At 56.3% G+C, this 115,343-nt stretch carries 95 protein-coding genes, 2 tRNA genes and 4 pseudogenes (2 of these 101 only partly in view); 28 read left to right on the top strand and 73 right to left on the bottom strand.

What is annotated here, in order from left to right:
* The 4 genes in view from AC1DFB_RS20250 to AC1DFB_RS20235 are tightly spaced (at most 4 nt apart) and all read left to right on the top strand, a layout consistent with a single transcriptional unit that may run on beyond the window.
* Positions 1–1,892, top strand: partial view of a 2Fe-2S iron-sulfur cluster-binding protein gene (locus tag AC1DFB_RS20250; RefSeq protein ID WP_480760825.1) — the 3' portion only. 946 nt of this gene lie to the left of the window's left edge; the window shows 1,892 of its 2,838 coding nt (coding positions 947–2,838); its start codon lies off the left edge, out of view; its stop codon occupies positions 1,890–1,892.
* Positions 1,892–2,443 carry a hypothetical protein gene (locus AC1DFB_RS20245; RefSeq protein ID WP_480922681.1) on the top strand — a complete coding sequence of 184 codons (552 nt, stop codon included), beginning with the start codon at positions 1,892–1,894 and terminating at the stop codon, positions 2,441–2,443. Before AC1DFB_RS20250 ends, AC1DFB_RS20245 begins: the two co-directional genes overlap by 1 nt.
* A complete protein-coding gene (locus AC1DFB_RS20240) occupies positions 2,440–3,405 on the top strand; it encodes a D-2-hydroxyacid dehydrogenase (protein WP_480922680.1) in 966 nt (321 codons plus the stop codon). The genes AC1DFB_RS20245 and AC1DFB_RS20240 overlap by 4 nt, the downstream gene beginning before the upstream one ends.
* A 4-nt stretch (positions 3,406–3,409) precedes the next feature.
* On the top strand, positions 3,410–4,948 hold the full coding sequence (locus AC1DFB_RS20235; RefSeq protein ID WP_480922679.1) for a trimethylamine methyltransferase family protein: 1,539 nt from the start codon (positions 3,410–3,412) through the stop codon (positions 4,946–4,948).
* 42 nt (positions 4,949–4,990) lie between these two features.
* Here AC1DFB_RS20235 and AC1DFB_RS20230 read toward each other — a convergent pair whose 3' ends face one another.
* The 5 genes and pseudogenes from AC1DFB_RS20230 to AC1DFB_RS20210 form a co-directional block, all read right to left on the bottom strand.
* Positions 4,991–5,731 carry a maleate cis-trans isomerase family protein gene (locus tag AC1DFB_RS20230; RefSeq protein ID WP_480922678.1) on the bottom strand — a complete coding sequence of 247 codons (741 nt, stop codon included), beginning with the start codon at positions 5,729–5,731 and terminating at the stop codon, positions 4,991–4,993.
* Positions 5,728–6,795, bottom strand: coding sequence for a pyridoxal phosphate-dependent aminotransferase (locus AC1DFB_RS20225; protein ID WP_480922677.1), 1,068 nt, complete (start codon positions 6,793–6,795; stop codon positions 5,728–5,730). Before AC1DFB_RS20225 ends, AC1DFB_RS20230 begins: the two co-directional genes overlap by 4 nt.
* A complete protein-coding gene (locus AC1DFB_RS20220; RefSeq protein ID WP_480922676.1) occupies positions 6,792–8,447 on the bottom strand; it encodes a hydantoinase B/oxoprolinase family protein in 1,656 nt (551 codons plus the stop codon). The genes AC1DFB_RS20225 and AC1DFB_RS20220 overlap by 4 nt, the downstream gene beginning before the upstream one ends.
* Positions 8,444–10,540, bottom strand: coding sequence for a hydantoinase/oxoprolinase family protein (locus AC1DFB_RS20215; protein WP_480922675.1), 2,097 nt, complete (start codon positions 10,538–10,540; stop codon positions 8,444–8,446). The genes AC1DFB_RS20220 and AC1DFB_RS20215 overlap by 4 nt, the downstream gene beginning before the upstream one ends.
* Before the next feature lie 248 nt (positions 10,541–10,788).
* Positions 10,789–11,140, bottom strand: a pseudogene (locus AC1DFB_RS20210) (transposase); the annotation flags it as partial.
* Between the two features lie 226 nt (positions 11,141–11,366).
* On the opposite strand from AC1DFB_RS20210, the gene wecB reads away from it, so the two are divergent.
* A complete protein-coding gene (gene wecB, locus AC1DFB_RS20205) occupies positions 11,367–12,440 on the top strand; it encodes a non-hydrolyzing UDP-N-acetylglucosamine 2-epimerase (protein ID WP_170407375.1) in 1,074 nt (357 codons plus the stop codon).
* On the opposite strand, the gene AC1DFB_RS20200 is transcribed toward wecB, so the two are convergent.
* Positions 12,437–13,939 (bottom strand): glycosyltransferase, encoded by a 1,503-nt coding sequence (locus AC1DFB_RS20200; protein ID WP_170407372.1) that lies wholly within the window; start codon positions 13,937–13,939, stop codon positions 12,437–12,439. The two genes, wecB and AC1DFB_RS20200, sit on opposite strands and share 4 nt — an antisense overlap.
* Before the next feature lie 163 nt (positions 13,940–14,102).
* Here AC1DFB_RS20200 and AC1DFB_RS20195 point away from each other — a divergent pair, with 163 nt between their 5' ends.
* Both AC1DFB_RS20195 and AC1DFB_RS20190 read left to right on the top strand, forming a co-directional pair.
* The gene (locus tag AC1DFB_RS20195) at positions 14,103–15,056 is read left to right on the top strand and encodes a Gfo/Idh/MocA family protein (protein WP_480922674.1); all 954 of its coding nucleotides are present in this window, start codon (positions 14,103–14,105) and stop codon (positions 15,054–15,056) included.
* Between the two features lie 232 nt (positions 15,057–15,288).
* Positions 15,289–16,371, top strand: coding sequence for a DegT/DnrJ/EryC1/StrS family aminotransferase (locus AC1DFB_RS20190; protein ID WP_480922673.1), 1,083 nt, complete (start codon positions 15,289–15,291; stop codon positions 16,369–16,371).
* A gap of 55 nt (positions 16,372–16,426) precedes the next feature.
* On the opposite strand, the gene AC1DFB_RS20185 is transcribed toward AC1DFB_RS20190, so the two are convergent.
* The 5 genes from AC1DFB_RS20185 to AC1DFB_RS20165 form a co-directional block, all read right to left on the bottom strand.
* Positions 16,427–17,440, bottom strand: coding sequence for an NAD-dependent epimerase/dehydratase family protein (locus AC1DFB_RS20185; protein WP_480922672.1), 1,014 nt, complete (start codon positions 17,438–17,440; stop codon positions 16,427–16,429).
* Positions 17,441–17,580: 140 nt separating this feature from the next.
* Positions 17,581–19,041, bottom strand: a complete 1,461-nt coding sequence (gene phnY / locus AC1DFB_RS20180) for a phosphonoacetaldehyde dehydrogenase (RefSeq protein WP_480922671.1) — start codon at positions 19,039–19,041, stop codon at positions 17,581–17,583.
* Between the two features lie 29 nt (positions 19,042–19,070).
* Positions 19,071–19,406 carry a carboxymuconolactone decarboxylase family protein gene (locus AC1DFB_RS20175; RefSeq protein ID WP_170422754.1) on the bottom strand — a complete coding sequence of 112 codons (336 nt, stop codon included), beginning with the start codon at positions 19,404–19,406 and terminating at the stop codon, positions 19,071–19,073.
* 10 nt (positions 19,407–19,416) lie between these two features.
* Positions 19,417–20,178 (bottom strand): amino acid ABC transporter permease, encoded by a 762-nt coding sequence (locus tag AC1DFB_RS20170; RefSeq protein WP_170407354.1) that lies wholly within the window; start codon positions 20,176–20,178, stop codon positions 19,417–19,419.
* A 10-nt stretch (positions 20,179–20,188) separates the two neighbouring features.
* Entirely contained in the window at positions 20,189–20,929 is a 741-nt protein-coding gene (locus AC1DFB_RS20165; RefSeq protein ID WP_170407352.1) for an amino acid ABC transporter ATP-binding protein, read from the bottom strand.
* 121 nt (positions 20,930–21,050) lie between these two features.
* Here AC1DFB_RS20165 and AC1DFB_RS20160 point away from each other — a divergent pair, with 121 nt between their 5' ends.
* A complete protein-coding gene (locus AC1DFB_RS20160) occupies positions 21,051–21,821 on the top strand; it encodes a transporter substrate-binding domain-containing protein (RefSeq protein WP_170393886.1) in 771 nt (256 codons plus the stop codon).
* A gap of 45 nt (positions 21,822–21,866) precedes the next feature.
* On the top strand, positions 21,867–22,604 hold the full coding sequence (locus AC1DFB_RS20155) for a creatininase family protein (RefSeq protein ID WP_480922670.1): 738 nt from the start codon (positions 21,867–21,869) through the stop codon (positions 22,602–22,604).
* 31 nt (positions 22,605–22,635) lie between these two features.
* Here the strand turns inward: AC1DFB_RS20155 and AC1DFB_RS20150 are convergent, their stop codons facing one another.
* The 6 genes from AC1DFB_RS20150 to AC1DFB_RS20125 form a co-directional block, all read right to left on the bottom strand.
* Complete coding sequence (locus AC1DFB_RS20150; RefSeq protein ID WP_480922669.1) at positions 22,636–24,348, bottom strand: ABC transporter ATP-binding protein; 1,713 nt, start codon at positions 24,346–24,348, stop codon at positions 22,636–22,638.
* A gap of 4 nt (positions 24,349–24,352) precedes the next feature.
* Positions 24,353–25,303, bottom strand: coding sequence for an ABC transporter permease (locus AC1DFB_RS20145; protein ID WP_170407343.1), 951 nt, complete (start codon positions 25,301–25,303; stop codon positions 24,353–24,355).
* Positions 25,300–26,277, bottom strand: coding sequence for an ABC transporter permease (locus tag AC1DFB_RS20140; RefSeq protein WP_170393893.1), 978 nt, complete (start codon positions 26,275–26,277; stop codon positions 25,300–25,302). The genes AC1DFB_RS20145 and AC1DFB_RS20140 overlap by 4 nt, the downstream gene beginning before the upstream one ends.
* Positions 26,278–26,365: 88 nt before the next feature.
* Positions 26,366–27,931: an ABC transporter substrate-binding protein gene (locus tag AC1DFB_RS20135; protein ID WP_480922668.1), complete on the bottom strand. Its 1,566-nt coding sequence runs from the start codon at positions 27,929–27,931 to the stop codon at positions 26,366–26,368.
* A gap of 149 nt (positions 27,932–28,080) precedes the next feature.
* Positions 28,081–29,661, bottom strand: coding sequence for an ABC transporter substrate-binding protein (locus AC1DFB_RS20130; RefSeq protein ID WP_480568107.1), 1,581 nt, complete (start codon positions 29,659–29,661; stop codon positions 28,081–28,083).
* A 209-nt stretch (positions 29,662–29,870) separates the two neighbouring features.
* Positions 29,871–32,177, bottom strand: coding sequence for a Tex family protein (locus AC1DFB_RS20125; RefSeq protein ID WP_480922667.1), 2,307 nt, complete (start codon positions 32,175–32,177; stop codon positions 29,871–29,873).
* A gap of 166 nt (positions 32,178–32,343) precedes the next feature.
* On the opposite strand from AC1DFB_RS20125, the gene AC1DFB_RS20120 reads away from it, so the two are divergent.
* From AC1DFB_RS20120 to AC1DFB_RS20105, 4 genes are all read left to right on the top strand, one after another.
* Positions 32,344–33,810, top strand: coding sequence for a DUF4153 domain-containing protein (locus AC1DFB_RS20120; RefSeq protein ID WP_480922666.1), 1,467 nt, complete (start codon positions 32,344–32,346; stop codon positions 33,808–33,810).
* Positions 33,788–34,465 carry a response regulator transcription factor gene (locus tag AC1DFB_RS20115; RefSeq protein WP_480922665.1) on the top strand — a complete coding sequence of 226 codons (678 nt, stop codon included), beginning with the start codon at positions 33,788–33,790 and terminating at the stop codon, positions 34,463–34,465. Before AC1DFB_RS20120 ends, AC1DFB_RS20115 begins: the two co-directional genes overlap by 23 nt.
* Positions 34,453–35,418 carry a sensor histidine kinase gene (locus tag AC1DFB_RS20110; protein WP_480771777.1) on the top strand — a complete coding sequence of 322 codons (966 nt, stop codon included), beginning with the start codon at positions 34,453–34,455 and terminating at the stop codon, positions 35,416–35,418. The genes AC1DFB_RS20115 and AC1DFB_RS20110 overlap by 13 nt, the downstream gene beginning before the upstream one ends.
* A gap of 210 nt (positions 35,419–35,628) precedes the next feature.
* Positions 35,629–37,842, top strand: coding sequence for an NADP-dependent isocitrate dehydrogenase (locus AC1DFB_RS20105; protein WP_480922664.1), 2,214 nt, complete (start codon positions 35,629–35,631; stop codon positions 37,840–37,842).
* Positions 37,843–38,226: 384 nt separating this feature from the next.
* On the opposite strand, the gene AC1DFB_RS20100 is transcribed toward AC1DFB_RS20105, so the two are convergent.
* The 12 genes from AC1DFB_RS20100 to AC1DFB_RS20045 all read right to left on the bottom strand — a co-directional run bounded on the left by AC1DFB_RS20100 (position 38,227) and on the right by AC1DFB_RS20045 (position 53,898).
* Positions 38,227–39,333 (bottom strand): transporter substrate-binding domain-containing protein, encoded by a 1,107-nt coding sequence (locus AC1DFB_RS20100; RefSeq protein WP_170393909.1) that lies wholly within the window; start codon positions 39,331–39,333, stop codon positions 38,227–38,229.
* 43 nt (positions 39,334–39,376) lie between these two features.
* Positions 39,377–40,639, bottom strand: coding sequence for a peptidoglycan-binding protein LysM (locus tag AC1DFB_RS20095; protein ID WP_480922663.1), 1,263 nt, complete (start codon positions 40,637–40,639; stop codon positions 39,377–39,379).
* Between the two features lie 22 nt (positions 40,640–40,661).
* Complete coding sequence (locus AC1DFB_RS20090) at positions 40,662–41,441, bottom strand: protein phosphatase 2C domain-containing protein (protein WP_170562045.1); 780 nt, start codon at positions 41,439–41,441, stop codon at positions 40,662–40,664.
* Positions 41,441–42,406 carry an FHA domain-containing protein gene (locus AC1DFB_RS20085; RefSeq protein WP_480922662.1) on the bottom strand — a complete coding sequence of 322 codons (966 nt, stop codon included), beginning with the start codon at positions 42,404–42,406 and terminating at the stop codon, positions 41,441–41,443. The genes AC1DFB_RS20090 and AC1DFB_RS20085 overlap by 1 nt, the downstream gene beginning before the upstream one ends.
* Positions 42,407–42,606: 200 nt before the next feature.
* Positions 42,607–44,775 (bottom strand): serine/threonine protein kinase, encoded by a 2,169-nt coding sequence (locus AC1DFB_RS20080; protein WP_480922661.1) that lies wholly within the window; start codon positions 44,773–44,775, stop codon positions 42,607–42,609.
* Between the two features lie 539 nt (positions 44,776–45,314).
* The gene (locus AC1DFB_RS20075) at positions 45,315–46,403 is read right to left on the bottom strand and encodes a dynamin family protein (protein WP_480922660.1); all 1,089 of its coding nucleotides are present in this window, start codon (positions 46,401–46,403) and stop codon (positions 45,315–45,317) included.
* On the bottom strand, positions 46,400–48,442 hold the full coding sequence (locus AC1DFB_RS20070; protein WP_480568127.1) for a dynamin family protein: 2,043 nt from the start codon (positions 48,440–48,442) through the stop codon (positions 46,400–46,402). Before AC1DFB_RS20070 ends, AC1DFB_RS20075 begins: the two co-directional genes overlap by 4 nt.
* A gap of 68 nt (positions 48,443–48,510) precedes the next feature.
* On the bottom strand, positions 48,511–49,374 hold the full coding sequence (locus AC1DFB_RS20065; RefSeq protein WP_170407298.1) for a hypothetical protein: 864 nt from the start codon (positions 49,372–49,374) through the stop codon (positions 48,511–48,513).
* A gap of 22 nt (positions 49,375–49,396) precedes the next feature.
* On the bottom strand, positions 49,397–49,798 hold the full coding sequence (locus AC1DFB_RS20060) for a hypothetical protein (RefSeq protein ID WP_170407295.1): 402 nt from the start codon (positions 49,796–49,798) through the stop codon (positions 49,397–49,399).
* A gap of 25 nt (positions 49,799–49,823) precedes the next feature.
* The gene (locus AC1DFB_RS20055) at positions 49,824–51,473 is read right to left on the bottom strand and encodes a dynamin family protein (protein ID WP_170407290.1); all 1,650 of its coding nucleotides are present in this window, start codon (positions 51,471–51,473) and stop codon (positions 49,824–49,826) included.
* An 8-nt stretch (positions 51,474–51,481) separates the two neighbouring features.
* Positions 51,482–53,482: a dynamin family protein gene (locus AC1DFB_RS20050; protein ID WP_480922659.1), complete on the bottom strand. Its 2,001-nt coding sequence runs from the start codon at positions 53,480–53,482 to the stop codon at positions 51,482–51,484.
* 2 nt (positions 53,483–53,484) lie between these two features.
* Entirely contained in the window at positions 53,485–53,898 is a 414-nt protein-coding gene (locus AC1DFB_RS20045) for a hypothetical protein (protein ID WP_170393931.1), read from the bottom strand.
* A 767-nt stretch (positions 53,899–54,665) separates the two neighbouring features.
* Between AC1DFB_RS20045 and AC1DFB_RS20040 the strand changes: the two genes are divergently transcribed.
* Positions 54,666–54,750 (top strand) — tRNA-Leu (locus AC1DFB_RS20040).
* A 50-nt stretch (positions 54,751–54,800) separates the two neighbouring features.
* Here AC1DFB_RS20040 and AC1DFB_RS20035 read toward each other — a convergent pair.
* A complete protein-coding gene (locus tag AC1DFB_RS20035) occupies positions 54,801–55,418 on the bottom strand; it encodes a TetR/AcrR family transcriptional regulator (RefSeq protein ID WP_170393933.1) in 618 nt (205 codons plus the stop codon).
* A gap of 161 nt (positions 55,419–55,579) precedes the next feature.
* Here AC1DFB_RS20035 and AC1DFB_RS20030 point away from each other — a divergent pair, with 161 nt between their 5' ends.
* The 5 genes from AC1DFB_RS20030 to AC1DFB_RS20010 all read left to right on the top strand — a co-directional run bounded on the left by AC1DFB_RS20030 (position 55,580) and on the right by AC1DFB_RS20010 (position 60,123).
* Positions 55,580–56,509, top strand: a complete 930-nt coding sequence (locus AC1DFB_RS20030; RefSeq protein ID WP_480922658.1) for an AEC family transporter — start codon at positions 55,580–55,582, stop codon at positions 56,507–56,509.
* 102 nt (positions 56,510–56,611) lie between these two features.
* Positions 56,612–57,445 carry an S-formylglutathione hydrolase gene (fghA, locus tag AC1DFB_RS20025; RefSeq protein WP_480922657.1) on the top strand — a complete coding sequence of 278 codons (834 nt, stop codon included), beginning with the start codon at positions 56,612–56,614 and terminating at the stop codon, positions 57,443–57,445.
* A gap of 3 nt (positions 57,446–57,448) precedes the next feature.
* Positions 57,449–58,909, top strand: coding sequence for a Si-specific NAD(P)(+) transhydrogenase (sthA, locus tag AC1DFB_RS20020; protein ID WP_480762911.1), 1,461 nt, complete (start codon positions 57,449–57,451; stop codon positions 58,907–58,909).
* Positions 58,906–59,361 (top strand): YaiI/YqxD family protein, encoded by a 456-nt coding sequence (locus AC1DFB_RS20015; RefSeq protein ID WP_170407274.1) that lies wholly within the window; start codon positions 58,906–58,908, stop codon positions 59,359–59,361. Before sthA ends, AC1DFB_RS20015 begins: the two co-directional genes overlap by 4 nt.
* A gap of 141 nt (positions 59,362–59,502) precedes the next feature.
* Positions 59,503–60,123, top strand: a complete 621-nt coding sequence (locus AC1DFB_RS20010; protein WP_170625675.1) for an HAD family hydrolase — start codon at positions 59,503–59,505, stop codon at positions 60,121–60,123.
* On the opposite strand, the gene AC1DFB_RS20005 is transcribed toward AC1DFB_RS20010, so the two are convergent.
* Positions 60,048–61,367 (bottom strand): MFS transporter, encoded by a 1,320-nt coding sequence (locus tag AC1DFB_RS20005; protein ID WP_480922656.1) that lies wholly within the window; start codon positions 61,365–61,367, stop codon positions 60,048–60,050. The genes AC1DFB_RS20010 and AC1DFB_RS20005 overlap by 76 nt on opposite strands.
* A gap of 148 nt (positions 61,368–61,515) precedes the next feature.
* Here AC1DFB_RS20005 and zapE point away from each other — a divergent pair, with 148 nt between their 5' ends.
* Complete coding sequence (gene zapE, locus AC1DFB_RS20000) at positions 61,516–62,574, top strand: cell division protein ZapE (RefSeq protein ID WP_480922655.1); 1,059 nt, start codon at positions 61,516–61,518, stop codon at positions 62,572–62,574.
* A gap of 43 nt (positions 62,575–62,617) precedes the next feature.
* Here the strand turns inward: zapE and AC1DFB_RS19995 are convergent, their stop codons facing one another.
* Genes AC1DFB_RS19995 through AC1DFB_RS19975 form a run of 5 tightly spaced genes read right to left on the bottom strand, consistent with a single transcriptional unit; the run spans position 62,618 to position 68,863 of the window.
* Positions 62,618–63,892: a bifunctional folylpolyglutamate synthase/dihydrofolate synthase gene (locus tag AC1DFB_RS19995; RefSeq protein ID WP_170635810.1), complete on the bottom strand. Its 1,275-nt coding sequence runs from the start codon at positions 63,890–63,892 to the stop codon at positions 62,618–62,620.
* Positions 63,892–64,821 carry an acetyl-CoA carboxylase, carboxyltransferase subunit beta gene (accD, locus tag AC1DFB_RS19990; protein WP_480922654.1) on the bottom strand — a complete coding sequence of 310 codons (930 nt, stop codon included), beginning with the start codon at positions 64,819–64,821 and terminating at the stop codon, positions 63,892–63,894. Before accD ends, AC1DFB_RS19995 begins: the two co-directional genes overlap by 1 nt.
* A 59-nt stretch (positions 64,822–64,880) precedes the next feature.
* On the bottom strand, positions 64,881–65,366 hold the full coding sequence (locus AC1DFB_RS19985; protein WP_480922653.1) for a CPBP family intramembrane glutamic endopeptidase: 486 nt from the start codon (positions 65,364–65,366) through the stop codon (positions 64,881–64,883).
* A gap of 16 nt (positions 65,367–65,382) precedes the next feature.
* Complete coding sequence (locus AC1DFB_RS19980) at positions 65,383–65,778, bottom strand: hypothetical protein (RefSeq protein WP_480922652.1); 396 nt, start codon at positions 65,776–65,778, stop codon at positions 65,383–65,385.
* Positions 65,768–68,863 (bottom strand): ABC transporter transmembrane domain-containing protein, encoded by a 3,096-nt coding sequence (locus AC1DFB_RS19975; protein ID WP_170407253.1) that lies wholly within the window; start codon positions 68,861–68,863, stop codon positions 65,768–65,770. Before AC1DFB_RS19975 ends, AC1DFB_RS19980 begins: the two co-directional genes overlap by 11 nt.
* Positions 68,864–69,096: 233 nt before the next feature.
* Between AC1DFB_RS19975 and AC1DFB_RS19970 the strand changes: the two genes are divergently transcribed.
* From AC1DFB_RS19970 to AC1DFB_RS19960, 3 genes are all read left to right on the top strand, one after another.
* Entirely contained in the window at positions 69,097–69,858 is a 762-nt protein-coding gene (locus AC1DFB_RS19970; RefSeq protein ID WP_170407250.1) for a DUF6478 family protein, read from the top strand.
* 10 nt (positions 69,859–69,868) lie between these two features.
* Positions 69,869–70,234, top strand: a complete 366-nt coding sequence (locus tag AC1DFB_RS19965; RefSeq protein WP_170407248.1) for a hypothetical protein — start codon at positions 69,869–69,871, stop codon at positions 70,232–70,234.
* A gap of 63 nt (positions 70,235–70,297) precedes the next feature.
* Positions 70,298–71,824, top strand: a complete 1,527-nt coding sequence (locus AC1DFB_RS19960) for an MFS transporter (RefSeq protein ID WP_170422711.1) — start codon at positions 70,298–70,300, stop codon at positions 71,822–71,824.
* A gap of 47 nt (positions 71,825–71,871) precedes the next feature.
* Here AC1DFB_RS19960 and AC1DFB_RS19955 read toward each other — a convergent pair whose 3' ends face one another.
* The 7 genes from AC1DFB_RS19955 to AC1DFB_RS19925 form a co-directional block, all read right to left on the bottom strand.
* Positions 71,872–73,215 (bottom strand): S41 family peptidase, encoded by a 1,344-nt coding sequence (locus AC1DFB_RS19955; RefSeq protein WP_480867758.1) that lies wholly within the window; start codon positions 73,213–73,215, stop codon positions 71,872–71,874.
* A gap of 6 nt (positions 73,216–73,221) precedes the next feature.
* Positions 73,222–74,355, bottom strand: coding sequence for a peptidase M23 (locus AC1DFB_RS19950; protein WP_170561994.1), 1,134 nt, complete (start codon positions 74,353–74,355; stop codon positions 73,222–73,224).
* A complete protein-coding gene (gpmI, locus tag AC1DFB_RS19945) occupies positions 74,352–75,869 on the bottom strand; it encodes a 2,3-bisphosphoglycerate-independent phosphoglycerate mutase (RefSeq protein ID WP_480922651.1) in 1,518 nt (505 codons plus the stop codon). The genes AC1DFB_RS19950 and gpmI overlap by 4 nt, the downstream gene beginning before the upstream one ends.
* Before the next feature lie 86 nt (positions 75,870–75,955).
* Positions 75,956–77,626, bottom strand: coding sequence for a sulfatase-like hydrolase/transferase (locus AC1DFB_RS19940; protein WP_480922650.1), 1,671 nt, complete (start codon positions 77,624–77,626; stop codon positions 75,956–75,958).
* A 15-nt stretch (positions 77,627–77,641) separates the two neighbouring features.
* Entirely contained in the window at positions 77,642–77,872 is a 231-nt protein-coding gene (nqrM, locus tag AC1DFB_RS19935) for a (Na+)-NQR maturation NqrM (RefSeq protein ID WP_170393970.1), read from the bottom strand.
* A gap of 15 nt (positions 77,873–77,887) precedes the next feature.
* Positions 77,888–78,913: an FAD:protein FMN transferase gene (locus AC1DFB_RS19930; RefSeq protein WP_170625667.1), complete on the bottom strand. Its 1,026-nt coding sequence runs from the start codon at positions 78,911–78,913 to the stop codon at positions 77,888–77,890.
* Between the two features lie 67 nt (positions 78,914–78,980).
* Positions 78,981–79,166: a hypothetical protein gene (locus AC1DFB_RS19925; RefSeq protein WP_170407230.1), complete on the bottom strand. Its 186-nt coding sequence runs from the start codon at positions 79,164–79,166 to the stop codon at positions 78,981–78,983.
* 120 nt (positions 79,167–79,286) lie between these two features.
* Between AC1DFB_RS19925 and AC1DFB_RS19920 the strand changes: the two genes are divergently transcribed.
* Complete coding sequence (locus AC1DFB_RS19920; RefSeq protein ID WP_170393976.1) at positions 79,287–79,811, top strand: CBS domain-containing protein; 525 nt, start codon at positions 79,287–79,289, stop codon at positions 79,809–79,811.
* A gap of 4 nt (positions 79,812–79,815) precedes the next feature.
* Here AC1DFB_RS19920 and AC1DFB_RS19915 read toward each other — a convergent pair whose 3' ends face one another.
* The 7 genes from AC1DFB_RS19915 to AC1DFB_RS19885 form a co-directional block, all read right to left on the bottom strand.
* Positions 79,816–80,475, bottom strand: a complete 660-nt coding sequence (locus AC1DFB_RS19915) for a metallophosphoesterase (RefSeq protein WP_480922649.1) — start codon at positions 80,473–80,475, stop codon at positions 79,816–79,818.
* A 253-nt stretch (positions 80,476–80,728) separates the two neighbouring features.
* Positions 80,729–81,952 (bottom strand): NADH:ubiquinone reductase (Na(+)-transporting) subunit F, encoded by a 1,224-nt coding sequence (gene nqrF, locus AC1DFB_RS19910; protein WP_170393981.1) that lies wholly within the window; start codon positions 81,950–81,952, stop codon positions 80,729–80,731.
* Positions 81,953–81,962: 10 nt separating this feature from the next.
* Positions 81,963–82,571, bottom strand: a complete 609-nt coding sequence (gene nqrE, locus AC1DFB_RS19905) for an NADH:ubiquinone reductase (Na(+)-transporting) subunit E (protein WP_050603817.1) — start codon at positions 82,569–82,571, stop codon at positions 81,963–81,965.
* Positions 82,571–83,224, bottom strand: coding sequence for an NADH:ubiquinone reductase (Na(+)-transporting) subunit D (locus tag AC1DFB_RS19900; RefSeq protein ID WP_152460184.1), 654 nt, complete (start codon positions 83,222–83,224; stop codon positions 82,571–82,573). Before AC1DFB_RS19900 ends, nqrE begins: the two co-directional genes overlap by 1 nt.
* A complete protein-coding gene (locus AC1DFB_RS19895; RefSeq protein WP_480922648.1) occupies positions 83,224–84,039 on the bottom strand; it encodes a Na(+)-translocating NADH-quinone reductase subunit C in 816 nt (271 codons plus the stop codon). Before AC1DFB_RS19895 ends, AC1DFB_RS19900 begins: the two co-directional genes overlap by 1 nt.
* On the bottom strand, positions 84,032–85,240 hold the full coding sequence (locus AC1DFB_RS19890; protein ID WP_480922647.1) for an NADH:ubiquinone reductase (Na(+)-transporting) subunit B: 1,209 nt from the start codon (positions 85,238–85,240) through the stop codon (positions 84,032–84,034). The genes AC1DFB_RS19895 and AC1DFB_RS19890 overlap by 8 nt, the downstream gene beginning before the upstream one ends.
* Before the next feature lie 5 nt (positions 85,241–85,245).
* Complete coding sequence (locus tag AC1DFB_RS19885; RefSeq protein ID WP_170596542.1) at positions 85,246–86,589, bottom strand: Na(+)-translocating NADH-quinone reductase subunit A; 1,344 nt, start codon at positions 86,587–86,589, stop codon at positions 85,246–85,248.
* Positions 86,590–86,888: 299 nt separating this feature from the next.
* Here AC1DFB_RS19885 and AC1DFB_RS19880 point away from each other — a divergent pair.
* Positions 86,889–88,003: pseudogene (locus AC1DFB_RS19880) on the top strand (THUMP domain-containing class I SAM-dependent RNA methyltransferase).
* 126 nt (positions 88,004–88,129) lie between these two features.
* A tRNA-Pro gene (locus tag AC1DFB_RS19875) sits at positions 88,130–88,206 on the top strand.
* Between the two features lie 72 nt (positions 88,207–88,278).
* On the opposite strand, the gene AC1DFB_RS19870 is transcribed toward AC1DFB_RS19875, so the two are convergent.
* From AC1DFB_RS19870 to AC1DFB_RS19855, 4 genes are all read right to left on the bottom strand, one after another.
* Positions 88,279–88,647, bottom strand: coding sequence for a tyrosine-type recombinase/integrase (locus AC1DFB_RS19870; RefSeq protein WP_480886681.1), 369 nt, complete (start codon positions 88,645–88,647; stop codon positions 88,279–88,281).
* A gap of 260 nt (positions 88,648–88,907) precedes the next feature.
* Positions 88,908–89,804, bottom strand: a complete 897-nt coding sequence (locus AC1DFB_RS19865) for an EamA family transporter (RefSeq protein WP_480922646.1) — start codon at positions 89,802–89,804, stop codon at positions 88,908–88,910.
* Between the two features lie 58 nt (positions 89,805–89,862).
* Positions 89,863–90,486, bottom strand: coding sequence for an NAD(P)H:quinone oxidoreductase (wrbA, locus tag AC1DFB_RS19860; protein WP_480922645.1), 624 nt, complete (start codon positions 90,484–90,486; stop codon positions 89,863–89,865).
* Positions 90,487–90,592: 106 nt separating this feature from the next.
* Entirely contained in the window at positions 90,593–91,480 is an 888-nt protein-coding gene (locus AC1DFB_RS19855) for a LysR family transcriptional regulator (protein ID WP_480922644.1), read from the bottom strand.
* 240 nt (positions 91,481–91,720) lie between these two features.
* Here AC1DFB_RS19855 and AC1DFB_RS19850 point away from each other — a divergent pair.
* Positions 91,721–92,043: pseudogene (locus AC1DFB_RS19850) on the top strand (transposase); the annotation flags it as partial.
* A gap of 37 nt (positions 92,044–92,080) precedes the next feature.
* Here AC1DFB_RS19850 and AC1DFB_RS19845 read toward each other — a convergent pair.
* The 5 genes from AC1DFB_RS19845 to AC1DFB_RS19825 all read right to left on the bottom strand — a co-directional run bounded on the left by AC1DFB_RS19845 (position 92,081) and on the right by AC1DFB_RS19825 (position 97,638).
* A complete protein-coding gene (locus AC1DFB_RS19845; protein WP_480922643.1) occupies positions 92,081–94,141 on the bottom strand; it encodes an adenylate/guanylate cyclase domain-containing protein in 2,061 nt (686 codons plus the stop codon).
* Between the two features lie 383 nt (positions 94,142–94,524).
* Positions 94,525–95,967, bottom strand: coding sequence for a pyridoxamine 5'-phosphate oxidase family protein (locus AC1DFB_RS19840; RefSeq protein WP_480922839.1), 1,443 nt, complete (start codon positions 95,965–95,967; stop codon positions 94,525–94,527).
* A complete protein-coding gene (locus AC1DFB_RS19835; RefSeq protein WP_480922838.1) occupies positions 95,927–96,463 on the bottom strand; it encodes a pyridoxamine 5'-phosphate oxidase family protein in 537 nt (178 codons plus the stop codon). The genes AC1DFB_RS19840 and AC1DFB_RS19835 overlap by 41 nt, the downstream gene beginning before the upstream one ends.
* A 62-nt stretch (positions 96,464–96,525) precedes the next feature.
* Positions 96,526–97,002 (bottom strand): nuclear transport factor 2 family protein, encoded by a 477-nt coding sequence (locus AC1DFB_RS19830; RefSeq protein WP_480613028.1) that lies wholly within the window; start codon positions 97,000–97,002, stop codon positions 96,526–96,528.
* A 12-nt stretch (positions 97,003–97,014) separates the two neighbouring features.
* Positions 97,015–97,638, bottom strand: a complete 624-nt coding sequence (locus AC1DFB_RS19825; protein ID WP_480613026.1) for a glutathione S-transferase family protein — start codon at positions 97,636–97,638, stop codon at positions 97,015–97,017.
* Between the two features lie 107 nt (positions 97,639–97,745).
* Between AC1DFB_RS19825 and AC1DFB_RS19820 the strand changes: the two genes are divergently transcribed.
* Positions 97,746–98,648, top strand: a complete 903-nt coding sequence (locus tag AC1DFB_RS19820) for a LysR family transcriptional regulator (protein WP_170407194.1) — start codon at positions 97,746–97,748, stop codon at positions 98,646–98,648.
* Positions 98,649–98,896: 248 nt separating this feature from the next.
* On the opposite strand, the gene AC1DFB_RS19815 is transcribed toward AC1DFB_RS19820, so the two are convergent.
* The 14 genes and pseudogenes from AC1DFB_RS19815 to hpaD all read right to left on the bottom strand — a co-directional run.
* On the bottom strand, positions 98,897–101,557 hold the full coding sequence (locus AC1DFB_RS19815) for a molybdopterin-dependent oxidoreductase (protein ID WP_480922837.1): 2,661 nt from the start codon (positions 101,555–101,557) through the stop codon (positions 98,897–98,899).
* Positions 101,557–101,889, bottom strand: a complete 333-nt coding sequence (gene nirD / locus AC1DFB_RS19810; RefSeq protein WP_170513090.1) for a nitrite reductase small subunit NirD — start codon at positions 101,887–101,889, stop codon at positions 101,557–101,559. Before nirD ends, AC1DFB_RS19815 begins: the two co-directional genes overlap by 1 nt.
* The gene (gene nirB, locus AC1DFB_RS19805) at positions 101,886–104,321 is read right to left on the bottom strand and encodes a nitrite reductase large subunit NirB (RefSeq protein ID WP_480922836.1); all 2,436 of its coding nucleotides are present in this window, start codon (positions 104,319–104,321) and stop codon (positions 101,886–101,888) included. The genes nirD and nirB overlap by 4 nt, the downstream gene beginning before the upstream one ends.
* A gap of 4 nt (positions 104,322–104,325) precedes the next feature.
* Positions 104,326–106,005, bottom strand: coding sequence for an ABC transporter ATP-binding protein (locus AC1DFB_RS19800; protein WP_170407184.1), 1,680 nt, complete (start codon positions 106,003–106,005; stop codon positions 104,326–104,328).
* A gap of 5 nt (positions 106,006–106,010) precedes the next feature.
* Positions 106,011–107,093, bottom strand: a complete 1,083-nt coding sequence (locus tag AC1DFB_RS19795) for an ABC transporter permease (protein ID WP_170407182.1) — start codon at positions 107,091–107,093, stop codon at positions 106,011–106,013.
* A 73-nt stretch (positions 107,094–107,166) separates the two neighbouring features.
* Positions 107,167–108,531: a CmpA/NrtA family ABC transporter substrate-binding protein gene (locus AC1DFB_RS19790; RefSeq protein ID WP_480922835.1), complete on the bottom strand. Its 1,365-nt coding sequence runs from the start codon at positions 108,529–108,531 to the stop codon at positions 107,167–107,169.
* A 270-nt stretch (positions 108,532–108,801) separates the two neighbouring features.
* Positions 108,802–109,971: an ABC transporter substrate-binding protein gene (locus AC1DFB_RS19785; protein WP_480922834.1), complete on the bottom strand. Its 1,170-nt coding sequence runs from the start codon at positions 109,969–109,971 to the stop codon at positions 108,802–108,804.
* Positions 109,968–110,552: an ANTAR domain-containing protein gene (locus AC1DFB_RS19780; RefSeq protein ID WP_170407173.1), complete on the bottom strand. Its 585-nt coding sequence runs from the start codon at positions 110,550–110,552 to the stop codon at positions 109,968–109,970. The genes AC1DFB_RS19785 and AC1DFB_RS19780 overlap by 4 nt, the downstream gene beginning before the upstream one ends.
* A gap of 862 nt (positions 110,553–111,414) precedes the next feature.
* Positions 111,415–111,963 carry a hypothetical protein gene (locus AC1DFB_RS19775; protein WP_480922833.1) on the bottom strand — a complete coding sequence of 183 codons (549 nt, stop codon included), beginning with the start codon at positions 111,961–111,963 and terminating at the stop codon, positions 111,415–111,417.
* A 245-nt stretch (positions 111,964–112,208) separates the two neighbouring features.
* Entirely contained in the window at positions 112,209–112,532 is a 324-nt protein-coding gene (locus tag AC1DFB_RS19770) for a DUF2218 domain-containing protein (RefSeq protein WP_480922841.1), read from the bottom strand.
* A pseudogene (locus AC1DFB_RS19765) lies at positions 112,518–113,266 on the bottom strand (aldolase/citrate lyase family protein); the annotation flags it as partial. The pseudogene AC1DFB_RS19765 and the gene AC1DFB_RS19770, both read right to left, overlap by 15 nt.
* Before the next feature lie 12 nt (positions 113,267–113,278).
* A complete protein-coding gene (gene hpaH / locus AC1DFB_RS19760; protein ID WP_480922832.1) occupies positions 113,279–114,079 on the bottom strand; it encodes a 2-oxo-hept-4-ene-1,7-dioate hydratase in 801 nt (266 codons plus the stop codon).
* A complete protein-coding gene (locus tag AC1DFB_RS19755) occupies positions 114,076–114,930 on the bottom strand; it encodes a fumarylacetoacetate hydrolase family protein (protein WP_170393996.1) in 855 nt (284 codons plus the stop codon). The genes hpaH and AC1DFB_RS19755 overlap by 4 nt, the downstream gene beginning before the upstream one ends.
* A 63-nt stretch (positions 114,931–114,993) precedes the next feature.
* Positions 114,994–115,343, bottom strand: partial view of a 3,4-dihydroxyphenylacetate 2,3-dioxygenase gene (gene hpaD / locus AC1DFB_RS19750; RefSeq protein ID WP_480568199.1) — the 3' end only. Its footprint extends 634 nt past the window's final position; only the last 350 of its 984 coding nucleotides appear in the window; its start codon lies beyond the right edge, outside the window — the gene reads right to left on this strand; its stop codon occupies positions 114,994–114,996.

Here is a 115,343-nt window from a genome sequence, read left to right as displayed (position 1 = left end):
ATCTGTTGGACGCAGGCGTAGAACTGGCGGCGGTGGTTGATCCGCGCCCCGGCGGCAGCGGCGGCGAGCTTGGCCAGCAACTGTCAACAAGGGGGACGCGTGTCATTCACGGCACCGTGGGCGAGGCGCGTGGCAAGACCCATGTCGCCGGTGTAAAGGTCGGCGGCGACTGGCTGGATTGCGATCTGTTGGTGATTTCGGTCGGCTATGCGCCAATGTGGCAACTGCCCTGTCATGCTGGCGCGAAACTTGGGTACAATGAAACGGCGGCGCGGTTTTCCCTGTCTCTGCCAGACGCTCCGCTGGGCATTGCCGGGGGTGTTGCCGGGGTCTTTGCGCCTGATGCGGTGGTGGCCGATGCGCAACGCGCGGCACAGACGGCGTTGACTCGTCTGGGGCTGCCAACCCGCGACATCGCGCAGGTCGAAGATGTCGAGGCTGCGTTGACGAATTTCGAACCGGCAATCGCCGGGCATCCCAAGGGCAAGGATTTTGTCGACCGGGACGAGGATATTCAGATCAAGGACCTGCAAAACGCGGTTAAGGAAGGCTATCGCGAGCTGGAGCTGATCAAGCGCTTTACCACAGTTGGTATGGGGCCGTCACAAGGGCGGCACTCGGCGCTGGCCACCGCCCGGGTGGTGGCCAAGGCGACCGACCGCACCATCGGGCAGATCGGCGTGACTACCGCCCGTCCGCCCTTTGGCCCCGAAACGCTGGGCGTGCTGTCTGGTCATCATCACCCGGCAGAGAGGCGCACCGCGCTGCATCACGAACATATCCGGTTGGGGGCGGACATGCGCCCGGTCGGAGCGTGGTGGCGGCCTTATTTCTACGGCCCCAAACAAGACGCCAAGCGCCTTATCGAAGAAGAGGTGCATGCGGTGCGCAATGGGGTCGGCGTGCTGGATGTTTCAACTCTGGGCGGGCTCGAGGTGCGTGGCCCGGATGCGGGCGAATTCCTCAACCGCATTTACACCATGGCCTACAAAAAGCAGCCTGTGGGCCGTTGCCGGTACTGCCTGATGACAAACGAAATGGGCACGGTGATCGACGATGGCGTGGCGTATCGGCTGGCCGAGGATCTGTTCTATGTCACCGCCACCACCGGGGCCGTGGCGCGGGTTTATTCGGATATGTTGTTCTGGAATGCGCAGTGGCGGTTGGATGTGGATGTGCTGAACGTCACCTCGGCCTTCTCGGGCTTCAACATTACCGGTCCCAAGGCGCGCTCCGTGGTCGAAGCGCTGGACAGCGACATCGATTTCTCGCGCGATGGATTTGCCTATCTCGACGGGCGTAGCGGCATGGTGGCCGGGGTGCCGGTGCGCGCCATGCGGATTGGGTTCACCGGCGAGTTGAGCTACGAGCTGCACTGCCCCACCAGCTATGCCAACACCCTGTGGGATGCGGTGATAGCGGCGGGTCACGCGCACGAGTTGCGCCCTTACGGGCTGGAAGCCAGCCGGATTCTGCGGTTGGAGAAAGGCCATATCCTGATTGGTCAGGACACCGACGCGCTGACCTCGCCGGATGAGCTGGGGTTCGAATGGGCGATCTCGAAGACCAAGCCGTTTTTTGTGGGCAAGCGCTCAACCGAGATGCGCCGAAACAAAGGCCTGCCGCGCATGCTGGTTGGGCTGACATTCGACGGGCCAGATGTACCGGGGGAAAGCTGTCTGGTACTGAGGAATGATGTACCGGTGGGGCATGTGACCTCGGTCCTGTGGTCGCCGACGCTGAACATCCATATCGCGCTGGCATATGTGCATGGTGATGACGCTACGCAAGGATCGCAGGTCAAAGTGAAGTGCCGCAATGGCAAGCGCGTCGTAACAACTGTGCGCGGCCACACCTTTTTTGATCCTGAAAACAAACGGCAGGAGGTGTGATGATGCGAACCTATCCGCTTGATCCAAAGGGCGCTGCTGAAGGCACACCACTGGTTTCCGGGCAGATTATCGTGCAGGACCTGACCCACACGCCGCGTTTTGGCCTCAAGGGCCGAGGCACCGTGGCGTTTTTGCAATCGCGGGGCCTGAAGGTGCCAGACGTCAACGAAACCGCCGATGGCCTTATGCGTCTGGGTCAGGAAGAGGTGGTGGTACTGGATGCGCCTGCCGACCTGTATGCCCGGTGGCAGGTCGCCGCCACGCCAAAGGGCTATTATTCCTGGCGCGAGGAAACCTGGGCCATGATGCACCTGACCGGCCCGCGCCTGTTCGATCTGCTGGCCAAGACTTGCCCGGTCGACCTGTCGCCCGGTGCCTTTCCAGTGGGAAAGATCGCCCAGACCCGCGTGGGCTATGTCGAGGCAATCACATGGCGCAACGACCGCAAAGGTGTAGGGTTCGATGTCCTTTTTGACATCGCCGCCACTGCTTTTTTCGCCAACGCGGTAGCCATTGCTAGCGCCGAGTTCCAACCGGAGGTACCCGCATGAAATACCCCACCGTGATCTTGCACACCGATAACCCCGACGCTGCCCGTGCGGTTCTTGCTGAGGGTCATCCCGATCTGCCGATCCACACCTGCGACAGCTACGAGGCGCTCACGGGTTTGATCGAGGATACAGGGGCCGAAGTTGTCTATTCCGTTCGCTTTGCGGGCACCCCCGGCTTTCCACGCGCAGCACTGGTCGAGAACCCGCAAATCAAATGGGCTTCGGTCGGCGGCTCGGGCACCGATCACCTGAACCCTTGGAACCCTGATGAGGTAACGGTGACAAATGCCGCCGGGGTCGCCGCCGATATGATGGCACAATATGCGCTGGGGGCGATGCTGCATTTCACGCTGGATTTCCCGGGCTTTCGTGCCGCGCAGGCGCGGCGGGACTGGATCGGCGGCAAAGTCGAGCCCATCGACAGCAAGACGGTGCTGATCATCGGCCTTGGCAAAACAGGAGAGGCTGTTGCGGCACGATCCAAAGCTATGGGGCTGAACACAATCGGTGTACGGGCCCGCCCGAAACCGACCCCCAACGTGGACGAGGTACACGGGATGGAGGCTTTGCCTGATCTCTGGCCACGCGCTGACTTTATCGTCGTTTGCGTACCACTGCTGGACAGCACGCTCGGTCTGGTCGGGGCGGAGGCTTTTGCCGCCATGAAACCGACGACGGTGATAATCGACGTCTCGCGAGGTGGGGTAATTGACGAAGCACCTCTACTGGCCGCGCTGGAACAGAACCGGATCAGAGGCGCGGCGCTGGACGTGTTCGTTACCGAACCGCTGCCTCAGGGGCACAGGTTCTGGGAACTGGACAACGTGATCGTCACACCGCACTGCAGCTCGGTCTATGACGGCTGGGATCTGAAATCGGTCCGCATGTTTTCCGAGAACCTGATGCGCTATCGCAAGGGCGAGGTGCTGAACAACATCGTAAATCCACAACGGGGATACTAGGTCAATGGCACGAGACAGAAGCAGCGGCGGGCGACGCGGCAAATCCGGGCGCGCGGCGGCGGGGATCGAACAGCTGCCCTGGCAACAGGTGCGCAACAGCTATCCGCCGTTCGAGCTGTTGAACCCCGAACAGATGGATCAGCTGCATACAACCTCGATGCGCATTCTGGCCGAGGCCGGTATCCGGGTGATGGGCGACAATGTTATGGACATTTTCGAACGCGCGGGGGCCATCGTAGACCGCGACACCAAGACCATCCGAATGGACGAAACCATTGTCGCAGAAGCGTTAAAAACGGTGCCCTCGGAATTTACGCTGACCTCTCGCAACCGCGCGAAACAGATTACGCTGGGCGGCGATCATGTGAATTTTGGTTTGGTTGCCGGGCCGCCGAACGTACATGACTGTATCAATGGCCGCCGTCAGGGTAATTACGATGACTATTGCAACTTCATCCGGTTGGCGCATCACTTCAACGCTATCCATCTGATCGGCAATCAGGTGATGGCCCCGATCGAAATGCCCGCCAACAACCGCCATCTGGACACCTACAACGCCAACCTGAGCTATAGCGACCTGAGCTTTCATTGCACCGCTATCGGGCGCGGGCGGGCGATGGATGGCATCAACATGATGGCGATTTCGCGCGGTCAGAAACCTGAGGACATGCGCGGCGATCCGGGGGTGATCACAATCATTTCGGTGAACTCTCCACGCCTGTTCGACGATGCCATGGGTGACGGCCTGATCGCGATGGCCGAGTATGGTCAACCGGTGACCGTCACGCCGTTCACTCTGATGGGGGCAATGACACCGGTCACGCTTCCTGCCGCGCTGGCGCAACAGAACGCCGAGGCGCTGTTCGGTGTGGTTCTGACGCAGTTGGTCAGCCCGGGAGCGCCTGTCATGTATGGCTCGTTCACCTCGAATGTGGACATGAAATCCGGGGCTCCGGCCTTTGGCACACCGGAAAATGCCAAGGCGAATATTGTCGGCGGGCAGCTGGCGCGGCGCTATGGTATTCCGTACCGGACATCGAACGCAAATGCATCCAACGTGGTGGATTTGCAGGCGGCATACGAAACGATGATGGCCACATGGGGCGCGGTTCTGGGAAGGGCCAATATCGTCTATCATGCCGCCGGCTGGCTTGAGGGCGGGCTGACCGCATCTTACGAGAAATTCGTTATGGATATCGAGATCATCCAGAACATGATGGAATTCCTCAAACCGATGAAATTTAACACGGATGAGCTGGGCCTGGACACCATCAAATCGGTGCCCACTGGCGGCCATTTCTTTGGCGTCGATCACACGATGGAACGCTATGAAACCGCGTTCTACAAACCGATGCTGTCCGACTGGCAGAACTATGAAAACTGGGAGGCGGCCGGAGCCAAGGACGCCCTGCAACGCGCCACCGAGGTTTGGCAGCAGGCGCTACGCGAGTATCAGATGCCCGAGATGGACCCCTCCGTGCGTGAGGAGCTGGATGCCTATATCGCCAAACGCAAGGAAGAGATCGGCAGCGGCGAACCCTGATGGAATATCGGGGCAGGGGGGTCGACCGCTGCCCCGGTTCGTTTACAGAAGATCGAACAACCGGCCCGGCAGCGCCTCGTGGCGTGGCAGACCCAGCGCCCGCATCATGCAGAACATCATCGCCTGATTTGAGGTCACTACCGGCTTGTCCAGCGTGTCCTCGATCTGCTCGATGGCCTCGACTGCGCGCATGTCGGTGCAGCTGAGCACGACGGCTTGCGCGTTCGGGTGGTCTGCCTCACAGGCGAGGTCGTAAACCTCGTCCGGGGTCAGCTCTCCCTGTCCGTAATTGCCCAGCTCGCGGCCAACATCGGCGCAACGCACGGTTTCGATGTCGTTTGCGGCCATGAAATCCATCGCCTGCGTGTTGATCTCGCCCAGATAGGGCGAGGAAAAGCCCACTTTCGTCACCCCAAGCGCCTGAATGGCAGCGATCAGCGATCCGGCTGCAGTCAGCGATTGCGCCCCCGATCCGGCCTTGATCTGCTGCGCCAGATCGGCGTCGAAAGACGGCCCATGGGTCAGCGTGGCCGAGGTGCAGCCGTACAGCACCACATCTGGCCGCACGCCCGAAATCATCCGCAAATCGTGGCTGATGTCCGAGGCCCCAAGCCCCGCCATCTGGTCAGAACCGGGGATTTCATCGACATCATAACCACCCATGCGCTGGAAATGCACGGTGGTGTTCGGGCAGCGCATCAAGGCCATATCGGCCTCGAGGTTGGTGTTGGTGAAGGGCACCAGAACGCCGATCTTGGCCCGGGTACGCGTTTCGTGGCTCATGACGTTACCTTTCTCAGAACGGCCAGACAGCGATCCATTACCGGCGTGTCGCAGATCGTGGCGCGCAGGCAGTCGGACAGACCATAGCCGCCCATACCGCGCATCAGCAGTTTCTCGAACCGTAGCGCGGCATCGGCCTGTTGCGCCTGCTCGGTCGAGGCAAAGTGGATCAGCACGAAATTGGTGTAGCTGTCCGGCACGATCAGCCCCAGATCGCGGCAGTCCTGCGCGAACCGATCGCGAATGGTTGCCGTTTTCGCGACCACGTCCCGCATATGCGCCTGATCGCGCATCGCCGCCGCTGCCGCAGCCTGCGAGGCAATCGAGATGTTGTTGGGGTTCAACAGCTTGCGAAGCTCTCTGGCGATGTCGGTGGGGAAACAGCCCCACCCGGCGCGTGCGCCGGCCAGCCCGTAAGCCTTGGAGAAGGTGCGCGTGATAACGGTATCTCCCCGGTCCGCCAGCCCGAAAACCTCAGTCGGATCGTTGGCGGCATCGGCGAATTCGGCATAGGCCTGATCGACCACCAGCAGCACGTCGCCGGGTAGCGCGTTGCGCAGGCGCAGGATCTCGGAATTCGGGATCAGGGTGCCGGTGGGATTGCCCGGATTACAGACGAACACGATACGGGTCGCCGGGGTGACGGCGGCCAGAAGCGCATCGACCGAGACGGTCAGATCGACCTCGGGCGCGGCCACGTATTCGGCCTGCGCCTGTGCCGTGGCCGAAGCGACGAAGGCATAACCATATTGCGTGCCCAGCACCTGATCGCCCGGCCCGGCAAAGGCGCGGATCAGGCAGCCGATCAGCTCCATCGACCCCGCGCCGCACAGCACCCGCGCCGGGTCGAGGCTGTGAACCCCGGCAATGGCCGCGCGCATGTCGGGCCATTCGGGATCGGGGTAGAGCGTCAGATCAGCCAGCGCTGCCTGCCCGGCCGCCACGGCGGACGGACTGGCCGGAAAGGCGCTTTCGTTCTGCGCCAGCGAGATGGTGCCTTCACCACCCAGATCGGCCAGCGCATAGGCACCCATGGCGCCGACATGAGAAACCGGACGGATCATGCGTCACCTCCGTAGGCTTTGGCGCCCTCGGCGCTGATCAGACCGCGTTTGAGGTCCAGTGCCAGCGCGTCGGGGTCGCGGTCTGCCGGGTCGCCGAAACCGCCGCCGCCCGGGGTGTCGAAGATCAGGTAATCGCCACCTTCGACCCGCAGCTCTCCCTTGCCGGGAATGTCGCTGTCGCCATCACGGAACCGGATGCGCCCCGGCGCGCCGGGCTGACCGCCCATGCGGCCCAGGGCGGGGAATTTCAGCCGCTCGACCGACAGGAACACGATGAAGGGCGCGCCGTTGGCCGATGTCATCTCGATCCGCTGCCCAAGCCCGCCGCGATACTTGCCCGCGCCACCGGAATCCGCGCGCAGCTCGCGTCGCCAGATGGTCACCGGCGCGACGCTTTCGGTGATCTCCACCTGCGAACCGAACACGCCCGAGGGGTAGGCGGTGGCTGACAGACCATCCGCATGCGGCCGTGCACCGGTGCCGCCATTATGTACCGGTTCCACTGCGAATTCGCGCCCACCGTCGCGGGCCACCTCGGGGGCGTGGCGCATGGGCAGGTCGAACATGCAGCTTGCGCCCTCGGCGGGCACTGCATCAGGCAGTGCCTGATGCAGACAGCCCAGCACCAGATCGGGTGTCACCTGACCCAGCGTGTGCCGCATCGCGACCGGCACTGGGCGCTGTGCGTTAAGGATGCAGCCCTTGGGGCCGTCGACGGTGAACGGCTCCAGCGATCCGGCATTGTTGGGGATGTCCGAGCCGACGATGCAGCGCAGCGCGAACACCGTATAGGCGGTGGCATAGTTCAGCGGCACGTTGATGCCCTTGCGCGAACAGCCCGAGGTGCCGGTGAAATCCACATGCATCCCCGATTTACTGACGGTCAGCGCGGCGTGCAGTTCCAGCTCATTCTCATAGCCGTCCACTTTCAGGACGTTTTTGTAGATACCTTCGGGCACCTCGGCGATGGCCTCAAGCGTGCCACGGCGCGAAGTGTCGATGATATAGGACCCCAGCGCATCCAGATCGGTCAGGCCGAACTCTTCCATCATCGAAACCAGCCGGTTCACCCCGGCCTCGCAACAGGCGATCAGGGCATAGATGTCACCCTCGTTGGCGATGGGCTCGCGGCTGTTGGCGCGGATGATGTCCAGCAGCAGCGCGTTTGGGGTGCCTTCCTCGACCAGTTTGCAGGGCGGAATCAGCAGCCCCTCGTCATAGATGTCGGAGCCTTCGGGGCCCATGCCCAGACCACCCAGATCAACTAGATGCGAGGTGCACGAGGTAAAGCCCACCACCTTGCCATCCTTGAACGCGGGCATCATCAACAGGAAGTCGTTCAGATGCCCCGAGGCCAGCCACGGATCGTTGGTCATGTAGATATCGCCCGGTTTCATGGTCTGAACCGGGAAGGCGGCGCGCAGATGCTGCACCGCTTCGGCCATGGTGTTGATATGGCCCGGCGTGCCGGTTACCGCCTGTGCCAGCATCCGGCCGTTGACGTCGAAGATCCCGGCGGAGATATCGCCGCATTCGCGCACGATGGGCGAAAAGGCGGCGCGGATCAGGGTTTGGCCTTGTTCTTCGACCACTGCCAGCAAACGGTTCCACATCACTTGTAGGCGGGCGGGGGAAAGATCGGTCGCCATCATGCGCCTCCTTTCTGGTCCTGAACCAGGACGAGGTTTCCTATGGCGTCCACATGGGCCGAGAAATCAGTCGAGACCAGCGTGGTGGTCTGCGGCTCGTGGATCAGCGCCGGGCCGCGCACATGGTCGCCGGACTTCAGATCGGCCCGCGCCACGAAGGCGGCCTGTTTCAGCGCGCCGTCCACATCGCAGGTAATCGGGCGAGTGTCGGGTGCGGTGAAGGTCGTCAATGCAGGTGTAGCGGGCACTGGTGGCACGGCGCTGTCAAGGGTCGCGACGCGCACCGCCCAGTTGAGAATCTCAATCTGCATCCCCGGCACCGGGCGTGAGAACTGCTTGCGATATTCTTCCTCAAAGGCGGTGGTCAGCGGTGCAATATCGTCTGCCGTCAGATGCCGGTCGGGCAGAGTGATCTCGATCTCGTGACCCTGACCGTTGTAGCGCATGAAGGCGGTGCGCTGTGTTTCGGTCGGGGCATCGCCCGCGCCCTGGGCAACCACGCCTTTGGCTTCGGAAATCATTGCGTCGAACATCGCGTTGATCTCATCCATGTCCATGCTGTCCAACAGCGAATAGCGCGAGCGGACGATTTCGAACGAAACGGGTGCGAACAGGAAGCCCACGGCAGACCCCACGCCCGGATTGGGCGGGATTACAATGCGGCTGACCCCGGCGGATCGTGCCACCCGGCTGGCATGCAACGGCCCGTTGCCGCCAAAGGCAATCATCGTGCGCGGTCCAAGATCCTTGCCCGATTCCACCGCGTGCATCCGGCCCGCGCTGGCCATGCTTTCGTCGACGATGCGGCTGACGCCGTCGGCTGAGCCAACGGCATCGAGATCTAGTTTCGACCCGATCACCCAGCTCAGCGACTGTTTGGAGCCTTCGGGGTCCAGCTTGATATGCCCCTCGGCAAATGTGTCGGGCACGATGTAGCCCAGCGTAATGTCGCTGTCTGTCACAGTGGGCTCGGTGCCGCCGCGCATGAAGGCCACGGGTCCGGGTTCAGACCCCGCCGATTTCGGACCCACGGTCAGGCGTCCCAACCGATCCACCCCGGCGATGGAGCCACCGCCCGCGCCGATCTCGATCATCTCGATCACCGGGATGCGCACTGGCATGCCCGAGCCCTTTATGAACCGCGCGGCGCGGGCGATCTCGAACTGGCGCGAGGTCTGCGGGCGGGCCTTGTCGATCAGGCACAGCTTAGCGGTGGTGCCGCCAACGTCAAAGGACAGCACCTGATCCAGCCCGGTGCGGGCGGCGATGCGGGCGGCCAGAATGGCCCCTCCGGCGGGGCCGGATTCCACCAGCCGGATCGGAAAACGCGCTGCGGTGCGCACGGTGCACATGCCGCCGCCCGCCGTCATCATCAGGATCGGACAGGTCACGCCCTCGGCTTCGAACCGGTCGACGAAACGGGCCAGATAGGTCTGCATCAGCGGCTGGATATAAGCATTGGCGACGGTGGTGCACAGCCGGTCGAACTCGCGCGCCTCGGGGCTGACCTCGGACGAGATCGAGACGGTCAGATCGGGCCGCTTCTCAGCCAGCACATCGCGTAGGCGGCGTTCATGGGCGGGGTTGGCATAAGCGTGCATCAGGCAGATCGCTATGGCCTCTGCGCCGCTCGCGTCGATATCGGCCAGCAGTGCGTCGATGGCCGAGTCTTCGAGCTCGATCAATACCTGACCACCCGCCGACATGCGTTCGCGCACGGTCAGAGCACGCTCGCGCGGCACCAGCAGGTCAGGCTTCTCGAGGTTGATATCGTATTGCGAATAACGCCGCTCATACGCGATTTCCAGGATGTCGCGAAAGCCTTCGGTGGTCACCGTCGCCACCACCGCGCCGCGACGTTCGATCAGCGCATTGGTCGCCAGGGTGGTGCCGTGGATAAAGCCGGTCACCTGATCCAGCGTCCGGCCCGATTGCTGCATTACTCGCGCGGCCCCTTCCATGGCGCCGTCGGCAGGGTTCTGATGGGTGGTCAGGGTCTTGGTGGAGGCCAGGATTGTCTCTTCGCCAGAGACAAGGACCGTATCGGTGAAGGTGCCGCCAATATCGATGGCCAGGCGCAGCGTTTGAGTTGTCATGAGGTCTTCCGAAATTTCTGTAATCGCAGCGTAAAGCAAAAGGCCCGAGGCCCTGCTTTATGCAAGGATCACAAGATCACAGCCGGTTGCGCGGCGGTCCGTAGGATTCGGAATGTCAGTCTGTGTCATGGGCGAAATGTGCAGTTTCAAGATAGCGGCAGCAAGCTGGATTGCGACAGAAAGGCCTGCAAGCGACATCTATCGGCGTAGCAGGCCCGAAATCTGCCGAAACGGGCCGTCAGGCGGCCAGCGTGTGATTTGGTGTTCATGCCGCCCTTGGTTCGACCAATCAGACGATCACGCCCCCTTTTTGGCAACCACTATGGTCGCGCTACAGTGTGATTTCAGATAGTTCGCGTCGATCATTACGACCTTTTACGCGTCGTATTCCGCAGCGTGCCCAGCCATCATCCGCGCGAAAAACCTTTCTTGCTCCAGCACTTCCATCTGCTGTAGAGACTCCTTTGCGGATCATAGGTGACAGGAGCATCACGCCAGCGCAAATCATTCGATTGAATAAGATTATTTCGCTCAACACACGCCTGTCGTCGACCCCGGGTTTTCCAGGCGACTTTGGCAAGAAGGGTTTGGACGGGCCATCTGCGCGTCAGCAAGCCCTTAAAAGATCACTCATGTCAAAACTCCGTTTTCCGAGACGTGAGGCATGCGGTGTGATCTAGATCAATAGGTCCGGGTGCGAGCGTGATAGCAGCTAAAGCCAAGCTAATCTGAATCTGCTTGAGCGAGAAAGTCACGAGATATCACGTGGAATTTATACTGGCCGTGTGTTAGCGCGGTTTTAGGCAATTATTTATTTGGAGCTACCGTGAAAATCGCAGTTGTAGTTGGCGCGCGCCCTCAGTTTATTAAATTGGCTCCGGTGAGCAGAGCACTTCGTTCCATGCCGGGTGTAACAGAGCTGCTGATTCACACAGGACAGCACTATGACGATTCGATGTCTAAGATTTTTTTCGACGAACTAGAAATTGCAAAACCCGACATCAACCTATCGGTGAACTCAGGCAGTCATGGTGCCATGACAGGACTGATGATGCAGAAACTTGAACCCGTCATTCAAGAACATGAACCAGATGCGCTCCTTGTTTTTGGAGATACGAATTCAACATTGGCGGGTGCATTGGTCGCCTCAAAACTTCATATCCCGGTGGCGCACGTAGAGGCCGGGCTGCGCTCATTTAATCGAAAGATGCCCGAAGAAACGAACCGAGTTCTAACGGATCACATCTCCGACCTTCTGTTCACGACTTCCAGCGACGCTGTGGAAAATCTGCGAAGAGAAAGCATTTCGGAGAGCAAAATTTTTGAAGTCGGTGACGTGATGTTCGACGCAGCACTACACTTTGGTGAAAAGGCCAAGCAGAAATCAACAATTTTGGCTGACATTGGGGTAGACGCAAACGGATTCATACTTGCGACGATCCATAGAGCTGAAAATACGGATTCGCCAGAAACGTTAATAAACATTGTTGATGGTCTGGAGGCGGTTGCGAAACAACATCCGGTTGTCTTGCCATTGCATCCACGTACTGCCGCAAGGATAAAAGGAATCGGTCTTAAATTCGAACATGTCCAAACGATAGACCCAGTCGGTTACTTGGATATGGTCGCTCTAGAAAGCAATGCGGTGCTGGTTGCTACGGACTCTGGCGGAGTGCAGAAAGAAGCGTATTTCTACGGCGTCCCTTGCGTAACTCTTAGAACGGAAACAGAATGGGTTGAGCTTGTTGAAAGCGGCTGGAATCGTATCGTTTCGCCCATAGAAGGGGATATCGAGGATGGTATCCTCAGTGCGATAGGGACTAGCGGAAATCAGATAGAAATCTATGGTGATGGAACCGCTTCGCAACAAATCGCACAGATACTAGCCGCGCGAGTTTAAATACCTTCATAGAGCGCCGCCAACTTCTTGGCTTGCGCAGGCCAGCTGTAAGTCTCCCAAAGCTTCCTTCTGTTGGCGGCGCTTAACGTAAAGCGTTCGGGATGATCCAAGACATCCCGAATAGCTTCAGCAATGCTCAGAGGATCTGTTTCGTCCATTGCTCGTCCGAAACCGAGAGACTCTGCAAACCGACGCATCTCTGGAAGATCTGAAACACAAATTGGTACGCCAGCAAATGCTGCCTCAAAAAGCTTGTTGGGCATTGCGTAGCGGTGATTGAGCGATACGTCCTGAAACGGGCATATAGCGAGGTCTGCTGTACTAATTGCGACTGGTACATCTGGAGCTGCCACAGGTGGAAGCAAGGTAACGCGATCATCCACACCTAGGTCATGAGCGACACTCATGAACCACTTGTCGTTTCGGAGGTGCCGTGGGCCCATCGAAGCTAACTTGACTTCGGGAAGATGAACCAAAGCCTCAAGAACTTTATCTAACCCACGATGTGACATTTGAATGCCACCAGTAAAAATAATCAAGGGCGCCCCGTCAGCAACGTTTGCCTGAGCACGGATAGAAAGCTGATCCAACGCCTTTTCTTTACGACTATCCATGTAATCAACATCTATCTCTGGAGCATTGAGGATAAGTGTCGGACTATCTTTGAAGCGTTTGGCATACAAATCTGCGATGGACGACGATACGGTGATCATATAATCGACGAAGGGGAGACAATCGTCTTCTAGGTTTTCTGCAAAGTTCGATCCATCAGTTGGATTCTTCGTCGCCCGCGCTGGTTCGTATTCATGTGCGTCGTATACAAGCTTCGCCCCAAACTGTTTTGCAAGCACAACGCCTGCCGGGAGACAATAGATGTCATGAGCATGAATGACGTCCGGGGTATCATCAAATCTGAGGTTGCAGAGGTTTTCAGCGAATAAGAGAGAGTTTAGTTGATAGAGTTTGAAGAACCCTTCCCTGACCTCTCTGGCGTCAGAACTAAACAGCTTCAGATCTCTCCGGGCGTCACCAATTCCGGATGTCAGCTTAATCTTCCAGAGAAGCCGTTTGTGAGCAAACTTACGTTTCCGTCGTTCTCGGCCACTGTAGTTTTTGTAGTACATCGGGTCGAGCTTCAGAACTTCTTCATCTGACAGAAACTCTCGAAACTTGGATTTGAGTCTATTCAATCTCGCTGCAGACTTAATATAGGGCAGAACGCGCTTATCTACTTCATCCGAAACACGATCCACAAAAAAGAAACGCTTTAGCATGTCGCTGGTAATATGTTCGGAAGATTGCCAATTGAATCGCGTGATCCGAATGCCATCGATGCTGTCTTCTTGAGGCATGCCCCCTGGCCAGTCGCAGAAGATATGTACGTTATGGCCCGCTGCTTGAAGCGCGCGCGCTTCTTTAAGAACGCGCGCATCCGCCGTTATCTCGTGGTAGGTAAGACAGAAAACGGTTTTTTGAGATTTGGGGCGGGTGTCTGACATCGGTCGAAGATCAATCTAGCTCTGACAATTCCGAACCGCTCTAACAGAGGTTGATGGGGGTTTCCAGCGTGATTGGCGATGCTTGAAATGCCTGCGTCTATTGACTTCCCAAAGAAATTCTTGGAAGCGCTGTAGCACAATTTGAGCACTTGGGACGCACCGAATGAGCAACTTCGCACTAATAGGAACCGCAGGATACATCGCGCCGCGCCACATGAAGGCGATAACGGATACCGGAAACACGTTGTTGGCTGCTCTGGACACAAGTGACTCCGTTGGGATTATCGATAGCCACTTCCCCGATGCACATTTTTTCACAGAGTTTGAGCGTTTTGATCGCTATGTTGACATGTTACGTCGTAGCGAAGCGGGCAAAATTGATTATGTCTCGATCTGCTCGCCGAATTACCTCCACGACAGCCACATGCGGTTTGCCCTTCGTTCAGGCGCCGATGCGATCTGTGAGAAGCCGCTGGTGTTGAACCCAGAGGATATCGATGGCCTGGAAGCGATCGAACAGACGACCGGACAGACCGTAAACACGATCCTGCAGTTGCGCGTACATCCCTCGATCATTGCTCTGAGGGACAAGATTCGAAACAGCCCCAAGGATACCAAGTACGAGGTCGATCTGACTTACATCACGTCCCGTGGACGTTGGTATCTGGAGAGCTGGAAAGGGGATGTCCGCAAATCTGGCGGTATTGCCACCAACATCGGCGTGCATTTCTTTGACATGCTGCACTTCCTCTTCGGAGACCTTCAGGCGAACCATGTGCATCTCAATGCCCCGACCAAGGCAGCGGGCTATCTTGAGTTTGAACACGCCCGGTGCCGTTGGTTCTTGTCGCTGGACGTAAATGACGTTCCGGCAGAGGCGCGAGAAACCGGAGCCAGAACCTATCGCTCCATCACTATTGATGGGGAAGAGATCGAATTCTCGGGCGGATTTGCCGACTTGCACACGCGAAGCTACGAAGAGATTCTGAACGGGAACGGGTTTGGATTGAATGAAAACCGGCCTGCAATTGCGATGGTCAGCCATATCCGCAATGCCTCGATCGAAGCAAGCAAAGGTGAGCAGCATCCGAAGCTGATGAGCAGCACGGTACTCTGATCAAACGGATCGTCTGCATGTTGTCCAACCACCCATGACGTTTTGGGCACTGGGCAATACAGGGAAACGGTCCGCCCAGTTATTAGTACTGCGGTAATCCGTGCCAAACAGACCCGTTGTATTAGGTCTTTGCCGACGAATAAACATAGTCGAGCGGTGCCGGATTATGTATGGGAAACTGCAGAGGTACAGCTTGCAGAAATTCCTCAAGAACCAATAGGGCGTTTTAGCGATGCAATTTATTGACCTGGCGGAACAACAGAAACGTATCAAGGATCAGCTTGATGCTGGCATTGCCAATGTGTTGGCGCATGGAAAGTACATTCTTGGCCCAGAAGTGGCTGAACTAGAGGCACGGCTGACTGCCTTTACGGGAGCTAAACATTGCATCACTTGCGCCAATGGAACGGATGCATTGCAAGTTGCCTTGATGGCGCTTGAGGTCGGGCCGGGGGATGAGGTCATCACGCCCGGATTTTCATATATTGCCACGGCTGAAGCCGTCAGATTGCTGGGCGCAAAGCCGGTTTATGTCGATATTGACCAGACTAGTTATAACCTTGATCCCAACAAGCTTGACGCTGCGATCACACCCCGGACAAAGGCAATTATACCGGTGTCGCTGTATGGCCAACCTGCTGATTTCGAACGAATTAACGAGGTGGCTGTGGCAAACGGCCTACCTGTCATAGAGGATGCTGCTCAGAGCTTTGGCGGATCTTTGCGTGGCAAACGGTCAGGAAACCTGTCAACGATTTCCTGCACCAGCTTTTTCCCATCGAAACCCCTTGGCTGCTACGGCGATGGTGGTGCGATCTTCACCTCGGACGATGATCTGAGCGTCATTCTTCGCCAGATTGCCCGGCACGGGCAGGACCGGCGTTATCACCATATCAGGGTTGGCGTTAACAGCCGACTGGACACGTTGCAGGCTGCGATCCTGCTGTGCAAGCTGGATATTTTCGAGGATGAACTGGTCCTGCGAGACACCGTCGCGGACCGTTACAAAGTGCTACTGAAGGAAACCAATATCGCCGCTCCAACGCTGATGGAGGGGGCGACCAGCGCCTGGGCGCAGTACACGATACGCGTGGACAATCGTGAGGATGTGCAAGCTAAGCTAAAAGACGCCGGGGTTCCGACCGCTGTGCATTATCCACTGCCGTTGAACAAGCAACCAGCTGTTTCTGACCCAAATGCCGACTTGCCTGTTGGCGATCAGGCCGCCGCAACAGTGATTAGCCTGCCGATGCACCCGTATCTGAAGGAGAATTCGCAAGAGCAGATAATCGAGGCACTGAAAAAAGCGATCTGATCGCGCTGACGGTTTAATCGGTGCTGTGGCCGGCGAATTCAGGTTTAGGCAGGTTCTATTTACCGTAATATATGCGATACCAGTCCACGAAGGCCTGAATGCCGTCCTTGATTTCGGTTTTTGGGCGATAATCGGTCAGGCGGTGCAGCAGATCGGCATTGGCCCAAGTTGCAGGCACATCGCCCAACTGCATCTCCATATAGTTTCGGATCGCGGGTTTGCCGAGGCTTTCTTCGATGGCGTCGATGAAATCCAACAAACGCACTTTGTCTGAATTTCCAATGTTCACTATGCGATAGGGAGCGACCGGGCTCAGGCTGTCACCTTCGGCGATGTCTTCGGGGGCTTTGGGGCGAACAGGCACAACGTCGATCAGCAGAGAGATTGCGCGCACCAGGTCATCCACATAGGTGAAATCACGATACATGTCGCCGTGGTTGTAGATGTCTATCGGGCGATCGTTGAGGATTGCATCGGTAAATTTGAAGAATGCAAGATCAGGGCGTCCCCACGGGCCATAAACCGTAAAAAACCGGAACATGGTTGTCGGTATATCCCAAAGATGGGCATAGGAATGCCCCATCGCTTCATTTGCCTTTTTGGTGGCTGCGTACATAGTGAGTTGATGATCTGCTTTTTCGCACTCGTCGAAGGGCATGTCAGGATTTGCCCCGTAGATCGACGAAGTCGAAGCCATCAGCAGATGCCGCACTTTGTGCCGCCGTGCAGCTTCCATCACGTTGAACGTCCCGACAACATTGCTTTCGACATAGGCGCGCGGGTTTTCCAGGCTATATCGGACGCCAGCTTGCGCTGCGAGATGGATGATCACGTCCGGTTCAAAAGCATCAGCGATCTGGTCGAACTTGGCGGTATCTTCCAGCATCCCTTCCTCGCATGAAAAATTTGGGTTCTCTAGCAACAGCGCATGTCGGCTCTGTTTGAGGCGGACATCGTAGTAATCAGTCATCCCGTCAAAGCCGTGAACCCGGCAACCGTTTTCAAGCAAAAGCTTGGCAAGATGAAAACCTATAAATCCGGCAGTACCTGTGATCAGAACCTTTTGCATGAGGTATTTCCTTGTTTCGGGGCATCGCGCGTGCGTTCGAAGGCACATATGACGCCAAGAGCCGAAGGGCTCAAGCGGTCATTTCATGGCTGAGTGAGCATGAATCTCTAGTGGTGTGCATTGCAATCTTCAACAAGCCTTCAACCGGGCCAAGGAAGCGAGTAGGTTTTGACATTCGTAAAGAACCTGATGGCCTGGATGACCCCTTCTTTGACACCATTGCCCGAATCCTTGATGCCCCCAAAGGGGGACATTTCGATACGGTATCCGGGTTGTTCCCAGATATTGCAGGTGCCCACGTTCAGCCCATTGATATAGGCAATTGCGCGGTTCAGGTCATTGGTACATACCCCCGACGACAGGCCGTACACAGTAGAGTTCGAGATGCGCATGACCTCGTCATCGTCGTCGGGCACGCGAATGATGGGAATAATGGGGCCGAAAGTTTCCTCCATCACCAACGCAGAGTCGTGGGGAACGTCGTCGACCACGATCGGCGGCAGCAGCGCGCCCTGACGTCCGGGGTGGTAAAGGACTTCTGCTCCCTCTTTCTGGGCCAAGTGAACACGATCTTCGAAAAGCTTGGCTGCATCCTCGTGGATCACACAACCCAGCTCGGTCTCAGGATCCTGCGGATCTCCGAATCTGATCTTTTTGGCCTTCTCCAGCACCAAAGGCACAAAGGTGTCCGCGACACTCTCTTGCACCAGTATTCGCTTGATCGCAGTGCAGCGTTGTCCCGAATTGCCGGTGGCCCCGGCTACGGCGATCGTTGCTGCCCTGTCTAGATCGGCATCGTTGAGGTCATTCAGAACAATCAGTGGATCATTACCTCCCAACTCCAGCGCCTGACGTTTATAAACCGCCTTCTCTGCGATCATCTTGCCCACGCGAACACTACCGGTGAAGGTTATGATGTCGATGTTTTCATTGGTGATCATCTCATTCCCAATGTCCTGTGGCCAGCCAGTGACCACCTGAAACATCTCAGGCGGCAGGCCTGCCTCATAAAGGATATCGGCCAGCGTCAGGCAGGTCAGAGGCGTCAACTCGGTCGGTTTGCAGACCATGCAGTTATTGGTGGCGATCGACGGAGCAACCTTGTGGCTGACCATGTTGAGTGGATGGTTGAATGGAGTGATCGCGCTGATTGCGGTCACAGGCTCGCGCATCGTGAAAATCTTGCGGGCTTTACCATTTTGGGTCAGATCGCACGCAAAGATTTCGCCATCATCCTTCAGTGCCTCGGCCGCCGCAAATTGAAAGACATCCTGCGCGCGCTTGGTCTCGTAGATCGCGTGTTGATGGCAGATGCCAAGCTCAAGCACCAGCCATTTGGCGAGGTAATCGCGACGTTCACCAATCAGCTCTCCAGCCCGTTGCAGGATTTGGCTGCGTTCATAGCGGGTCAGTTCGGGCTTGTAGTGGGCCGCAATTTCGAAGGCGCGGCGCGCGTGTTCAGCCTGCCCAGCGGGCACATGGCCCACGACCTCATTGGTATAGGGGTAGTGAACCGGGATGGTCTCAGCGGTAAAGATGATCTCGCCACCAATTCGCATCCCTTCATCACGGATTTCGGTGACTGCCATGGCAAGAACCATCCAATGAAATCGGACCGCGTACCGGTCTATTACTCTGAAAACACATCAAACGCCTTCAACGCCTTGGCGCTGTAGGCGTAAGACGGGCCGCCGCCCATATAGGTGGCCATTGCCAGCGCTTCGCACAGCTCTTCGCGGGTCGCACCCAGCCGCACCAATGAGCGGACATGGAAGCCGATGCAACTGTCGCAGCGCGTCGCGATGGCAATCCCCAACGCCATGAATTCCTTTGTCTTTTCACTCAGTGCACCATCTGTTTTGGCGGCCTTACCCATGATGCCAAAACCACGGACGGTTTCGGGCACTTCTTTCGAGAATGCACCAATATTGGCCTCGGTCTCGGCCATGAAGTCTTTCCAGTCCATCTTATGCTCCTTATCCGCGCTCATCTGCGCCCATCCGGCGCTCGAGCCAACGCACACCGGCGCTGATGATCAGTACCAGCACCAGATACTCGAAGATCAACAAAGTATAGATCTCAAGCGGGCGGTATTCCGTCACTACCAGCTCATTCGCACGGCGTGTCAGTTCTTGCATGCCGATGACGCTGGCGAATGCGCTCATCTTCACGATGTAGATGAACTGGTTGGCCAGCGGCGGCAGAATGCGCCGGATCGCTTGCGGCAGGATCACATAGCGCATGGTCTGAAAATAGTTCAGGCCAATCGTTTGCGCCGCCTCGCTTTGCCCTTTTGCGATAGATTGTATACCAGCACGGTAGATCTCGGCGGTAAAGGCGCTGTCCGATATCGCAAGGGTGATAATTGCGCCCCAGAAGGGATCGATTGGGATGTCCATACCCATCGACTGAAAGACAATCGGCAACCCGTAGAACACCCAAAACAGCATAGGCAACAGAGGGATCGAGCGGACAAATTCGACATATACCCGGTTTACCAGCCGCCAGCCGCGCTTTTCCGACAGACCCGGCAGGGCAACCAGCAATCCAATGACAATCGACAAAATCGCCGCAATCAGCGAAATCTGAATGGTCGCACCCATGCCCGAAATCAGGAATTTTACATTGGTCCAGCCTGAAGCCGTGGTTGGGTCAATGACGTACCAACCCCAGGTCTGTGAGGACGAACAGCCCGTGATCAGCAAGAAAAGGGGAAGGAAGAGAAGTGATTTTTTCATCGGACCCAACTCAATGCTGTAGAATTTGGCTCAGGAATTTCTGACACCGCTCAGACTTTGGATTGGTGAAGAAATGCTCGGGCTTACCTTGTTCGACAATCTCGCCTGCATCCATGAACACCATGTTGTCGGCCACTTTTCGGGCAAATCCCATCTCATGGGTTACCACAACCATGGTCATGCCTTCCTCGGCAAGTTCGACCATCACGTCGAGCACCTCGGAGATCATCTCAGGGTCGAGCGCCGAGGTGGGTTCGTCGAACAAAAGGACCCTGGGCTCCATGCAAAGCGAACGGGCAATTGCCACTCGCTGCTGCTGTCCACCTGAAAGCTGTATCGGGCGCTTGTCGGCCTGATCGGGTATATGAACACGCTCAAGGTAGTGGCGCGCTTTGTCCTCGGCTTCTTTTCGGCTCAACCCGCGGGCCTTGATGGGGCCAAGGGTCAGGTTTTCCAGCACTGTTAGATGCGGGAACAGATTGAATTGCTGGAACACCATGCCAACTTCTGACCGGATGGTGGCTGCAGATTTGGCATCATCGTTCAGTTCGACCCCATCGATGCGGATGGTGCCCTTTTGATGTTTCTCAAGCTGATTGATGCATCTTACGACCGTTGATTTACCCGATCCGGATGGGCCGCAGATCACAACCTTTTCACCACTGTTGACTGTCAGGTTGATGTTCTTGAGCACGTGAAATGTGCCAAACCACTTGTCTACGTCGACAAGCTCGATCGCTGCGTTTGGCATCTGCTGGCCCACTTGTGATTACTATGAGTTAATTAGTTGCTTGAGGTTATCTTTTTCTTTACGCTTAAATCAAGAAGCAATGTCGTGATAAAAAGACTAACGCCACCAACGGGAGAACCACATGAAACGTTTTGTTAAAGTCGCGGCTGCGGCTGCGCTCGGTCTTGTGATCAGCGGCGCTGCGCAAGCACAGTCGGCTCTGAATGAAATTTTGGATGACGGCGTGCTGAAAGTGGGGACAACCGGTGACTGGAACCCGATGTCACTGCGCGACCCGGCGACTAACAGCTATAAAGGCTATGATATCGACATCATGAACGCGCTGGCCGCTGATCTGGGTGTTGAGGTCGAATATGTGCCCACCGACTGGAAAACATTGGTCAATGGTGTGGTAGCGGGGAAGTACCACATCACCGGTTCGGCTTCTATCTCACCTCCGCGCATGAAAGTTGCAGGGTTTTCCGACAGTTACATCGCGGTTGAGTTGTTTCCCTACACAACCAAGGAAAAGGCCGACAAATTTGATGGCTACGACTCGATCAACAAGCCAGACGTGAAGGTTGCTACTACCCTGGGCACCACCTTTGAAAAGCGCGTGCGCGAATGGTTCCCCGATGCGGATATCAAAGTGGTCGAAGCTCCTGCGCGTGGTTTTCAGGAGGTCTTGGCCGGTCGTGCAGATGTGTTCATAACCTCGAATATCGAGGGATCGACCCTTGAAGCAAAGTTCCCGGTCGTCCGCGTCAAGAATGCCGGGCCGCGTTCTCCTTCTCCTATCGCGATGCTGTTGCCGCAAAGTGATCAGGTCTGGATCAACTATGTGAACAACTGGATTGAAGTGAAAAAAGCCCAAGGCTTCTTTGACGAAAACCGGGAACGCTGGGGTCTCTGATCAGAGGCCCTAGTAACTGGAGCGCCTGCGAGAGTTTTCAAAGTCATGAAACTTGAGCACATGACATGGTACGAGGTTGACACTCGTATCAATGCCGGTGCGGCCGTGTTGCTGCCGGTTGGATCGACCGAGCAGCACGGCCCGATGGGTCGCATTGGCACCGACACGATTTGCGCCGAGGCTGTCGCACTCGCTGCCGCCATGCAATGCGAGGGTATCGTCGCTCCGGCGCTGGCCTACACGCCAGCGCCTTTCAACGCGGGATTTCCCGGAACGGTGTCTATTTCAGCCGAAACCTTTCGCACCATCGCAAATGAGGTGATCCGGGGGCTTTTGCAGCAAGGTTTCGTTGGAGTGTTCATAGTGAACGGACACGGGGCCAATCTGGCGCCTCTTCGGCAGATCGAAAGCGAAATTGCCGGTGGTCAATTGCTGATCCGTAGCTGGTGGGAGCCGAACGCTGTGAACGTTTTGCGGCAGCAGCTCTATGGTGATTGGGAAGGGATGCACGCCACCCCCTCGGAGATTGCCATAACCCAGTCTTTGCTTGGACCATTGCCTGCCAATCAGGCCGCTGAGCCGCCCCAGAAACTCAGCGCCGAATACATCCGGGATCACGCAGGGGATCGCCATGGTCCACCTGACGAGCATCGCGCGGACTTCCCGGATGGCCGCGTTGGATCGCATTCAGCTTTGGCCAATCCTCAGGATGGCGAGCGTCTGCTGGCGATAGCAGCTGCGGCTATCGCTGCCGAGTTCCGGGCATTCGAACAAGGCTTCTAGTCACGGAGCGCCTGCAACGGGTGTCGCAGCCCTATTCTGCTTCGACCCCAAGCCCGTCAGTCGACAGGTCATCGAGTTTCGGCATCAACCGCAACAGTTCTTGCGCGTATTCGGTTTTCGGACTGGCAAACAGATCGCTGGTGTCCTGAACCTCGACGATTTGTCCCTGTTTCATGACCGCAACTCGGTCACACATCTGGCGCACCACTGGCAGGTCGTGGCTGATGAACAGCATGGTCAGGCCCAGATGCTCTTGCAGGTCTTTCAGGATGTTCAAAATCTGCGCCTGGATCGAAACGTCGAGCGCGCTTGTGGGCTCATCGCAGATCAGGAACCGGGGTTGTGTCGCCAATGCGCGGGCAATCGAAATACGCTGGCGCTGACCGCCCGAGAACTCATGTGGATATTTCAGCCCGGCCTCTGACCCCAGCCCCACTTGATCCAGCAATTCGTCCACGCGGCGCTTTACGTCGGCACCTTCCATCAGGCGGTGATGGCGGATCGGCTCCGCCACAATTTCATCCACCCGCATACGCGGATTGAGAGACGAGTAGGGGTCCTGAAAGATCATCTGGATGTTCTTGCGGTACTCTTCCTGCACCGTACGATCACTCAGATCGCTTACCAGTTGTCCGTCAAAGGTGATGGTACCACCATCCACAGGATAGAGCCCTGCAATCATCCGCGCGACGGTGGACTTGCCCGATCCGGACTCACCGACAACCCCAAAGACCTCACCTGAACGAATGTCAAAGCTGACGTTGTCGACAGCGGTGAAGTAGGTACGATCCCAAGGCAGTAATCCACGCTTTTGCAGGAATTTCTTCGTCAGGTTGCGGATTTCAAAGATCGGTTTGCTGGCGTCGTTATCCACCTTGGGCCAGTGGCGTGCCATATCCTCGATCGCGAAACGCGTTTCACGCCCGCCATAGCTGATCTGAGGGAAACGATGCAGTTTCAGCGTCGGGCGTGGTACCGCGGCGATCAGGGACTTGGTGTATTCGTGTTGCGGCTGGCCCATCACCTGTGCCGTGGTGCCGCTTTCAACCACCTTGCCCGCATACATCACGGTCACGCGGTCAGTTGTATCGGCGATCACGCCCATATCATGGGTGATCAGGATGACACCCACCTGACGCTCTTGTGCCAGTTCCTTGATCAGGTCCAGAATCTGGGCCTGAACGGAAACATCCAAAGCCGTCGTGGGTTCATCGGCGATGATCACATCCGGTTCGGTGCAAAGTGCCAGAGCAATCACCACGCGTTGCCGCATGCCGCCCGAGAACTGGTGCGGGTACTGATCCAGCCGAGTATCCGGGTCTGGGATGCCAACGCGATCAATCAAATCACGGGCGCGCTTGCTTGCTTCGGCCTCGGATCCACCCAGATGGGCCTGGATCGTCTCGACCAGTTGTTCGCGCACTGTAAATAGCGGGTTCAGCGACGTAAGCGGGTCTTGAAAGATCATCGAGATCTTCTTGCCGCGTAGCCCGCGCATCGCCTCGGCATCGATGCCGCTGATCTTATCGCCGCCCAGCTTAATCTGGCCGCTGGCAATGCGACCTGGGCGTTCCAGAAGGCCCATCACGGCAGCGCCGATGGTGGATTTACCTGCCCCGGATTCGCCCACAAGTCCGTGGATTTCGCCGGGTTCTACAGAAAGGCTGGCGTGGTCCACTGCGGTAAACAGCTGGCGGCGGGTCGGGAATTCGACGGTGAGGTCTTGGATGGTCAGAAGGCTCATGAAATCACCGCAGTTTTGGGTTCAGCGCGTCGCGCAACCAGTCGCCCAACAGGTTGACCGACAGGGCAAGGGCCAGAAGCGTGCAGGCCGGGAAGAACAAAATCCACCATTCGCCCGAGAACAGGAAACCCTGCCCGATCCGGATTAGTGTCCCCAGCGACGGCTGGGTCGGGGGAGCGCCCACACCCAGAAAACTCAATGTGGCCTCAGCAATGATCGCAAGCGCCAGCGAGATGGTCGCAATAACAAGAACAGGGCTGAGGACATTGGGTAGGATGTGACGGAACATGATCGGGAACGATCCACGCCCGATCAGGCGCGCGGCTTGTACATATTCTTTGTTTTTCTCGACCAGAGCAGCACCACGGACGACGCGTGCGAACTGCACCCAGTCCGACAACGCAATCGCGATGATCAGAACATAGATTGCCATCTCATCGCGGTATTCCGGCGGAGTGATTCCTTTGGCAATCCCAAAGATCAGCATTGCGACCAAAATGGCCGGGAACGTCAGTTGCACGTCTGCGATACGCATGATCAGCGTCTCGATCCAACCTCCGAAATACGCAGCGATCAGACCGAGGATCACGCCGATGATCAAGGCAAGAAGCACAGCAGAGGCACCTACGAACAATGAAATGCGCAACCCGTAGAGGATGGTCGAGAACACATCGCGCCCTTGGTCATCCGTGCCTAGCAAAAAGGTCTCTTGCGTGAACGCGTTGGGCGTACCTGGCGGTGTGAACCCGTTCATCAGGTTCAGTGTTGCTGGATCGAACGGGTTATATGGCGCGATCAGCGGGGCAAAGATCGCCGCCAGCACCAGAATGACCACGACCAAAGATGCGATCATGGCTACCGGAGAGTGCCGGAAAGACCAGGCGAAATCGCTGTCCCAGAATTTAGCCATACGCGATTTAGGCGCGACTTTCGGGGTTTCCATCGTTTCGGTCATGTGGCCCTCGCGTCGACACGCAGGCGCGGGTCAATGGCATAGTACAGAAGGTCGACAATCAGGTTGATTGTCACGAACATCACTGAGATCAGCATCAGATAGGCAGCCATAACGGGGATATCCACGAACTGGATCGCGTTGATGAACAGCAAGCCGACGCCCGGCCATTGGAACACCGTTTCGGTGATGATGGCAAAAGCGATGATCGACCCCAGCTGAAGGCCTGTGATGGTGATCACCGGCACAAGAGTGTTCTTCAGCGCGTGGCGGAAATTGATCACCCGGTCCGACAGCCCTCGGGCGCGGGCAAAGCGGACATAGTCAGCGCGCAGAACCTCCAGCATCTCGGACCGGACAAGCCGCATGATCAGTGTCATTTGATAGAGGCCCAGCGTGATTGCAGGCAATATCAACGCCTTGAGCCCCGAGGTCGTCAGAAACCCGGTGGACCAACTGCCAATCATAACGGTCTCGCCCCTCCCGAAACTGGGCAGTAGGTCAAGTTCAACCGAGAAAACATAGATCAGCAGGATACCTATAAGGAACGTCGGCAGCGAAACCCCGATCAAGGAAACAGTCATGATCACATTGGCAGCGATCCCTTGTCGTCGGATTGCAGTAAAGACACCGAGGGCAATGCCCATCGTGATCGCAAGAAAGCCGGACACAAAGGCCAATTCCAACGTCGCCGGGGCGCGTTCCACCAGGATGGTCGAGACCGGTCGCCCCTGGCGATAAGACACACCGAAATTGCCCTGAACAGCGCCTTGCAGGAACTTGGCGTATTGCACAACAAAGGGTTGGTCCAACCCAAGTTCGGTCCGTAGGCGGTCAATGTCGGCCTGCGTGCGCTCTTGCCCCAGCATGTTGTCGATCGGGTCGCCAACAAATCGGAACATCGAAAAGGCGACCAACCCCACGACCAACAGCACTATGACGGACTGGAACATCCGTCTGACGATATATGCGAACATATGTTTCCCTCGTAGATCGGTCTCTCTAGGCCGACCTTGACCAGATGGTCAAGAGAGTGCTGTCAACTCAACGCGACGTTGCCGCCGATCAATTCAAATTCACCCAACGCAGCAGGAAGAAGTTGTCCGGACGCTGCGTGACCTCGACATTGCTGCGCGTGCCCCAAACCAGCGGCTGGACATACATCGGCACATAAACGTGTTCGTCCTGATAGATTTGGGTAACCTCGTCCAGCATCGCCTGACGCTTGGCCTCATCCAGTTCTGACTGGATCATCGGCAACAGCTCATCGACACGTGCATTCGAGAAGCCGCCGAAGTTCCAGCTACCCAGCTTTTTCTCTTCGTTCGGGGTTGCGACAAGGAACCGGACCGGATGCTCGGCGTCGAACGTACCGGGGCTCCAGCCCAGCAGGTACATGTCGTAATTATCTTCGCGCAGTTCCGGCCAATAGTTCCGCACTGGCATCGCGTCCAGCTCGGCGATGATCCCGATCTGAGCCAGCATACCAACGACGGCCTGACAGACGGCCTCGTCATTAAGATAGCGGTCATTGGGGCATTTCAGGCCAAATGAGAAACCATCTGCATATCCGGCCTCGGCCAGCAGGGACTTGGCAGATTCCACATCAAACGCGGGGCGTCCGGCGTTGGCTTCGGAGAACCCGCTCATGGCTGGGCTGACGAGCTGCGATGCGGGCTCGGCATTTCCGCGCATGATCGTGGCCAGAATGGCGTCGACATTCACCGCTTGCGCAACTGCCTGCCGCACGCGCGCGTCACGGAACGGGTTGGGTTTGCCCGCATCGTCTGTGTATTTCAGCGTGTCAGCCTCGTGGTCGAAGCCCAGCATGATCACACGCGCTTCAATGCCCTGGATGACATCGACCTCTGCGTTCTGCTGCAGCCGTGCGACGTCCTGAATGGGGACCGGGTTGATCATGTCCACATCGCCCGATAGAAGCGCCGCTACGGCCGTGGCAGGATTTTGGATCGGATTAAATTCTGCACGGGTGATGTTGTGTTCAACATCCCCCCACCAGCCTTCATAAGGTTCCAACACGGTCTTAAGACCCGGCTCGCGCTCGGTCACCTTGAACGCGCCGGTGCCGTTGGCGTTGATGGTGGCGTAGTTTCCGGTTTCTTTGTCGGGGACCACGGCGTCGTTGGCCTCAGTCCAGTCTTGATCCATGATCATCCAGTTGGCAATCGATGACGGAAACAGCGGGTTAGGTGCTGTGGTCATGATATCAACGGTGTAGTCATCAACTACAATGACGTCACTGACAGGAGCGAACCAACTGCGCGTGTCCGCCGCCTCACCCGAGGCGCGTTGGTAGCTGAACAGCACATCTTGCGCGTCAAAACTGCTTCCGTCGTGAAAGGTCACGCCCTGACGCAGATTGAACCGCCATCCTTCGCCGTCGCCGATCGGCTCCCAACTGACAGCCAACGCGGGCTCAACGCTCATATCCTTTCCGCGGCGGACCAGCCCTTCGTAGACGTTGTTCAGGAAACCGAGAACTGGGGCCGAGTTGACCGCGTGAGGGTCCATCGTCTGCGGATCGGTGGTCGAGGCCCACTTGAATTCGGCCGCCTGCGCGGCGCTTGCAAGCAACATGGTCAGGCCGATTGCACTGTTTCTGAGGATCATGGCGAAATCTCCCTGTTAGCGCTGAAACAATCCAGCTTTTTCGCTGCCACGTAAAGCCGTTCCTGCGCCGAGATCACATGTCCGTTACCGACGGCGCAAACAAGAACAGGGCGCGTTTCCGCGCCCTGCATACCATCACAAAGGATAGTTTAGTTCATCTCAAAGTACTTGATCTTCGGTGAATCTTCCGGCTCGACGATGGTGCCCACGCCCGATTTCATGCCCCAGTTCAGCACCTGATGGTGGATCGGGATATAAAGCTGTTCGTCCTGAACAACCTGCCAGATATCACCGATCTGCTGATCACGTGCGGGCAGATCAGTTTCAGAGGCAAGGGCCACGATTTTGGCATCCAGATCCGGGTTGGAATACCGTGTGCCATTCCACGAGCCGTACTTTTCGCCCTTCGAATGGACGAGGAAGTTGAAGATGTACTCCGAGTCATAAGTCGGAACACCCCAGCCCAGCATGTAGAAATCTGTTTCTAGGTTGTTGATCAACGGGAAGTGCTGGGCTTTCGGTTTGGCGTCCAGGTTAACTGTGACGCCGATCTGGGCCAGCATTCCAACCGCTGCCTGACAGATCGCCTCATCATTGATGTAGCGGTCATTCGGGCAGTTCAGGGTCAGCGAGAATCCATCAGGATAGCCTGCTTCGGCCATCAACGCCTTGGCCCCTTCGATATCGGTTGACGAGGACGCATCCATATCTTCATCCCAACCATTCACAAATGGAGGTGAGATCATGCCAGCAGGAGCAGACTGACCACGCATCACGACCTGTTTGATCGCATCACGATTGATCGCCTTTGACATCGCCTGTCGAACGCGGACATCAGCCAGCGGGTTCTTACCATCCACATTGTCCGAGGTCAGATCAGCGTCGCCCATGTTCATGCCAAAGAAAATTACCCGGTTCTGCGGCGCGGTGCGTACGTCCAGACCATCGGTTCCGGCTACACGCTCGAGGTCCTGTACGGGCACGTCCTGAATGAAATCAACCTCACCCGAAAGCAGCGCGGCAACACGGGTCGCGGCGTTCTGGATCGGGGTATAGATGATCTCGGTTACCTGCAGCGGGAACTCATCCTTGCCCCAATAGCCGTCATAGGCGGCCAGGACGGTTTTCACGTCGGGCTCGCGGCTGACCAGCTTGTAGGGACCGGTGCCATTGGCGTTCTTGGCCGCAAACGTGTCTTCGCCGCCCTCATAGTCCTGAACCTTGACGGCGTTGTTTGCCTCGGCCCAACCTTTGTCCATCATGAACATGTTGGTCAGGTTGTTGGGCATGATCGGGTTTGGGCCGTCAGTTTCGATCTCGATCGTGAACTTGTCGGGCGCACGCACCTCTTTCACAGAGGCCAACAGTTCCTTGTAATCCGAATCCGGCGTCATCGCGCGGTTCAGCGAAAACACGACATCCTCGCTGTCGAACTCGGCACCGTCGTGGAAGGTAACGCCCTCGCGCAGTTTGAACACCCAGACATTCGGATTTTCTTCCGATGGTGCCCATTCGGTCGCCAGCGATGGAACCAGTGCGCCTGAGTGATCACGCATCACCAGCGTTTCCATGATCTGGTGCGCCATGGCCGAGGTCGGGCCTTCGTTTTGCGCATGCGGGTCCAGCGTCAGCGCATCACCTGCACGGGCCCATCGCAGCGTCTCCGCCGAAGCGCCCGCCGCGATCATCGCCGTTGCACTGGCGGCAAGCATCAGAGTTTTGAATGACATAAGTCGTCTCCCCATTTTTTGTTGTGGCCGCATTTTCATACGGTTGGCCGAATTTTTCGGCCATCATGGGCCAGCATCATCCAGATCATGGTCCGAGTTGCAACACCCGAATGTTAGCACCCTGCTTTTCTTTCTGTCTGCCGGGGCTTAGGTGAATGTAGGTCATGCAGAAACACGCCTCGTATTTAGCCCTATGACAGGGTTGCCGCCTAACGTTTATTGAAGGCGTCTCTAAGAGCGTCACCAAAGGCCCCGTTCTGGGTGCTCTGACCCCCATGGCTGCGCCGCTGTTCCCCTGGCTTGGGTGTTCGTGCCGGTTTGCCCTTGCCACGGAGTGCATTGCCCTCGCGTGCCGAAGCACCACCATCCTTGCGCATGGACAGCCCAATGCGCTTACGTGGAACGTCGACTTCGACCACCGTCACTTTGACAACTTGCCCGGTTTTGACCACCTCATGCGGGTCCTTCACGAACCGATCGGCCAGTTGGCTGACATGAACCAACCCGTCCTGATGCACGCCAATGTCGACAAACGCGCCGAAGGCGGCGACGTTGGTGACGGTACCCTCCAGCACCATGCCGGGCTTCAGGTCCGTGATTTCCTCAACCCCGTCCGTAAACGACGCCGTTTTGAAACTGGGTCGCGGGTCTCGGCCGGGCTTCTCCAATTCGGTGAAAATGTCGCGAACCGTAGGCAAGCCGAAGGTGTCACTCACAAACTGCTCGGCGCGCAGGTCTTTCAGCGCGCCTTCATGCCCCATGATTTGGCGAATGTCGCGCCCACATGCTGCCACTACCCGACGGGCGACATCGTAAGCCTCGGGGTGAACCGAGGAGGCGTCCAAAGGTTCCGACCCGTCACGAACTCGCAGGAAACCTGCACACTGCTCGAAGGCGCGCGGACCAAGGCGGGCCACCTTCAGCAAATCCTTGCGAGACGCAAAGGCACCATGAATATCTCGGTGCGTGACGATCGCCTCGGCCAATCCCGGTCCCAGACCCGAGACGTGAGAAAGCAAGGGGGCTGAAGCGGTATTCAGATCCACGCCCACAGCGTTCACCACATCTTCGATCACCGACTCCAGTGACTGTGACAAGCGGTGCTGATCCACATCGTGCTGATACTGGCCGACGCCGATGCTCTTGGGTTCTATCTTGACCAGTTCAGCCAAGGGATCCTGTAGCCGGCGGGCAATCGAGACCGCTCCACGTAGCGAGACGTCGAGGTCGGGAAATTCGCGCGCGGCAAGCTCGGATGCCGAGTAGACCGAGGCTCCAGCCTCGGAAACGACGACCTTGGTCGGTGCTTTGACGGTCTTGGGCAGAAGCGACAGCGTATCGGCCACCAAACGCTCAGTCTCGCGGCTGGCTGTGCCGTTGCCGATGGCAATAAGCTCGATTTTATGTGTAGCGATAAGGTTCAGGATTGCCGCTTGTGCACCACGCAGATCATTCTTGGGCTGAAACGGATATAGCGTATCCGTTGCAACCAACTTACCGGTTGCATCCACCACGGCGGCTTTGACCCCGGTGCGAATGCCGGGATCCAACCCAAGCGTCGGACGTGCCCCCGCCGGAGCAGCGAATAGCAGATCCTTTAGGTTGCGCGAAAACACTTGAATTGCCTCGTCTTGTGCGCGGCTGCGCAGGTCAGCCATCAGCTCGACCATCATCGACAGCGATAGCTTGACCCGCCATGTCCAGCCCGCGACCTTGCGTAGCCACTTGTCACCAGGAGTATCACCGCGCGTGTTCAGATGAGCCGCAACCATGGCCTCGGCCCGCGCGGCGCCCGCTTCGGGTTCGGGAGCAATGTCGAGCGTTACGATCCCTTCCTTTGAGGCGCGCAACATTGCCAGCGCTCGATGTGACGGGGTTTTCGACCAAAGCTCGGAATGATCAAAGTAATCGCTGAACTTGGCACCTTCCTGTTCCTTGCCCTCGACGACCTTTGCGCTCAGCAACGCCTCACGTTGCATGAAGTTTCGGAGCTCTCCCAGCAAAGCAGCGTTTTCGGTAAGCCGCTCTGTGATGATGTCCCGTGCACCATTCAGCGCGTCTTTGGTCGTGGGGACAGCCTCAATCAGATACCCTTCAGCCAGCCCTTCTGGTTCAGCCAACCGGTCCGACAGAATCGCATCGGCCAGCGGCTCCAGACCATTCTCGCGGGCAATCATCGCCTTGGTCCGGCGTTTGGGCTTGTACGGCAGATAAATGTCTTCCAACTGCGCCTTGGTTTCGGCTTGGGCGATCGATTTCACCAGATCGTCCGTCAGTTTCCCCTGATCCTTGATCGAGGACAGAATCGCCTCGCGCCGGGCCTCAAGCTCACGCAGATAATTCAGTCGCTCGGAAAGGGTGCGCAATTGGGTATCATCCAGCCCGCCGGTCACTTCCTTCCGATAACGGGCGACAAAGGGCACGGTCGCACCTTCATCCAACAACCTTACCGCGGCCCCAACCTGTTCCGCGCGGGCGTTAATCTCGGTGGCGATGGTGCGGGCGATACGGTCCAAAGGGGCCTCCTGACTTGCGGTTGGAAGATCGTCTTAGCCACCGGCACGCACAAGGGGAAGAGGCTGCGCTGCGAAAAGCACCTCTGCACAAAAAATGCACGACCCTTACGCGGTGATCTGCACCTGCCTGGGCCAGACAGAACCAACACAAACAAGGAGCAGTTAAATGGGACAGTTCATCGTGCGCGGTGTACCGGCATCAGTTTTACAAGATAGTTGGTGGCTGGACACCCCTGATCGAGGCACAAACCGTGCCGATGGCTTAGCGGAACCCGGCAATCGCCACGCTTTTTTGGGTTTGGTGTTTCTGGTTGCGCTCGCCGATTTTCTGTTTTTCGACCATTCTCCTGGCCTTTCAATCGCACTCTTTGTGTTGGCGGTTTCCGCTGTCGTGTTTGCCTTGCTGCGCCGCCGTGGTGGACTTGTCGGGCCAGCCCTTCTTTTGCTGCTTAGCATTCTTCCGGTGGTGGAATATGTTCAAGCCCTGTCCGTAGCTTTCTTGCTGGGTGGATCGACCATTGCGCTGTGTTGGGCCGTGCTGGGCAATCATGAGGTCGCTTCGGTTCGCCGGTTTCTGTCTCTGTTTCCAATATTGGCGCTCAGACACGGGATAGAGGCGGTTCAGAAAGGTCATTCGGTTTCCCGCATTGACGGGGTTGCCCTTCGTGCACTGCGCAACTGGAGTTTCCCGATCGGAGGCGCACTGATCCTTGCTTCGCTGATGGTTGCGGCCAATCCGGTCTTGTCTGATTGGATCGATCGGATTTGGCGATTTGATCTGCGGTTCGACCGACTGCTATTCTGGATCGGGGCAGCAATCACGATCTGGCCCTTTCTTGCGGTCACCTTGCGGCCTGACTTGCTTGCCCCCCGATTTGGCCCCGGACGCAAGCGCCCATTGCCTGCCTTTGGCCTGAATGCCCAATCCGTTGCCAATGCGCTAATGGTGTTCAACTTGCTGCTGGCGGTGCAAACTGGGATGGACATGGTCTTTCTCTGGGGCAACGCCAAGTTGCCCGAAGGGATGACCTATGCTGAATATGCTCATCGCGGGGCATACCCACTCTTGGTCACAGCTTTGCTGGCGGGCGCATTTGCCTTGGCCGCCCGACCCTATCTGAACGAGCGGCAGGGGCTGACAAGATGGATGATGCTGTGGCTGGCGCAGAATGTACTGCTGGTGATCTCATCGCTGATGCGCCTGTCGCTTTACGTTGATTTCTACGGGCTGACCTATTTGCGTGTTCATGCGGCAATCTGGATGGCGCTGGTTGCTGTGGGCTTGTGTCTGACCGGTTGGCAAATTTTACAGGGTAAATCGAACCGTTGGTTATTGCTGCGATCTGCGGTCCTGGGGATTGGCGTGCTCTATGCATGCTGCTTCGTGAATTTTTCAGCCTTAATCGCCCGTTGGAATCTGGAAAATCCGATACGGTTTGATACCTACTACGCATGTCAGCTCAATGAGATGGCGGCGGCAGAGTTGCTAAGGGACAAAAGGGTACGCGCTTGCGCAACCCCTCCGGTCATCTACAATTGGAGGAATTGGGGCTTTCGCGCAGATCGGGTGATCCGTAATCTGGCCGTTGAACCCATGCCGGAGAAGGTAGATGAAAATCCTCGTCGTGGATGATGATCCACGCCTGCGAGAGCTGGTCTCGATCACGCTTGAGCGCGCCGGCTACCAGACGGTTACCGCCCGCGATGGCCAAATGGCGCTAACCCACGCGATGCGGGAAGCGCCTGATCTTGTCGTGCTGGATGTCGGCCTGCCTGAGATTGACGGGCTTGAGGTTTGCCGCCGCTTGCGGGCACGCTCGGACGTACCAATCTTGTTCCTGACCGCGCGTGATGACGAGATTGATCGCATTTTGGGCCTCGAGTTGGGAGCGGATGATTACGTGACCAAACCTTTCAGCCCCCGTGAGTTGGTTGCACGGATCAAAGCTATCCTGAAACGCAGCAAACCGGGTGCTGCAGAGCTTCTCCTGCGGCATGGCCCGGTTGAAATGGATGTGTCGGCGCATTCGGTTCGGGTCGACGGCAATGCGCTTGCCTTAACCGCAACCGAGCTGTCGATTTTGCGTCGCCTGATGCAAACGCCCGCCGCCATCGTCTCGCGACCACAATTGGTTGATGCGATTTATGGCGCAGGCAATCCGGTCTCGGATAGGACACTGGATAGTCATTTGCGGAACTTACGACGCAAGTTGGGGGATCAGGGCTGGGCCGGTGCCATCGAAACCGTGCATGGGATCGGATTGCGGATGGGTGCATGGCCGGGCTGAGACGCAAATGGCGCCCTTCGCTGGGTTTTGTTCTTGGCGGAGGTCTCGCGGGTACGCTCGCCCTGTCTCTGCTGGGTCTGATCGCGCTGCGGTATCTTGGACCTGAGATCGGGTTTCGAAACGCTGCGGGCTTGCTGGCGATCGTGATCGGATGTGCGACCGGAGTAGTCGGATACCTTATGGTTCGGCTTCTGCTCCGCCCCATAACGTCGCTGGCGACCTATTCAGGGGCCATTGAACAAGGGCAACGCGCCGAGCCGCCCGATCACTACGGCACACAAGAACTGTCGCGCCTCGCCGGTTCGGTTCTGAGCATGGCGGATACACTGCAACGGCGCGAAGCTTCGATCCGCGTCTTTGCAGATCATGTCACGCATGAGTTGAAAACCCCTGTCACCGCGATCCGTGCGGCAGGAGAGTTGTTGGCCGAGGCCGAAACGCTCTCGGACCAGGATCACGCATTGCTGCAACAGATATTGGGCGCAAGCGATCAGATGCAAACGCAGCTCAGCGCTCTTAACACGGTTGCACAGGCACGAGTGCCGGAACATCATGGGGAGGCAAGCCTGAACGATCTTGCCGATCAGTTACGCTCTTCATTTCCCGAACTGGACATCAGCATAGAAGGCGGCGATCAGGCATTGAACCTAGCAGCCTCTGGCCTAAAAATTGCCCTGCAACATCTTTTGGACAATGCACGCCGTCACGGGGCAAGGCAGGTGGTCCTGCACGCAGAACTCGGTCGATTGGTTGTCCAAGACGATGGTTCCGGCATATCCGACGGTAATCGGGACCGCATCTTCAACCCATTCTTCACAACCGCGCGCGAGAAGGGAGGGACCGGGATGGGCCTGACCATCGTTACAAACCTGTTGGGGGCACATGGCGGGCGGATTTTGCTGGTGCCTTCCAAGACCGGTGCGCGATTTGAGTTGGTGTTTCCGGGTGTGTGATATCACTCAATAGCCCAAACTAATTCGACCCGTGTCAATTTGCGCCGCTCAATACGATTGATCCCAAGCCAATCCTCATTTAAGGGAGGCCCTGTCAAATCAGAGTCACCCGTGGGGCCGTCATGTCCCCTTTGGGATTGGTGCCTATGTCACGGCGGCACATGCTCTTGGATCGCACGCCCCTGAAAGGCTAAAAAAAGGTAAGGGAATATGGCAGAAAAATCGAACTTCGACGTATTGTATACCATTGTAGACGAAGCGCCCGAGCTGGCGAGCGCCTCGTTCCTGCCCATTATCCGCAAGTTTGCGTCAGCAGCCGGTGTCAGCATCGGAACCAAAGACATTTCGCTGGCCGGGCGTATTATTGCGACCTTCCCCGAAAAGCTGACAGACGAACAGCGTATTACTGATGACCTGGCTGCTTTAGGTGAGCTGGTGAAAACACCGGACGCAAATGTCATTAAACTGCCCAACATCTCGGCGTCGGTGCCCCAGTTGGTGGCTGCCATCGAAGAGCTGCAATCACAGGGTTATGACATTCCGAACTACCCCGAAGAGCCTTCGACGGACGACGAAAAAGCGATCCGTGCGCGTTATGACGCCATCAAGGGTTCGGCCGTGAACCCGGTCCTGCGCGAAGGCAACAGCGATCGCCGCGCAGCGCGCGCTGTGAAGAACTATGCCCAGAAGAACCCTCATTCGATGGGAGAGTGGAGCGCGGACAGCAAGACCAAAGTGTCTTCGATGCCGGGCAATGATTTTTACGCCAATGAGAAATCGGCAACGATCACTGCGGCGCAAGCCGGCGATGCCAAGATTGAGTTTGTGGGCAAAGATGGCAGCGTTACGGTTCTGAAAGACGCTTGGCCACTGGCCGAAGGAACTGTGGCCGACGCAACATTCATGTCGGTCAAGGCGCTGTCGTCGTTCCTGACCGAAGCCATTGAGGACACCAAGAAAGACGGCACCATGTTCTCGCTGCACATGAAGGCGACGATGATGAAGGTCAGTGACCCGATTATCTTCGGCTATGCAGTCAAGGCGTGGCTTGCCCCCGTGTTCGAAAAATTCGGTGCAGAGCTGGACGCACTGGGTGTAAACCCGAACTCGGGTCTGGGGGACCTGCTTGAGCGGGTTCAGGGCAACGCAGACATCGTCGCTGCAATCAATGCGATCAAAGGGGATCGTCCGTCGATGTATATGGTGGACTCGGACCGTGGCATCACCAACCTGCATGTCCCGTCTGATGTTATCATCGACGCCTCGATGCCCGCAGTGATCCGTGCTGGCGGCAAGGGTTGGGACGAAACCGGCGCCAAGGGCGATACCAACTGTGTGATCCCTGACCGTTGCTATGCACCGGTGTATGATGAGGCCATCAACTTCTTCAAAGCCAATGGTGCACTGAACCCAGCTACCGCAGGAGCCGTCGCCAACGTTGGATTGATGGCGCAGAAGGCCGAGGAGTACGGCTCGCACCCGACGACGTTTGAAGCGCCCGCAGATGGTACAATCCGTATCGTTCTGGCCAATGGCGAAACGCTGCATTCCCATGACGTCGAAAAGGGCGACATCTGGCGCGCCTGCACCGTCAAGAAGGCCCCGATCGAGAACTGGATCCAGCTGGCGATGGACCGTCAGCGCCTGACCGGGTCCGAGGCGATCTTTTGGCTGGATGCCAACCGCGCACATGACGCCGAGCTGATCAAGTATGTCAAACCAGCGCTTGAAGCTGCAGGCGTGGCCGACAAGTTCTTGACTATGGCCCCGCGTGAAGCAACCCGCCAGTCGCTGGAAACTATCACGGCGGGCAAGGACAGCATCGCCATCACCGGTAACGTATTGCGGGATTATCTGACCGACTTGTTCCCGATCCTCGAACTGGGGACGTCGGCCAAGATGCTATCAATTGTTAAACTGATGAATGGTGGCGGTCTGTTCGAAACCGGTGCAGGTGGTTCGGCGCCGAAACATGTTCAGCAACTGGTTGAAGAAAACCACTTGCGCTGGGACTCCATGGGTGAATTCTGTGCGCTCGGAGAATCCCTGAACTTCCTCGCTGACAGCAAGGGCAACGCCAAAGCGGGCGTCCTGGGCGCCGCTGCCGAGGCTGCCACGCAGGGAATTTTGGATAACAACAAGTCACCCAGCCGCAAAGTCGGCCAGCCGGATAACCGCGATAGCCACTACTGGTTCGCTCGTTACTGGGCCGAAGCTTTGGCGGGGCAATCCGATGATGCTGGACTTGCCGCCGAGTTTGCACCGCTCGCGAAAGAGTTGGCGGACAAAGAAGAACAGATTTTGTCCGAGTTGGCGGCAGCGCAGGGCGCACCCGCCGATCTGGGTGGATACTACCACACTGATCCGGCCAAAGCGGCTGCGGTGATGCGGCCAAGTGCAACCCTGAATGCGATCATCGGATAAGCCAGGGTTGCATAAACGCCTAAAGAGAAACCGGTCCGAAGAGGGCCGGTTTTTTCGTGCCCTGAAAAAGAAAAAGGCCAGCCCCCATAGCCAGCCTCTTTCTGAGTGAGTGGCGGGGCTTACGCCTCACCGGTGCAGTTGAATTCATCCTACGCTTATCGTTCACGCTGAATATTCGGGGATTCCCGTAGACGGCCGCCTTTTATGAGCGATTAAGGATAAAAATAATCATTATGTATGTGCAAATAAGACCAAATGCTGACTGCGCCACGTCTGAGGCCTAGTCAGTTGGCTTTGCCGTTATCATTGAAGATTCTGACCCACCGACAAAAAAAGGGCCAGTCCGAAGACCGGCCCCTAAGAAAGGTCATAACGACCGAGGGATTAGTTTGATGCTGCGTTCAGCTTTTCATTTTGTTCGCGCAGCGTGTCGGAAATAATCGCGTACCATTCGCCGGATTCGCGCATCTCGATCAAACCCTTGTTCATCATCGCGATGTACTCGCGCGCGAATGGATTGGTGCGGTGTGCAAGGAAGCTCATCGAAGACAGTGTCGAGACATACGGGTTCTCAACAATATCCGCCGAGGTCAAACCCATGTCTTTCATTGTCGAGGCAAACAGATCGACTTCGAATGCAGCCACGTCTGCCGTACCGGTCAATACGGCATCGAGACATTCGCGAGCCGAATTGGGTTGGACCACGGTTGTGTTCTCGCGGTTCAGCCCTTGTTCTTCCAGCACCACCATGCTCCAGCCTGCCATGCGGCAAACGGTCGAGCCCTCAAGGTCGGAGAAATCTGTCGCCTTTGCGTATTCGCTTTCAGGCAAAGTGAAGAAACCTCCGACAATGTCATATACCGGAACAGAAGCGACAAATTGGGTACACCGGGCTTCGGTCTCTGCAGACCACTCATAGGAGCGGTTGGTACAATCCGGTACAGTCCACGCGATCGAAATATCAAACGCACCCAGTGGCAACAGTGTGTCCAGATGCGAACTCCAGTCATCTACAAAGCTGACCGAGAAATCGCGGCTGTTACCAGCACGCTGAAGGCTTGTCGTCGCCAGACGGGTCATGATGCCACCGCCGCTCAGATCTTCAGTAGTGAACGGTTCCCAACCGTTGCCAGCGACCATCTTGATCGGAGGCGCGTAGACATTCGAGCGCTTGACGCTTGCAGCACGTTGTTCTTCTGCCGCGATCAGTTCTTGCGCGCTCTGACCGTTGGGCAGGCTGCCATCCTCACAGGGCAGCGCCAGTACCAGACCGGGGGTTAGCGAACCGGGATTGGTGATTGCATTGCGGTTAGCGTTAAAGATCGGCTGATAGTTTGAGGTGCCGTAGGCGGCAATGGCGATGGTCGCCAATGTGTCACCATCCTGAACCGTATAGTTGGAGCAGGCCTCTTGAGCGGCGGCTGCACCTGCGCTCAGGGCGGTGAAGGCTGATGCCGACAGTACTGCTTTCTTCAATTTCTTGTTAAACATGTCCACTTCCTCCAGACTTTGTTTCGTTGGGCCAATCAAGGCCTTAGCCATTTTCCATTTGATAGCGCAGTGCGGTAGATACGATGTCGCGCCACTCGCCTGATTGCTGCATGATCGCCAGACCCTGGTTGAGCGTCTCAAGGATCGCTTCCCCATCCGGATTATCTTTGTGGGTCATGACGTTAAGCGACTTGATTGCCGCTAGGTTGGGGTTTTCGATGATCTGATGTTCGTAGCCCAGACGCCCGATTGCTTCGACCGCCAGATGCGCTTCGATCGCGACAATATCGGCTGTGCCATCCATGACTGCGCGAAAACAATCATCGGGTGAAACGGGGCGCATCAAAGTGATTGCAGGCTCGTAAAGACCAACTGCATCCATATGCGACAGTGACCAACCTTCCGGCCTACAAATCGTTGTGCCCGCGAAATCTGCATAAGTCAGAGTCTCTTCGTAACCCGAACCGCTTTTTGCGAAGAACGTATCAACGACCTCGTAGAATGGGTTTGAGAAATTATAGGTTTCGCACCGTGAACGATCATTTTCCGACAACGTAGCGGCTTGTTCACAGTTCGGCCGCGACCAAGGGAATGTGGCGTCAAAGGCGAGAGTCGGCATCAATAGGTCCAGATGCGACGACCAGTCATTAACGAACTGAATCTTGTAGGACTGCTCGGGCGCGGCCCGCAGCATCGCGGTTTCAACCAGGTTGGTATAAAGCCCACGATTTGGCAGCGCTTCATCCGTAAACGGGGCGTAGTTACCACCCGTGATCAACAAAATCTGACGGTCACGAATTTCAGGGCTTACGCCACCATCCGCGTTGCGGATCAATGCGGCACCTTCCGCACGCGCTGCTTCGATCTCTTTCTTGGCCGCAGCCTTGGCCGCGACTACGGCTTCTTCGCTGGTCTTTTTAGCTTCGGCCTCTGCAGCGGCCACGCGGGCTTCGGCCTCGGCAATGGCTTTTTCAGCCCGTTCCTCGGCAGCTTTGACCAGTTCCGAGGCCATTTCGGCAGCCATGCGGCCAGCTTCGGTATCCGGCAGTTGCGCCGCGCGCCCGATATCTTCAAGACAAGGGAAAGTCAGAACATCACCGACGCGAATGATATTGGGGTTCGACCCGATCGTATCCCGGTTCGCATCATAGATGACCCGGTAATCTTCCGTCGCGTAGACGGCAATTGCCAGTTCCCGCAAGCTGTCACCGGGCTGGATTTCATAAGTCGAACACGCCTCTTGCGCCGATGCTGCACCTGTTGCAGCAGCAAGAGCGAGGGTGGATATGATAAGATGGTTTCGCATTTTGTCCTGTTTCACTGCCTGTCTAAGTCTGTGCCGGTTTGACCACGGCGATTGAAATGTTGTCCTGATCCGGGTCTGCCTTTGCATGCAGTGCTTGAAGCAGCGCATCAGCAATATCGCGAGCCGGGGAATGAATATGCGTACGCACCAGCGTTTCGATCTCGGAATTGCCGAGATATTGCAGACCATCACTGCCAAGGATCAGTACATCTGCCGCAATCAGCGCCAATGGTTGTTCCGGACAATCCACTTTTGGAATCGCAGCCCCCATGATCACCGAAGTCAGTTGGTTGCGATCCGGATGGCCCTGCGCCTCTTCCGCGCTCAGTAATCCTTGTGCGAGCTGTTCGTCGATCACCGGGGCCATCGAGTGATCTTCGTTGACCTGTGACAGGGCATCATTGCGGAACAGGTAAAGTGGACTGTCACCGATCGAGATCCAGAATACGCGTTGATCCAGCATCAACATGCCCAGAAGGGTGGAGCCCAGATTGACCTCGTTTTCCTCACTATGGCTCGCCATAGCGGCGTTGGCCTGCATAGCGGCCAACGGCAGAGCGTCGAGCAGTGCGCTCTCAGCAAGGTCGGGCCCATCCAACTGGGCATCCATCGCATCGCGCCAGGCTGAAATGACCAACTGCGAAGCGACTTCGCCCGCTTCATGGCCGCCCATACCGTCGGCAATCACGACATAACCCGCGTCTGTCGCGTCAGAGACCCGCGCAGCAATCGCGTCTTCCTGCGAGTCGCGCTGACCCTGGTCCAGGATCAGGGCAATATCATATGCAGGAGTCGCCAGCATTAGTCGGCATCCCGCCAGTCAAAGCCGTCATCACAGAAAGCGGTGAAGCGGATCGAGGTTTCGCTGATCCGGATCAGATCGCCGCTGGACAAGGCTATGGTGCTGAGCACAGGCTTGCCATTCAGGCGCACCAAGTTGGCCTTGCCGCCATGGCCCAGATAGCATTTCCGGTCCTCTGGGTCATATGCGATGACGGCGTGATTGCTGCGAGAGATCCCGGTGTCGCCGAAATCCAGCTGAATAGCCTGATCGTCATTCCGACCGATCTGCATCAATCCCTCGGTCAAGGTAATCGCGGCACCCCGACCCGGTCCGGCGGTCACAACCAGCCAGCCAACCGGGAATGTCTGTTCGGCCGCTTCTGTCTTTTCAACGGGCTCAGCTGTTTCCATCAGCTCCTGAACATGCGTATCTGCACGCTCGAAACCCAAAAACGTCGTCTTCACACGAGAACGCCGATCTTCAGCCGGTGCGGGTGCGACCATGGCGGGTTCCGGGGTTACATCAACAGGCTCCGGCTCCGGTGTGGGTTCTGCGACGATTTCCACCTCGCCCGCAACTTCGGATACGACTTCAGGTTCGATGGCCTCTGGTTCTTCTATGGTGACTTCGGGTTCATCGTCCTGAACCTCGTCTTCCGCAGTCAGATGAAGCGTGACAATCTGTTCATCTTCTTCGACCTCTTGAACCTCGGCCACTTCTTCTTCGGTCGCCTGATCCTCGATCTGGTCTTCCAAAAACTCGGGCATCGGTTCTTCGGGGATCAGTTCGTCTGCTTCCTCGTAGCTGTCCGAGCTAACGTTTCCACCCGCAAGGGCCGCGCGCAGGGCGTTGAAATCCGCAATCGGAGCAGCGCTTTCTGTTTCGACCGCTTCCGCAACGGTTTCGGTTTCCACCGCATCTTCTTCTTTCGGTTTTCCGGCACCTTCTAGAAGCCGGCTCAGAGGGCTTTTGTATTTGAACATGGTGTCGTCACCTTCTTTGATTTCTCATGCGGGGCTTTACCCGCGGGACTGCTACAAACCGCTTCGCCATAGGCGTAGGGCACTGATGAAGAGGAAACAGAGAAACATTTACGTCGCGACGGGTTGGTCCCCGACGGGGTGACGCGATGGGCGGCACCCCCAGCACACTGAAACTGGCGATAGTCACATCAACTGGGCGATCACTCCTGCGTTAGTTGCATGACCGCAGTACTTTCAGCTCCGTTGCGCAGAATGCTTAGGCGCGCCGCGGGTTGGTTGTCGGAAACAAGTTGAGCAAGGATGCCGTCCAGACTCTCGGGCTCATTGATCGAGACACCAGTCTGTGTTTCGCGCAGCAGCACATCTCCCCGCTGCAAACTGCCAGCAACTTCTTCCGGAACAGATGCGACGACGGTTTGCCAACCTGCCTCGCCCGCATGAGCCACATCAAACGAATAACCGTTCAGAAGGCCAAAACTGCGGAAGGCGGGCAGGGCCAGCAATCCATTCTGCGCGCGTGTTTCGCCCAGACTGCGATAGCGCGCTGCTACACGGATATACCCGTCTGGATCGACCGAGAAATTATCTAGAACATACGATGCAAGCGTTGTGTCCGGACGAATAGGTTCACCATTCAGAGTAAAAATCGTAGCGCCCCGTTCGACCCAATCCCCGATCACCGACCTATCTTGCCCGGCGTTCAATGCATTGATGGCAATGACACTCCCGGTCGAGCTGCGACGCTTGGACATCGTAAATGGAATCTCAATATCCCAGTGCCCAAATGCGACCTGGTTTTCGGCGAGATTTACCGGAGTCGCAGGTGCGATGGGTGTGATGTCTTCAACCGCAGGTTCCGCCACTTCAGGTTCCACCAAGGCGATTTCTTCGGGTTGCTGCTCTGACACAATGGCGGCTTCCGGCACCTCATTAGCCTGCTCGACAGGTTGTTCCTGCGCCGCTTCTGGTTCTGATGCCAAAGCGACTTCGGCCTGTTGCGGCTCTGTTGTGGCTTCGGCGGTCTGCTCGACGGGTTCCGGAGCTGCTTCTGCGGGCACCTGAGTAGTCGGAACCTCTGCAGTCACCGGAGTTGCCTCGGGCGATTGCTGATCGCCCGGCATTACGAAGTATCCACCTCCGGCCAGAGCCGCCAATACAATCGCGATACCCGCGATCATCTTGCCACTGCCGCCCGAGCCGCTTTTTACAACGGTGTCGACTGCAGCAACGGCCTCGTCCTGAGGTGCAAATTTAGCAAGAGTGTCTTCCGTTTTTTCCTCGTTCCCGAGGGCCAGATCAGAGTTCCCGGCCAGCAGCGCGGTCACGACGGCCTCCGCATTCTCGCTTTCGGCTTTGATCCGTTCTTTTTCGGCCTCTTCGTCTTTGCGATCCATGCCAACAATGACCGAAACAGGGCGATACGCGAAACTGTCGAACATCACACCGGGACCACGGAACATACGCAGCCAGTCCAATGCGGTTTGCACACGGTCAGTGGCGTGCACTTCCATTGCTTTGTCGATCGCCTCAAGGAACCCGTCAGGATAACCTTTGAATCGCCCTGTCAGCGGTTCATAAGGATCGTCTTGGCCGTTGTTGAACGCATTCAAACGTGTCTGGCCATCAATCGGTCGCTCGCCGCTGATCGCATGATACAGCGTTGCAGCCAGTACATAGAGGTCACTGCTGGGGCCCTGATCCGCGCCACGCACATAAAATTCGTGCGGCGAGTACCCGTCCTTAATCACGCGCAGCGTCAATAGCGCCGCTGACTTGTGTGCCGCCTGCTCGCGTGCTGCGCCAAAGTCGATCAGGATGGGTTCGCCATTCTCATCGATCAGGATATTGTCGGGTGAAATATCGCGATGTAGCATGCCGCTTTGGTGAATGAACGACACCGCAGACAGCATTTTTTCGGTGACCTGAACGATAAAGTCCGGTCCGCTCTTGTTTTCGGGTTTTTCGACATAATCCAGAAGATCGCATCCGCGGATCAGGTCCATCGCGATATAAGCGGTGTCGTTGTCCTCAAACACCTGATGCACGTCGACGATGTTGGGATGAACCAGCCGCGCATGGTTGCGTGCTTCCTGAATGAACAGGTCGATAATGGCGCGCAGGTCTTCTTTGTGGTCAGGGTTGGCAGGTTCGACCAGATCACCATTCCGCTGACAGAGCGCCCCCGGATAGCATTCTTTGATGACCACATCGCGGTCCAGACTATCGCGCGCGAGATAGGTGATCCCAAACCCGCCGTTGCTTAGGAACCGGAGGATTTCATACTGTCCGCGCAGCAGCTTTGCGCCTGGCTGCAATCCTTCGATCTGAGGTTCGTCGTGCGTTGCGCCGACCGCCTGGTTGTGGCTCATTTCTTCCCGCCCATTCTACTCGTTTATTGCGGCATAGATAACCAGGGCTTCAGCCCGCGAACTCACAACCAAACACAACCGCAGGACACTTAAGACGGTTAGACGTTTCAAATTTGACTTTATTGGGGCCGCCTGATGGCTTCACTATGGATCACAAAAATCGAAATCGCCTATATAGTGAGCCCAGACCCTCTTCCCACTATATGTTGTGTTTGCCTGATGGAAGAAATGGATTCTATACCGCCGAAATAGACGCTTGGTCCACGAATTCGAAACAATATCGTGCTGATTCCGAACGCTTCGAATCGCTGCGATGCGGCTCAATTCAAGCGGGAAAAACTTATGTGCCGGTTTTTGGGGGGCCGACGCAACAGAGCTGCCCGCCCAAGCCAGATTGTCGCTGAGTTGTGCGAGAATGCTTATCGCATCCTTCAGCGGTGCGTCCCCGGTTTCAAACTGCAGCAACAGCAACAGGTCAGTGGCCTTTTCAAACTCGGCCGGAATCCAGTCTGCTTTGGGATCGATTTCGGTACCAGATTCTAACCTTTCGGCAAAATCCTCGACGATTTCCTGACAGCTTTGCAGGAAGGCCGCCGGTTCAATATCTGAGCTTTCGCGCAGATCGTTGTAAATGCTGGCGATGGCCGCAAGCCAGTCTTCAAGGATTGGATTGTCCAGGGGGGCAGGGCGACCTCTAGGCTTGCCTGCACAGTATTGCCGTCGGCCTCAGCGCGATCTGTCGAAGCCGCACCAGTAAGGTTCTCCAGATAAGGCATAAACTCTTCAGCCAGATCTTTTTGGGCGGCCTCAAGATCATGGCGACGGTGATCAGAGGCTATGTGCAAAACCTGTTCTGCCAAGTTCTGCCCGCCACAGGTTTCCCACAAAGCAAAGTCGGGTTCAGGCTCTTGTTCCATGGCCCGTACCGCTACCGGGGTGCCGATGGTCACAACCGCGCGAAACAAATCGCCCTTCTCCTTGTTCAGGCGTGCGACTACCCGATCCAGAGCATCCCGCACCGGAGGCAAATCGGCATGTGTTACAGCCAACAAGCTGTTATCGCGCAGCTTTTGAGGGACCTGCGACCACAAATGGCGTTCGGTTTCACGCCAGGCGTTGGTGCCATTGGTGCACCAGATCGCACAATCCACATAGTCGAGCAAATTTAGAGTGTGTTTGTAGGTATCATCCAGTGCACCGGCACCGGGCAAATCAAACAGCGAAATCTCCTGCAGGGCAGGGGTATTCAACCCGACCGAGATGAAATCGGGTTCATCCGCCGCTGCCTTTTCCAGCGCTATACCGGAATAGACTTTGGGTTCCTTGTCCCACCAACCAACGGTTGTCTCAGGCGTATCGGCATAGGCCACGATCACCAGGGGCAATTTCAGATGCTGCGGCCCGGTGGGCAGAATGTCTGCCCCCGCCAGCATGTTGGCAAGGCTGGACTTTCCGGCTCCAAACTCCCCGGCAAAACCAATGGAAACCGCGTTCGAAAGCTGCTCGGCATGGGCCAGCGCGCGGGCGCGCATATCATCCAGCTCTGCCGATGAGGGAGCATTTTCGGTGGCGGTCAGGAAACGCTCTAGCTGGCGCACTTCCTTCTCGGTTCCGGGGAATTCAATCATTCTGCGGCCTCTGCCTGTCGAGTGTCCACGGGTGCAGTTCCGTGCACCGCCCCTAGTTCATCGCTGATGCGCCGCGCTTGGTCAACCGCACGTTGCGCTTCGGCGCGCGCGTTCGACCCATCGGGGCCTGCGCGATGTTCCAGATGCCCGGCCAGCAGCGCCATATAATGGTCGAGAACGGTTTTCATCCGTTCGATCAGGTCGCTTCTGGCGGTATCTACAAGATCGTCTCCGATCATCTCAAACTCTTGAACGATCATCCGTTCGGCGCGGTTCAACACACTGCGACGCGATATCAGTCGCGACAGCCATGTCACACGCAACTCAACCGTGATGCCACGCGTCAGTGCGCTTGTATTCGGACGGAACCAACGCACCGCGCTGGTATTCATGCGATTGTCCGCGGGTTCCTGCCATCCGGGCAGGGCGCGCAAAGCAGCATTGGTCTGCATATCGATCGCGTAAAGCTCACTAAGCATGCGCTGCCGTACCACCTGTGTCGCGCCCTGGACAAGCTCGCGCATCCGCTCACGCAGAGGCGTAAAGTTCAGCTCGGTATCTCCGTCTTTGGCCAGCAAAGGCGATTGCCCATCAGGGCCGCGCACAACGATCGAGACAGCCTCGGCGACGGTGTCATCCATAACACCCCGCAAATTGGCCAATACATCGTCCATATCATTGGTGATGGCCTTGGATTTATCTTCAACTAGCGCGCGCAACTCAGAAAGCGTTTTGTTGTTTTCTTCGACATCCGCTGTGTCGGGACCATCCTTTTCTTCAATCGCACGAAGCCGCGCAGTGCTGCGCTCAAGCTCACCTTGGGCAAAACTGTTGAGGTGCTGCCACGCAATATTAAGCTGTTCTTGGCGCGGTCCTTCGGTCAGGGCTTTGGTCACATGACGGCGCAGATCGGGCAGGCCCGACGCGATCATCGCGGCAAATCGCAATACACCTTCGCGGCTGATGGGGCCGGGGCCTTGCTTGATCTCTTCGACGCCGTCAAGATATTGCTTCATCTGTTCGGGATGCGCCCTCAGCCACGCCAATATCTGATCATGGTCGATTCCGGTTTCATCCCCGGTCAGCGCATAATGGGCCCATTGGGCGCTGCCCATCAGAACGTCAATCTCCGAGTTGCCAAGCGCCTGTTCGAGCCCGTCCAATACGTCTGTGCGCACCTTGCCGGCATCTTCGGCGCCACCGCCCAACTCGTCCACGCGGTTGATGAAGACCACGATCTGACCAAGCTCTAGCGCTTGCATCAGGCGGAATAGCTTCAGATCAGCCCGCGACAACGCCTGATGCGCAGACAGCACGACGACGAAAAAGTCGGATTCCTTGAGATACTGGCGCGAGATCTCTTCACGGATCAGCAGCGGGTCATTGACACCGGGTGTGTCTGTGACTGTCACCGGATACGGAAAATGGCCAATGTCAAAATAGACCTCGGCCTTACGGGTGATGTCGCTGTAAAGGCCCCGATCTGAACCGGGGTCATACTGGTCTTCATCCGTCGGGTCATCCCCGGCACAGACATAGCGCGCCAGGTCATCCGAGGTCAGTTCATCCAGATCGTGATGCTCGCCAAGAAGGTGTTTGTAGCTTTCCCCCAAGCGTAGCTTGGCGCGGGTTTTCATTGCCTCGACCTGCTCTTCGATCATCTCGCGCTTGTAGCTGTCCTCTTCATCAGGGAACATGTTGCGCAACTCTTCACCTTCGGCGATCAGGGCCTGCCATTGGCGATTGTCGAAGAAATGAAACTCGGCGCCCGACGTCCGACCGGACGGATGACCGAAATGCATGTCGGTGATCACTGTCGTCCATGGGTTCACGTCCGAGGGTAGATATTCTGCATGCCCGGTGAAACCGTTGATCAAGCGCGATTTTCCGGCCTTGATTTGACCTACGAATGCTATCGAAGGCTTGAGGTTCGACAAGTCGTCAACGATGCGCGAGATGAAGTGACGCGTTTCGTCATTGCTCGTCCCGTTCATGTCTTCTGCGATGCGAATAAGCTCGCGGCGATTTAACTCACTCATAAGATTTACCCTGGTAACTCGTATTTTGTTTAACTTTGCAAAGTGGACACTATTTGGCAGGAACGCGGTTATTCAACGGCGCTATTCAATGTTTTCCATAGGTTGACGACAGCGCCCAGCTTGCGGGCGTCATGAACGGCGGCGGCGGTTTCCTGACCGTCGCATAAGATGGCGAGACCCGCGCCTTGTCCACCTGTCGGGCGAATGACGATCAGCTGTGGATCAGTTAAAGCATCGGAACCATCGGCCTGCCATCCCGCCAGATCTCGGGTGAATCGGGCCAATATATCCGTGTCCGGATGTGCGTCTTGGCCCTGCGCACACAACCCGTCAAATTGCATCTCGTCTTCAGTCGACCCAATCAGTATTCGACCTAATGCGAACCGATCCGCGCCCTCAAAGAATTTTCCGGCAATACTGGTGGCGCCTTGTGACGCAGTTTCTGGCTGGGCTTCTGGTTCTAAGGTCTGGTCGGAAACGATGGCCATGCGCGGCTCTTCGATTAGTTCAATCCGCGCGCAGGCCGCTTCGACCTCCGAAAAGGTAACCCCTACGTCATCAGCCTCAAGCGCCGTATCCGGGCGCAGAGAAACCAACTCAAGCGGGCCGGGTGCCGTTGCAATTTCCGACACCACTTGCGCCAGTCGTTCGATCAGTTTTTCGCGTGCTTCGGTTTCAAAATCCGGGACAGGGCCCGAAGCACAGCGGAATACGTCGGTGACCCGAGAGCTGTTGACTTCGATAGCCAAAGTTGCCCCGTCAGCCGCCGTAAATTCCAAACGCCGAGGCAAGATCGTGCCCCGGATGGCCCCCAGCACCTCATTCCGGCGTAACAGTGCGCTGCTACCCGATAGGTAGATTGCAGGCGATAAGCGCGCGATCGAAGTCCGCCCGATCCCTTCGAGCATATCCAGTATTTCACTATCCATCATGCGTGACCCCCTCTGGTCCCGTCTACACCGCGGCCGCCACCGGCCCGAGGCTGAGATGTGATTTCGTAAGCGCCAGCCCGACATTCGCGCTGTCGCGGCAGATATAGCATACCACGTGATCAGGATATTCTGTTGTCCTGAGAAAGATGTGCAGCCGGTCGTTTGAGAACACCGCGATTTCCCCAAATCCGGGGTGTTCAGTATCGTCGATTTTTGCCGCACGCAGGAGTTCTTCGAATCCCTTCATTCCGCGTCCCTGAAACAGATTAGCTACTGCAAGTGCGAGATTTTCGAGCGCATCAGCGCTGTCTTGGTCCGACGCGTCGACGCCCAATAACATGCCGGTCTCCATGTCGACATACCCGGCTGCGATGCAGTCGGGTATGGTTTCGATGGCCGAAGCCAGAGCAGAGTCAATCGACATTCAGATGCCCACCTTCGGGTTTAATCTAAATCGCATGCCACTCCGCTCCGCCGTTTTTGCGAGCCTCAGAAACGGCGCCCGGTATGTCTTGATTCCGCTTAGCGTCATGTTCCAACGCAATCTGGTCAAACTCGGACAAGAATGCTGCAAAGGCGCTTTTCAGGCCATTTGCATCGTCAGGCAGGTTCTCACGCGCCACGATTTCACCCCACATTGCTGCAGCACTGAGTGGCGTTTCTATGAGGCGATCGCCCAAATCATCTGCCTTGTCATCGGCTGCATCTTCAATCTCTTCGGCAGCAGCTTCACCCACCATTGATACGACGCGGTTTGGAGCCAGCGCATTCGATTCGGGCTCCGGTTCATATTCGTCTGCCGAGTTTTCCGACTGTTCCGCCAACAGGGCCGTAATCGACGAAACCGATACTTCGATATCTGATGATTCTTCGGCGTCTTCCGACGGCTCTTGTTCGGTGTCCGCAGCTTCGACTGCTTCCGCTTCGTCCTCTTCTTCACCCAAGACGATCAGTTCGGCATCTTCCTGCTCTTCCTCATCATCGTCATCCATGAAATCAAACTCATCCACGTCGGTGATGGGGTTTGCCAAGAGGTTCAGATCCAGCGGATCTTCCGTCTTGTCAGAGAACAAGGCACGTAAGTCTTCATCAGCAGGCTCCACTTCGGTAGCCATTTCCGCGCGCATCCGCTCGGCTTCTTCTGCATCAATCCGCGCCTGTCCGGACTCCTCGGTGCGGCGTTCCACGCGGGCAGGGCGTACCGGGAAACTTGTAACCACATCACTATCGGCAGTGTCATCCTCCATCGGCGTGACAAGTTTCAGCGGCGCATCGCCAGAGGTTTTCTCGGGCCGCGATGGCTGAACTTTGGGTGCGTCTGACAGGGATTTGTCAATTTGATAGCGCGACAGCATATCCGCACGGCTGTCCATGATCTGCTCAGTGATCTCAAGGAAACTGTCGACCATCTTGCCGCCGCCGCTGCGTGACCACAGCTCGGCGTCGCCGGTTTTGTCACGGGCCATGATGGCATCACGGGCCGAGAACAGGATCGTGCGATTGAACAAATGACCCGCTTCCCGATTTACACGGCGTAAGACCTTTTGACGGTCTTTCTGATTCAAGGCATCTGCGCGTGTCACCAACAACAGCGACTTGTGCTGCAGACGTTCTGGCAGCGAAACCCAAGTGGCACGTTCAGTCTCGCGCCAAGCTTGGGTCGAGTGCGTGCACCACAACACACCATTGGCCTGGCCAACTGCGCGTTGCCAGACATCCGTCGAAATCTTCGGGTCCGAAATGCCGGGTGTGTCGATCAGGTCGACCGCCTCGAGAATGTCGGCTTCAAGGAAGATGCGAATGAACTGGGCGTCGTTGACACCAACCTGTTCAAGCTGATCCAATTCGATATTCTGCGTACTACCATCATGGCGTTTGATATAGGCGGGTCGATTGCCCCAGCTGAACCAGATCGGCGGCAGTTGCGTCGCTGTGACCTGCGTCGGCAGTGCCTGTTTGCGCAGCAGGAAATTCATCAACGTCGATTTGCCTGCACTGAATTCCCCCATGAGCGCAAACACAGGTTTGCGGCGGGACCACTGCTCGATGCGGTTCCAAGCCTTGGGAGAGACGAAGCGGGTTTGTGATTCTTTTACCATAACTCTTCTTATGCTGCTTCGTTACTAAGGTCTTTCAGGATATCGCCCAGAATATCGTCACGTGATTTCTGCGGCTTCTGCTCGGCCATCTGGGCCGCAGCCCTTTCAGGCGATTGCGAGATGCTGAGCAGCGTGTCCTTCTGTTCGGCAATAAAGTCGGTCAACGTGGCCCGCACGTTCTCTAAGACGGCGGCGATCTGGTTTTCCTCGATGTCTTTGGTGATCGAGTTCGCCTCGGACGCGATCAAACGCGTATAGTCTGCGGCATAAGCTTCAAACCCTTTGCGGCGTTGCCACCAACGTCGCCACCATGTGCTCTGCAGGTCCAGTGCGATTGTGCGGCCAATCCCTAATGGCGGGGGTACACGCGGCACGATCGGGGCTTCGATGTTGAATTCACCTAAGTGGTTGCCCAGCAGCTTCTGATACAGTGCCTCGACATCCGCTGCAGCAGCCGAATACAGAGCACCGGCATCATTACGCATGGATCGGGCAAAGCTGAAATATGCCGCCTTCTGCAAGGTGCGCAGACCTGCCGGATCATATTGCCATGTACCCTGCTCACCATTCTGTTCCAGATGTGAGATCAGAGAATCCGTCGCACGTTTGACAAAATTTGCTTCTGCGGACGCAAGTCGCTCTAATACCTTGTCGCGAAGCTTGGTTGTCAGTTCCGAGGCTTTCTTTTCGTATTCAGCCGAAACCTTTGCGATCGCTTCTTCGGGCGACGCACCATCCAGGTCCCGAACGATACCGTCAGAGTTTGACAGCGTCTTGGCCACTGCAGTCGCCCGGATCTGGCTGGCGATGTTGCGCGCCCGATGGCGAACGCGATCCAAAAGACGCGTTCCTGCACCCTCAGCGATACGCTCATTCATGGCGAGCAGCAGATCAGGCAATCCTGATAGCGCCCAGATCTTATCCAGCGATGCAGCCTGATCGCCAAATCCAGCCGCCAGATAGAAGGTGTTCAACGCCTCGCGCGATTCCTCAGTTAGAATGTCCGGGTTTCCGGTTAGCGCAGCCTCGGCCCACAGAGCGCTGCCAAAAACAACGCTGGTGTTGGCGTCTATGTTGTTCTGTTTCAGTGTGTCTTGAATACGATCACGTATCTCAGGCACTTGATTGACCGGGTCTGACAATTCATCGATGCGGTTCACGAACAGGATGATCTGGCGGTTCTCGAACTGTGCGATGATCCGCATTAGCGCCATGTCCATCGTGGTCAGCGCCTGGCTGGCAGCCAAAACAACAACACACACTTCTGATCCACGCAGGCTGCGAAGGGTGATTTGTTCGCGCACCATAAAGGTATCGTTCACACCTGGGGTATCGCAGAGCTTGAGCGAGATCGGATATTGCGGGATATCCATGAACAGCTCGGCCGATTTAGTCACATCGGCGAAACGACCCGTCTTGGGGTCGATATCCGGGTCATCCTCATCCCCGAGGCACACATACCGCTGTATCAGTTCATCATCGAAGTAATCATACTGGTGGCTCTGACCGAGAATCAGGTCAAAGTGCTTCCCAAGCCGCTCTTCTGATTTGGCCTTCATCTCACCGATTTGACGGCGAATATCGTCCATCTCATCATCGGCACCGGCTCGACTGGCCAACTCGCCCAGACGACCGCCGCCAACCATCAGATTATCCCATTCTTCCTGCTCGAAGAATGTGAATTTGGAACGGGTGTCGCCTTCTGTGCGGGTGTTGATGTTCAGCGTTGTAACCACCGAGGTCCACGGGTTCACATCCGAAGGCAAAAGATTTGGCCGCCCGGCCAATATGTTCACGATTGAGGATTTGCCGGCCTTCACCTGCCCCACCATCGTGACACTGGCGGTAAAATTCTCCATTTTGGTCTTGAGCGCAGCCAGCCGTGCGGAAGACCGCGCATCCGCCACCTCTGTCAATTGGTCGATCTGTGTCGTCAACGAAGTCATTGCCTCTGTCATCTCAGACAGGGACTCGTTTCCGACAGACAGAAGGTGGTCGTTACGCGCCATGGTCAGCCTCCGGTACCAGTTGCAGCGATGTGGTTCCCTGCCCCGTCAGGCAGGCTTGCAAGCGTGTCGATTCGTGCGATCAGGTCCAGCGCGTTGCCGAGGATTGCGGCCTCGGTTCGCGGTGAAATCGATTCATATGCGAAAGAATCAGCCAGAACTTCGATTGAACTGAAGCCTTCACCATTTTCCAAACAAGCCACACGGCGTCCGGTCGGAAAATCATCTGTTTTGTTGGCAGGCAGCGGCATGCGGGCATTAGCCAGCAAGTAGCGATTGCCCGAATGCGTACGAAGAGCGACGCCGAATCCTGTGCCAGGGTGCTGACGGTTCAGGGTTTTCAGTTCGCCAATAAAGCTTTCACGCGCAAGGCTGACAGCGTCTTGCTCGGAAGCAACGGATTTGATCTGGTTGGTCACGACAGAGACCCTTGTTCTGGAGTTGAGCAGAAACTCGCACGGTGCCAGAAGGCAAAAAGACTCATTAACTCCTTCGCCCAATCAATTACGATTACCGCGGTGTTATTTTGACGCGAATAGGATATTTTGGCGTTTGAAATGTGGCACAATTATGATGGCTTCTCATAGAAAAACCTCAACCTATGAGAGTGTAAGCCAAGACGTTGACGAGTTGCCCAAGTTTTTATGGCTTTGATTGCTTGTTAAAGAGTCCGAGGTTCCGTTGCGTCAAGGATTTACATGCTGCTTCTTACTTTTTTGAAATATATAGAAATAATTTCTATTTCTGTGATCGAAGGAACCTCTGATTGAAATTCGATACGAAACCACTCACCTCAAGTTACACTTTTTTGAAATGTGCCCCACACAAAGTACTCTCTCAGCGACTCAACGTATGCGAGTTTAATATAAAGAGAAAAGTTGCGATAAATGTTCGCTAAATGGAAACAAAAAGAAGGACCAAAAACCGGCCTTCACACAGGTGAAATTACGACCAGAACCAGCACCTGAGCACTGTTCGTGCTGGAAAGACTGGCCAAACCGCATTCTCACTGTCCAAGGCACGTTCTTTAACATTTGGCACATGCGAGTTCTGGTTAAACTTACTTGGGCAAAAGATTGTTTCCAGCGAGACGATAATAAACTGCCCTCTCGCTTGATTTTACCTCTCGCACTCATTCAAAAGCTTTGCTATTCAGCGCGTCGTCGCGGTGCTTCGGCATCGGGTTGCGGGTGTGGCGAAATTGGTAGACGCACCAGATTTAGGTTCTGGCGCCGCGAGGCGTGGGGGTTCAAGTCCCTCCACCCGCACCAACACGACTTCTTACCATCAATGTGATTGATCGCCGGCGAACTTACGCAGTTCATACGCCGTAGCGGGCCATAAACATGTCGACGGCCTGCAATGCAACCTCGTCTATCTCGTTCTGGTCAAATCGATTCTGGATACCGAACGCCGCGCGGCCCCATAGTCGGACTTTGCACAGTTCAGAAAACTGCTCGGCCGCGATGTTGACGTCTTCAACCGCCAACTCACCTTTACCAACCGCCTTGGTCAGATATTCGGCCATCTGGCGTTGGCCGTTCTTGGGCCCTGCTTCATAAAACGCTTTACCAAGCTCGGGGAATCGGTCGCGCTCGGCCACACATATGCGAAAGACTTGCTGCGCGAAGTCCGAGACGAGAAAAGCCGTAAGCTGAGTGGCTGCTATCGTCAGCACCTCGCGGGCTGGCTTGGTCTCATCGATCATCGAAAGGATGCGTTCAGACATCAGGCGACATTCGGTCTGGGCAACCTCGGTGAACAACAGCCGCTTGTCGGGGAAATAGCTGTATAGCGTTGCCTTCGAAACTCCCGCCGCACGCGCGATGTCATCGACGCTTGCGCCTTCAAACCCATCCGCCATGAAAACCTCTCGGGCCCCACGTAACACCTGGTCGAATTTACGGCCTGTACGCAGGATGGTGGCGGCTTGGGTCATGGTGTCTCCGGATTGCGATATCCTGCAACACTATAAACCGTTCGGTTCAGTTTCAACGCTTTTCACTCCGATAGCGGTTTTGGCACAACGTTACGGCTTCAATCGTACCGCCGACCGTGCGTCAACCTTGCGAGCCTGACCAGCCATGTTAACACGTTGCCATGGTCGAGATATTTCTGCGCACTCTCCCCTTTTTCGCAATCATCGGCCTGGGGTTCTGGGCCGGACGCAGCCGGTTTTTCCCTCCCGAGGCGACAGCATATCTAACCAAGTTCGTGTTTTTCTTTGCTTTGTCGGCTATGCTATTCCGGTTTGCCGCCACCCTGCCCTTTGCCGAAATTTTCAACGGTCGGCTGGTTATCGGGTATCTGATCGGCACTGCTGGCGTCTATGCGCTGGCGACGGCTATCGCTTATCTCCGAGGGCTGGACATCCCCACCGCCGCGGTCGAGGCGCAATGTGCTGCTATTGGCAATGTTGGGTTTCTGGGCCTGCCCATGCTTGCGCTTTTATTCTCCGAAGCTGCCATAGGTCCAGTGATGTTGGTGCTGACAGTTGATCTGGTTGTGTTTTCCTCATTGATCGTGATCCTGATCAACGGTGGCCGCGATGGTCGGCTCAGCCTGGGGACGATGCGCCTGATCGGGATTGGCCTGCTGAGAAACCCCATGATCTTGTCAATCTCCGCCGGATTGATCTGGTCTGCGTTAGAGGTGCCTGTACCAGCCCCGCTTAATGATTTTCTGACAATTCTGGGCGGTGCGGCTACGCCGGGGGCGCTGTTTGCCATCGGGGCGTCACTGGCAGACAAATCGGCCGAGCGCATCCAGATCGCGGGCTGGGTGAGTTTTTGCAAACTGGTGCTGCATCCGTTTTTCGTGGCACTTATGGTGATTTGGCTGATCCCGGTTGCCTCATTCCCTGCGATGGTCGCAATCGCGGCGGCGTCTTTACCAGTTGCAGGCAATGTTTACATGCTGGCCGCGCACTACGGTGTGGCCCCGCAACGGGCATCTGCTGCCATCCTGTTATCTACCATCGCCAGCATTCTGACCGTCCCGCTGGCGATAGGATGGGTCAGCGGATTCTGATCTTCACCTTTTCGAAAAATGAGCTTTCCAGAGGTGGCTGCACTTTACGCCGACGCTGCAGAGCGGTAGCCATGGCCCGGACACAACGTAAGGATCAGCTTGATGGAAACCCTTTCGGAAAATGCCTGTTTTGGTGGTGTGCAGGGCGTTTATCGCCATGCTTCCTCGGCCTGCAAATGTGATATGACATTTGGCCTTTTTCTTCCAGCCGAAGCCAAGGACGGCCCCGTTCCTGTTCTGTGGTATCTGTCGGGCCTGACCTGCACCCATGAAAACGCCATGACGAAGGCGGGTGCCCAGGGTTGGGCGGCCGAACAGGGCATTGCGCTGGTGTTCCCCGACACTTCACCACGCGGCGAAGGCGTGGCAGATCACGAAGACTATGACCTTGGTCAAGGCGCAGGGTTCTATGTCAATGCCACGCAAGGCCCTTGGACGCCTCACTTCAACATGTGGGATTATATTGCCGAAGAGTTGCCTGCCCTTCTGGCCGAGAACTTTGCGATTGATCCTGATCGTCAGGCCATCACCGGGCATTCGATGGGTGGGCATGGCGCATTGACGCTGGCGATGAACCTGCCCGGGCGTTACCGGTCTGTTTCGGCCTTCTCGCCGATCTCGAACCCCATGGGTGCGGATTGGGGCCGCAAGCAACTCAGCGCGTATCTGGGCGATGATGAGACCGCATGGGCCAAGCATGACGCGTCGGCGATGATGAAAAGCACAGGCTTTGACGGACCGGTCCTGATCGACACCGGTGCAAACGATCAGTTTATGGATCTGTTGCGCCCGGAGGCACTGGCGCAGGCAATTGCCGAGCGTCGCCAGCAGGCCACTTACCGACTGCAGCCCGGCTATGACCATTCCTACTATTTCGTGTCCACCTTTATGGAGGATCACATCACTTTCCACGCCGAAGCGCTGTATGGGGACTGAGGCATGAGCAAATATGACTATGACCTGATCATCATCGGCTCGGGCCCTTCAGGCCGGGCAGCGGCGATTCAGGCAGGCAAATTGCAACGCCGGGTGCTGGTGATTGACCGCAAAGACCGTTTTGGTGGTGTCTCTGTTCATACCGGCACGATCCCATCGAAAACCTTGCGAGAGACGGTGCTGAACCTGTCAGGCTGGCGCGAGCGCAGTTTTTATGGGCGCTCCTACCGGGTCAAGGATCAGATCAGTGCAGAGGATCTTAAAGCACGGCTGCACATGACACTCGATCATGAGGTCGATGTGCTGGAGCATCAGTTCAACCGCAACCATGTTGAAACGCTGAACGGGTTGGCGACGTTCACGGGGCCACACGAGATCGAGGTGGCCACGGATGCAGGCGAATCCACGCGTCTGACAGCAGCCAAATTCCTGATCGCCACCGGCACCAAGACCTACCGGCCAGATTACGTGCCTTTCAATGGCAAAACTGTCGTCGATGGGGATGATTTCCTTGAGATGGAGGAAATCCCGCGTTCGCTCTGCGTGATCGGTGCGGGCGTGATCGGCGTTGAATATGCAACCATGTTCTCGGCGCTTGATGTCCGGGTGACGTTGATCGAACCGCGCGAGACGTTTCTGGATTTCATCGACAAGACACTGATCCACGATTTCACACATCAGATCCGTGAAAATGGCGTCGATCTGCGGTTGGGGGCAGCCGTCGAGAAAATAGAAGACGCCGGTAGCCATGTTGAGATCACGCTGGACAATGGGCGACACGTCCGGGCCGAGATGCTTCTGTTTGCAGCCGGGCGGATGGGGGCGACCTCGGCGCTGAACTTGGACGCGGTTGGCATTGAAACGGATCATCGCAATCGTATCAGTGTGGACCGCAAGACCTATCAGACCTCGGTGCCGCATATCTATGCCACCGGAGACGTCATCGGGCATCCGTCGTTGGCCTCAACTTCGTTGCAACAGGGACGGGTCGCGGCCTGTCATGCGCTGGAGACTCCAACCCTGCCGGAAAGCCCCTGGTATCCGTATGGGATCTACTCGGTGCCCGAAATCTCAACCTGCGGGATGTCCGAGGAAGAACTGCAGGAGCGTGGTATTCCCTACGAAGTGGGCGTGGCCCGTTTCCGCGAAACCTCGCGCGGGCACATCATGGGGTTGGAGCATGGCATGCTGAAAATGCTATTTTCGCTCAAGACCCGGCGGGTTCTAGGTGTGCAAATCGTTGGCGAAGGGGCAACCGAGCTGATCCATATTGCGCAGGCGGTGCTGAACCTGAAAGGTACGGTGGATTACTTCGTGCAGAACACGTTCAACTATCCGACCCTTGCCGAAGCTTACAAAATCGCGGGGCTGGATGCCTTTAACCGGATGCCCATTCCGGACGAATTCAAGGTGCGCAAATCGACGCCAACGGCGAAGTCAGCCCCAAAGGTCAAAGAGGCGTGACGACGCTTTACATCGACGGGGATGCCTGTCCGGTCAAGGCCGAAGCTGAACGGGTGGCAACCCGGCACAAGGTGCCGATGGTTCTGGTCTCAAACGGAGGGCTACGCCCCTCTACCAACCCGTTGGTGCAGGTAGTGATCGTCGCCTCGGGAGCAGATGAGGCGGATAAGTGGATTGCCGAACGCTGCGGCACCGGCGATATTGTCGTTACCTCTGATATACCGCTGGCCGCCAAGTGTATTGAAGCCGAAGCACGCGTGCTTCGGCCCAGTGGCGAGGCTTTCACTGCGGCCAATATCGGTCAGCAATTGGCAATGCGCGATCTGATGGCGGACCTTCGCGCGGCAAACCCGCTGGGGACAGGTGGCGGGGGAAAACCATTTGGCAAAGCCGACCGGTCGCGTTTTCTAGATGCGCTTGAGCGCGAGATACGCGCTGCCCTACGCAGGTAGTGCTCCCGCCGGTCAGAGACGCATCAAAGATGCGTATCCTCCCGTTGGGCTGGGCAGCGCGTGCCGCGCTGCGGTTGGCGCTTGCATCTCTGACCTGCGCTTGGTTCAGTCGTTGTGATTGAACTGGTATGGGATTAAGTCATGGCCATTGAAGCCGTCATCTTTGACATCGGAAATGTGCTGATCGAGTGGCAGCCCGAGCGCTATTATGATCGGGTAATCGGCGAGGATCGTCGTCGCGCCATGTTTGACGAGGTCGATCTGCATGGGATGAATGATCTGGTAGATCAGGGCCATCATTTCACGGATACGATTTACAATTGGGCGGACAAGTACCCGGAATGGCGCGATGAAATCCGAATGTGGCATGACAACTGGATCGAACTGGCCGCGCCCGAGATCCCACATTCAGCGCGACTGCTGCGCGCGTTGCGGACCAAGAAGATCCCGGTCTTTGCCCTGACGAATTTTGGGGTTCAGAATTTTGACTATGCCACTACCGTTTATCCGTTTCTGAATGAGTTTGATCGTCAATACGTCTCGGGTCGGATGAAGACGGTCAAACCTCATATGCCAATTTACGAAATGGTTGAGGCCGATTGCGGCATCCCTCCCTCGGCGCTTTTGTTTGCAGATGACAGGATCGAGAATATCGAAACAGCAAGGGCGCGCGGATGGCAAACGCATCACTTCATCGATCCGCAGGGTTGGGCGGATCGATTGGTTTCTGAGGGGCTGCTGACCGCTGAAGAGGCCGCATAGCTCAGGCCTGTCACGCCGGTTGGTGAGCGATTTTCGCGGATGGGCAGGTGAATGATGGCGCTGAACGCTCCGATAGCGACGCCGATCCACCAAACCATGGTGTAATCACCGAATTGGTCGTACATGCGCCCGCCTAACCAGATGCCCAGAAAACTGCCGATCTGATGGCTGAGGAAAACGATCCCGTAGAGCGTGCCCATGTACCGCAGGCCATAGAGATGTGCGACAAGGCCAGATGTTAGCGGTACGGTCGCCAACCAGAGCGACCCCATCACAAGCGAGAATGCGATCACGGACAAGGGCGTGATTGGGAACACGATGAAGGCACCTGCGGCAAGCGTTCGGCCGGTGTAAACCGCCGCGAGCAGGTACTTCTTCGGAAAGTGATTTCCAGCCCATCCGGCCAAAAGGGTTCCGCCGATATTGGCCAACCCAATCAACGAAATCGCAATCGCCCCCAAGGCTGAAGTTGTGGTGATCCCCATCGAATGTAAGACGCCACCGGGTTGGATCGGGCCGCACATCTCGGTGACGAAGGCGGGGAAATGGGCTGTGACAAAGCCCAGTTGATAGCCACAACTGAAAAAGCCGATCGCAATCAGCGAATAAGACGGGTCGCGGAATGCCTTGGACAGGATCTGCCCCATACTCTCCTCTAGCTCCGTCCTGCTGATGGGCTGAGGCGCGCGCATGAATGGCAATGTCAGAATCAATGCAAGGATAGCCACCGCAAAGATCAGAAACACTTGCTGCCAGGGTAAGAAAGTCAGCAACCACTCTGCTGTGGGTGCGCCAATGACTTGCCCGAAACTGCCCGCTGCGGTGACAATCGCCAATGACATCGAGCGGTTCGCATCCGATGAGGCACGACCTACGACCGCAAGGACCACGCCAAACCCCGTCCCAGCGATCCCGAAACCCACGAGCCAGGCATACATCTGATGTTCAAACGGGGTAACGGACCATGCCGTCAGGACCATTCCCGCCGTATAGGTCAGAGCGCCCAGAACGATGGCGCGCCGATCACCTATCTTTTCCGCAATGGCGCCAAAGATCGGCTGGCCGATCCCCCAAGCCAGGTTTTGTATGGCGATCGCCATCGAAAAATCGCTGCGTAGCCAGCCGAACTCATCCGCAATCGGTATCTGGAACACACCAAAAGAGGCGCGTACGGCAAAACTGACTGTAATTACGATGCAGCCGACGATCAGGATCGGGTTCAGCAAACGGGTGGATTGCGACATTAAGGCTCCGAAGATTGGTTCCAGCAGACGTTAGCGGTACAACTCGGCGCGTCAATTCAGGAGTTTTGTGACGCCAGTTCAGCAAAATTGATGTGTCTGGAAAAAAGGTTTCTTTTCAACACACGAAGCGATCGGTATGGCTCAACTCATGACGGATCTAATTTCACACTATGAAGATCTTATTGCTGATGGGACACTGACCCGGGACGACGCGCAAGAGGCTGTGCTGCCCCGGTTTGAGCGCATTCGGGCAGCCTTGGCCGAACCGGTTAAGCGTGGATTTTTCCGCAAAGCGCCGCCGCCACCCAAGGGTTTGTATCTTTGGGGAGGTGTTGGGCGCGGCAAGTCGATGTTGATGGACATGTTTGTCGAGACATTGGGTGAAATCCCAGTTCGACGGGTGCATTTTCATGCGTTCATGCAGGAAATCCATTCCGGTCTGCACAAGGCGCGTGAAGACGGCGTTGAGGACGCGCTGGTCCCTGTGGCCGATGCAGTCATCAAATCGGCGCGGGTGCTGGCCTTTGATGAGATGCAGATCATCGATATCACCGACGCGATGATCGTGGGGCGGTTGTTTGATCTGCTCTACAAGGGTGGTGTCGTTATCGTTACGACTTCGAACAGACATCCGGATGATCTATATAAGGATGGGTTGAACCGGCAGCTTTTTCTGCCTTTCATACAGCACATCAAAGAGCAACTGGAAGTGTGGGAGTTGGTTTCACCCACGGATTACCGGCAGAACCGACTTGAAGGCTCGCCGGTTTACTTCACCCCCATTGGGCCCGAAGCGCGGGAGAAGATTCGTGGGGTTTGGAATGATCTGTCGGGTGGACCGGCAGAAGAGCTGGCCCTTCAGGTGAAGGGTCGCGAAGTTGTCCTGCCCGCCTTTCGCAACGGCGTTGCACGGGCCTCGTTTTATGACCTCTGCGGACGAATGTTGGGTCCGGGAGACTACCTGGCCATCGCAGAAGCGCTGAAGGTAATGGTTCTTGAAGACATCCCGCGTTTGTCACGCAATAATTTCAATGAGGCCAAGCGCTTCGTCACCCTGATCGATGCGCTTTATGAGGCGAAAGTTCGGCTGATTTGTTCCGCCGCCGCAGAGCCTGAGATGCTCTATGTCGAAGGGGAAGGAACTTTTGAGTTTGAGCGTACGGCCTCGCGCCTGCGGGAGATGCAAGACAAGGATTGGGGCAGATAGGGGCTGCTGCCCTGGCGCAGAATCTTTTTCATCAGGCGGAGGATCAGGCGTTTTCTCTAAGGATGTTTCCCGCAAGATAAAGCGACCCGCAGATCAGAATGCGTGCATCAGGGGTTTGAGCGGTGATTGCGGCGAGCGCGTCTGTGACGCTGTCTGCTGTCGTGGCGGCCAGATTCACCTTAGCAGCAGCGGCGGCGGTTTCGTCCGCGCTCAGCGTATTCTGCTCACCCGGGATCGATACGGCCGTCAGGCTGTCTGCCCTTTGGGCCAATGGCGCGAGATAACCGGTGACATCTTTGGTATTCAGCATACCACAAATCAAATGCGTGGGACGTTCTGGTAGTGACGCTAAAACCTCGGCCAAAGCAGTGCCTGCAGCCGCGTTGTGACCACCATCCAACCACAACTCAGCTTGAGGGGCCTGCTCAACCAGAGGACCAATTTTTAGCCGCTGCATACGCGCGGGCCATTCGGCCTTGGCCACAGCGGCCTCGTAGGCATCATCGCCCATTTGCAGGTGGCGCAACGCAGCCAACGCTGCGCCTGCATTTTCGATCTGATGAGCACCCAGTAGGTTTGGCATAGGCAGATCGCGCAAACCGGTTTCGTCCTGATAAATAAGGCGACCGTTCTCAGTATGAACATGCCAGTGCTGCCCGTGGACCATTAGCGGAGCGCCCAGACGGGCTGCGGTATATTCGATGACTTCCAGCGCCTCATCTTGCTGCGGGCCGACGATGCAGGGAACGCCCGGCTTGATGATTCCGGCTTTTTCAGCGGCGATCTTGCCCAAAGTGTCGCCCAGGAACTGCTCATGGTCGATCGAGACGGGGGTGATGACCGTCAACTCGGGCCGTTCGATCACGTTGGTGGCGTCCAGCCGCCCGCCCAGCCCGACTTCGAGCAGCGTATAGTCAGCTTTGGTGCGGGAAAATGCCAGCAGCGCGGCGCAGGTGGTGATTTCAAAATAGGTGATGTTCTCACCGCCATTTGCGGCGTAACACTCATCCAGCACGGCGGTAAGGTCGGGCTCGGAAATCAGCTCACCTGCCAGTCGGATTCGCTCGTGAAACCGGGCCAGATGAGGTGAGGTATAGGCATGGACCGCATGCCCTGCCCCTTCAAGCCCCGCCCGGATCATGGCCTGGGTCGAGCCCTTGCCATTGGTTCCAGCGATATGAATGACCGGAGGCAGCTTAACCTGAGGATTGTCTAGTGCCGCCAGCAAACGCCATACCCTGTCCAAGGTCAGGTCGATGATCTTGGGGTGCAGCGCCATCATCCGGTCTAGGATGGCATCCGAAGATGGGGAGGTCATTATTCGACCGCGTCCTCGGTGGGTGCCTCGGTTGGGGCTTCTTCCGGCTCGGGCGCAGGAAGGTCGCCTTTGACCGCAGGGGGCTGCTTCATCAGCATTCGGGTGATGGTGATCAGCTCATCCCGCATCTCAGTGCGTTTGGTCACTCGGTCGAGCATCCCGTGATCCAGCAGATATTCAGCGCGCTGGAATCCTTCGGGCAGTTTCTCACGAATGGTCTGTTCGATCACACGTGGTCCGGCGAAACAGATCAGGGCATTGGGTTCCGAAATATGAACGTCACCCAGCATCGCGTACGAGGCTGTAACGCCGCCTGTAGTCGGGTGGGTCAGGACAACAATATAGGGCAGGTTTGCTTCTTTGAGCATCTCCACTGCGACCGTCGTACGCGGCATTTGCATCAGGCTCAGAATGCCTTCCTGCATCCGCGCGCCGCCGGCTGCCGAAAACAGGATCAGGGGCCGCTGTAGCCTAACAGCCTCCTGTGCTGCAGCAATGATGGCATTGCCTACATACATGCCCATCGATCCGCCCATGAACGAAAAATCCTGCGCGGCTGCCACGATCGGGGTACGGCCGATTTCGCCAACGGCGACCAGCATCGCTTCTTTCTCGCCGGTCTTTTTCTGGGCCGCCTTCATACGGTCAGGGTATTTTTTCTGATCCCGAAACTGCAGGGGATCGTCTTTCGGTGCCGGGACATCAACCTCGGAAAAAATACCGCCATCAAACAGATGTTGGAACCGATCGCGCGGCGTGATTGCCATGTGATGGTCGCACTGGGTGCAGACATTCTGGTTTTCCGCCAATTCGCGGTGGAACAGCATGGTTCCACACTCATCACACTTGTGCCAAAGGTTTTCGGGCACTTCGCGGCGCGAGAAGATCGAATTGATCCGGGGGCGGACGTAGTTTGTGATCCAGTTCATGTCGGAACCTTGATAATGCGGCGTTGACGTCAAATAAGACGCAATGCCGGGAAATGCAATCAGCGCCTGAGGACCAATCTTGCGGTGAGCCACCCCACGATCATCAGCGCAAAGTCGACTAGCAACCAAGGTCGCAACGCTTCGGCGTCCGATGCCTCATAAGGAAGATGGAACAAGGCCAGGCCACCAAGGTTGTCGGGAAGCGAAATGACAAGCAGAGCCGCGATGTTATTGAAAAAATGCAGCGCAATGGCGGGGCCCAGCGTACCCGCTCGCGCGGTCAGATCGGCGGTCAAAAGCCCAAATGTCAGCGCCCAGATGGCAATCAAGACCGCATTGTCTCCGACCGTCGCGGGGCTGTAGTGGCCAGCTGCGAACAAGATTGATGGCAGACCCATCCAGATCAGCGGAGACCGAAACCGCGCGGCGAGGCCCTGTTGCATATAGCCTCGGAACAGGATTTCCTCGGCGCTGGTCTGAATCAGCACCGCAACAGCGGATAAGGGAAGCAGCAAAAGCCATTTGGTTAACGCGAGATTCGCCACCAATGGTGCACCAAGGTCATAGGGGGAGTATGAATATGACTGCACCCAGCAGAAGCAATGCGCGAACAACGCGCCAAAACTGCCAGATTGCGATGGATTGTTCGCCCAGGACCGAGGCAAGTGACCGGTGCTGAAATAGTCGTGCCCCCAACGCCACGCCAATAGTGACAAAAATAAAGCTGGAGAGCACAATAAGGAGCGCTGTTGGCGACGATCCATTCAAGAATGTGACCGCCGATCCTGATGAGCCAAGACTGGCAACGATTGCGAACAAGATTGCATTGAGCGTGACCACAACCACTGAGACCAGCGCAAGACCAGCCAACAAGCGCCATATCTCGGGATATCTGCGGGCGGCACCTAGCAATTGCTGATGACTTGAATAGGCCCCCCGCCTTTCATTAGTGCTCATCGGATTGCTCAGCACTTACCGAAGGCAGGTCATCCCCAATTGGAGTGTTGGGGTCACGCAACCGCTCGGACACCGTGGACAGGTATCCGGCCACGGTTTCAAGCAGCCTCATCGCAACGCCCGCGTCACTTTCAATCACAGCACGCAATTCCTCCGCGCCGATCCGCAGGAACGAGCAATCCGTGAGGGCCACCAAATCCAATTGTCGCGGCTCATTGGTGATAATCGCAAGATCGCCGATAAGGCGCCCGGGTTCTACTATCGAGAGCGAACGCATTTCACCGTGTTCATTCAGCCAATTCAGGCTTGCCGAACCTGAAATACACAAATACGCCGCATCGGGAGCCTGGCCACGTGCGAAAATGGTTTGACCTGCCGCGACCTCGTACCATTGGGCCGAAAACGCCAGAAGACGCTGGTTACGCCCATCGACTCGTGAAAACAACTCGGTCGAAGAAATGATCTTGAGTTTCCGGCTCAGGTCGTCCGTCCCGGTGTCTTCAGCATCGGTGGACACGCGTGAGACACCATCGATGCGACCGTCCTTTATTTCAACAAACAAATCATAGGCTTCCGGATGGGCAAAATGATCCTCCATAAAGATCATAATCGAGTCGGGTAATAACTCGCGCAGCTTCAGACGGGTCCGCAGGCGGCTTTCAGAGTCGTGGCTGGCCAGTGCCTTGTCGAGTATCAGGATATCGGGGCGTTTGATCCCGGCACGAGAAAAGGCAGCACGCTCCTGAAACACTGTCGGAAGGTTGTTCCCACCTAACCCGGACGGCAGGTCGTAGATGATCGCGGCGGCCCTTCGGCGCAGCCCGGCCTCGTTCAGAACCTCCGCGACCAGATCTTCGATCTCTTCTGCATGAGCACCAGCCATGATGGATACCCGACCATACAGAGCGTTTTCCATTGCTGTCAGGCGGGGAACGTAGACGTCCGGTGACACCGGCACGAACATCGCACCCATAGCGCCCCGCAGCCGTTCGGCCTGACTGTGACGAATGGAAAGGATTTTGTCCTTGTACTCCTCAGGGAAACTTGGGCCGATTTGTTCAGCGGTCAGCATGAATGGAACGGTCAACAGCAGCGCACGTTCCTGATCGCCGATGGCTTCTTCGCCCTTGGTTTTGCGGCGCTCTTCGATATCGAGCAGACGGTGGTACATGTCTTTTGACATGCCAAGCCGCAAGAACAACGGGTGATCGGCCCCATCTCGCCCGAAAGTCTGGTTTAGGGTTTCCAGAACGGCCTGAGCGATGCTGAGCGCGTCATCATCCAGGCCATTGCCCGTAAGCAACGACAGAAAGCGGTGGTCCCCCGCCAGAATGTCCGGTGCGATATCATGCGTCGGTGAAGCGAACAGCAGGTTCCCGCCCAAGGGCACGGCGGGATTGAACTGGTCAGGATCGAACCGATAGACATACTTGTCCAAACCGCGCTCTTGCAGGCGTGTGGCAACGGTATCTCGCAGATCGACTATTTCTTTCGCCAGCACCGGGTGTACTTCCGGGTCGAACTGAGAGCGCAAAGTGCGCCGGAACATAAATTCATCAATGCCCATCGCTTCGACAAGCTGGAACCACCAATCGCGAATATCCTCGATGTCATCAAGACCCGCGAGGCTTGGATCTATCCATTCATCGGACAGTGAATCGGGTGGGTTCCCGGCGCGCACGGCTTCGATCTGGCGGCGTGAGGGGGCCTGCAATGCACCACTTTCGTGTTGAGGATGCGTGCGCAGCGGCATTAGCAGGTTATCACCCAATGTTCCGTCGAACAGGTAAGGGCGTGAATAGGCATAGCCGATCCGCGCCGCAATCACCGCCTGATGCAGGCTGTTGAGGTTGTGGCCAGCCATCAGAACCTCGCCTTGAACCGGGAGCACTTCGCGCGTCAGCAACTGCGCAAGCGCACTGCGTTCCGAAGCGTGTTTCGACTGAATCGCAACCCGGGCGCCTTGGGGAATGGTAAGATCAATATCCTCAAGGATGGTCTTTCCGTCATCATCACGAACGGTCACGTTGCGCAGTTCGATATCGCCGGTTAGGTGCGGGATTGCCTCGGGGACGCCCTCAAACAACTGTTCGGGTATCATATTCGATGGGGCAAACCGTTCGGTCACAATTTCCCAGCGCAGTGACATGTCCTGTACTTGGTTGTAGTAGGTCAGAAGATCCTTCCAAGGGCCGCTGAGGTCTTTATATGCACCCAACGCGGCGACCAATGCGCCCACTGTCACCTCGCCCGTGATCGCCAGATAGCCGCCTACTGAATAGAACAGGAAGGGTGTCATCTGAGTGATCAGATTGTTGAGGAACTTCATGAAGAACTTCTTGTTGTAGATCTTAAAACGGATCTCGAACAAGGTTCCTAGCCGATGGCTGAATTGCGCCAGACGATAGCGCCAGCCGCCATTGGTGCGCAGATCGCTGATACCAGCAGCACTTTCGCCAATCTCAGAGCTCAGCCGCCGGACCTCCTGAATGCGATCCTTGTTCAAAAGGTTGATCTGACGTTGCAATTTGGGAATCAGCCAGGCCTGCAAAGGGATCAATGCAATACTGGCCAGACCAAACCACACGCTTTGCATGAAAAGAAACGTGACGATCGTCATCATCTGGCCGAACTGAAAAACGGGCTGCGCGATGGCATCTCCCATCAACCCGCCCATGGGTTCGGCCTCGGACGTGATCATCGATACCAGTTCACCTTGGCTGGTGGTGGCGAAATAGGATTTGGGAAAGCGCATCGAGCGGCTGATCAAGGTAAAGCGCAGGCGACGCAACATCCGTTCAGCGAGAATGCCTTTCATGGTATTGATGCGCATTTTCATCACGCCACTGGCGATGACAGTTGCCAAAAAGGCAAAGCACAGAATCAGCAGGTACTGCACCTGGGTCACGGTGATGCCGAGTACTGTCACGGTGTCTGCGGGCGCACCAATCGCGTCGTTGATGATCTGCTTAGGAAGCTCCAACGAAGCGTAAAGGAACGGAAATGACAGAACGGTCAGCAACAGCAGGACCAATTGCTGCTTTTTCGAATGCTTCCAAATGAATGAAAATAGGGTGGGTTCCATTCCCCTGCCTCATGATGAGCCTGTATGATCCGGGACAAATGCCGATTGCCCGAGCGACGACGGTAAGCCTCGGCCCGAGCTATTGCAAGAATGGCGGCTCTTTGCGACGCAGAAACCAGCTGGATAGGAGTTCACATTTAGGATTCGGGAAGATTTATCCGCTAATCAAGTAAGACTGGTTTGTCCCCTGCCCCGACTTTGACTAAAGAGGGGCTGTCTTGAAAGATGGGGCGATGGGCAGATTACTGGATCGATATATTCAACTAAAGGCTCTGGGGCGCTGGCAGCGTGCCGCGCAGCAGTCTGACCACCTCGCACTGCCTGAGCTTCGCCGCCAACGTGATGACGCCCGGCGGTTGCGCGGCAAACTTGAACAAGCAATTCAAAAAGCTGATGCTCGACTGATCCAACCCTTAATTGGGGCGACGCAGTTTCCAAAACCCCTGGGAACGGATTGGTCGTGGCGACCGGACCTGTGGCGGACGCCACTGATCCGCAAAGGTATAGCCTCGGCCCCGCGCAAGGCGCGGATGGATGGGCAGGTCATCCTGTTTCACGATTGCAGCCAGGTCGAGATCGGGCTGCAGCAAATCCGAAATCGGCGAGACAAGGATTTGGCGCCTTTCAGTCTGGCCGTTGAGGTATTTGATTTTCAGGGATCTTTCCTGTCGCTCTCCGTTGATCTGCCCACGGATGCCGCCATAAATCTGTCCCGCCAGCATCTGATGCGGGTCGACACTCTGGTTGAGTGCGAGCGTTCTACCGTTGTCTTCGCCCGCCTGAACATTCAGCATGGCCCTAATACCGAGCAGGTTCTGCGCGAACTTGATCTTTCAACACCTGCGGCGACTGTAGATTTTGATCTGGCCCATCTGAACGTGAATGAGCGTCGAATTGAAAAACTCTGGCTGGATCTGATCCTTGATCAACCCGCGATGAACCGTGTGGTGTTTCGTGACCTGACATTCTGCCGTTACCACCGGGCCGATCTGTAAAGGGTACTCAATGTCTCATACCACCCTGACACCAATCCGCTTCGAAAACGGCCTGTGGGAAGGCCATTTGACCAGCGAAAGCCCCCCTCAGATCAAGGTGCTGTTTCTTGGTGAGCCTTTGACTGATGTTGAGTTGGAACCAGCAACAGATGGCTGGGCCTTGCGCATCCCTGTGCCGCCCGCCGCCCTGTCGGAAGGTGTCCATACTGTCGTGATTCACGATGGAACAACAGGCCATAAGCTGGGGGATTTCACCATCATCGCCGGTTCACCCGCCGCAGATGATCTGAGGGCCGAAGTCGCTTTGTTGCGGGCCGAGCTGGACATGTTAAAGCGCGCGTTCCGCCGCTCTCAGGCATCTCAAAGCGAAACCTGACCACAGTACTGATAGGATTGTCCCTATCTTTTCAGGTCCATACGTGCATCATTGGATTGGCCTATGGATCGCAACAGCATCATAAAGGTCATCGCGCTGATGGTGACGGGTTTCGGGATCGGGATCGATTTTACCGGTGCCCTGATGCTGGTCCCGGCAATCGAAAACAGCTTTGACGCCGACATCACCAGCACCCAGTGGGTTCTGAATATTTACGCTTTGTTCTTTGCAATGACGATGGTGGCCGGAGGTCGCCTGGGTGACATGTATGGTCATCGCAAGATGATGATCATCGGTCTTTCGATCTTTCTGTTTGCGTCGGTTTTATGCTTTGTCTCACCCGGTTTGGACTACCTGATCGGCGCACGCGCCTTGCAGGGGATCGGGGCGGGATGCGTGTGGCCCTGCACGCTTGCATTTGGAGCCACCAAAGTGTCGAAAGAAGAACACCGCGCATTGGTGATGGGGCTTATACTGGCGGGTGTCACCACGGGTAATGTCTTTGGACCGATGATTAGCGGCGCGGTGGTCAATCTGGGTGATTGGCGGTTGTTTTTCCTCGCCAATGTGGTGTTTTCCAGCATTTCGATGACGACTGCGATCCTGCTGATGGAGCGTGAGACCGAGCATAAGAAAGGTGAACACATCGACTTTGCCGGGATGGGCATCCTGTCTTTTGCAGTTTTGCTCTTGCTTTACGGTTTGGATGTTGGTGCCGATTGGGGCTGGACTTCGCTGCCGCTTTTGCTGCTGTTTTTTGTCAGCGCCGTTTTGTTCTTCCTGTTTCCGAAAGTCGAAAAGAGGGTCAAGGAACCCTTGCTAATGCCTCAGTTGATGCAGAACCGAGAGTTTTTGATTACCTTAGGTCTGAATATGTTCAACGTCTCGGCAGCTTTTGTCGGGCTGCTTTATTTTCCGCAGTATATGCAAAAAGTCTTGGGATGGTCTGTGTTCCAATCGGCGCTGGGTTTGGCACCGCTGACGGTGTTGCTAGCGGTCGGATCAATCGTCTCGGGTACGCTGTATAACGATTTTGGGCCCAAGCGACTGCTGTTTTGGGGATATATTTGCGCCACAGTCGGGGCGGCAAGCGTTGTTATCATGCCTTCCGGGACCGGATATTTTCAGATTCTGCCCGGAATGGCGCTGATTGGTTTGGGCGCAACGCTGACGGTCGGGCCTTCGGGAACAGCCGCTGTATGCGCGGTCAAGCCGGAACGCGCCGGACTGGTTGGCGGCCTGAGTTTCATGACCCATCTTGTCTATGGGGCAATCGCGGTCGCCTGTGCGACGGCGGTCATGTATGTGACAAGCCTGTCCAGCCTGAAAACCCGATTGACCGCGTCAGGCATCAACATGTCCGAGGCTGATCAGAAAGCGATCAATGGTGGAACGCTGAACACAGACTCGGCAAAAGCAGTGCTTGAAAAGTTGAATTCAGGTGAAACTGAAAAGGTTCAGGCCGCCATTGCGGCGGCCTTTGATACCGGAATGAATATGGCTTTTGTATTCGCCACGATCTCAGTCGCTGCTGGAATCGTCCTGGCGCTGATGCTGGATGAGAAAAAACTGCACAAGGTCGAAGGGTAACGCTTCAGGGTGCGAGAATAGGGCCGCTGATGGCGGCCCCCTCCCCTTTATTGTGACGGCCCGGTCGGATTGAACGCGGACAGGCCTTTGAGGATATCGATGGCATATGCCAGTTGATAATCCTCTTCGCGCAGCTCTGCGGTGGCTTCGGCTTTGGCGCGATCCTCTTCGATCTGGCGAATCTCGTCCTCGCTGAGGCTGTCATTATTCAGGCTGCCGCGCAGATCGGCCTCGGACCGGGTGCGGGTGTTTGTATCTTCTTCTTCCTCGTCAACCGGGTTGTTGCGTGGTTGTTCGACGATGATGTCCGGGCTGACGCCAAGCGCCTGAATCGAACGACCCGAGGGCGTGTAGTAGCGAGAGGTTGTCAGACGCATAGCCCCGTCACCCCGAAGCGGCATGACCGTCTGCACCGATCCCTTGCCGAAGCTCTTAGTGCCAACCACGATGGCGCGATTGTGATCCTGCAAGGCGCCCGCGACAATTTCCGACGCCGAGGCCGAACCACCGTTGATCAGCACAACGATTGGCTTGCCTCCGGTCAGATCGCCGGGTGTTGCGTTGAATCGCTCACCATCTTCGAGATTGCGACCCCGGGTCGAGACGATTTCGCCCTCATCCAGGAACGCGTCAGAGACCTTGATGGCCTGTGTCAACAGCCCGCCGGGATTGTTACGCAAGTCCAGAACGATGCCATTGACGTTTTCGATGCCTCCGGCCTCTTTGATCTGTTCTTCCAGTCCTTCCTTGAGGTTCGGATAGGTTTGGTCATTGAAGGTCGTGACACGCAACACGACACTTGTACCTTCGGTACGTGCACGAACTGCGGTCAGCTTGATCGTGTCGCGAACGATCGTTACGTCGAATGGCTCCTGCTCGCCTTCACGCACGACTGTGATCACGATTTCCGATCCCACCGGGCCGCGCATCAGGTCCACGGCTTTATCCAGCGTCAGCCCCAAAATGCTCTCGCCATCCACATGAGTGATGAAATCGCCCGCTTCGATACCAGCAGCATCCGCTGGGGTGTCATCGATGGGCGATACAACTTTGACAAAGCCTTCTTCCTGCGTAACTTCGATACCGAGCCCGCCAAACTCGCCACGTGTCTGCACGCGCATCTGCTCGGCATCATCAGGCGACAGGTAGCTGGAATGTGGGTCTAGCGAGGTCAGCATCCCGTCAATCGCAGCCTCGATCAGCTCGTCGGTTTCTACCTCTTCGACATACTGGGCGCGAATACGTTCGAAAATGTCACCGAACAGATCAAGTTGTTCGTAAACGCTTGCCTTGTTCTCGGCCTCTTGCGCAAGCAAAGGGCCTGCGATCTGTGTTGTTGCGACTATCCCTGCCACGGTGCCGGCCAGTCCGGCCATCACAAATTTCTTCATACTCGTTTATCCATCCTTGTCCGTCCGGAACCATGATTCCGGGTCCACTGGGCTGTTATCCTGTCTTACTTCTATATAGAGCGTTTCTGACCAGTCAGTTCCAGTGCCATCACCGCTTGTTGACATAATAGCGCCGATTTCCGGAGTTTCACCCGGCATCAAACCTACCGGAGTACCCTCGGGTATCACTTCCCCGGTCAGACCATATACCTCTTGCAGACCTGAGAACACGAATAGCAATCCGGGCTGGGGTTCAAGGATCACAAGATTCCCGAGATCCAGCAAGGGCCCGCGGTAACGGATCGTGGCAGCCGTTGGCGCGGTGACCAATGCGCGGGGTCGCGTGCCCAGCACCAGCCCGGGGCGCGTTACCCCCGCTGCGTCCGTTTCGCCCGCCCGGTGCAGCATGACCCCTTGTGCGGGCAAGGCGATTTGACCTTTCCGGCCCGAGACATCTGCATTTGTATCTTCAATCTCACCATCGGTGATCTCGGATAACCCACTGGCAAACCCATCCAGCGTTTCGGTCGAGGATATCAGGATCGCTGTACGCACAGGATCTTCTACGAAACGGCGCGGCAGATCGGTCCGGTCCGCTATCGCCTCACTAAGCTGCGTGCGGGCATCCTGAACACCCTCCAACCCTTCGGTCAGCGTATTGGCAGCGTTTTGTTGAAGCTGTCGCAGTGTCTGTACCTCTTGCAATTCGTTTGCAAGCGCCTGAGCCTGCGCGTTCAACCCAGGCGTGACTTCGGACAACATCATACCAGTGCGCGCGGCCCCAAGTGGGCCGGACGGGTGCAGCATAAGTACTGGAGGCGCGGTGGTTTCGATCGTCTGCAGAACACCTAACAGCTGCGCCACCTCCTGCTCTTGTACCTGCAATTCTGCAGTCAATTGCGCCTCGCGCAAGGCCGCGCGGCGCAGGCCGTCGCGCATGGCGCTCAGACCAGCCTCGTAGGCTTTTATGGTTTCGGTCAGAGCTTTGACCCGGTCGCGGGCAGATTCGGCCTCAGTCAACGCGATCGAGGCTTGCTCCAGCATCTCGGCCGCTTCTAGTGCCGCCTTTGACGGGCTGGTTTGGGCGACGACAGGGGTGGCCCAAATCAGTGCTGCAGCAACGATCGGGCGCAATCTCATGTCAGCAAGCTTTCCCCTGTCATTTCAACGGGTTTCGGCAATTCCATAAGCTGCAACAAAGTTGGAGCAAGATCGGCCAAGCGCCCATCGCGCAGGCTTGAACCTTCGGGGCCGCCGACCAGAACAACAGGCACGGGGTTCAGCGTATGGGCCGTATGTGGACCGCCCGTCTCCGGATCGACCATCATTTCGCAGTTACCATGATCTGCGGTCACGATCATCGCACCCCCGACCTGCTTCAGCGCTGCAACCACCTGCCCCAGACCTTGATCAACAGCCTCACAGGCCTTGATCGCAGCTTTCAGATCACCGGTATGGCCAACCATATCGGGATTGGCGTAGTTGGTGACGATCAGATCATATCCGCCGTGGATCGCCTCGACGAACTTTTCTGTCACTTCGGCCGAGGACATCTCGGGCTGCAAATCATATGTCGCCACTTTGGGCGATTTGGGCATGAAGCGATCCTCGCCACCCTCAGGCTGCTCTTTGCCACCGTTCAGGAAGAAAGTGACATGAGGGTACTTCTCGGTCTCGGCCAGCCGGAACTGGCGCAGGCCTTGCTTAGCAACCCATTCGCCCAGCGTGTTCACGATATCCCGCTTGGGAAATACGGTCGTCATATAATCGTTATGGCCATCGGAATACTCAACCATGCCCAGTAACGCCGACAACTGCGGGCGCGGACCGGAGTCGAACTCGGCAAAACCGGGCTCCCCAATTGCCCGCAGGATTTCTCGGGCACGGTCGGCGCGGAAGTTCAGGCAAAAGAACCCGTCACCGTCCTTAATACCGGAATAACCAGCAAGAACCGTGGGCGCGATAAACTCGTCGGTTTCGGATTGGGCGTAGGCATGGTCGACGGCCTCCTGGGCCGAGGCCACGGTGCGCCCCTGACCTTTGACTATTGCGTCATAGGCCTCGGAAACGCGTTCCCAGCGATTATCGCGGTCCATGGCAAAGTAGCGCCCACAGACGGTGACGACCTTTGCGCCATCGGGCAACCGGTCTTCGAGTTCGGCGATGTAGGTAAAGGCCGATTTCGGGGCCACATCGCGCCCGTCGGTGATCGCATGTAGCGCCACAGGCACACCCGCATCGGTAGCCGCTTTGGCGGCAGCTACGATGTGATCCAGGTGCCCGTGCACGCCCCCATCCGATACCGGCCCCATCAGATGCGCTGTCCCGCCTGCAGCTTTCACCTTAGCGATGAAGCTCTGCAGCGCCTCATTGTGAAAGAAAGAACCGTCTTCTATGGCTAGGTCAATCTGCCCCAGATCCATCGCAACCACGCGCCCAGCCCCGATATTGGTGTGACCAACCTCGGAATTACCCATCTGACCACTAGGTAGACCCACATCCGGCCCGTGCGTTATCAGTTGCGCATGAGGACCTTCAGCCATGAGAGCATCAAAGGTTGGCGTATTTGCCAGATAAGGCGCATTGGCCTTGGTGTCGTCGGATAGGCCCCAACCATCAAGGATACAAAGGACAACGGGCTTTGGGGCGGTCATGAAAGCTCTCCGATTGAGGCGGCGTTGCTGTCTTCTACCCCCTGCCCGCTCAAGGTTGAACCGTCATTAGGGCCGCGAATGAAGAATTAATCTGTCTTGTAGTCCCCAAAGGGTCGCGCTTTGCGGTTGCGGTATTTAACGGTCAGCTCAAGCGGCATCTCGTTTTCGTCGTAAATACCGATCACCACGCCTGTTCCTCGGCTTGATCCACGCATGTTTAGCAGTTGTTCTTCCGACCGGGTCGTGCGCTGCGACTGGCGCCGCGTCCAGGTGAACAGGTGATCATACATCTCGGCGATGATGTCTGCATGCTCATCGCTTTCGCCCAGGTCCGTCAGCTCATTCGGATCATTCTCTAGATCAAACAAAAGCGGGCGATAGCCCCCTTCACAATGGATCAGCTTCCATTTCTCGTTTGCAACCATGAACATGACCGCATCCCGAACCGAGGCGTTCAGTGTCTGCGCTATGGGGGATGCGGAGTAGTCGTACTCACAAATCACCACATCGCGCGGAGTGCTTTCGGCCTGACCGTGCAGGATGGGCAGCAACGAATGCCCCTCCAAAATGTGCCCTGCGGGTTCACCGCCTGCAACCTCCAGAAACGTGGGCGCTAGATCGATGGATTCGACCAATGCATCGCATGTGGTGCCGCGCGTGGCATCAGCCTCGGGCGATGGATCATAGATGATCAGCGGCATTTTGGTCGAGGCGTCATGGAAGAAGGTCTTCTCTCCCATCCAGTGATCGCCCAGAAAATCCCCGTGGTCCGAGGTCAGCACGATCATCGTGTCCTGCATTCGTCCGGTCTGTTCCATCCAGTCAAACAGCCGCCCCATTTGGTCGTCAGCCTGCTTGATCAGGCCCATATAGGCTGGGATCACGGCCTCGCGTACATCCTGACGCGAGAAGGTCTGGCCGATTTTCGTTTCCATGAACTCTTTCAGCACCGGATGAGCGTTCTGCCGTTCAGCTTCGGACCGAATGACAGGCAGAATATGTTCGGGACCAAACATCGAGGCGTAGGGTTCTGGCACAATATAGGGCCAATGTGGTTTGATATAGCTGAGGTGGCAGCACCACGGCCCCTCATGGTTTTCAATGAACTCCATGCCGCGAGAGGTGAGATAAGGCGTTTCGCTGTCTTCCTCGGCGATATTCGCGGCCTCTGACGAATTTTTCAGGAACCAACCTGAAAGTACATTGCCCTCTTCATCCAGCCCCGAATTGGCGAAGTCGTGCCAGGGGTTGTCACTCTCATAGCCTTTGTCTTTCAGATACTCGTTGTACCTTTTGGCGCCATCCGGGTCATAAAACCCATCCGGCCCTTCGGGGCGCATCCCGTCATCGCGCTCAAAGACATCAAACCCGCATTCAGCGACGCGTGCCCCGATCAGGCTGTCGGGCTCAAGCCCCAAACGGGCCATACCCTCGGCATCTGCACGCATATGAGTCTTGCCAACCAACCAGCAATCCATCCCTGCCTTGCGCAAGTGATCGCCCATGGTGATCTCACCAACTTTCAGCGGGATTCCGTTCCATGACGCGCCGTGCGAATGCACATAGCGGCCGGTATAGGTCGACATACGGGAACTGCCGCAGATCGGTGACTGGATGTAGGCACGTGTGAACCGCATACCCATCGAGGCGAGACGGTCAATATTTGGCGTATGCAGATATGGATGTCCGTAGCAGCTGAGGTAATCCCAGCGCAATTGGTCGAACATGATGAAGAGGACGTTCTTGGCTTTGTTCATGCCAAGAGGGTTATCCTAGCCTTCCATCTGTTGCAGCATCTTTTTCGCACGCTTGCACTGCAACTGGTCGCGCAGAGGGCTGTCGGGATCGATATCCTTTTGACAGACCACACATTTATCGGCACCCGAGATCGCGTTCAGGCCACCGCAGCTGCCTTTGATGGTTTTGCCCATCAACATCACACCCAGCGCCATGCCAACCATGACGATCAGCAACAGGAAAAAGGCTAGAATAAAGGTGCTCATAGCGGTTCCTACCGGTCAGTTGGTCCCCAGCGCATCCTTGAAGGCGCTGCTTTGTACGGTGATATAGGCTTCTTCTCCGCTTGTCACATCCCGAGAGATGAAGAACACGGCAAGTTTATGCTCTTCGGCCAGTTCCAGACCCTTTTCCAGACCCAATGCCAGCATCGCCGTTGCCCACGCATCCGCCATCATGGCGTTGTCTGCTAAAACAGTAACCGAAGTGGTGCGATGAGTAATCGGGCGGCCCGTCGTCGGGTCAATGATATGCGAATAGCGCACCCCGTCCTGTTCGAAGAAGTTCTTGTAATCACCCGAGGTCGCCATTCCCAGATTGTCGAGCGGCACGATCAACTGGATTGATTGCGCGCCAGTCTCGGGTTTTTCGATCCCGATCCGCCAGCTTTCGCCTTTGTCATTCGCGCCCATGGTCACCAGATCACCACCGATCTCGACCATATAGTTCTCGATCCCGACCTCGCGCAGCTGTGCGGCAACCGCATCGATGCCATAGCCTTTGGCAATCGCAGACAGGTTGATCCCGACTCCGGCCTCTGACTTGGCCAAAGTGCCCGCTCCGCGATCCAAGTCTAACAACCGCGCTTGTCCCACTTGCCCAAGCGCTGTCGCGATCTCGTCATCTGCCGGAATTGGGTCTTCAGGTTTTCGCGGTCCAAACCCCCACAATTCGATCAGCGGACCAAGGGTAACATCAAACGTACCACCGGATTTCTCGTGAACCTCATTTGCGGCCTCGATGACGAAGGCAAATTCGTCTGACACTTGCATGGGGTCCGTGCTGCCTGAGGCCGAGAAGGTCGAGACCTCGGAATTCGGGTCCCAGTTGGACATCTTGGCATTGACCTGTGCCAGGGTCTCCTGAACCGCTTGCCCCAGCGCTGCTTCGTCCAAATCATCGCCGATTGCGGTGATGTTGAACGTGGTGCCCATCGTCTCGCCGGACAGGCGTACCACGTCAGGCTCTTTGCCAAACAAGCAGGCCGAAACAGTCAAAAGTAAGGCCAGTGCGATCAGTGGGCGCATGGTGCAATCTCCCGGGAGTGTTCTTGCCCGGCATATGCCAGTGAGCCTGTTCAGAGTCAAACCGGCGTCAAATCTTGAGCGGCAAAAACGCCAATGCAAAAAGCCCGATTGCTGCCGGGACGCCAAACAGCCAAGCGCGCTTTTGCCAACCTTCCGGTTGCTGTTTCCAAGCCATGCGAAAATTATGGCCGCAGACCACCACGATAAAGAATATCAGCGCGGCGACTGGTGGCGTCAAATACAGGTTGCTCACAAGCAATTTCCTTTTGAAGTGGCCAAGTTACGCCGGTTTTCGAAATTGCACCCTATACAGGGCCGGTCCCTGCGGTAAGGTAGGTTGTAAGGACAATACCGGTGAAAGAGGAGACCGCCCATGGCCCCAAGCTCTTACCAGCCTCCGACACGCGGCGACAAGGCCGCGGCGACAACCCGCAGTCAATCAGTTGAGACCAATCTGTCGCATACCCAGACAACGGTTGCGAAACTGATGGAAGGCAAAGGGGATGCCGTTTTTTCGGTGCGGCCCAACGACACGATTCACTCGGTCGTGGATATCTTGCGCGAAAAACGCATCGGGGCCGTTGTTGTGACGGATCAGAATGGTGCCCTGCAGGGTATCCTTTCCGAACGTGATATCGTGCGCCGTATGGCGGAAACGCCCGGCCAGACCCTACCCCAATCCGTGGCTGATCTTATGACGACTGAGGTTAAAACCTGCAGCCCCGAAGATTATCTGAACGATGTGCTGAAAACCATGACCGAAGGCCGGTTCCGGCATATGCCCGTGCTGAGTGATGGAAATCTGCGCGGGGTGATCACCATTGGCGATGTGGTTCATTTCCGCTTGAAAGAACTGGAATACGAAGCACTTAGAATGAAGCAAATGATCGTCGGCTAGCGACTTACGCTGATACGCGCGCGATTCCGGTGTGCGTTGTCGAGATAAATCGGACAGAACCAGGCGAGATTTCCGCAGCCGTCAACTGATCGGTGATGAATGCACCTGTATCGATCGAAATGACATCATGCTCGACCCGAGCTTCGTCGACGATGGTATGGCCATGCACCACCCATTGCTGGTCTTTCCTGCGTTTCTTGCGGAACTGAGGATGCCCCCAAAGGCAAGTTCTGTCCTGTTGCCGATCGACCGGCTGCGAAGGATCAAGCGCGGCATGAACAACCGTTACATTCCCGCTCGTCCAGGTCAGCGGCCGATCTTGTAACCAGTCCAGAAGCGGTTGTCCCATCGCTTGCTGCAGTTGTTCGGCAACGGCTTGCGGGTTGGACTGGTCAATATCCGCAAGCCCAAACGAAGCCAAAGTCTGAGCACCGCCATTATACAGCCAGACACGCTCCATCCGGGTTGGATCAGACAAAAACCCAAGCAGCATATCTTCGTGATTGCCTTTCAGGCAGATCGCCCGCGTTTCGGGGTTCGTGTCGAGGTGATGTAGCTGACGCAACACCTGCGCGCTGTATCCGCCCCGGTCAACATAGTCGCCTACAAACACCACCGGACAGTCGTTATCCAGCGCAGGCAGGAGCCGTTGTAAAAGATCCAACCTCCCATGAATGTCTCCGATTGCGTAGAATTTTTCTGTAGGCGCCAATGAATGCAGATTCACCGTCTGATCAGGCGGTGTTTGAGATGCGATAAGCCTTTTGATCCATCCGGTTAACATAAGACCTGCTGCCCAATGCGGCAAAATATGAAGCGGAATTCGCCAAATGCAGACGTTGATATTGGCAGCCTGCCCAACATCAGACCCAAAATGAAAATGGTCGGTCCCAAGGGTTGGAACCGACCGATTCTGTTTATCCGCCGAAATCGTCGAGCATGATGTCTTCGCGGTCCACGCCCAGATCCAGCAGCATGTTGATGACCGACTGGTTCATGATTGGCGGACCACACATGTAGTATTCGCAATCCTCGGGTGCTGGGTGGTTCTTCAGATATTCCTCGAACAGAACGTTGTGGATAAAGCCAGTGTAGCCTTTCCAGTCATCCTCGGGCTGGGCGTCCGACAACGCAACGTGCCATTCGAAATTGTCAAATTCCTTGGCCAGCGTGTCGAAATCTTCGACAAAGAACATCTCTTTCTTCGACCGCGCGCCATACCAGAAGCTGATCTTGCGGTTGCGGTTTTCAAGGCGTTTGAGCTGGTCAAAGATATGGCTGCGCATTGGGGCCATACCAGCACCACCACCGATGAAGACCATCTCTTTTTCTGTCTCTCGAGCAAAGAACTCGCCAAAAGGACCTGAGATTGTGACCTTGTCGCCCGGTTTCAGGTTGAAAATATACGACGACATCTGACCCGGAGGAATGCCTTCGGATCCAGGAGGGGGCGAAGCCACGCGGACGTTCAGCATGATCATGCCTTTTTCATCCGGATAGTTTGCCATGGAATAGGCGCGTTCGATCGGTTCGGCGACGACGGATTTGTACTGCCATAGATTGAAGCGATCCCAATCCTCGCGGTATTCTTCTTCGACGTCGAAATCCGTATAGGCCAACTGGTGCGCAGGCGCTTCGATCTGGATGTAACCACCAGCGCGGAAATTCACATCCTCGCCTTCCGGGAGGTCCAGCGTCAGAGCCTTGATAAAGGTCGCTACGTTCTCGTTCGAACGCACCGTGCATTCCCATTTTTTGACGCCGAAGACCTCTTCGGGAACTTCGATGTCCATATCCTGCTTGACTGCAACCTGACAGGATAGCCGGTCACCACAAGACGCCTCGCGCTTGGTGATATGGCTTTCCTCGGTCGGCAGGATCGAGCCACCGCCGGAATGCACGCGCACGCGACATTGCGCGCAGGTGCCACCACCACCACAAGCGGAGGGCACGAATAGCTTCTCTGCCGCAAGCGTCTGCAGCAGCTTGCCACCCGCCGGGACCGAGATTGTTTTCTCACCATTGATGGTGATGTTCACGTTACCGGTTGAAACCAGCTTGGACCGCGCCGCCATGATGATGGCAACCAGACCAAGAACGATAACGGTGAAAAGGGCTACACCTAAGCCAAAGGTTTCCATTCCGCCCTCCTTACAGTTTCACGCCCGAGAAGGACATGAAGGCCATCGCCATCAGTCCAGCGGTGATGAAAGTGATGCCCAGGCCTTGCAGACCATCGGGAATGTCCGAATACTTCAGCTTTTCCCGAACACCCGCCATCGCAGTAATCGCCAGAGCCCAGCCAAAGCCAGAGGACAGACCGTAAGTCGCCGCTTCGGCAAAATTGTAGTCGCGTTCCACCATGAACAGTGAACCACCCAAAATGGCGCAGTTTACAGTGATCAGCGGCAGGAAAATCCCAAGCGCGTTGTAGAGCGGGGGGAAGTACTTATCCAGCACCATCTCTAGGATCTGAACCATCGCTGCGATCACGCCGATATACGAGATCAGTCCAAGGAAAGTCAGGTCCACATCCGGGAAACCTGCCCAAGCCAGCGCACCTGGTTTCAGCAGATAGTTCAGCAGCAGATTATTCGCCGGCACGGTGATGGCCTGCACCACCATGACCGAGATGCCCAGACCCAGCGCAGTTGAAATCTTCTTCGAAACAGCGATGAAGGTACACATCCCCAGAAAGAAGCTGAGCGCAAGGTTTTCGACAAAGATGGCCTTTACGGCCAGTGAAATCAGACCTTCCATCAGTGGGCCTCTACCTGCTGGATTTTGTATTCACGCTCTTCCACCTGGTTCGGCTTCCATGTGCGGAAGGCCCAGATGATCAGACCGATGATGAAGAAAGCCGACGGCGGCAGCAGCAGCATGCCGTTGGGCACATACCAGCCGCCGTTGTTGACGGTCTCCAGAATGGTGACACCGAAAAGTGACCCGGCGCCAAACAGCTCACGAATGAAGCCGACCAGCAGCAGGATCAGACCATAGCCCATGCCGTTGCCCATGCCGTCGATAAAGGACGCGACCGGGGGGTTCTTCATGGCAAACGCCTCGGCCCGGCCCATCACGATACAGTTGGTGATGATCAGGCCGACAAAGACCGAAAGGGTTTTCGAAATCTCAAACGCATAAGCCTTGAGGATCTGGTCCACCAGGATCACCAGTGAGGCAATGATAACCATCTGTACGATGATCCGGATCGAACCCGGGATTTGGTTTCGCAGGCACGAGATAAAGAAGGACGAGAACGAGGTTACGAAGATCACCGCCAGCGCCATCACCATCGACACCTGCAGCGACGAGGTCACCGCCAGCGCCGAACAGATGCCCAGCACCTGCAGCGTGATCGGGTTGTTGTCGACAAGCGGGTCGACCAGCATCTCTTTCTTGGTCTGAGACATCAAAGCTCTCCTGCTTGCAGTTTGGCCAGGAACGGAGCGTAGCCCGCGTCGCCCATCCAGAATTTCACCAGGTTGTCGACACCAACCGAAGTCAGCGTGGCGCCTGCCAGCGCATCGACATAGAAATCAGGACCTGCTGCGGGTTGCGACTTGGCGACGGTGATTTGCAGATCGCCTGCATCATCGCGCAGCTTTTTGCCATTCCACAGCGCCTTCCAGCGAGGATTGTCCACTTCGGCGCCAAGGCCCGGTGTCTCACCGTGCTGATAGAACTGCAGGCCGTAGATATCGTTGCCGTTGTTTTCCAGCGCGATGAAACCATAGAGCGTGGACCAGAGGCCATAGCCGTGAAGCGGCAGGATTACCTTGTCGAGCGCCCCGGCATCATCACGCAGCAGATAGATCACGCGGTACTTGGACTTGCGCCCGATCCCAGCCGGGTCATCGTCCAAAGCTACGCTCAGTTCTGGATCGCTGGCAGCAGCGATATCATCGAAGGTGATCGCGTCGAACTGATCGTCAACGAATTCACCTGTAGACAATTCCAGTACATGCGGCTCAAAGGCAGCGAATGCCTCGGTCACATCAATGCCTGGTTCGTAGATGCCGGCAACTTGCAGAACGTTGACTTGCTTATCCTTCAAACGGTTGATTTCCTGCACCGGGCGCAGGCTGACCGCAGCAGCAGACACGACCATCGAGGCTACAAGGCAGACGGCAACGGCAACAAAGATAGTCTTGCCAACCGAATCTGGCGAAGCAGCCAGAAACTTGGCAATCGCTCCCTTGGGTTCATTGGATTGCGTATCAGACATGGCGACGCGCCCTCCGTTTGATGTTTGCCTGGACGACGAAATAGTCGATCAGCGGCGCAAAAACGTTTCCGAACAAGATTGCCAGCATCATACCTTCTGGGAAAGCGGGGTTAATGACGCGGATCATCACAACCATGATACCAATCAGCGCGCCATAGATGTAGCGGCCCATATTGGTGTGACTGGCCGAAACGGGCTCGGTTACCATGAACGCCAGACCAAAGGCGTAGCCCCCAAGAACGATATGCCAGTACCAAGGCATCGCGAACATCGGATTTGTGTCCGATCCGATCAGATTCAGCAGAAGCGTGAAGCCTATCGTGCCCGCAAGACAGCCCACAATCAGGCGATAATTGGCAATCTTGGTCGTCAGCAGGAAGGCCAGGCCAATCATGCAAGCCAGCGTCGATGTCTCTCCAAAGCTACCCTGAATTTGCCCGAAGAAGGCATTGGCCCAGGTGATCCCGTCGGCCGCCAGTGCTTGAACGCCTTCAGCAGCTGAGATACCCAAAGCAGTCGCACCGGAAAATCCATCCACCGGGGTCCAGACTGAATCCCCCGACATTTGCGCGGGATAGGCGAAATATAGGAAAGCACGCCCGACCAGCGCTGGGTTGAGGAAGTTCTTGCCCGTGCCGCCAAATACTTCCTTACCGATCACGACACCGAAAATGATGCCTAACGCGACCTGCCACAATGGCGCTGTCGCAGGCATAATCAGCGTGTAAAGCATCGAGGTTACTAGAAAACCCTCATTGACCTCATGGCCGCGCACAGTGGCGAAGATGACCTCAAAAATACCGCCCGCAACCAGTGTGGTGATGTAGATCGGAAGGAAATACATCAATCCATGCATCACATTGGCGAAAATGCTGTCAGGGTTCAGCGAGATACCGAATATCTGCAGGATCGCAATCCGCCATCCTGTTGCCGAATCCGGTCCTAGCGTGGCGATGGCCGAGTTTGCCTGATAGCCGGTGTTATACATCCCCCAGAGGATTGCGGGGATCGTAGCAATCACGACATAGGTCATGATCCGCTTCATATCCACGTAAGAGCGCGCATGCGGCGCGACGGTCGTGACGGTTTTCGGAGTGTAGATAAAACTTTCCACCATCTCGTAGATGGGGAAATATTTTTCGTACTTGCCGCCCTTGGTAAAGTTCGGCTCGATCCGATCGAAGAAGCTGCGCAAACCCATGTGGATCAGCCCTCCTTTTCAATCTTGGTGAGGCAGTCGCGCAGCGCCAGCCCATATTCATATTTCGCAGGGCAGGCAAAGCCCACAAGGCCCAGATCTTCTTCGTCCAGTTCCAGTGCACCCAGCGCCTGCGCGGTGTCGGTGTCCATCACCAGTAGCGCCCGCAGCAATTGCGTCGGCAGATAATCCTGGGGCATAAGCTCTTCGAATACACCAGTCGGCACCATCGCGCGGCGACCACCATTCAGGTTTGACGTGAATGAATAGAGCTTCTTAGCAAAAGCCGATCCCAAAACAGGCTGTACCGCATATTTCGAGGGCATAGGAAGAATCCAGCCCAGTGTGTGCTGATCATGATCTTCGCGAATAATGCTGATCTGACGCGCAAAACGGCCCAGATAGGCGGTCGGACCATCGGCATGCTGCCCCGACAAGATCGACCCCGAGATGATCCGCGCGATCCCGTCGACGTTCACTTCATCCCGGGTCAGGTCATCCGTCGACGCGCCCATCACGGTGCGGATCAGGCGCGGCTGGCGCGCGCCCGGTCCAGACAGAGCAATCACGATGTTTGAATCCAGATGACCGGTCTGCATCAGACGACCGATCGCGATCACGTCCTGGTAGCCAATGGTCCAAACCTGCTTGTCCCCTCCCAGCGGCTCAAGGAAGTGAATATGAGTTCCAGCAAGGCCCGAGGGGTGTGGGCCGGAAAACGCAGCCGCTTCTATACCTGGCAGATCGGAACCGGGGATGGATGCCCCCTCTTGCTGGCACAGATAAGTCTTGCCGTCGGTCAGGTTTGAGACAGCTGCGAGACCAGCCGCAAATGCCTCGCCCGCATCCGCAATAACCAATGCCGCATCACCTGCCAGTGGATCGCTGTCCATGGCTGTCACGAAGATTGCTGTAGGCTTGGAGCCTGGTTCGGGCATCTTTGAATAAGGACGTGTCCGGAAAGAAGTCCACAGCCCGGCCGCGCAGAGCTTAGCCGTAACACCTTCGGCGGTCTCGGCATCGCCGGTGCCCGAGAAATCTATGCCGGCGTCATTGGCATCCGAAACCTCGATCACCACGCTCTGTAATACACGTCGCGCCCCGCGATTAATTGCCACGACCTTGCCGGTCAGCGGCGCGACCATCATCGCGTCGGGCGCATCCTTGTGGCAGAACAACGGCGTTCCTCGCTGGACCGCGTCGCCCTCTTGCACCAGCATCTTGGGCTTTAATCCGATATAATCACTGCCCAGAACGGCAACCGACGAGAATTCAGGCCCCGGCTGGATTTTCTGTTCGGGCGCGCCTTCAACCGGCAAATCCAACCCTTTTTTTAGTTTGAAAGTTTGCATGTTGCTACGTTCTTCCAAGCCTTTGTCCTGCGCCTGCTGCGCGCCATCTTACAATGATGCCAGGAAATAACACGAAATTTCCCGTCTGTCCGGTCGCGAAAGCGCCATTATCCGACCAGAATCCGCAGGCGTATTTCCGATCACGGCTCCTTTACGCGGGGATGAGTGCAAACGCAAACCTGTTACCGCCCAAAATCGAAAAGGAATGTCACATTCTTTTGAGCTTACGGTCGTTCAGAACAATTTGCCCATTTAATTTGCGTGTCGCACAGGCTGATCAACCGGTGTAAGCAACCACAATGGACAACAATGATAAATTCGAGATTTTTCTGATTGCCACTCCAGGGCTCGAAACGCCTTTGTGTGCCGAGGTCATCGGGCGCGGATTCTCAGGCGCCAGGATCGTTCCAGGTGGTGTTGTGTGCCGTGGCGATTGGCCGGAAGTCTGGCGCGCCAATCTGGAATTGCGCGGTGCCAACAAGGTTCTGGTGCGACTGGGCAGTTTCCCCGCCGTGCATTTGGCGCAATTGGACAAGCGCGCCCGAAAATTTCCGTGGGCGAGTTATCTCAGTCCAGACATTCCCGTGAAGGTCGAAGCAACCTGCCGCAAATCTCGTATCTATCATGCAGGAGCGGCGCGACAGCGCATCGAACAAGCCATATCCGAGGGGCTCGGCACCTCAGTCTCACCCGATGGCAAAGTCCGTGTGCTGCTAAGAATCGAAAAAGACATATGCACGATCTCCGTCGACACATCCGGCGAGCCCTTGCACAAGCGCGGTCATAAGCCTGCAGTCGCCAAGGCCCCGATGCGGGAAACAATGGCTTCGATGTTCCTGCGTGAGTGTGGGTTTGACGGGTCTGAACCGGTTCTGGACCCGATGTGTGGCTCTGGAACATTCGTTATCGAAGCGGCTGAAATTGCACTTGGTCTGCCCCCAGGCCGCTCACGTCAGTTCGCATTCGAAGATTTGGCAAGCTTCGATCCAGATGTCTGGCAAGATATGCGCGCCCAAACCGATCCGCCCGAAACAGAGCTCAGGTTCTATGGCTCAGATCGTAATGCAGGCGCGATTGAGGCTTCCCGCTCCAACGCCCAGCAAGCACATGTGGATCATGCCACCCGATTTCAGCACTGCTCGGTCAGTGACATCAAACCACCAGAAGGCCCAGCTGGGCTGGTCATCGTCAATCCGCCCTACGGGGCACGCATCGGTGATGAAAAGCGCCTGCGGTCGCTCTATGGCAGTTTAGGCAAGGTATTATCCAGTCGTTTCCAGCGATGGCGTGTGGGCATCATCACCACCACACCCGGACTTGCCCGCGCAACGCGATTGCCAATGCTTCCCCCGGCCCAATCGTTGATCACGGCGGAACAAAAATCCGACTGTATCGAACCGATCCGTTGCAGTGACTCAGCGAATTCGCGGATCAGGCGAAGGGTTAAAACCACCCCTCGAATCCAGCGACGACATATGTGTGTACGCCCAAAATCCCTCTTGCACATCGATATGACGAGGTATAGATCACGCGCCACGGTCGGAGTGTAGCTCAGCCTGGTAGAGCACTGTCTTCGGGAGGCAGGGGTCGGAGGTTCGAATCCTCTCACTCCGACCAATAAAACAAGGCGCCCGAGGGCGCCTTTGTTGTTTTTGAGACAGTGACTCCGAGGTTCGTTGAATCTGAGCGTTAGTCGAACTCCAACGCACTGGCAGCCTTACGCAAGTGTTCAGGGCTGTAGCGCACGTAGGCGGACGCGGTGATCCGGGAATCTGAATGGCCTAGAAACTGTGCGATCTCCTCCATCGAGATACTTGCTTCAGCCATATGAACAGCTTCCGTGTGCCGCTGGACGTGCGGCGACACGTCAGGTAGGCCTGCCACGATTGCGGCCGCCTTGAAGCCTTTCTTGATTGACTTTCCCGATCCGCCGGCCCACTCCACGACATAGCCAGATAATGCAGCCTTCAGGGCGTTCAAAAGCGCAGCATAAAGGCTCCTGGTCATGGGGACGATGGCCCTGCCCTTCCTCTGTCCGTCACCAGTGCGGAGATTGATCTGACGACGTTCAAAATCGACCCGATCCTATGTGAGTTATAACACAGCCCTAACCCTAGCCGCAGTCGACAGTATCAGCTCTATAGCTAGCTTGATGTGCGGTGCGCAGTCGACCGCCAAGAGCTGTGAAATCTCCCGGCGCGTCAGATACCGCTCCTTGGGGGCCGGTTTGCAGGGGCGCTCGATGTAGGGTGAGCGAGGCGCTGAGCCATTCCTCGCCCACTTGCGTGATCGGGCCCATTGTTTGCGACTCAAACCCATCAAACAGATCCAGCTGTTGCTGGTTTCCATTTTCTCAAACCCAAGTTGTCCCTTCGACTCACGCTCTGGCCGACCACAACAGAGCCGATAACTATGGCTGCTCCTATAGACTGAGTGAGGCTAAGCGTTTGTCCCAAGTAAACCCAGCCGAGCACGACAGCTGTTACAGGACTCATCATGCCGAGCATCGAAACTGCACTGGGTTCCAGGCGCGCTATGCCACGAAACCAAAGAGCATAGGTTGCTGCAGCACCGATCAACCCAAGCCAAATAAGCCCGGCGACATTTGTCGCGCTGAGCGCAGATAAAGGCGGCTCAAGGAATAGTGCGACTGGCAGCAGTATCAAACCACCGGCTGTTAATTGCCACGCTGTGAAACTCAGCGCCGAAACCGGAGGTTGCCATTTCCGGCTGAGAACAGTGCCAGCAGCCATTGACGCGGCTCCTCCCAAACCCGCTGCTATACCGATCCAATCAAGTTGTGCTTCAGGTCCGATCAGCAGCAGGGAAACACCCATTGCGCCAGTCGCGGCGGCGCCGAGCGCACCAAGTCGGATTGGGGTTCCCAGCCATCCCCACGCCATCAAAATCACGATCATCGCTTGCAACGATCCTAGGGTGGCGGCCACACCACCGGGTAACCTATACGCAGCAACGAAGAGGAGCACCCAGAACAGAGCGAAATTGAAGCTGCCTAAGACGAAAACTCGACCAAGCCATTCGCGTGGTGGAACGCAGCGCGTCACTGCAAGCAACAACAAGCCAGCAGGCAGAGCTCGTAACGCAGCCAGGGTAATCGGATAGCCAGCCGGGAGCGCTTCGGTAGTTACCAGATAAGTGCTTCCCCATACCGCTGGGGCGAGTGAGGTGAGAAGAATATCGGTTGAACGTGACATAGTATGTCTCCCGGCTGAGGCGTTTGAGAATTTGAGTGAGACGTCAGAGGCGCGCGGGTTACGCTGCTTCCGCTTGTAGGTTTGATCCAACGAGGCACGCTGCAATCCTTGCAACATGAGCGCACTGGAACCGCGCTCCGGCCAGGTCAATTTCGGTAGGTGTGCGGGCACCATCAGCACCGGCGATCGTTCCGGCACCATATGGTGCGCCGCCAATGATATCTTCTGATGTAGTCTGGCCAGCAAATGTGTAGGGCATTCCGGCAATCAGCATCCCAAAGTGTTGAAGAGGAACTTGCGTTGTCAGAAGGGTGGCCTCGTGCCCGCCATGTTGCGAACCTGTTGATGCAAAGACCGCTCCGTCCTTACCAACCAGTGCATTCCTTGCCCAAAGCCCTCCCGCCTGGTCAAGGAAGGACTTCATTTGGCCAGCCATCATGCCAAATCGGGTCGGTGTTCCAATGATGATTGCATCATAGTTTTCCAGATCTGTCGGCAAGGCGGCAGGTGTATCATCTACGACATAGCCAGCCTGCTGACGGACCTCTTCAGGGACGGTTTCGGGCACACGTCGAACGTCAACTTCAGTGCCGGGAACACTTCTGGCGCCTTCAGCTTCGGCATTGGCCAATGTGCGGACGTGGCCATAGCTTGAATAGTAGAGAACGAGAATACGTGACATAGGATACCTCTCAGGGCTGCAACTTGTTCCCTGAGAGAATGGAATTTGTTGCGCCGCCAATTAAGGCGCGCTCTTTGACATCACTCTTTACATGTATTGAACAATGTCACGACCTGAGAGCCAGGCGCAGATGATCAAGAAAGGCTGTGACCTTTGCATCCATTCCCAAGCGAGATGCTGTAACGGCGAATACTTCCGGCGCAGGCAGCTCGTGTTCAGGAAGAACTCGCACCAAGGCCCCGCTGGCTTCGGGAGCATCAGAGACGAACTCGGGCAGAGTTCCGATACCTTGCCCCGCTATCAGCAGATCCCGCAAAACGAGGCTGTTGCCGACGCGCACACGCGGATCAAGCTCTAATGTTGTGACACCTTCGGCGGTCGAGAGTTTCCAGCTCGTCAAATGATCAGCTAGCAAAAAGCCGATGATTGCGTGGGTTTTCAGATCCGCCGGCTGGGTCGGCGTCCCACATCGCTCCAAATAGTCTGGAGACCCAAATATTCTTTGCCGCATCACGCCGATCCGTCGGGCAACAAGTGCCGAATCCGGCATGGCAGCACGGATACGTATCGATAGATCGAACCCGCCCTCGACCATATCGATCACCTTGTCGTCCATCGAAAGCGTAAAACGCAGATCTGGATAGGTTTCCAAGAACTCTGGAAGCATCGGTGCGATAACGGTCTGGCCGAAAGAACTTGATGCATTCACCCGAAGATGCCCGCGCACTGCTTTTGAACCATCCCTGATGGCTTGCTCCGTTTTCTCGACCGCGTCGAGTATTCCAATTGCATCTTGGTAGTAGAGACTGCCGGTGTCAGTCAGTGACATGGATCGGGTCGTTCTGGTGAGAAGAACGGTTCCTAGACTTTCTTCCAGAAGCTTGATTTCTCTGCTGAGAAGCGCGGGAGAAACACCAAGATCTTCCGCCGCACGGGCAAAACTACCGCGTTCAACGATACGGCGAAAAGCTTGCATGACTGACAGTTTGTCCAAGTTATCACCCTTCGAAAAAGCTGCTTTTGATGTGTTACGCGATAGATCGGGTCTACGACATGCCCAAACTCACATTCTTTCAGGTCGAGCTGATCCAGTTCAATTCTTTTTGCGGAGCATCCACCACACCTGTGAACTTGAGTTCGGGAACAGTTTTCGGTTCTGAGAGCTCCTTCCTACAATCTCCCGTTACCAGCCAACCTAATGGATTAAGCGCCGCAATAGCTGCACTCGCCGTAGGGTCAGGTCAGTGACTACATTGGTGCGAGGTCATTGATCAGCAGTCTACCGAATGTCGAATGGTTGTTGGGTGACCGCGGATATGATGCCGATTGGATCGTAGAAGTGTCGAAAGACAAAGGGATACGCGCGTGCATCCCAGGCCGCAAACGGCGCAAGACGCTGTCCGATACGACAATCGCCGATACAAACGCTGCAATCGAGTTGAGATCGTGTTTGGCAGATAGAAGTACTGGCGCCGTGTGGCGACACGGTACGACAGGTGCCCCAAAATCTTCCTCTCGGCAATCGCTTTCGCCGCTTTGATCATCTATTGGCTATGAGTCCTAAGCCTAAGCGCCCAAACTTGATCAGATGTAATCAACTGCTTTTTTTGGTTCTTGCAGCGGCACGCCAATGATCCGTTGGTGGCTTGTTCAATAGGCTTTGGGTGCGGATCTTCATTGCGGTTGAGGCGGGATCCTCGTTTCGCGCCTGGTCTGCGGCCTCGAATGCGGCAACTGCCTGCTTGAACCGCCCTGCCCTATAGTGTGCAAGGCCTTGTTCGTAGAGCTTGATCCAAGCAAGAGATTCGGCGGACCCATCCTTCATGGCGATCAGTTCATAGACCACCAATTCTTCGGTGCGTCCAGACACGGTTAGCGTGTCAAGCTCGCGGACAACTATCGAATCGGCCGCCTGGCGTTTCGTTTCCGGCCCGATCAGGATCAGCGTGCCATAGTCCTTGTTGGCCCCTTCCAATCGGCTGGCAACGTTCACGACATCGCCAATTGCGGTGTAATTCAACCGTTCTTTTGAACCGATATTTCCCACCAGAGCATCGCCACTGTTCAGCCCGATCCTTACGCGCAAAGGGTTGCCAGCCTCATCTTCAATTCCGGACGCGTCTACGGCATTGACTAGTTCCAAGGCTGCTCGGCAAGCATTTATAGCATGGTTGGTATCTTTGCGCGGCGCTCCCCAAAACGCCATCACAGCATCGCCAATGAATTTATCGATTGTCCCACCGTTTTGAATGATGGCCGTAGAGGCCGCGCTAAAGAAAGGTTCCATCAATTGGACGATTTTGGGACCGAGTTTTTCAGACATTCCCGTAAAACCCGTGACATCGCAAAACAGCACCGAAATCTGTTTCATGTCTCCACCTGGCTGCGTCTTGATACCCTCAGCGACCAGCATGCGCACCAGATCGGTGGGCACGTATTTTCGGAACGCTGACAGACCTGCAGCCATACTTGCGGTTGCCGCAGAAAGATTTTCAAGCTCAGACAGTTTGGAGGGCCTACGCGCAATCCGTTCAACGTCAAAGCGCTCAATTTTACCAAGGTCTTCGGCAATGAGCGCCAACGGATTTGCTACAATTCTGCGGATCAGCCAGATCGCAAGTCCGCTTGCAACAACCACTACAACGATAAAAACGTAAATCAGGTTAATCAGCGTTTCATCAATGCCCGAAAGAAAGGCCGCTTCAGGTATGACTGTCGCAACGCGCCAGCCGTAAAACCCCAGTGGGGTAAGTGCCACCACATAAGGCACTCCGTCGATGACGATACGTTTCGTCAAAGTGCCTGGAGCATTCGTTTGGGGGTCAGCCAACAGCTTCTCGCCTGAGATCATGGCGACTTCATAGAGTTCGCCCTCGCCCATGCGCGCAGGAGTAATCTCATCCGCTTTAGCATCAGGTACAGCAATAACTTTTCCATCGGCGTTCAGGATAAAGGCAGCACCGAATTCGCCGGGCGCGAGCGTGGCAAGAAAGCGAGACAAACGATCCGTTTCGATCGCAACGGCCAGAACCCCTTGCCGCCTTCGGTTGACGTCTATTGGACCGGCAAAGGCGTAAATGGTTTTGTTACTATCCGGAAGGTTACGTGCTTCGATCCACCCGGCTGAGTTGAGGCCCATAAAGTTCTCAAACCAGGCATGTTCGCGCGGATCATAGGATGTTTCAGTAAAGGTCCGCTCTTCAAACTGGATGTCACCGGGAATGAAGATGTAGCGGTCTTTCCGTAGCATTCGGTTCCGGATACTTTCGTCGATTTCAATCATCTCGAGCCCGCCGTCACCCAAGCGATGCGATGCGAAAAAATTCCCATCTGGCCAGCCGAAGAAAATCCACGAGATATTTGGCTGTGCCTGCAATTGCGATAGAAAAACAAACTCTCGCTTATCGGCCTGCCGCGTTGCAATGACGTTCTGAACAAAGATAGTGCGAACAGCTGCCCAAGCGGCTTCGGCTGAACTTAGGGTCGCGCCCACCTCGATGCGGACTGTGTTTGCAATCTGGCCGTTAATTTCAGCTGCGAGCATACGGCTATTGTGTCGCGCTGTTGTCCACCACAGGGAGTGGACGATAAACGTCGACACCCCGATGGACACAGCCACCAGAATTGACACAGCGATGCCCACGCTAAATCGCAACTAAATCTCCGACAACAACGTCAAGTGCCTCAGTATTGAATTGAGACTGTGAGGAGGGCAAAGCTTTCTTAGATCCAATACAGAATTCTCACGTATCTGTTAGGTGCAAACTAATAGCTTTGTCGAAGCTGCCAACTTAACACTATCGGCTGTGCCTGATCTTCGACGTTTTTCCAGATGCTTCGCACAGATCGAATTGCAGCCCAATTCGGACCTTGAGCGGAGCGTTCAGACTCTGCGAGTTCAGCCTATTAAGCGGTCATTAGTCCGGGACAACACAAAGGAATCCAGTGTCGTTTCGATTTGGTGAACGCCTTTCCAACACCCAATTTCAGATTGGGTGATCCTGTCCTGCAAGGTCATGAACAAGTTTTATCCCCCTATCAAAACACAAACGTCTCACGGTGAAGCCTTGCTTCCTCGAGGCCCAAATCGTTGAGCGCCGCTTCAGAACTGGTCATCAAAGTTTCAGGGCCGCACATATATACATCTCGCATTCCGAGATGCGCGACCGATTGAATGTCTTTGCTATGCATGCGTCGCTCCTGAAGCTGCAGCGGCTGATCGGTGAATGCTGCGTTCAGATCATCTCGAGCGGATTTCGCAGCCAATGCGTTTTCGCCTGCGCTTTGAAACGCGACAATACGCAGTGTCACCTGGTCCGAAACAGAGCTGTTTTTTTTCGCAAAGTGCTGCAGAATTGCAATGTCATCGTCCCGACCGGAAAACAGAAACACGATATCGATGGGCTGGTCCTGCGGGTAAGTCTCTACCACTTGTTTGACTCCGTCCCACATCACCATGAACGGGGTGATGCCAACGCCACCCGCGATCCAAAGCATCTTTGCTGGGAACTTTGGGGGGCTGCCCTCAGCCACTTCGGAAAAACAGGAAAAGCCCGCTCCGGTGCCCTTGAATTTAACTGGAAGATTGTACGTGATCAGCTTCTCCGCATAGTTGTGCAGGAGGTTGGACATCAGACCGCCTGGTTTGCGTTTGACCGTAACACTGATCCGATTGGTCGTGCGAAACGCGTTGTTCTCTTCGTCAAACTTTGGCGCTCCGGAAAGCGTCCATGTGCGGACGTAGTCCTCGTTCACAAGCTGAGGGTTTGTCTCGTTCATGTGGCTGTATCCGGCGTCCACCAGGTCGGAGAAGTCAAAGACGCCAAAGCCACCAGGCAATGGGGCATTGATTGCCTCAGACAACTCGAATTCGAAAGTACTGATTGTGCTGGACAGGGGTTTTGTAGCGATAAGCTTGGCGGTCAGCGGGATAGCGGCGTCGTGCGCCTTGATTGCATGCCCCATCTTCTCCAACTCTGCGCGCAAATATTTGACCGGCGGATTGTAGGGGGAGAGTTGCTCTTTTGATGCCAGCTTGAGGTTTAGGCCTCCACGCACAAAAACCGCGCCCGTTACCTTGATACGTGTCAGCAGGCTCACGCGCGGCATCAGCGCATCTGCGTCATCCCCAAGCAGATTTTCAGCATCCCCCGTAATGTAGAGGATCTCACCGGTTTCAAAGTCTGGAAAGACCAGCCCAACCTTCGGGTCCGTTTCGATATTGCCCAGCGACTGGTAGAAGCGATTGCCAGAATGATCGGGCAGAACCAAATAGGTCGTAACCCGCGCCCCGTCGTTCTCCTCGTAGAGCCGGGTAAAGCCGGGCGCGCCGCCGCGATGATTGACGCCCATATCGGTCTGAGCGCCTGCAGTGGTGGCATCGCTTGTATGTTTTGTCGCCAAGAACAAGGTGCTGGCGCGCGCTACGACGGATTTGGCCTCATTCGACAGCACAGATGAGTGCACATCGAGAGCCGTCATGGATAATTTCAGGGTTGCGTCGCGTGTGCCCTAAGGAACGGACTGTAATGTACTTTGGACAGTTCCCCAAGTGCTGATCGGACAACAGTTGTAACCTGATCTTCTCCTCGCCCTCGACATCTGCGGTACGTATGGAGCCCGCAATTTTGTTTCGTCGGCGGTTACCGAAATCGATCCCAACCCCGGCAAAGAGCCGCGCTTCAAGGCCCGATGCGGGATCCTGGCTCACAGCACGCACAAAGGGATCATGCGGATTGGTTTCCGCGACCACATGCGTGGTGTTCTGGCCCGCAACCTGAATGCCAACAGAAGGGTCGCTGTCTGATTGTGTAACCAGAAGGCTGACCCACGGACGCCCATTACGATCAAGCGTTGCGAGCGGCAAATAGGACAGACCCGCAAAGAAATCCGCATGCTGTTTCGGCATGTCGCTTTCGATGTAGTGCGGAATCGCATCGCTCACCTCTTTGGGAGTGTGACGCCGCTCTTGCAGCATCAACTCACCTCTGTGCGATTTATGTATCTGTGCCATCGCTTGATCCTTTCACCTGAGCCACGCTAGAGCCCGAGATCGCTCAGACCGGGGTGGTCATCCGGACGGCGCCCCGGCGGCCAGCGGAACTTTCGATCCGCCTCTTGGATGGGGTGTTCATTGATGCTGGCAAACCGGCGTTCCATGTAGCCATCCTTGTCGAACTCCCAATTTTCATTGCCATAGGCCCGGAACCAGTTTCCGCCGTCATCGTGGTACTCATAGGCGTAGCGGACCGCGATGCGATTGCCGTCATGTGCCCAAAGCTCTTTGATCAGACGGTAGTCCAGTTCCTTGGCCCATTTCCGGGTCAAGAACTCCTCAATCTGATCGCGCCCTTGGGGAAACTCGATCCGGTTGCGCCACTTGCTGTCCGGCGTGTAGGCCAGCGCGACCTTGGCCGGATCCCGGCCGTTCCAGCCGTCCTCAGCCAGGCGCACCTTTTGAATGGCGGTTTCTTTTGAGAACGGTGGCAAAGGATGCCGTTGGGCTTCGGTCGCCATGGGTTTGCCCTTTCACTCTGCAACAAGACCAACAGCCGTCGCCGGCATCGCTTCAAAACCGGGCAAGGCCTCAAACCGAGCGAGCCAGGCACGGACATTCGGGTATGGCTCGAGAGAGACATTCCCCTCCGGCGCGTGTGCCGTATAGGAGTAGCTAGCCACGTCAGCGATGGTGGGCTGCTCGCCAACGAGCCAGTCGCGACCCGTGAGACCACGCTCCAGTTTCTGCATCGCTTTTTCCGCAGTCGCGGCTGCAAAGTTCGGGTCCAGCGGCGCGCCAAAGACGGTGATCAACCGCGCAGCGCAGGAACCAAACGCAATCTCTCCAGCCGCTAAAGTAAGCCAACGCTGCACATTTGCTTCTCCGACCGCATCACTTGGTATCCAATCAGGCGCATATGTCCGCGCAAGATAGACAAGAATCGCGTTCGAGTCGGACACAACAACCTCGCCATCCTCAAGGACGGGCACTTGCCCATTTGGGTTCATGGCAAGAAATTCAGGCGACTTATGCGCGCCAGCTGCTAGATCGACGGGAACAACCTCATGTGCAATCCCGGCAAGTTTCGCAAAGACCAAAGCGCGGTGTGCATGGCCAGATTTGGCGAAATGGTGAATACGAACAGCGTTGGACATGGGTTTCTCCGGTTGGTTGCAGGTGTTGAACAAGCAATACACATTGCGCTTCTTGATGATAATCTCCTATATTTGACGAACTTTAAGCCCTCAGAAGGCGCAATGGGATGGACAAGATAGACCGCATGCGGGCCTTTGCGCTGGTTGCAAAGAACACGTCGTTCACCGTCGCTGCGCAGCGCATGGGGCGGTCTGCGCGTTTGGTCAGTAAGTACGTAGCTGATCTGGAAAACGCGCTTGGTGTACAGCTGCTCAATCGCACGACCCGCAGCGTGTCGTTGACAGATGCGGGTGCAACATACCTGATGTTGTGCGAGCCGCTTCTCGACGGATTCGACGAACTCGAAGACAGGGTCAGAAATGAGCAGGCGTCCCTTCGCGGTGTGATCCATATCTCGGCGCCAACGGGGTTTGGCGCATTGCGGTTGGTACCTTCGCTCGCAAAATTCGCTGAGAAACACCCCCATGTAGAGCTCGATCTGAAGTTTTCTGATCGCAGAGCGTCGATTGTTGAAGAAGGCCTCGACCTTGCTGTCAGGATTGGCCCAATGCGGGACAGCTCGCTCAAGGTTCGGCAATTGGGCCGCATGCCCTTGGTTGTCTGTGCCTCACCCACCTATTTGGAACGCGCAGGGCGCCCGGACCATCCCCGGGCACTGGCCAAACATGAGTGCATTCTCGATGGCAATATGACAGAGCCTACAGTGTGGAGGTTCGACTTCGGCGGCCAAGAAGAGGCTGTCCAAGTGACCGGACGCTTCCGAATGAACGCTCCCGCTGCGTCAGCTCGCCTTGCTGAACAAGGCGCCGCCATCGCACGGTGCCCGGCATATACAGTCGCAGATGCCTTACGGTCCGGCGATCTGGTCGAGCTGTTTCCCGAGAACCGGGTGTCGCCATATGTCGTCGCTGCATTGTTTCCACAGAACAGGCGCATTACAACTCGGGTGCGCGCGCTTCTGGATCACCTAGCAGGCGACCCGGCTTTATGTCCTGATGGCAAGCGCTGAAGGCCCAAAGATGCAGTTCGACTCCAGTCGCCTTAGCTCTATTGCTGCGCGTTAGAGGAGACATTCGCTGCAAAACCGAAATTGCTACGTAGTTAAAGGTCTGGAGCGCAGAGCCAGCCATCGTCTGACAAATTATTCGAACCGGCTAGTAAGGCTTAATCGGATATCTGGTTCAGAGTGAATAGAACCCCCCGCTTACGTTGACAACCACCCAAAGCTGACCACGGTCCTGTTTGAAAGCCCAGAGTCTATCCTAAATGTTTCTGTGGGCAATTCTTCAGTTTGTTGCGGTTCAATTTCGAATGCTCCATGATCAAACCTGCCAACTCTGGTTGGCATGAGCCACAGTTAGTTCCGGCTTGAAGAGCATCTCCAATATCGTCCACACTGATCAGATTTAAGTCGTCAATTGCGCGGATGATAGTTCTTAGCCCGACTCCAGTACATGAACAGACAATTGGGCCGCAGTCTTCTGAGGCAGCAGAGGAACGACCGGATAATATCCGCAGCGGCGAAACTTGGGGTAAGGTTGCCAAATAGTCTCGCATCAGCGCGATGGGCTTAGGGGAGACGAAGAGTGCCGCCAATATGCGCCGTTCTTCTGACAGCGCAATTCTGAACGACCCGCTCTTGGCATCTTCTACAGTGGTGGCTGCGGCATCATGTAATCCAAACCATTGTCGGGCGGTATTTTCCCAATCATCGATGACCTGCTTCCCGGCCAATTCCATTCTGTAGCCATTGGTTGTTTTGGAAGTTGCCCAATAGTCTGCTTCAGGCGAGGCCGCGGCAACTGAAACGGCAAAACCGTACCATGCGGCATTCATACGTTGTACAGATACCGCTGTGGATTTGCTTTCAGGTTGTCCGGAAATCGGATCCGTCACACTTGGAACAAGCACGTCCACACGAGCTGATGGGGCGGTTTCGCCTGTCCAGTGAATAGGTGCAAACACCTGACCTGGCGGGATAGTTTCCGTGATGCGCAGTCGAAAGATGCCACTTCCAACGGAGCTGTTGAGCTCTACCAAATCGGCAGAACTGAAACCAAGTTCATCAGCGTCCTTGGGATTAATATCAATGTAAGGTTCGGCAAGATGAGCCGACAGGCGCGGCGACAATCCGGATCGGGTCATGGTGTGCCACTGATCCCGATTTCTCCCTGTGTTCAACAGGAAAGGGTAGCGTTCTGATGGCTCTGCCTTGGGCGTTCGATGGGTGACCGGCACAAACCGTGCCTTGCCATCAGGATGAAAAAACTGCCCGTCTCCGAAGAAACGACCGTCAGTTTTCCGCGATGCCGTGGGCCATCGTGTCGGGCACATCGCATCATAATCTTCGTCGTTGATGTCCGAAAAGCCAGCAATCTCAAAGTCTTTGCCAAATGAGATGGCAAGCGAGGACATGTTCGCATATTCCCTAAAAATCTGCGCCGCAGACTCATAGCTGAAGGCCTCGGCCCAACCCATGCGGCGGCCAACCTCGGCCAAGATATCCCAATCCGCACGTGCCCGTCCCGGAGGGGTCAGAACGGCGCGTTGCCTGCTGATCATGCGGTCGGAATTGGTTGCTGTGCCGCTTTTTTCGCCCCATCCTGCTGCTGGAAGCAATACGTCTGCGAGACGCGCGGTGTCTGTTTGGGCAGTCAGGTCGCTTACAACGGTGAAGGGGCAGTTTTTGATCGCCGCCTTGACTCGATCGGCGTCCGGCATCGTGGCCGCTGGATTGGTGTGGATGATCCAAAGTGCTTTGATCTGTCCATCTTTAACGGCGCGAAACATGTCGACAGCTTTGAGCCCCTGCTTTTCTGGCAGGATGGGCGCTTTCCAAAAGTCCCGGACGGCTGCTCTGTGGGCCTCGTTTTCGATATCCAGGTGACACGCAAGCATGTTGGCCAGACCGCCGACCTCTCGACCACCCATGGCGTTTGGTTGACCGGTAACCGAGAACGGGCCCATCCCTGTGCGTCCGATGCGTCCCGTAGCCAGATGGCAGTTCAGGATCGAGTTGACTTTGTCTGTTCCGCTGGAGGATTGGTTTACGCCTTGACTGAAAATCGTAACAACCCGCTCGGTTCCAATCCACAGATCGCAAAACGCTTCGATTTCACCTGGGGTAAGTCCGGTCTCATCCGGATCATCAAGCTGTGCGAGTTCGAGGGCTTCAGTGTACCCTACGCTGCGATCCAGAAAATCCGGTGCCACATGCCCCGATTGGTGAATTCTGCTCAGCAAGCGGTTGAACAATGCCACGTCACTGCCGGGTTGCAACGCCAGATGGAGATCGGCCTGATCGCAGCTGGCTGTTCGGCGCGGGTCGACAACCACAATCTTCGTACCGCGCGCCTGACGCGCAGCTATGACGCGTTGATAGAGAACGGGATGGCACCATGCGAGGTTTGAGCCAACCAAGACAACCAAATCAGCCTCATCCAGATCCTCATAAGTCCCGGGCACGGTATCTGTGCCAAAGGCGCGTTTGTGTCCGGCCACAGTTGACGCCATACACAGTCGAGAATTGGTGTCGATGTTGGCCGACCCCATAAAACCCTTCATCAGCTTGTTGGCGACGTAATAATCCTCTGTCAGCAACTGCCCCGAGACGTAAAATGCCACGCTGTCCGGTCCATGGTTCTTGATTGCGGCAGAAAACCGATCTGCGACCAGTTGCAGCGCGTTGTCCCAGCTTGTGTCTCGGCCGAAGGCGCGAGGAGCCAGCAACCGATGTTCCAGCCCAACTGTTTCCCCCAAAGCCAATCCTTTCGAGCACAAACGCCCAAAATTCGCTGGATGATCCGGATCGCCGCGAACGGTCAAGCCTCCGGCCCCATCGGGCCGCAGAAGCACACCGCAGCCGACCCCGCAATAGGCGCAAGTCGAGCGAACTTCAGGCAGACCACTTCCGTCCATCAGGCGGCGCTCCGCCGGGTAACTGCGCTGTCGTCTAACAGGATACGGTCGTCAACAATGCGCACGGGATAGATGGTGATGCGGCCATCATCTGCGCCTTGCGCCTCGCCCGTATTCAGGTCAAATACCCAATTGTGCAAAGGACAGGTCACCGACTGTCCGTGCACGATACCCTCAGACAAAGGACCGCCCTTGTGCGGACAGCTGTTGGTCGCGGCATAGACCTCCACCTCGGCAGTACGGAAGACAGCGATGCAGCCGATATGCGTCTTGACCAGACGCGCCCCACGCAAGGGAACCTCGTCGATATGTCCGATGTCGATCCAGCTCATTCTGCGGCCTCCAGTGTGAAATCTGCAATTGGCGCGTAGGTTTGCGCTTTCTCTTTGACGTGTTCGGCCCACGGGTCTTTGCGGTAGATGTTTTGCGACAGTTCAAACCGCGCGACGAGGGCCGCGCGATTTTCAAGGTCGTCCACGACCTGCACCTTGACCCAGTCCATGCCCACCTTACCCAGCCATTTATATAAACGGTCCAGATACTTGCCGCCTTCGCGATAGGCTTGCGTGACGGCCATCACGATCTCGACCGCTTCTTCTTCGGTGGGAATCTGACAGAGTAGCTCGGTCTCTTTGACATCCATCCCTGCGGCCCCGCCGATGCTGATCTGATAGCCAGATTCGACGCAGACCACGCCGATGTCCTTGCAGGTCGCCTCGGCACAGTTTCGAGGGCAGCCAGATACGGCCAGCTTCAGCTTGTGCGGCGTCCACGACCCCCACAGGCTTCTTTCAAGCTTTATGCCAAGCCCGGTGCTGTCCTGAGTACCAAACCGGCAATGATCGGTGCCGACGCAGGTTTTGACCGTGCGCAGACCTTTGGAATAGGCGTGGCCAGAGACCAGCCCGGCTTTGTTCAGGTCTGACCACATGGCGGGCAGATCTTCGCCTTTGACGCCCAGCAGATCGATCCGCTGACCGCCCGTGACCTTGACGGTGGGAACATCGTATTTATCCGCCGCATCTGCAATGGCGCGCAGTTCGTCGGGCGTGGTGATCCCACCCCACATACGCGGTACAACGCTGAACGTGCCATCCTTCTGGATGTTGGCGTGTTTGCGTTCATTGACGAAACGGCTTTGTGGGTCGTCTTGGTATTCCAGCGGCCAGTCGGCCAGCAGGTAGTAGTTGATCGCGGGCCGACAGACATGGCAGCCATTGGGCGTCGTCCAACCCAGTTCCTGCCAGACGGCAGCCTGACTTTTTAACTCCTGCCCTTTGATCAGGCGTCTCACATCCTCATGAGTCAGGTCGGTGCATCCGCAGACCGGCTGCGCGGCAGGCATCTGGAACGCGTCGCCCAGAGTGACCTGCAACACTTGCTCAACCAATCCTGTGCAAGTTCCGCAGGATGCACTAGCCTTGGTGGTCGTGCGCACCGCGCCCAGATCACCCGCCCCCGCATTGATCGCCTCGGCGATGTCACCTTTGCATACGCCGTTGCAGCCGCAAATCTCCGCCTCATGCGGCAATGCTGCAACGGCTGAGAGAGGGTCCGCAGTGTCGCCCCCCTGATATGCGGGTCCGAAGATCAGCGTCTCGCGCATTTCTTCTACGCTGGCGCCGTCTTTGATGAGGCCAAAGAACCAGCTGCCATCAGTGGTGTCACCATACATGACCGCGCCGACCAGCCGATCCTCTTCAATCACAAGCCGTTTGTAGACCCCGCGCGAGGGGTCGCGGAACACGATATCCTCGCGCCCCGGCCCATCCGCAAAATCCCCCGCACTGAACAGATCGCAGCCGGTGACCTTCAACTTGGTCGATAGGGTTTTCTGAGCAAACGCAGCCTCTTCACCCAACAAAGCCTGCGCAGCCACTTTCGCCTGATCGTAAAGCGGCGCGACAAGACCGAAGACCGCCCCGTCATGTTCGACGCATTCACCTACCGCAAAGACATCCGAATCCGAAGTTAGCATCTGGTCATCCACATGGATACCGCGCCCGGTGGCCAGCCCAGCCTCTTGCGCCAGAGCTGTGTTGGGGCGGATACCCACGGCCATGACAAGCAGATCACAGGGCAATTCGGTCCCGTCGTCCAGAAGCAGCGCGCGGACCTTTCCGTCCTGTCCGAGGATTTCTTTAGAGTTCGCCTGCAGGCAAATCCTGATGCCTTTGTCTTCCAGCGATTTCTTCAGCAGGTAGCCTGCGGCCTCGTCCAGCTGTCGCTCCATCAGGTGACCCATGATATGCACCACTGTCACGTCAACGCCATGGGCAGCCATACCCGCGGCGGCCTCGAGCCCCAGCAAGCCGCCGCCGATCACGACCACCTTGTTGTCAGGGCCCATGCCTATCATCTGCTCGGTGTCTTCCAGATCGCGGTAGGCAATCACACCCTCCAGATCATGCCCTGGCAGAGGGATCATGAACGGGTTAGACCCGGTCGCAATCACCAGCTTGTCATAGGGAACGTGGCCGTTCTGACCTTCGACCACCTTCATCTCGCGGTCGATCTTCGCGACCTTTTCACCAAAGCGGCAGGCAATACCCCGCGCGGAATACCACGCGTCGTCATGGGTGACGATCTCTTCATAGGTTTTCTCGCCCGAGAGTACCGGGCTGAGCATGATGCGGTTGTAGTTCCCGCGCGGCTCGGCGTTGAACAGGGTGATGTCGAACGTATCCGGCGCGGCGTCGGTCAGGTGTTCCAACACCCGGCCTGAGGCCATACCCGCGCCTATGACAACAAGTCTTTGCTTCATGATTTCACTCCGCTGCAATCGCCTTGGGGGCGGGTGTTTTGGGCTTGGCGCCATGTTCATATTCTTCGAGGAAATCGAGGACTTCCTGCCGGTAAGCATAGTAATCCGGATGCTCCAGAAGGGCTTTGCGCGTGCGCGGACGCGGCAGCTCAACCTTGGTGATCTTGCCGATCGTTGCCTGCGGACCGTTGGTCATCATCACCACGCGATCGGCCAGTAAGATCGCCTCATCCACGTCGTGGGTAACGCAGATCGCAGTGACCTTGGTGCGGGACCAGACCTCCATCAGGACTTCCTGTAATTCCCATCGGGTCAGGCTGTCGAGCATGCCGAAGGGCTCATCGAGCAACAGCAGTTTGGGGGACAGAGCAAAAGCACGGGCGATGCCGACGCGTTGCTTCATGCCGTTCGATAGGTCGCTTGCGGATTTGTCCATCGCGTCAGCCAAACCGACCCGTTCCAGATAGTATTCGACCACATCCTGACGCTCGGCCATGCTGGCCTTTGGGTAGACCTTGTCCACCCCAATCGCGACGTTCTCCTTGGCGGTTAACCATGGGAACAGGTTGGGGGATTGGAACACCACCGCGCGTTCGGGATCGGCCCCTTCGACGTGACGGCCATCCAGCTTGATCGCACCCTTCGAGATGTCGTTCAGCCCCGCCGCCATGGTCAAAACCGTGGACTTGCCACAACCCGAATGGCCGATCAGCGAGATGAACTCGCCCTTGTCGATCTTCAGTTCGAAATCCTCGACCACGGTCAGAGGGCCTTTGGGCGTCGGATACACCTTGTGAAGCTGCGAGAAGTCGAGGAAGCGGTTCTCGATCAGCCCCTTTTGCGCCTCGGCCACCGCCGTTGGAACACCGTGGATTGGAGTGACATCCGGGAGGATACGCGAGCCTTCGACCTTGGCCTCGATCCCCACATCCATCAGGTATTTGGTGACGTCCGCGCGCAGGCGTTTGAAAGTCTCGTCATTGTTCATCGCAGCGCGTTCGCGCGGACGCGGGATTGAGACAGGGAATTCCTGCCCCAGTGTGCCATCCGGGTTCAGGGCAATGATGCGGTCGGCCAGAATGATTGCCTCGTCCACATCATTGGTGATCAGTACGCAGGTTTTTTTGTCGGCTTCCCAAATGTGTTCGATCTCATCAGCCAGATTGGCGCGGGTCAGCGCGTCGAGCGCCGACAGAGGCTCATCCAGCAACAAAACTTCGGGGTTCATCGACAACGCACGCGCCACGTTGACCCGCTGGCGCATGCCACCCGACAGCTCGGCCGGACGGCGTGTGGCGGCATGGCTGAGGCCAACCATCTGTACATAATGCGCGACTTTCTCGGCTTTCTCGGTCTTGCTGAGACCCGGGAAGACCGTATCAACCGCCAGACCCACATTGCCGCTGACCGTCAGCCACGGCATCAGCGAGTAGTTCTGGAAGATCACGCCCCGCTCCGGGCCCGGCCCTTTGATCGGGGTACCTTTGAACGTGACCTCTCCGCTGGTTGGGCTATCCAGCCCGGCCATCAGATTGATCAGGGTCGTCTTGCCAGTGCCCGAGAAGCCAAGGATCACCAGAAACTCACCCTCTTGCACGTTCAGATCGATGCCTTTCAGCACATCCGTGCGAGCGGTGCCTTCACCGAAGGATTTCGAGGCGTTCTTGAAACTTAGGATGCTCATCGCACTCACCGGTTGTTTGTGAAGGTAAACAGGGATTGCAGCGCGTACATCACCCGGTCCAGCAGGAAGCCGATGATACCGATGGTGAAGACCGCAACCATGATCTTGGCGAGCGAACTGGAGGAACCGTTCTGGAACTCATCCCAGACGAATTTGCCCAGACCGGGGTTCTGCGCCAGCATTTCCGCCGCAATCAGAACCATCCAGCCGACGCCCAGTGACAGGCGCAGGCCGGTGAAGATCAGAGGCAGGGCAGAGGGCAGCACCAGTTTGGTGATCTTGGTATAGGTGTTCATTTTCAGGACTTTGGAGACATTCACCAGGTCCTTATCGATGGAGGCTACACCCAAAGATGTATTGATCAATGTGGGCCATAGCGAACACAGAGTCACGGTAATGGCCGAGATCAGGAAGGATTTCGCGAACCAGCCGTCATTGGTGACGTAAACGGCCGAGACGATCATCGTGACGATCGGCAACCAGGCCAGAGGCGAGACCGGTTTGAAGATCTGGATTAGCGGGTTTAGGGCTGCATTTGCAGTCGGAGACAGGCCGGCCGCGATACCAAGTGGGACCGCGATGACGGTGGCGATCAGAAACCCAAAAAACACTGTTTTGATCGAAGTCCAGATTTGCTGGTAATAGGTCGGAGCACCCGTGAAGGCGACCTCTTTCACTTTCTCCGGCTGGCCAGCGTCAATGAATTTCTGATTGCGCTTCTCGACCATGGCCTCGAACTTCGCGCGTTTGGCCGCTTTGGCCTTGGCATCCTGGTTCAGGCTGACCATCTCTTCCCAAACCTGCGCCGGCCCCGGAACCGCGCCGAGAGAGGTCTGCACCTTGGGGGCCAGCGTTCCCCACAGCAACAAGAAGGCGCAGATCGACAACAGAGGCACGATCAGCAACCGCCATATCTCGGTCATCTGAGCGCGGGGATTGTCTCCGGCAGCAGCTTTCAGGATGGGTGTGGCCCAGCTGAGTCCCAGCACCTGGAACCATTTGTCGGCTGCATTGATGCGGGTGAAAAGGCGGGCGCGACGTTCCTCTCGGGCGGCGTCTGCGTTGAATTCGGGATCGACCGTTGTCATCTGATGTGTCCTTGCGATGGCGGGGCACTTTGGGGGCTGCGCCCGGCGCGGGCCGGGCGCGGGTTTTGGGGAATTAGCCTTGCACGTCCGAGCCGATGATCTTCTGCTCGCCCTTCAGGCCTATGGACAGGCTTTCGAGATAGGCGTTGGGTGTGCGTCCGTCGTAAGCGATGCCGTCAATGATATCTTCGGCCGGGGTCGGCGCTTTGTAACCATCGCTGTCCCAGGGGAAGTCGGCTTCATTCGCCAGACCTTCGTCGACCAGCAAGCGGGCGGCTTCCAAATAGATCTCGGGTTTGTAGACGGACTTGGCGACCTCGTCATACCAGCTGTCGGGCTTGGACTCGGCAATCTGCCCCCAGCGGCGCATCTGCGTCAGGTACCAAACGGCGTCCGAGTAGAACGGATAGGTCGCGTTGTAGCGGAAAAACACGTTGAAATCGGGGACCTCACGCTTGTCGCCCTTCTCATACTCAAACGTGCCGGTCATCGAGTTGGCGATAACCTCATAATCCGCGCCCACATATTCAGCCCGGCTCAGAATCTCGACGGCTTCAGGGCGGTTGGCATTTTCGTTCTCGTCCAGCCACATCGCTGCGCGGATCAGGGCCTTGGTCACGGCCAGAGTGGTGTTGGGGTACTGTTCTGAGAACTCGGCATTGAGACCAAAGACCTTTTCGGGATTGTTCTTCCACAGCTCGTAGTCGGTAATAACCGGAACGCCGATACCCTTGAACACAGCCTGCTGATTCCACGGCTCACCCACGCAATAGCCATAGATCGTGCCGGCCTCCAACGTGGCAGGCATCTGCGGTGGAGGGGTCACCGACAGGAACACATCCGCACCAATCTGACCGGTCACGTTTTCAGGGCTGTAGTAACCCGGATGCAGACCACCGGCGGCCAGCCAATAGCGCAGTTCGTAGTTATGGGTCGAAACAGGGAAGACCATGCCCATGTTAAAGGGCTTGCCTTCTGATTTGTACTTCTCGACGACCGGGGCCAGAGCCTCGGCGCTGATCGGATGCTGGGGACGGCCGTCGTCCATCACCGGGATGTTCGGCTTCATCTCTTCCCAAATCTCGTTGGAGACGGTGATGCCGTTGCCGTTCAGGTCCATTGAGAATGGCGTGATGATATGGGCTTCGGTCCCATACCCGATGGTTGCGGCCAATGGTTGTCCGGCCAGCATATGTGCGCCGTCAAGCTGTCCGTCAATCACGCCATCCAACAGCACCTTCCAGTTTGCTTGTGCTTCCAGCGTCACGAACAGGCCTTCGTCCAGAAAGTACCCATTCTCATAGGCGACAGCCAGCGGCGCCATGTCGGTCAGTTTGATAAAGCCAAAGGTCAGCTCGTCTTTTTCCAGTTCCAATTCGGCCAGTGCTGGAGACACAAGCGCCGTCGTCGCGGCGAGGCCTAAAAGAAGCTTTTTCATCTCGATCCCTTTCGGTTCAGCCCAACCCCATGGGCAAACAAAAAAGCCGCCGACACAGTCCGCCGGGAGGAGGTGGCGGATGGTCGAGCGGCTTTGCTCTTCTAAGGTGCCCTGGATTGTGGGCGAATTCCGTCGGTGGGCGTCGTTGCCTTCCGATGTCCCGATTAAGTCAGACGCGCAGTGCGACGTCATCATTTTTTGACATCTTCACTTCGAGAATTCTGCAGTGCAGCAAAAAGAGATGCTGCGCTGCAAAAAAATTGTGCAATCTTACCCTGCGGGCTCGAAAATGCGCCGGTCGAAGAAGACGTTCCGAGACAGAATCAGGCTGCCATTGGCTGAGGCAACTGCCGTCGACTCAGACAAAGCTCCTTCAAGTTTCTCGGATGCGCCGGGTGTCTCCACACCAAGCCCTTGCAACTCGCGACGATAGAGATCACTTCGAAAGACTTTAGCTGCTTGTCGTTCCGCTGTCCCGACGTCCAGCCCGTTTCTTAGCGCCAATTGATGCGCGACCCATTTTGCCTGACTACGCCACGGGAAGGTGGCAGCACCGTCAAAAAACTCGACAAACCCTTCCACACTGCGTTGCTCGCCGCGTGCAGATATGGCGAACTCACCCATTAACGCTCGGTCGATCAGCTCGGGTGAGACATTGAGGTAGGTTTTGCGTGACAGCATCTCGGACGCGGTTGTTCGGCTGTCCGTGTTTGACAGCCAGCGTCCCGCACGCCATACGGTCCGCATGAGACTTCCCAGCAAATGCGGTTCCGTCTCGGCCCAGTCGTTTCTGACTGCCAACACCTTTTCAGGTGCACAAGTCCAGATCGCCTTTCCGGGCAACAGCAGTGCGCCAACACTGTCGTCCACTGCGAAGGAGCCCCAAGGCTCGCCCACGCAAAAGGCATCGATCTCGCCTCCCGCAAGCGCCTGCGCCATGAGCGGCGGCGGGACGGTGCGGATTTCGACCTGTTTTGAGGCCAGTTTGGTTCCCGCAATCCAATAGCGCAGCAGCTCGACATGCATTGAAAATGGGAAAGGCACGCCAAACACCAAGACTTCATCGGCAGCTTTTGCCAGTGCAGCCCCAGCCGCAGCGGCATCGGTGAAATCAAAACCATAGCCCTGGTCGATCAGTCGCTCGGCCAATTGCGTTCCAACACCTATAACATTGCCGTTCAAAGACAGGACAGATACCGCAGATAGCGGTGTCGCGATTCCACCAAGACCCAAAGCCATCGCAACGGGGACAGGCGATAGTAGATGCGCCGCGTCCACATGCCCAAACGCCAGCATATCGCGCAGAGAGGACCACGATGGCGCCGGACGCAGGTCCAGCGAGATGCCTTCAGCATGGTCGAACCCCAACTCGCGCGCGACGATCAATGGGGCCGCGTCGACAAGCGGCATATACGCGACGGGCAGTGTTACGGTTCTCATGACAACAACCCCGAAGCAGTGACCAAGGCTTCGGCCACCTCGGCGACGCGGCGGTTTTGGTTCATCGCGGTTTTTCGGAGTAGCGCATAGGCTTCATCTTCCGAAATGCCCTTGGCTTTCATCAGCAAACCTTTTGCGCGGTCGATCACTTTACGCTCTTCAAGCGCACGGCGGGTTTCTGCAAGTTCAGTCCGCATCTGGCGCAGCACCTGAAACCGAGCGATGGCGGTATCGATAACAGGTTTAATTCGCTCAGCTTGCAATCCATCGACAACATAGGCCGATACACCGGCCTCAACAGCAGCTTTTGCCAATCCGCCTGCGGCGCCTGAGACGAACATAGCCACGGGTCGTTCCAATGGGCCCGAAGCAACGGTAAGTTCTTCCAACATATCTCGAGAGGGGTTGTCTATATCGATCAGGACAATGTCTGGGCTTTGCGTTGCAATTTTACGTGCTAACCCAGAGACGTTGCCGATCACAGAAACATCTACGTCTCCAGTCTCTTTCAAGGCATCTACAATTGCAAAAGCACGTTCTTGATTTTGCTCGACGACAACGACAGTCAGGTGTTGTTTCATGAAGACTCAATCGAACTCAAGCTTGAGTTGATCGCAATTTCAAGATCATCAAACTCGCGAGCAGGCTAGCGGTTCGCCCAATTTATCAGCTTATTTTTGTAAGTAGTGGAATGTCTGCACAGTTTTTCTACATGCCAACAAAGAAATCTGCCGTGAACACCGCGGTCGCGCATTGAGTCGAATCATTGGTTTGTCCTTTGCGTCACCCATTGGTTTTGGAAGGGCCAATTGCACTTCAGCAGACCAGGCGAAATCGAAGGTCCGCTTTGACAGCTAGAACCTTGTGAGGCCTCGATCGCAGCGAATGACTGCTTCCCGCCTGATTAGTGTATAAGAAATGTATGCTTCGGGTTATTCGTATGTTGGTTTTAGGCATCGTTGGCCTCAAATTAGCAATCACTAACCAGGATCGTGCGTCGGAAAAACTCGTACTTTAGGAGTTGTTCCCAGAGCTCGATCGAAGTCTAGGAGGCCGTACAGCGAACCTACGAAGATATTGTGCACGGTGTTTTGAAAGAAGCGAGAGATTGCCAGCACCTTTATCTTAGCCCCACTCTTTGGTTGGGTCTCCACAATTGCAGCGAATTCAATAAGTTCTTCCAGTGCATTGAAGCCCTCGTTGACGATACGTTCGTTCAAGAGGCGCGGATATCGCGCCGACAGCCTGTTAGAATCAGGTAGCGCACGAGTCGTCCGAATGAGGATTCCGGATCAGCTGTTATCTAGATGGTACGAAGCTCTTCGTCAGTTTAGGCTCGACCCATCTCAGATTTCTTGACGCGCTCTGATCGAGTGTTCAGACGGCTCTGATATCCAGCCAGCGGATTGACCTCCAGAACACGGGCATCGAATGTGCGCCAGTTCAAAAAATGGAGCAGTGCGTGCGAAAAGTGCCACCAGCTGTTCCACCACTTCTCTTATCCAGACGCTCGATGATTTCAGCATATTCCCATGTTTTGACCTCTGAAATCGCGCGACCGAGCAAAGGGCGGAGACGACTTCGAAGCAGACTTAGTACGTCGATATGGGTCACATATTTGCGGCGCTCTAGAAGCTGGTCATATCGATCCAACAGTTCTTTGACAGTTGAGAGAGTCCGTCGCTTCTCTTCTCCGCGCTTTGCGTTTGGATCTTCCCCTGATGCAAACTTGCCCAAAACTGCGAGTGCCATCCCGCGTGCCCCTTTGACATTTGCAATCGAATTAGGAGAGGCGATCTTGAACCGCTTCGCATTGGCCGCGCGTCTCTGCCTTACCGGGCAATATAGCACTATGTAAGACATGCTTTGACTTCTGACGCGGAGTCCAAGCTCCGATACTTCAATGTCCCAAATGACGATCTCGAACCGCGCTTTTTCAGGCTCGATCGAGCGTAGAAAAGCATCAGTAAGCTTTCGTTTTTCAGTTGCCAATGTGTCCCCTCGGGCAGCCCCGACTGAAATACCCCTCAGAACCTCTTGAGACTCAGTAGCCGGTAATTTATTTTGTAAAACATAAAGTTAGAATACCGATTTATACTGGGCGAGCCCTGCCGATACGCAAGAGTACTGCCTTCGGGAGGCAGGGGTCGGAGGTTCGAATCCTCTCACTCCGACCAAAAACAAAGTTCCTGATGGGCCTCTTTGTTTTTCTGCGATATCCAGCTTAGCAAAAGTCGCTAGTCATCCCAGTTCAGTTCAAGCTCTTCGCGAAAGGCAAACCGTTTTAGGTGATCGGAAATCACCGTCTTCCAACTGTCTAGGTCACCGCGTTGATGCGCCGAGGCGCAAACTTCCAGCGCTACTGGCGTCGCCTTTAGTTCGACGACATTGCCACTGCCAAAAGAAACGGTTCCAGTATCTGCATCGAACTCGACCTGTCCCTTATGTGACCAATGTTTGCACAATTGCTGTAAGTACTTGCTGGCATTTTCTGTTGTCGCCGATCCGATAGCGTTTTGTCGCGGCAAAAGCGCGAGGCCGTTTTGCGCTTTGGCGCGCATGCTTTTTGCGAAAAGGGTGACGTCAATTTCAGTGGCCAGAAAGGTCACGCCGATCTCAAGACACCTACGCTGCATTGCAGGGTCCAGTGTTAGGATACCCGCGGCTTTACCTGCCGCGACGATGCGGGTCAGCGCGTCTTCAATGGCCTCCACAACATCTTGATGCCCGGCGTTGCCGATATGACCCATGTCGGCGGCCAGATCTGCAGGTCCGATAAAAACTCCGTCTACTCCATCAATTGTCAGAATGTCGTCCAGAGCGGCCATGCCCGCGTTGTTCTCTACCTGTACCAGCAGACAAATCTGCTCATCCGCCGTATCGAGGTAGTCCGGGATTTTGGCAAATTGCGAAGCCCGCGCAAGGGATGATCCCACACCTCGGACGCCGCGTGGGGGTATTGCACCGCTCGCACCAGTTCGCGCGCCTGATCAGCGCTTTCGACCATCGGCACCAGAATACTCTGAACACCCGCGTCGAGATATTGCTTGATCATCCATGTCTCACCAATCGGTAGACGTGCGACTGGCGCGCTGCCCGAACTTTCGATCACTCGCACCTGTTCAAGGGTCGAGCGCAGGTCGTTTGGTGCGTGTTCGCCATCGACCAACAACCAATCGAACCCTGCGGTCGCGGAAATTTCTGCTGCATATGCGTCGGCCATTCCGATCCAGCACCCGACCTGAGGCTTTCCAGCCTTCAATGCAGCCTTAAAGGTGTTTTTTGGTGAGGGCATGTCGCTGCTCCTTTAGGCAAAATTGATGTCGACGGATCCGAACGATCCGAAATCGGCGTGGATTTCCGCACCCGATGGGCATTCGATCGGGCGAATGAAGCTGCCGGACAGGATTACGTGGCCGGGTTCAATACTCTGGCCGTATTGCGCCATGCGACGGGCCAACCAGACCACACTTTCGACCGGATCATTCAATACGCCCGCACCCAGGCCGGTTTCCTCGATTTCACCGTTGCGGAAGGTTAGGGCCCCTACCCATCGCAGGTCAAACACATCCGCTGGGTGGCGTTCCGCCCCTAGTACAATGCCGGCATTTGCGGCGTTGTCGCTGATTGTGTCGAATACAGTGCGTGACTTTCCAGTCCCAGGGTCTGCCCGCTTTATACGAGTGTCGAGGATTTCGATGGACGGAGTAACATAGTCGGTCGCCCGCAAAACCTGATCGCGGCTCACATCGGCGCCACCAATGGCCTCCTTCATGACAAAGGCGATCTCGGCTTCGATACGGGGTTGGATGAAACGACCTGCGGGAACGGTCCCGCCATTTTCAAAGGCCATGTTGTCAAACAGGATACCACTATCAGGAATGTCGATATTCAAAGCATATTGCATCGCTTTCGAGGTCAGCCCGATCTTCCAGCCGATGACCTTGCGCCCTTCCGCCAGCTTGGCCCGATAGATGGCATTCTGCACTTCATAAGCGTCGTCCATCGCCATTTCGGGATACCGCAATGTCAGTAGACCGATCTGCTGTCGCGTCCTTTCCGCGTTCAGCAGATCGGCGGCAGCGCGCGCGTGGTCTTCCGGGGTCATATCTGCTCGTCCTCGATGGTGTTGCACAGGGTGCCTATCCCATCGACGGATACCTCAACCACATCGCCGGGAGCCAGGTATTTTGGCGGATCAAATCGTGCACCTGCACCAGTTGGGGTGCCGGTGACGATGATATCGCCCGGATGAAGGGTCATAAAGGTCGAGATGTATTCGATCTCGCGCCGGATTGGGAACATCATTCGGTTCAACGTATCGTCCTGACGCAATTCACCATTCACATGAGTCTGAATGCGGGCGTCATCCAACTGGGCAGCGCCAGTGAAAGGGACCAGCCAAGGGCCGATGGCACCCGAATTGTCCCAGTTCTTGCCTTGCGTGACGTTGAACTTGGCGTGCCGAACCCAATCGCGGATTGTCCCTTCGTTGCACAGGGTCAAGGCTGCGATATGGCCATAAGCATCGTCCTGCGAAATCCGGCGGCCTGCTTTGCCGATCACGATGGCCACTTCACCCTCGTAATCCAGCGTGTGATTTTCGGGCGGGCGGATCAGAGGGCGATTATGGCCGGTAAATCCACTGGCGAAGCGCGGAAACAGCGACATGTATTTCGGCTGTGCACTGCCATCTTTGTATTCCGCGTTGCGATCGGGGAAGTTCACACCAACGCACAGAATGCGACGAACGTCCGGCATCACCATCTCAAAGGTGAAATCCGTATGGGTTACCGGCTTTCCTTCGGCAGCCTCGGCCAATTGGCCAAACGCCCCAGCGGCGACAACCTCGTAGAGGCTTTTGAACTCTGCAAATTCGCTGTTTAGTGCGACCGCGCCTTCATCAGTGATCGCACCAAAAAATGTTTCACCGTTGGCAGTGTAGGTTGCAATGCGCATCAGGCCTCCTCGGCGTTATGGAACCCGCCCATACTAAGATGTTTTAGATCAAGCATACTTTGCTTACGGTGCGATGATGGGAGACGCAGATAGGTCTGGCTCGTTTACATCCACACCGACAAAGGATGTGCCGTGTTCAAACCAACTGCGCGGCGCCGGAGCGCCCCAGAGCGTCTGACGCTGCGGGTCCTTCAGGTCCCATTTGATCGGCTCCAGATCGGGGTCAACGGTCTGATAATCCGAGCAATAAATCTCAATCCGGTGTCCGTCGGGATCGAGTATATACAGGAAGAAAGCATTCGAAATACCATGTCGCCCCGGGCCGCGTTCGATGTTGTCCACATAGCCGGTGGTGGCCATTAGATCGAGCAGATCGATGATGTTCAGCGGTGTTGGCACCCAGAAGGCCACGT

This window comes from Ruegeria sp. S84, from assembly GCF_056583445.1.
Note: the sequence above shows the minus strand (reverse complement) of the source record. Positions and strands in the feature narration are given on the sequence as shown.

What these genes read in the sequence shown, in the direction of transcription:
- AC1DFB_RS20185 (WP_480922672.1), bottom strand. Translation starts at nt 17,440, where the DNA reads ATGCAAAAGGTTCTGATCACAGGTACTGCCGGATTTATAGGTTTTCAT.
- AC1DFB_RS20030 (WP_480922658.1), top strand. Translation starts at nt 55,580, where the DNA reads ATGGTCGAGATATTTCTGCGCACTCTCCCCTTTTTCGCAATCATCGGC.
- AC1DFB_RS20220 (WP_480922676.1), bottom strand. Translation starts at nt 8,447, where the DNA reads ATGATGGCGACCGATCTTTCCCCCGCCCGCCTACAAGTGATGTGGAAC.
- AC1DFB_RS19890 (WP_480922647.1), bottom strand. Translation starts at nt 85,240, where the DNA reads ATGGGTTTGCGCAGCTTCTTCGATCGGATCGAGCCGAACTTTACCAAG.
- nqrF (WP_170393981.1), bottom strand. Translation starts at nt 81,952, where the DNA reads ATGGAAACCTTTGGCTTAGGTGTAGCCCTTTTCACCGTTATCGTTCTT.
- AC1DFB_RS20110 (WP_480771777.1), top strand. Translation starts at nt 34,453, where the DNA reads ATGGCCGGGCTGAGACGCAAATGGCGCCCTTCGCTGGGTTTTGTTCTT.
- zapE (WP_480922655.1), top strand. Translation starts at nt 61,516, where the DNA reads ATGACGGATCTAATTTCACACTATGAAGATCTTATTGCTGATGGGACA.
- AC1DFB_RS20090 (WP_170562045.1), bottom strand. Translation starts at nt 41,441, where the DNA reads ATGCTGGCGACTCCTGCATATGATATTGCCCTGATCCTGGACCAGGGT.
- phnY (WP_480922671.1), bottom strand. Translation starts at nt 19,041, where the DNA reads ATGGTTCTTGCCATGGCAGTCACCGAAATCCGTGATGAAGGGATGCGA.
- AC1DFB_RS20155 (WP_480922670.1), top strand. Translation starts at nt 21,867, where the DNA reads ATGAAACTTGAGCACATGACATGGTACGAGGTTGACACTCGTATCAAT.
- AC1DFB_RS20165 (WP_170407352.1), bottom strand. Translation starts at nt 20,929, where the DNA reads ATGCCAAACGCAGCGATCGAGCTTGTCGACGTAGACAAGTGGTTTGGC.
- AC1DFB_RS19965 (WP_170407248.1), top strand. Translation starts at nt 69,869, where the DNA reads ATGTCTCATACCACCCTGACACCAATCCGCTTCGAAAACGGCCTGTGG.
- AC1DFB_RS20170 (WP_170407354.1), bottom strand. Translation starts at nt 20,178, where the DNA reads ATGAAAAAATCACTTCTCTTCCTTCCCCTTTTCTTGCTGATCACGGGC.
- AC1DFB_RS19800 (WP_170407184.1), bottom strand. Translation starts at nt 106,005, where the DNA reads ATGAGCATCCTAAGTTTCAAGAACGCCTCGAAATCCTTCGGTGAAGGC.
- AC1DFB_RS20120 (WP_480922666.1), top strand. Translation starts at nt 32,344, where the DNA reads ATGGGACAGTTCATCGTGCGCGGTGTACCGGCATCAGTTTTACAAGAT.
- AC1DFB_RS19835 (WP_480922838.1), bottom strand. Translation starts at nt 96,463, where the DNA reads ATGCTGCAAGAGCGGCGTCACACTCCCAAAGAGGTGAGCGATGCGATT.
- gpmI (WP_480922651.1), bottom strand. Translation starts at nt 75,869, where the DNA reads ATGACCGCCCCAAAGCCCGTTGTCCTTTGTATCCTTGATGGTTGGGGC.
- AC1DFB_RS19840 (WP_480922839.1), bottom strand. Translation starts at nt 95,967, where the DNA reads ATGACGGCTCTCGATGTGCACTCATCTGTGCTGTCGAATGAGGCCAAA.
- AC1DFB_RS20145 (WP_170407343.1), bottom strand. Translation starts at nt 25,303, where the DNA reads ATGACCGAAACGATGGAAACCCCGAAAGTCGCGCCTAAATCGCGTATG.
- AC1DFB_RS20235 (WP_480922679.1), top strand. Translation starts at nt 3,410, where the DNA reads ATGGCACGAGACAGAAGCAGCGGCGGGCGACGCGGCAAATCCGGGCGC.
- nirD (WP_170513090.1), bottom strand. Translation starts at nt 101,889, where the DNA reads ATGAGCTGGATCGACATCGGACATATCGACGAGGTTCCCTTGCGTGGG.
- AC1DFB_RS19960 (WP_170422711.1), top strand. Translation starts at nt 70,298, where the DNA reads ATGGATCGCAACAGCATCATAAAGGTCATCGCGCTGATGGTGACGGGT.
- AC1DFB_RS19940 (WP_480922650.1), bottom strand. Translation starts at nt 77,626, where the DNA reads ATGAACAAAGCCAAGAACGTCCTCTTCATCATGTTCGACCAATTGCGC.
- AC1DFB_RS19950 (WP_170561994.1), bottom strand. Translation starts at nt 74,355, where the DNA reads ATGAGATTGCGCCCGATCGTTGCTGCAGCACTGATTTGGGCCACCCCT.
- AC1DFB_RS19970 (WP_170407250.1), top strand. Translation starts at nt 69,097, where the DNA reads ATGGGCAGATTACTGGATCGATATATTCAACTAAAGGCTCTGGGGCGC.
- AC1DFB_RS19815 (WP_480922837.1), bottom strand. Translation starts at nt 101,557, where the DNA reads ATGGACGGAAGTGGTCTGCCTGAAGTTCGCTCGACTTGCGCCTATTGC.
- AC1DFB_RS20115 (WP_480922665.1), top strand. Translation starts at nt 33,788, where the DNA reads ATGAAAATCCTCGTCGTGGATGATGATCCACGCCTGCGAGAGCTGGTC.
- nirB (WP_480922836.1), bottom strand. Translation starts at nt 104,321, where the DNA reads ATGAAGCAAAGACTTGTTGTCATAGGCGCGGGTATGGCCTCAGGCCGG.
- AC1DFB_RS19820 (WP_170407194.1), top strand. Translation starts at nt 97,746, where the DNA reads ATGGACAAGATAGACCGCATGCGGGCCTTTGCGCTGGTTGCAAAGAAC.
- AC1DFB_RS20095 (WP_480922663.1), bottom strand. Translation starts at nt 40,639, where the DNA reads ATGCGAAACCATCTTATCATATCCACCCTCGCTCTTGCTGCTGCAACA.
- AC1DFB_RS20215 (WP_480922675.1), bottom strand. Translation starts at nt 10,540, where the DNA reads ATGACAACTCAAACGCTGCGCCTGGCCATCGATATTGGCGGCACCTTC.
- AC1DFB_RS20080 (WP_480922661.1), bottom strand. Translation starts at nt 44,775, where the DNA reads ATGAGCCACAACCAGGCGGTCGGCGCAACGCACGACGAACCTCAGATC.
- AC1DFB_RS19795 (WP_170407182.1), bottom strand. Translation starts at nt 107,093, where the DNA reads ATGACAACGGTCGATCCCGAATTCAACGCAGACGCCGCCCGAGAGGAA.
- AC1DFB_RS20190 (WP_480922673.1), top strand. Translation starts at nt 15,289, where the DNA reads ATGCAATTTATTGACCTGGCGGAACAACAGAAACGTATCAAGGATCAG.
- AC1DFB_RS20050 (WP_480922659.1), bottom strand. Translation starts at nt 53,482, where the DNA reads ATGGCGCGTAACGACCACCTTCTGTCTGTCGGAAACGAGTCCCTGTCT.
- AC1DFB_RS20005 (WP_480922656.1), bottom strand. Translation starts at nt 61,367, where the DNA reads ATGTCGCAATCCACCCGTTTGCTGAACCCGATCCTGATCGTCGGCTGC.
- AC1DFB_RS19770 (WP_480922841.1), bottom strand. Translation starts at nt 112,532, where the DNA reads ATGCGCGCCAAAGCGCAAAACGGCCTCGCGCTTTTGCCGCGACAAAAC.
- AC1DFB_RS19995 (WP_170635810.1), bottom strand. Translation starts at nt 63,892, where the DNA reads ATGACCTCCCCATCTTCGGATGCCATCCTAGACCGGATGATGGCGCTG.
- AC1DFB_RS19980 (WP_480922652.1), bottom strand. Translation starts at nt 65,778, where the DNA reads ATGAGCACTAATGAAAGGCGGGGGGCCTATTCAAGTCATCAGCAATTG.
- hpaH (WP_480922832.1), bottom strand. Translation starts at nt 114,079, where the DNA reads ATGACCCCGGAAGACCACGCGCGCGCTGCCGCCGATCTGCTGAACGCG.
- AC1DFB_RS19785 (WP_480922834.1), bottom strand. Translation starts at nt 109,971, where the DNA reads ATGAGAACCGTAACACTGCCCGTCGCGTATATGCCGCTTGTCGACGCG.
- AC1DFB_RS19885 (WP_170596542.1), bottom strand. Translation starts at nt 86,589, where the DNA reads ATGCAAACTTTCAAACTAAAAAAAGGGTTGGATTTGCCGGTTGAAGGC.
- AC1DFB_RS19830 (WP_480613028.1), bottom strand. Translation starts at nt 97,002, where the DNA reads ATGGCGACCGAAGCCCAACGGCATCCTTTGCCACCGTTCTCAAAAGAA.
- AC1DFB_RS20135 (WP_480922668.1), bottom strand. Translation starts at nt 27,931, where the DNA reads ATGATCCTCAGAAACAGTGCAATCGGCCTGACCATGTTGCTTGCAAGC.
- nqrE (WP_050603817.1), bottom strand. Translation starts at nt 82,571, where the DNA reads ATGGAAGGTCTGATTTCACTGGCCGTAAAGGCCATCTTTGTCGAAAAC.
- AC1DFB_RS19975 (WP_170407253.1), bottom strand. Translation starts at nt 68,863, where the DNA reads ATGGAACCCACCCTATTTTCATTCATTTGGAAGCATTCGAAAAAGCAG.
- AC1DFB_RS20130 (WP_480568107.1), bottom strand. Translation starts at nt 29,661, where the DNA reads ATGTCATTCAAAACTCTGATGCTTGCCGCCAGTGCAACGGCGATGATC.
- AC1DFB_RS20055 (WP_170407290.1), bottom strand. Translation starts at nt 51,473, where the DNA reads ATGGTAAAAGAATCACAAACCCGCTTCGTCTCTCCCAAGGCTTGGAAC.
- AC1DFB_RS19865 (WP_480922646.1), bottom strand. Translation starts at nt 89,804, where the DNA reads ATGTCACGTTCAACCGATATTCTTCTCACCTCACTCGCCCCAGCGGTA.
- AC1DFB_RS19930 (WP_170625667.1), bottom strand. Translation starts at nt 78,913, where the DNA reads ATGCGCCCACTGATCGCACTGGCCTTACTTTTGACTGTTTCGGCCTGC.
- AC1DFB_RS20245 (WP_480922681.1), top strand. Translation starts at nt 1,892, where the DNA reads ATGATGCGAACCTATCCGCTTGATCCAAAGGGCGCTGCTGAAGGCACA.
- AC1DFB_RS19755 (WP_170393996.1), bottom strand. Translation starts at nt 114,930, where the DNA reads ATGCGCATTGCAACCTACACTGCCAACGGTGAAACATTTTTTGGTGCG.
- wrbA (WP_480922645.1), bottom strand. Translation starts at nt 90,486, where the DNA reads ATGTCACGTATTCTCGTTCTCTACTATTCAAGCTATGGCCACGTCCGC.
- AC1DFB_RS19920 (WP_170393976.1), top strand. Translation starts at nt 79,287, where the DNA reads ATGGCCCCAAGCTCTTACCAGCCTCCGACACGCGGCGACAAGGCCGCG.
- AC1DFB_RS20010 (WP_170625675.1), top strand. Translation starts at nt 59,503, where the DNA reads ATGGCCATTGAAGCCGTCATCTTTGACATCGGAAATGTGCTGATCGAG.
- AC1DFB_RS19780 (WP_170407173.1), bottom strand. Translation starts at nt 110,552, where the DNA reads ATGAAACAACACCTGACTGTCGTTGTCGTCGAGCAAAATCAAGAACGT.
- AC1DFB_RS19895 (WP_480922648.1), bottom strand. Translation starts at nt 84,039, where the DNA reads ATGTCTGATACGCAATCCAATGAACCCAAGGGAGCGATTGCCAAGTTT.
- AC1DFB_RS20105 (WP_480922664.1), top strand. Translation starts at nt 35,629, where the DNA reads ATGGCAGAAAAATCGAACTTCGACGTATTGTATACCATTGTAGACGAA.
- AC1DFB_RS20035 (WP_170393933.1), bottom strand. Translation starts at nt 55,418, where the DNA reads ATGACCCAAGCCGCCACCATCCTGCGTACAGGCCGTAAATTCGACCAG.
- AC1DFB_RS20100 (WP_170393909.1), bottom strand. Translation starts at nt 39,333, where the DNA reads ATGTTTAACAAGAAATTGAAGAAAGCAGTACTGTCGGCATCAGCCTTC.
- AC1DFB_RS19825 (WP_480613026.1), bottom strand. Translation starts at nt 97,638, where the DNA reads ATGTCCAACGCTGTTCGTATTCACCATTTCGCCAAATCTGGCCATGCA.
- AC1DFB_RS20240 (WP_480922680.1), top strand. Translation starts at nt 2,440, where the DNA reads ATGAAATACCCCACCGTGATCTTGCACACCGATAACCCCGACGCTGCC.
- AC1DFB_RS20225 (WP_480922677.1), bottom strand. Translation starts at nt 6,795, where the DNA reads ATGATCCGTCCGGTTTCTCATGTCGGCGCCATGGGTGCCTATGCGCTG.
- AC1DFB_RS20075 (WP_480922660.1), bottom strand. Translation starts at nt 46,403, where the DNA reads ATGATTGAATTCCCCGGAACCGAGAAGGAAGTGCGCCAGCTAGAGCGT.
- AC1DFB_RS20060 (WP_170407295.1), bottom strand. Translation starts at nt 49,798, where the DNA reads ATGTCGATTGACTCTGCTCTGGCTTCGGCCATCGAAACCATACCCGAC.
- AC1DFB_RS20230 (WP_480922678.1), bottom strand. Translation starts at nt 5,731, where the DNA reads ATGAGCCACGAAACGCGTACCCGGGCCAAGATCGGCGTTCTGGTGCCC.
- AC1DFB_RS19790 (WP_480922835.1), bottom strand. Translation starts at nt 108,531, where the DNA reads ATGAAAAAGCTTCTTTTAGGCCTCGCCGCGACGACGGCGCTTGTGTCT.
- AC1DFB_RS20195 (WP_480922674.1), top strand. Translation starts at nt 14,103, where the DNA reads ATGAGCAACTTCGCACTAATAGGAACCGCAGGATACATCGCGCCGCGC.
- AC1DFB_RS20085 (WP_480922662.1), bottom strand. Translation starts at nt 42,406, where the DNA reads ATGTTCAAATACAAAAGCCCTCTGAGCCGGCTTCTAGAAGGTGCCGGA.
- AC1DFB_RS20160 (WP_170393886.1), top strand. Translation starts at nt 21,051, where the DNA reads ATGAAACGTTTTGTTAAAGTCGCGGCTGCGGCTGCGCTCGGTCTTGTG.
- fghA (WP_480922657.1), top strand. Translation starts at nt 56,612, where the DNA reads ATGGAAACCCTTTCGGAAAATGCCTGTTTTGGTGGTGTGCAGGGCGTT.
- AC1DFB_RS20140 (WP_170393893.1), bottom strand. Translation starts at nt 26,277, where the DNA reads ATGTTCGCATATATCGTCAGACGGATGTTCCAGTCCGTCATAGTGCTG.
- AC1DFB_RS20065 (WP_170407298.1), bottom strand. Translation starts at nt 49,374, where the DNA reads ATGATGGATAGTGAAATACTGGATATGCTCGAAGGGATCGGGCGGACT.
- nqrM (WP_170393970.1), bottom strand. Translation starts at nt 77,872, where the DNA reads ATGAGCACCTTTATTCTAGCCTTTTTCCTGTTGCTGATCGTCATGGTT.
- accD (WP_480922654.1), bottom strand. Translation starts at nt 64,821, where the DNA reads ATGAACTGGATCACAAACTACGTCCGCCCCCGGATCAATTCGATCTTC.
- AC1DFB_RS20175 (WP_170422754.1), bottom strand. Translation starts at nt 19,406, where the DNA reads ATGGACTGGAAAGACTTCATGGCCGAGACCGAGGCCAATATTGGTGCA.
- AC1DFB_RS20150 (WP_480922669.1), bottom strand. Translation starts at nt 24,348, where the DNA reads ATGAGCCTTCTGACCATCCAAGACCTCACCGTCGAATTCCCGACCCGC.
- sthA (WP_480762911.1), top strand. Translation starts at nt 57,449, where the DNA reads ATGAGCAAATATGACTATGACCTGATCATCATCGGCTCGGGCCCTTCA.
- AC1DFB_RS20070 (WP_480568127.1), bottom strand. Translation starts at nt 48,442, where the DNA reads ATGAGTGAGTTAAATCGCCGCGAGCTTATTCGCATCGCAGAAGACATG.
- AC1DFB_RS19900 (WP_152460184.1), bottom strand. Translation starts at nt 83,224, where the DNA reads ATGTCTCAGACCAAGAAAGAGATGCTGGTCGACCCGCTTGTCGACAAC.
- AC1DFB_RS20200 (WP_170407372.1), bottom strand. Translation starts at nt 13,939, where the DNA reads ATGTCAGACACCCGCCCCAAATCTCAAAAAACCGTTTTCTGTCTTACC.
- AC1DFB_RS19955 (WP_480867758.1), bottom strand. Translation starts at nt 73,215, where the DNA reads ATGAAGAAATTTGTGATGGCCGGACTGGCCGGCACCGTGGCAGGGATA.